This window comes from Helcococcus ovis (genome assembly GCF_004524775.2).
GTDB classification, from domain to species: Bacteria; Bacillota; Clostridia; order Tissierellales; family Peptoniphilaceae; genus Helcococcus; species Helcococcus ovis.
On record NZ_CP119081.1, the window covers coordinates 749,727 to 865,069 of the forward strand.

Sequence of the window (115,343 nt, forward strand, 5' to 3'; positions counted from 1 at the left end):
GGCTAAATATAAAGGAAAATCTTTTGTAGCACCTCACGCTGCGTTTAATTATGTTACCGGAGGGGTATTAAATCAAGTAGCTATTGAAGGAATTAATTCTGTATCTGAACCAAATGCAGCAAGATTGAAAGAAATAGTTGAAGAAATGAAAAAAAATAATATTAGTACTGTATTTTACGAATATAAAAAGAGTGATAAAATTGCAAAAGCTATTGCTAATGAAATCGGTGGAGATGTTAAACCTATATCCACTTTAGAAGTAATAACACAGCAAGATATAGATAATGGAGATGATTATATTAGCTTAATGAAGATGAATTATAAAAATTTAGCAGATTCATTTGAAAAACAAAAAAACTGATTATATAAATGAAGGTAAATATGAATATAATAGAAATAAAAGATTTAAGTTTCAGTTATGAGAAAACTGAAGTTTTAAGCAATATAAATTTTAATATTAAGGAAAATGAATTTATATGTTTAATGGGAAATAATGGTAGTGGTAAATCTACTTTATTGAAAATTTTAATTGGTGAACTAAAAAATTATACAGGGAGTATTAAAATATTCAACAAAGAATTAAACACATTTAATGAATGGAGCAAAATTGGATATGTCCCTCAAGTTGACAGAAATAATATAACAAATTTTCCAATCTCTGTTAGAGAGATGATTTTATTAAATTTTTATTATGATTTTAATTTATTCAATTTACCAAAGAAAAGACATTTGAAATTAGTTGAGGAAGTATTACATTCATTTAAAATTGAACATTTGGCTGATAAAAATTTTAATGAATTAAGTGGTGGTCAAAAGCAAAGAGTAATGATTGCAAAAGCAATGGTACACAGTCCGGAATTATTAATTTTTGACGAACCTACTGTAGGGGTAGATGCGGAAAGTAAGAAAGTATTTTATGAATTAATAGATCATTTGCATAAATTTCATAATATTACAATAATATTAGTAACACATGAGTTAGATTTTTCAGATAAATTAATTGATAGAAAACTTATATTAAAAGAGAAAGAGATTAAAGAATATGTTTAGTTATGTATTTATGCAAAGAGCATTTATAGTTGGTTTTTTTATATCTATAATAATACCCCTTATTGGGACGGTAGTTGTAAACAGAAAAACATCAACAATTGGTGATGCATTATCACATACTACTCTTAGTGGATTATTTTTAGGTATATTACTAGGTTTTAACCCTATAATCGGAGGTATAGTAATAAGTGTATTAGCTGCATTTTCAATAGAAGCACTTAGAAATAAATTTCCAAAAAATGGAGATATGGCTACAGCTATTATTATGAGTTGTGGTATTGGATTGGCATCTATATTGTCAGATTTTATAGTTGCAGCACAAAATTTTGAGTCATTTTTATTTGGCTCAATAATAGCAATAACAATTTCTGACATTTTAATTATATTTTCAGTTTCGATTATTGTAATTGCTATATTTATTTATACCTATTATGGTTTGATGTTTATTTCTGTTGACCCGACGAGTGCTAGATTATCCGGAGTTAAAGTTAAACAAAATAATTATTTATTTACTTTATTATTAGCGGTTACAATAGCTCTTTCTGCAAGAATAGCCGGGATTTTAATTATTTCATCACTAATGGTTTTACCTGTTGCAACAGCGATGTTAATTGCTAAAAATTACAAGCAAACGGTAGTAATTTCAATTTTATTAGGCATGGTTTATTTTTTCTTAGGATTGACAGGAGCTTTTTATTTAAAACTTAAACCGGGTGGTTCAATAATTATGACATCAGTTATAGGATTGATACTTGTAATTATTTATAAATACATTTTAACTAAAAATGAATAGTATTTTAAGGAGTATTTACAAAATTATTTTTGTAAGTGCTCCTTATTTAATTTTATATATAAATAAAGGAAGTGTGATTAAAAGATAATGAAAATTTTACTAAGATTTTATTTTTAATATATTTATAATGTTAAAATATTATTTGTATGGAATATATTTTATTGATAAAATATAAGTGGAAAATATATTTTTGGGAGGACACCAATGAAAAAAGAACTACAAATAACGAGAAGATTTGCTGTTATGATGCTTATATTCTCGTTATTGTTGCAGACAGCTATTCCTGTTGTAATTTTTGCTAATGATAACAGCAAAATTTACAGTGTATCTGAATTTAAGTCTCAAGTAAAAGATGGAGAAAAAGTAAAGGTAAGGGGGTATATAGGAGAGCCTTGGGAACAAAGAAAATCATCTAATAGAGTAACTAATTTTGAGCTTAGTGATAAATTAGATGATGGTAAAAAATCTGGTATTCCGGTAGAATATTCAAATTCTTACTATAAAAAACATCCAAATTCTTATGAAAATAATAAAGGAAAACCTGTAATTATTGAAGGAGAAAAAAATAATTATTTAGGTACAAAAGGACTAAAAAATATAAAATCAATTGTTCCTGCTGATTCTCCTGAGGTAAATAATGGTGAAAATAAAGCTGATACATCTGTTGTAAAGGAAACAGAAGAAAAGGATACAGCTTCATTAAAAAAGAATGAAGAGGATAAAACACAAAAAACTTCAAAAAGTAAAAAAAGAGTAAAAAGGGAAAAAAAGAAACAAGAAAATGTAGAAAAAACAGAAAAATCTAGAAAATCTGAAAAAACAGAAAAAAAGAAAAAAGACAAGAAAAAAGAAAAGAAAAGTAAGTCTACTAAAAAGAAAAAAGAAAATGATCAAAAGAAGAAAAAACAAAATAAAAAAAGTCCTACAAGAAAATCAAATAATTCAAATAAAATTAATAAAAAAGATACAGAGCTTAGACTTTCTGAGCTAATGCCTGTAAATATAGCTACTGTATTAAAGGGAGATATTGGTGAAAAATTTACGACCTCCGGTTATGTAATTTCAAGACCAGGTGCATTTGGTCAACATAGTTTTGTGATTAAAGATAAAGATGGAAATTCGATTTTTATTTATACATATATTGATGCAAAAGTTAAACTTGGAGATTATGTTGTTTTAACAGGATATTTAAGTGAAAATAATGGAGTTAAACAGCTTGAAAATATCGAGGAATCGATTGTAAATAATAAGGATAAAGAAAATAAATTTGAAATTAAAGAAATGAAAATTTCAGATTTAAAAGATGAAAATTTATCCGATTTTATAGAGATAAAATATTCAAAAGTAAAGAGCTCCAGAGATTTGGGCTTTGCATTTTCAATTAACATTGAACAATATGGAAATTCCGCAACTATATTGATTAATAAGGCATCAAATATTAGTTTAAATAAAATTCAAGATGGTGCAATGATTAATGTAAAAGGAATTTTATCTAAGTTTAATACTACATATCAAATCATGCCTTTTGAAGATGAACACTTAACTATTAATAATGAAAGCTTATATAAGTATGTTAAAATAGGGCAAGTTCAAGGAGAAGGTTTAACTTCTCCATATGAAGGCAAAAAAGTAAAGGTTAAAGACGTAGTAGTTACGGCAATCCACAATCAAAATAATTTCTTTGTGCAAGATATTGAAGATGATAAAAATGAAAAAACTTCAGATGCTTTAGTTGTTAATATTGCTAATAAAAATGATGAAAATAAGCAAATAAATGTCGGGGATGTGCTGGAGTTTGAAGGTTATGTAGAAGAAAAAAATGGAGATGGTTTTGATGATAGTAAATATACAGATTTGACCATCACAAAAGTAGTTGCTAAGTCATATAAAGTAACATCTAAAAATCATGCATTGCCTGCTGTAAAATATTTAGAACAAAGAGATATACCTATTGATGTAAAAGATGTAAATGGTAGAAAGTCATATATAAATACAATAAATTTTTGGGAATCAAAAGAGTCCATGCTTGTTGGTATAAAGAATGCTAAAATTTTAGGACCAATGGTTAGAGGTCAAATTTTTGTAAGTTTAGATAAAAATTTTAGTAGATATAATAAAATGAATGGTATTACACTAAATGAAAATGGTAATCCTGATATTATAGGTATAAATATTCAATATTCTCAAAATGGAAATAATAAATATTATTATGATAATATTACAGTTAAATCTGGAGATGAAATTAAAGAATATACAGGGCCATTAACATATGCATTTGGAGGATATAAAATATATGTTCCAAAGGAAAAACGATTAGAATTAAATAAAAATATTAATAAAAATAATTTAGATAGGGAAATTACATCATTAGAATTTAATGAAGATAAATTAACTATTGCCTCATATAATATTGAAAATTTTGCGCCAAAGAGTGGAGAATCATCAGATGATAAAGTTAAGAAAATAGCTGAGTCTATTCATAAAAATCTTAAAAATCCGGATATTATATCATTAGTTGAAATGCAAGATGATAGTGGGGAAGAAAAAAGTAAAAAAGATGATCAAAAGAGTAGAGAAGTTTCAGCTAGAGAAAATGCTAAAATTTTAATTGAGGCAATAAAAAATGCTGGCGGTAATGAGTATAAATATGAAGAGATAGAGCCTCAATTTAATAAAGATGGCGGAGCACCAGGTTCAAACATCAGAGTTGCATTCTTATATAATCCATCAAGAGTAAAATTAAAATCAAGTGAAAGAATTGGAGAAAATGAATTCTATTTTGAAGATGTTAGAAAATCACTTGCAGCAACATTTGAGTTTAACGGAAAAGAAGTGTTAGTGATAGCAAATCATTTAAATTCAAAGAGAGGGGATGAACCACAATTTGGTAAAAATCAACCACCGGTAAATAGTTCTGAAGTTAAAAGAGAAAAATTAGCTCAAATAATTCATAAATATGTTGTAGATAAAAAACAAGTAAATCCAAAATTAAATGTTGTTTTAACGGGCGACTTTAATGACTTTGAATTTTCTAAAACATTGAAAACTTTAGAGGGAAAAGTATTAACAAATTTAGTAACTAAACATGATGAAAAAGACAGATTTTCATATTTTCATAATGGAAATAGTCAAACATTGGATCATATACTAGTTTCTAATAAATTAGTTAAAGACGCTAAATTTGACATGGTTCACATAAATTCAATGTTTATGGAAGAAGATGGAAGAGCTTCAGATCATGATCCGGTAATTGTACAATTAAAATTGAATGATATTGAGGAAAAAGTAGAAAATTACGAAATTCCAAAGGATGACACAGAATTTACACTTATTAAAGATTTATTTAATTCAAAATTAGGAGAAATATATAAAGTAAAAGGAACTGTAACATCTAAATCAGGGATATTTGGAAGAAAGAGTTTCTATATTCAAGATGACCATGGTTATGGAATATTTGTGAATAATGAATACAGAATTAATTTACAACAGGGAGATAAAGTTGAATTAAAGGGAAAACTTGATAATTACTTCGGCTTATGGCAATTGAAAGATATTGAAATCTTAAATAAAGAAAAATCAACAGTTATAAATCCTAAAGATATTAAAATAAATGAAATATCAGAGCAAAATCCATATACTTTGGTTAAGTTTGATAATGTTACAGTTGATTACATGGAACAATCAAATGGATATGGTTCAACGAGATTTATGATTTTTGATAAAGATGGAAATCCTATGAATGTAAATTATGATAATAGAGCTGGGGAAAAATATTCTAAACTAAAAGAAAGATTGAAAAATGGATATAAAATTAATTTAACTGGTATTTTGTCATATAAAAATGGAATTCCTGAAATATTAGTTGTTTCGCCTGAGGGGATTGAGATAAAAAGTATGGCAAATATTAAAATCCAATATTTCAAAGTTGGACAAATTCAAGGCACTGCTCATAAATCATTATTAGAACAAAGAAATGTAAAAGTTAAGGATGTTGTAGTAACAGCACTTGATGGTAAGGATGCATTTTATGTTCAAGACATAAATCCTGATAAAGATGAAAAGACATCGGATGGTATTCATGTATTTAAGACAAATCACAATGTTAAAGTTGGAGATGTTGTAGAAATTGATGGGAAAGTAAGAGAAACATTTGGTGATGGATATAGTTCAAAATATAAGAGTGATTTATCTATTACAGAAATATCTGCTAAAACAATAATAAATACAGGTAAAATTGAAAAAATTAAAGTCCATAAGATTTTCAAAAACAGTATTCCTTCAAAATACATTGATAATGATAGATTTATTAAATTTGACCCTCAAGAGGATGCAATTGACTTTTGGGAATCAATTGAGGGAATGATTGTTGAGTTGAATGGTGCTAAGGTAATCGGTCCGCAAATATCTAAACAAGTATATGTATTGCCTTTAGATTCTGAACAAAAACTGAACAAATTAGGAGGAGTTAACTTAGATGAAAATAATAATCCTAATATAATAGGTTTGGCTGTAAATGATGATATAAAGGTAAAAGCAGGTGATCAAATTACAAATTCAATTAAAGGACCAGTTACTTATGGATTCGGTAATTATAAAATTGTTGTTTCTGGTAAATTGGAAATAAAAGAATTTGATAAAAAAGATGATAAAACAAATATTGTTAAAGATAAAGATAAATTAACTGTAGCAACATACAATGTTGAAAACTTTACTGCATTGAAAGAGGGTAAAGACAGTACTTCTGAAGAAAAAGTTCAAAAAATTGCAAATTCCATTGTTAATGATTTAAATGCACCGGATATCATAACTTTATTAGAAGTGCAAGATGATGATGGTCCAACAGATAGCGGAAATGTTTCGGCAACTGAGAGTGGTAAGAGACTTACACAGGCAATTGCAAATCTTCCTAACGGTGTAAAATATACATATGTAGATATAGCACCTGAAAATAATAAGGATGGTGGACAACCAGGGGGCAATATACGTATTGGTTTAATCTATAATCCTGATAGAGTAGAGTTTAAAAATGTAGAAGCTATTGGAAAGGGAAATCCATTATTTAATGGTGTAAGAAAATCATTAGTATCAAACTTTGAATTTAACGGTGAAAAAGTAATGGTTGTTGCAAATCATTTAAATTCTAAAATAGGCGATGATGGGCTATTTGGTGCAAAGCAACCACCGATATTTAAAACAGAAGCAAAAAGAGTTAAATTAGCAAAAGTTATAAATGAATATATTGCTAAAAAGTTAAATGAAAATCCTAAATTAAATGTTGTAGTAACTGGTGACTTTAACGATTATGAAAATACAAGCACATTAAAAACTATAGCAGGAAATGAGTTAATCAATTTAGTTGATAGACATGCAGAAGATGACAGATTTTCATTCTTCTTTAGGGGAATCAGCCAAACACTAGATCATATTTTAGTTTCTAAAAATATTGCTGACAAATCAGTGTTTGATATGATTCACATAAATTCTTTATATATGGAATCACATGGAAGAGCATCTGATCATGATCCTGTAATGGTTCAAATTTCATTTATGAAGAAAGTTATCGAAGAAACGGATAAGAAAATACCTGATGATTCAAGTTTAAGCGACAAAATAGATAAGTCATCTAAAGAAAATGAAACTCCAAAAGTTGATGAGTCAGATAAGAATAATATTTCATTGGATAAAAATAAAGAGTCTGTGAAGACTGAAATTCCTTCTGTAAAAACTGAAAATTCTAATAAGAATGATTTAGATGAAAAAGTAAATTCTGAAGATTTAGAAAAAGTAAAATTAGATAAAAATAATGAAAAAGATTTAGATAATTCAATAAAAGATAATATTAAAAATAATGAAAAATCTAATGAAGATTTTAATAATTTTGCTAATTTGAATAAAATTTCAGAAAACACTAATGACAAGAAAAATAATACACAAAAAGAAAAGGTTGTAAGAAGCACTATAGAGGAAAAAAATACTTTAATTTCAATTGATAATAATAAAATAGAAAGTATAAAAGTTTCTGAAAAAACTGATAAAACAGAAAGTGTAAAAGTTCCAGAAAAAACTGACAAAAAAGAAGAAAAATTAGTAATTTCTGATAAAAAAGTCGAAGAAAAAAATTATTCGAAAGAGATGTTAGAAGATTCACAAGAAGATAAATCAAGAATTTTGGATTACGTTATTATTTCATTAGTGATTACTGTGGTTGCCTTTTCAACAGTTGTATTTGCAAAAAAAAGCTAAATGAAAATTAATATATTTTAATCAAATAAAAAGTGATGATGTTAAATAGATTTTAATCTATTCGATATCATCACTATTTTATTAAATATCAAAATTCCGTATTATATTCTAAATCAATTCTAATGGTTTTGAAATCTGTATAATATACCATGCCGGGTTTAGATCCTTTTGCTTTATTTACATTTTTTTTAAGTGTATAATCCACATCAATATACCTATCATTATTATTTTTAGAATATTTTGCAGCAAGAAATGCAGCTTGAATAATATCATCTTCTGTAATTTTTTGATTATTTTTAAGAATAACATGTGCTCCCGGTAAATCCTTTATATGGAAAAAATAATCATCAGGATTAGCTTCTCTCAGTGTTAGATATTCATTTTGTTTATTATTTTTACCAACATAAATTATATTGTTATTTTTAGTTATAAATTTATATGGATTTGAAGATTTGTTAGATTTATCATTATGTTTTGATTTTTGTTTTTTTATATATCCTTCTTGATACATTTCCTCTTTAATTTCATTTATTTCTTCTATTGTATCAGCATTTTTTAATTGATTATTTATATTTACTAAATATTGAATATCATTAATTAAATTGGGAATAGACTCACTTAATAAATTAAAACTTTTGTGAAGTTTTTTTGAAGTTTTATATTTTAATTCTATATTTTCCCATGGTGATTTTGTTGGATTTAACTTTATTTCTGATTTTGTATTATCGTAGTAATTTTCGACAATTACTGATGTTTGTCCTTTTGTTATATTAAAAGCGACACCTGACAATAGTTCGCCTTCAATTCTGTATTTTTCATATTCTTTTGATTTTTCATAGTCAAATCTTAAATTAGTAAGCTTATTTTCCAGTTTATTAATTATTTGAATAATTGATTTTGATAAATTGCTCTTTGCTTGATTTAATGAATTGTCATTAACATTTTCTTTGTAATAAATATCTAAAGCCTCACTTATACTCTTATAATTTTTAGAATTTGTACCTTTATAGGTTAAATTCATACAATAAAAATCATTTACTTTATCCTTATTGTAAAAAATATGAGGCTCAAAGTTATTTGAAAGTATTTCATTTTTGAATTCTATAAAATTATCATTTAATATCGTAATTTCTTCGTTACTTAATGAACTCAAAGTACGTTTAGAATCTAAATTTGATTTATAAGCAATTTCTTCTGCAATTTGAGGACCAAATCCTGTATATGTCATATAGAATATTTTTTTGATAGAAAAATTTTCAGGTATATTTATATCTAATAAATTTTTATCATTAGTTGTGATATCTATTTTATCATCTTTAAGATTAATAAATATTGTACCCGGATAAACCGCTCTAACACTACTCATTTCATGAGAAATTCTTTTAATAGATTCTATTACTTTATTTTCTTCATTTGTAAGTACAATGTTAGAATGTTTACCCATTATGTCTATGATTAATTTCTTTGTTGCATTAAATCCAAGTTCATCTTTACTTAAAAATGTAAATTCAACACTTCTATCAAGTCCGATTTGCTCGATTTTTTCTATTATAGAATTTTGAATGTGTTTTCTTAATATCATACTAAATTGTGGTGCTTTAGTTGGATTTTTATATTCCTGATTTGTTAAATGTATCCTAGCATTTTGAGGATTTGAAGAAATTAATAGCTTATAATTATTTTTATTATTATATATATTAATTAAGATTAAATGATCATTTATTTGGTATATTTTTTGAACTCTTCCACCTGTTAATTTTTCATTAAATTCTTTTGTTAATGCTCTAATTGTAATTCCATCTGTTGCCATATTTACTCCTTAGAAAAATTATATCATAAATATTAAAAAAACGTAACAATGCTTTGACTTTTAAAATAAAGAATTATATCATTAATACTATGGAAAGGAAGGTGCAATATGATTAAATCTATGACTGGATTTGGTAAAAGTCATTTTCAAGATGAAAATGTTAATTTTAATATTGAAATAAAAACTATAAATAGTAGATATTTAGATATAAACATTAAAATGCCAAATAAGTTAAATTTTTTTGAGGATAAAATTAAAAATATTGTAAAAAGTTATATAAACAGAGGTAGAGTAGATGTTTATATAAAATCTGATTCAAGAAATATTGGAAAGAGCAATATTGTTGTTGATTTGGATAGTGCAAAGAAAATGTATGATAGTTTAAGGCTAATTTCAAATCATCTGTCATTATCTGATAAAAACTCAGAACCTAATTTGTCTGAAATTCTTAAAAATGAAGACATTCTTACATATGAATCTCAAGATTTAGATGAAGAATACTTATATAATATAGTTAAAAATACAATGGAAATTGCTTTATCAGATGTTGTAAAAATGAGAGTTTTTGAGGGGGAAAATTTATATAAAGATTTAAATTCAAATATTGGAAAATTAAATGCTTATGTTGATGAAGTAAATAATAATATTTCAGGAATTAAAGAAGAATTAAGAGAGAAAATATATAAAAATATATCTGAAATACTTGAAAAAAATATAATTGATGAAGATAGACTTGCTAATGAAATTGTATATTATGCTGATAAAGTTGATATAAATGAAGAAATTACAAGATTATATTCACATATATTACATTTTAAGAGAGTATTAGAATCATCAGAATCTATCGGGAAAAAATTAGATTTTATTACTCAAGAATTGCTTAGAGAAACTAATACCATTGCATCAAAATCTTCTAAAATTGAAATTATTAATTTAGTAATAGAAATGAAAACTATTATTGAAAAGATAAAGGAACAAGTACAAAATATTGAATAGTTAAGGGGGAATTATGGACGGATTTTTACTTGTGTTATCTGGACCATCAGGTGTCGGAAAAGGCACAATAGTCAAAGAAATAATGAAACAAAGAGACGATATTGTTACAAGTATTTCTGTAACTACAAGATATAAACGTGAAACAGAAGAAGAGGGAAGAGAGTATTTTTTTAAGACTGTTGAAGAGTTTAATGAATTAGTAAACAATAATGCCTTATTAGAACATGCAGTTGTACATGGTAATAAATACGGTACACCAAAGCATTTTGTTGAAGAAAAAATTAAAGAGGGTAAAATAGTAATACTTGAAATTGATTTTCAAGGTGCAATACAAGTTATGAATAATTTTGATAATGCTGTCTATGTATTTGTGCTTCCTCCAAGAAAAAAAGATATTGAAGATAGATTGAGACATAGAGGAACAGAATCTGAAGAAAAAATCAAAACAAGATTAGAAACTGCAGAAAAAGAATTAGAACAATTAAAGCTATATGATTATTATTTGGTTAATGATTATATTGATTTAGCAACAAAAAGATTAAGTGATATTATGAACGAAGAAAAAGCAAAAAGGAGACAATAACATGATAAATCCATCATTTAGAGAGTTAGAAAAAGTAAGTAAATCAAGATATGACATCGCTATGATGACAGCCAAAAGGGCTAAAGAATTGATAGCAGGTGATAAACCAAAAGTTAAAACTAAAGCAGCTAAACCTGTAACAGTTGCATTAACAGAGATAATGGAAGGTAAAATCGAAAGTGAGGATTAAATATGCTTAAGGGCAAGAAAATTCTTATAGGGGTAAGTAGTGGTATTGCCATTTACAAAGTATTAAGTTTAATTAGTTCAATTAGAAAAAAAGGTGCAGAAGTTGAAGTTATAATGACTGAATCAGCAACAAAGTTTATAAATCCAATAACATTTGAAACTATATCAAATAATAAAGTTTATACAGATATGTTTATTCATCCTGATAAAGTTTTACATGTTGATATAACAAATGATGTTGATTTATTTTTAGTTGCACCTGCTACAGCAAATACAGTCGCTAAAGTTTATGCCGGTATTGCAGATAATTTGTTGACAACAGCTATTTTAGCATCTAAAGCACCGGTGGCGTTTGCTATAAGTACAAATACAAATATGTTGTTAAATCCGATTACTCAAAGAAATATTGATGGATTAATGGATTTAGGATATGATTTTATAGATTCAAATGAAGGGCAATTAGCATGCAATACTATTGGAAAGGGAAGAATGGCTGAACCCGAAGAAATTTTAGATTTTATAGAATATAAATTAACTAAAAAGGATTTGTTAGGAAAAAAAATAATAATTGCTTCCGGACCTACAATTTCAAAAATGGATCCGGTAAGATTTATTACAAATTATTCAAGTGGAAAAACAGGATATCAATTAGCTAAAAATGCTAGAAATAGAGGAGCTAAAGTTGTTTATATAACAGGTAGAGTAAGTACACCAAAATTAGATTTTGTAAAGAGTATAAAAGTTGAAACGAATTTAGAACTTAAAAATGCTATTGATAGTGAGTTTAATGATTCAAATGCTTTGATCATGGCAGCAGCACCTGTTGATTATGAATTTGAAATTACAAGTGATCAAAAGATTAAGAAATCTACAGATATAGTAAATTATACTTTAAAAAAATCTGTTGATATTTTAAGTTATTTTGGAAATAAAAAAGAAAATCAGAAAATTATAGGCTTTGCCGCTGAAACAGAAAATGTTATAGAAAACGCTAAAAATAAATTAATAAAGAAAAATGCTGATTATATTATTGCTAATGATGTATCAAAAAATGATACAGGTTTTGATGTTGACACTAATATTGTTACAATAATAGAAAAAGAATCAAAAAAAGAGTATCCTTTATTAGCTAAAAGTGAAATTGCTAATTTAATTTTAGATTTGTTGGTGAAATAATGTTATATAATTTAATATTAAAATCAAAAACATCATTTTTAGATAGGATGTTTACTTATTCATCAAATGAGGAAATTCTTGCGGGAACAAGAGTAATTGTACCATTTGGTAAAGGAGATACTAAAACTATCGGGATTGTTATTGAAAAAAATATTGAAGATAGTTTTGCATTTGAAGCAAAAGAAATAATTGAAATTTTAGATAATAAACCAATTGTAAGTGATGAATTATTAAAAGTTGCTTTTTATATGGTGAAAAATAATATTTCTGATTATTCATCTGCGATTAATGCAATATTGCCCCCGGGTAGCATTGATAAAGTAGAAGAATTTTATATAAATAATAAAATTAATAGTGATGATGAATTATTAACATTTTTAGAGAGTGAAAAAACTTTTAAGCAGATTTTAAATAAATTTAATGGAAAATATACTAAGTCATTTTTAAATAGCATGGTGTCAAAAAATCAAATTGAATCTTTTTTTGATTTAAAAAGTAAGGCAAGTATCAAATATGAAGAAATTGTTACCTTAAACAGCACTATTGAATTTAATGTAAAAGGTAAAAAACAAATCGAAATTATTAATTTTTTAATTGAAAATGGAGATACCGAAAAAAAAGAGTTATTGAATAAGACAAATTCTACACTTGCAACCATTAAAACTTTAATTTCTAAAAAAATTATAAAAGTTGAAAAGAATAAATCATATAGAAAAGTATTAAATAATGTTAATAAATATAAAAAACATCAATTAAATACTGAACAACAGGATGTGTATAATACTGTTATTTCGAGTGAAAAAAATTATTTTCTATTAAATGGTGTTACAGGTTCAGGTAAAACTGAGGTTTATTTACAATTAGTTGAAAAATATATTAAGGAGTCAAAAGAAGCTATTATTTTAGTACCTGAAATTTCATTAACTCCACAAACTATTGATAGATTTCAAGGTAGATTCGGTGAAAATATAGCGGTTTTACATTCTAAACTTAATATAAGTGAAAGAGCAGATCAATGGAAACTTATTAAAAATAAAAATGTAAAAATTGTAGTTGGAGCAAGGTCTGCCATTTTTGCTCCATTCGAAAATTTGGGTATTATAATAATTGATGAAGAACATGAGTCTTCATACAAATCAGAAAAAAATCCAAAATACTCTGCAATTGAAATAGCTAAATTAAGATCAAAATTAAATAATGCAAAATTAATTTTAGGTACTGCCACACCTTCAATTAAAACTATGTATGATGTAAAAAAAGAAAAAATTGAAATTTTAACTTTGAAAAATCGTGCAACTGGCGGAAATATGCCGGATATAAAAGTAGTTGATATGAGAGAAGAATTAAAATCAAATAACTTTACGATGATTTCATATCTATTACAAGAAAATATAAAAAATGCTCTTCAAAATAAAGAACAAGTTATCCTGTTTTTAAATAAAAGAGGACATACATCATTTGTGTTTTGTAGAACTTGTGGTTATGTGTATAAATGTGAAGCGTGTGACGTGGCTATGACATACCACAAAAGCAAAGATAGATTAATTTGTCATTATTGTGGAAGAACCGCAAAAAAGGATAAAATATGTAAAAATTGTGGCAGTAAATGGATAAAGGAATATGGTGGTGGGACTGAAATGCTGGAAGAACAAACAAAAGAAATTTTTCCAACTGCCAAAGTATACAGGATGGATGCTGATACTACAAGTACGAAAGATGATTATCAAAAAGTATACGAAATGATGAAAAATAAAGAAATTGATATACTTATTGGTACTCAAATGCTTGCAAAAGGATTAGATTTTCCAAATGTGTCAGTTGTTGGTATTGTTTCAGCAGATATAAGCTTAAATGTCCCAGATTTTAGATCCGGAGAGAAAACATTTAATCTTATTACTCAGGTTTCGGGAAGAGCAGGAAGAGGTAATGTTGAAGGCAAAGTTATAATTCAAACATACAATCCTGAAAATTATGCAATTAATAGTGCTTCAAATAACGATTATGATACTTTTTATAATAATGAAATTAACGAAAGATTAAAATTTAATTATCCACCTATTATTAATATTTTAAGGATTGGTTTTTCATGTAAAGATAGAAGCTATGCAATTGGATTTGGACAAAATACAATGCTTAAAATTAATAAATTTATTCGTGAAAATAATATAAATTTAATAGAAATGACGGGACCTAATCCTGCAATAATTGAAAAAATTAACAATAGATATAGATTTTATATAATACTAAAATCATCAAATAAAGATGAATTATTAAATATTGCAAAAATGATAAGAAATCAAAAGATAGATAGTAAAATATACCTAAATTATAATTTAGAGGAGGAATAATGGGAATTAGAACGGTTAGAGTTGTAGATGATCCAATTTTAGAAAAAAAAGCAAGAGAAATAAAAGTGATTGATGATAAAATACTTAATTTATTGGATGACATGGTTGAAACTATGCATCAAGAAGATGGTATAGGCTTGGCAGCACCACAAGTAGGAATGTTAAGAAGATGTTTTGTCATGGATATAGGGGATGGTAACATTTATAAAGTTATAAATCCGGAAATTTTAGAAGCGCATGGGAGTTCAATTGATATTGAAGGGTGTTTATCTATTCCAAATTTCAGAGGAACAATTGAAAGACCGGAAAAAATTAAAGCTAAATATTTAAATGAAAAAGGTGAAGAAGTTATTTTAGAAGCAGATGGATTATTGGCAAGATGTTTCCAACATGAAAGGGATCATTTAGATGGAATTATTATCAGCAAACATTTCATTGATAGAGTAACAGATGATAATTTCGAAGAAATTAGAGAAAAAATTGATTCAAAAAGATATAAAAAATAACTAAGACCAGCTATCAAATGTCAATAGATAAATGATTAATTGTTTGCAGTGCTCATGGAGTATAATTTTTTATCTAAGTTCTGTCAAGGGAGCGCACCTTGACAGAACTTAGATAAAAAATTACTTAAATTTGTGCACAGCAAACAAACCTAATAATTTAGGTGAAAAAAAACAATATTAACAATTAAATATTTGGAGTATACAACTTGTTATCACGCAACACTGCAAAAATGATGTTAGTAAGCTTCCTAGCAACTGCTCCAATAGCAGTACCATGAGCTTTTCCTCTATCTCTCATACCTTGATAGTATTTCGATAGAGCAGGATCTCTAAATGCAGCAACTGTAGCAGATAGCCAAATTGCTCTTCTTAAGTATGGTGAACCTCTTTTAGATATTTTAGTATTTGAAGCATTAAAATCTCCAGATTGCTTAACTGAAACATCAAGACCAGCATAAGCAACTAACTGACTTGCTTTTTCGAATCTTGAAATATCACCAATTTCGGAATAAATTGCAGCTCCAAGAACTTTTCCAACACCTGTAATGCTAGTGATTACTGGGCAAAGTTCATTAAGCATGAAAGAAATTTCTTCTTCAATTTCATAAATTTGATCTTCTAAAAATGAAATTTGGTTAATGATTTGTTTGATCTGAAAAGAAAAAGATTTTTTAGCAAATTTAATTCCAAAGGAGTTTGAAGCTGTAGATTGAATTTCTTGTGCTTTTTTTAGACCAAAACGCCCTTTACTACATTTAGAAAGAAGATTTGCTAATTCTTGTGCAGAAATGTTAATTAAATCTTCAGGTAAAGGATATTTGGATAATAGCTCTTTTGAAGCAACACCATAGATATTAGAAAAAAGTGTTGAGTATTCTGGAAAAACTTGGTCAAGAATAGCGACTAGTTTTCTTTTCCAATCAGAGCATTCATCAACTAAAGCAAATCTGTATCTAGAAAGATTTCTTAGTGCAAAAGCATCTTCATCAGAAAAATTTGAGATTGAGTATTCACCAAATCTCATGATTTGAGCGATGACAAAAGAGTCAATAGCATCATTTTTGGTTTGTCTTATGTACATTTTTCTGAAAGCTTCTGATTGAATTGGATTTATGACGATACAATTAAATCCAAGCTCTAGAAGAAAAGAATAAAGACTAAGCCAATAGTGACCAGTTGCTTCCATTCCAATAATGCAATTGTTAATATCAAGATTAAAATAATCAAGAAAATCCCTAAACTTTTCTAAACCTTTAATAGTATTAGAAAAAGATATACTTTTAGATAAGGATTTTCCGGAAGAGTCAATAATAGAAGCTTCGTGGTTTTTCTTTGCGATATCAATACCAATGTAAAACATAAAATCACCTAGTTTCAAAAAATTTAGATAGAGAAAGAACCCTCTAGAACTTTACGACAATGCAACCTCGTTAGACATACAGCAACGAATGTGCTATCCAGCTCATACGCATAAAGACGTAAAGAAGAGGCGTAACCCTTAATAAGGAAGACAAAAGCTTCAAGGAGAAAAACTACGACCTCTATCTATACAACTATTATCTCATAAAGAATATGAGATGAAAATAAAATATGTAGTTTTAACTACAACATTATTATACGAGGAGAAATTTATTGAAAAAAATAATTTTTATGGGTACGCCGGAGTTTTCAGTTAATCCACTTATTTCATTATATAATTCTAGCGAAATAAGTATAGAATTGGTAATTACTGGGGAAGATAAAAAAAGGTCAAGAAATAAGGTAGAATCGACTCCGGTTAAAAAGAAGGCAGAGCAGCTTGGATTAAGAGTTTATACTCCAAACAATGTAAATTCACAAGAATCTCTTTCAATAATTGATGAGATTAATCCTGATTTTATAGTTGTTATTGCATATGGACAATTAATAAAAAAACATTTGCTTGAAAGGTACAAAGATAGAATTATAAATATTCATTCTTCGTTATTACCTAAATATAGAGGTGCAGCACCAATGCAGTGGGCTATATTGAATAGAGAAAAACAAACCGGAGTATGTTCTATGTTAATTGAGAAAACTATGGATACGGGGGACATATTAGACTTTATTACCGTTGATTTGGATGAAAATACAGATATTACAAAATTACATGATAATTTATCATTAAAATCTGGGGATTTAATTGTCGATACAATTATAAATTATGATGATAAATTTTCACATAGAATACAACAAGATAATCAACTTGCAAGTTATTCTCAAAAAATTACAAAAGAGATGGGACATATTTCTTTTTTAGAAGATGCTGAAGATATAAAAGCTAAAATTATGGCTTTTTCTGTATGGCCATCTGCTTATGTAATATATAAAAATGAAAAAATAAAAATACACAAAATACACATAATTGATAAATATACTGATAGTGAAGAAGGAAAAATTATTGATGTTTCCAACTCTGGTATATTTGTAAATTGCAAAAATAAATGTATAGTGATTGATGAAATACAATTTCCGGGGAAAAAGAGAATGGATATTAAGTCATTTCTTTTAGGAAACTCTATTGAAAAAGGAGAAATCCTTAAATAGGGAGGTATTATGATTTTAGTAGGATATGGATATGGTAGAGGGTTAGGTATTAATCCAATCATAACTATTTTATTATTTGTTATGATTGGGGTATCAATATGGGCTTCATTTAAGGTAAGTTCTAATTTTGAAAAATTCTCAAAAGTTGCTTCTAAGTCTGGAATGACAGGTCGAGAAGTTGCAAGGATGATATTAAATAGAAACGGATTATCAGATGTTGATATTCAACAAATTTCCGGTTCTTTAACAGATCATTATGATCCTAGAGATAAAGTTATTAGACTTTCAGAATCTGTTTATGATAGTACTTCAATAGCAGCAATTTCAGTTGCAGCTCATGAAGTAGGTCACGCAATTCAGGATAAAGATGGATATTTAATGTTAAACTTTAGGTCTTTACTTGCACCGGTTGTTGGATTTACTTCAAGATTTGTGTTCGTGTTGATTTTTATGGGCTTTTTATTAGAATTTACAAATCTGATTAACTTAGGAATAGCATTATATTCATTATCAGTATTATTTCATATTGTTACATTGCCTGTTGAATTAAATGCAAGTAAAAGAGCATTAGATAATTTAACATACAATGGTATAATAACAGTTGAAGAAAAAAGTAGTTCTAAAAAAGTTTTAGGTGCTGCAGCAATGACTTATGTAGCATCAATGTTAGTATCAATACTACAATTACTAAGATTTATTTCAATGAGAAGAGATTAATTAGGTGGCAAATTATGTATTTATATATAGTTTGCCATTTTTTATTAGATAGGAGAATTATTATTAAAGCAAGAGAAATGGCTATAATTACAATAAGAGATATTTTAGATAAAAATTTATTTTCTAATGAAATTATTGCCTTAAATATAAAAAAATTAAATAAAATTGATCATAATTTTTATAGACAATTAGTTTATGGAGTTATTGAAAATTTATATTATTTAGATTATATTATCGGGAAAATATCAAGTGTTAAATTAAAAAAAATTGATAAAAATATTTTAAATATTTTAAGGCTAGGTATTTATGAGTTGAGATTTTTAAATAATGAAAACTATGCATCAATAAATGAAGCAGTAAAGTTATCAAAAAAATTTAATTATAAATCAAAGAATTTTGTAAATGCTATTCTTAGAAATTTTGATAGAGATATTGAAAATTTAAGTATTGTTAATATTAAAGATATAGATGAAAGATATTCTATACAATATTCGATAAATATTGAGTTAATTAGATACATAAAAAAGTATTATGATAATTATTTAGAAATAATTGAAAGTTTTAATAAAGTACCAAGTTTTTCTCTTAGAGTTAATACAATGTTGACAAGTAAAGAAGATTTAAGAGAAATATTAAAGTTAAAAGGATATATAGTTGACGAGTCTAAAATTTCAAAAGATTCTTTAATTGTAGAAAATCCTTCTAATATGACGGATTTAGAAGAATTTAAGAATGGTTTATTTACAATTCAAGACCAAGCAAGTATTTTAGTTTCAGAGATATTAAATCCAAGTGAAAATTCAAATGTATTGGACTTATGTGCGGCTCCAGGTTCAAAATCAACACATTTACTTCAAATAATGAATGATAAGGGGTTGATTTATTCAAATGATATATCGAAAAATAAATTAAATAAAATAAAAGAAAATTTTGATAGGTTGAAATTTAAAAATTATAAAATAATTAATTTTGATGCAACACAAGTAATAGAAAATTTTGAAGAAAAGTTTGATTATATTTTAGTTGATGCTCCTTGTTCAGGAATTGGTGTAATAAAGCGTAAACCAGAGATAAAGTTAAAAAAAACTATGGATGAAATAAATTCATTATCATTAATTCAAAGTAGTATTTTAAGTAATGCGTATAAGTATCTCAAAAAAGGTGGATTTATTGTATATAGTACATGTACAATAGGAAATGTAGAGAATTTAGATATTATTGATAAATTCTTAAATGAAAATAATGACATGAAAATCGTTGAAATTAATGGAAAAAATTATATACAACTTTTACCTGATACTGATAATGATGGCTTTTTTATTTGTAAAATAGCGAAAAGATGAGCTTTATGTTATAATGTAATATAGTATAGTATAATATTTGTTAAGTAGGTTATTATGGAATTTTATTCTACAACAGATGTAGGGAAAAAAAGAAAAAATAATGAGGATGCCTTTATTAATTACAATAGTGATGATTTTGATTTATTTATTGTTGCAGATGGCATGGGTGGATATTCAGCTGGAGAAATTGCATCTAATATGGCTGTAAACATTATTAAAGACTACATTGTTAAAAATTTTGATAAAGAAAATATATTTGATTTGATTGCAGAATCTGTAAGAGATGCTAATGATGCTATTTTGCAAAAATCATTAAAAAATGAAGAATGTAGAGGTATGGGAACAACTATTGTTATAGCAATAATAGTTGATGATTGTCTTTACTTTTCTAATGTTGGAGATAGCAGAATTTATCTTTACTCTGAAGACAATTTTAGACAGATTAGTAAAGACCATTCTTATGTCCAGGAGTTACTTGATATAGGAGCTATTACAGAAGAAGATGCTAAATTTTATCCTAAAAATTTAGTAACTAGTGCAGTTGGTATTGAAAATACATATAAGATTAATATAAATAAAATTCCTTTAAGTCCAAATGACAATATATTGTTATGTACGGATGGATTAACTGATTTAATCGATGATATTGATATTGAAGATGTACTACAAAACAAATATGAAGCAAAAGAATCCTGTGAAATTTTACAATATATAGCAAATTCTACAGGAGGATATGATAATATAACAATTACGATAATTAAGTATTAAATTTCAAATATTCCTTGGAGGATAAGATGAAAGGTAAAGTATTAAACGGTAGATACGAGATTAAAGATATTATTGGAATGGGGGGCATGGCTATAGTATATGATGGATATGATACTATTCTTCATAGAGAAGTTGCAATAAAAATCTTAAAGGATAATCTTGTAGAAAATCAGGAATTTTTTAATAGATTAAAAGAAGAAGCATCGGCTTCTGCTTCAATTTCAGATGATAATATAGTTTCTATATATGATATTTCAACAACAATTATTAACGAAAAAAATGTTGATTACATTGTTATGGAAAAAATTAAAGGTAACACTTTAAAAGAAATTATTCAAGAAAAAGCTCCTCTTAGTAATGAAATGCTTTTAGACTATTCAATGCAAATTGCTAAAGCATTACAATCTGCACATATTCATGGTTTAGTTCATAGAGACATTAAACCGGCAAATATCTTAGTAAATCAAAATAATAAGATAAAAGTTACTGATTTTGGGATAGCAAGAGTTGCATCGGATGTTACGATAACTTATACATCATCAATTTTAGGTACGGTGCATTATATTTCGCCGGAACAAGCAAAAGGACAACCGATAGATTCAAGATCTGATTTATACTCTTTAGGTGTTTTAATGTATGAAATGGCAACGGGAAAAGTTCCATTTGATGGGGAAAGTCCTGTGGGTATTGCCGTAAAACATATACAAGAAACACCTCAGCCAATATCTGAATTAGCACCGGATATAGATAAAAATATTGAAAAAGTTATATTAAAATTGTTAAATAAAAATCCGGAAGATAGATATAAGACAGCAAGCAATATTTTAATAGATTTGAATAAAATAAAATCCGGAAGAGATGTTGAAATAGAAGATATAAACGATATTGATAAAACTGTTAAAATTGCTGAAAAAGAAGATGTTTTGAGAGAATCAGTTGTATACAAAACAAAATCATCTGAAACAAATGAGTCGGAAAATATTGATGTGAAAAAGAATAAGGTAAATTGGAAACTGGTAGGAGTTATATCATTTTTATTACTTGCAATATCAGGCATGATTTATCTAATAGCAAGTAATTTATCAAGTAAAAATCAAGATAGTTTAATGGTTACAGTGCCAAGTGTTATAGATGTAAATGAAAAAGATGCGATTAATCTTTTAACTGAAAAAGGTTTGGAAGTATCCATTAAAGAAAGAGTATTTGATAAGTCAATTATTAAAGGTAATGTCATATCTCAATCGATAAATTCTCAAACTTCTGTAAAAAAAGGTAGAGTAATAGAGCTTACCATCAGTAAAGGTAGAGAATTGTTAAGAGTGCCAAATATTGTAGGTTTTAGTCTTGATGATGTTAAAGATATTATAAAGAAAAATGGATTCAAAATAGGCACTACAAGTAATGAAGATTCAGATGCACCGAAAGGACAAATCATTAAACAGCTTCCTAAAGAAGGTGAAGAGGTAGAAAGCGGAACTGAAATAAATATTATTTTGAGTAATGGACAAAAAAAAGAAAAAACTGATAATAAAATTACAGTACCAAGTGTTTTAAGTTATGAACAAGAAGAAGCCATTAGTTTATTAAAAAAATCTAATTTAGATGTTAAAATTGAAAGTGAATCTAGTAATGTAGCAAGAAATCTTGTAATAAAGCAAAAGCCTGAACCTTCAAGTAAAGTTGAACAAGGCACTACTGTGACAATTGTTATAAGTACAGGTCCACAACAAAATCAGCAAAACAATGTAAACTTAAGAGAGTATGTATTTAATGTAAATGTTCCTAATACACCTAATAAAACATTTAATTTAACAATTATAAATAAAACTAATGGAAAAGTTGTTTTCAATAACACATTGAATAAAAATAATGCAAAAGAGGGTAAGTTGCAAATAAAATTTAATGCTGAATCAGATGCAAAATTTGATGTATATTTTGATGGAGAAAAAGCTGACGTAAATTATGGAAACTAAAGGAATAATTATTAAATCTCAAAAAGAGTTATATTATGTAAAATATAAAAATAAGACATATATGTGTAAAGCTAGAGGAATTTTTAGAGATAAAAACCTAAAACCTCTTGTTGGAGATAGAGTTGATATTCAAATATTAGATGAAAATACCGGATATATAGAAAAAATATATGATAGAAAAAATTCATTAATACGTCCTCCAATTGCAAATATTGATCAAATACTTTTAGTTCATAGTTTGACTGATCCTGAAATTAATTATGTTACATTCGATAAATATTTAGTAATGTTAGAGCATTTTAAGATACCGGTTAAAATAATTATAAATAAAGTTGACTTAGCAAAAGATGAGGATATAAAAAAATTTGAAGACATTTATAGTAAAACTAAATATGAGTATGTATTTACAAGTGCTAAAAACAATCAAGGTATTGGAAAATTAAATAAAATGATGAAAGATAAGATTTCATCATTTGCCGGACCATCAGGGGTAGGGAAATCTACAATATTAAATTTATTGCATGAAAATTTTGATGTACAAACAGGTAAAATTAGTAATAAAACATCCAGAGGTAAACATACTACCAGGCATACAGAATTGTTTGAAATTGATGAAAATACATTTATTTTTGATACACCTGGATTTAGTGCATTAAACCTTGATTTTATTGAAAATTTTAGAGATGTAAAAAAATATTATCCCGAATTTGAGATATTTAAGGTGGGATGTAAATTTAACGATTGTGATCATATTAATGAACCAAATTGTTCAATAAAAAAAGAAATGGAACTTAAAAAAATAAGCAAAAATAGATATGAAAGTTATCTATACATTTATAATGAAAGAAAAAATGAAAGGAAATTTTAATGAAGGAATTATCACCATCATTGTTAGCTGCTGACTTTTATGATTTAAGGTCACAAATTGAAGAATTAAATGAAACAGATGTAAAATATCTGCATTTAGATGTAATGGATGGAAGTTATGTTCCAAATATATCATTTGGTCCTGATGTAATTAATAATTTAAGAAAACATACAAATTTAATTTTTGATACACATTTAATGATACAAAATCCGGAAAAATATATTGATAAATTTGTAGAAGTTGGAGCTGATATTATTTCATTCCATCCGGAAACAACCTTGCATCCAAATAGAGTTGTTTCTCAAATTAAATCAAAAGGTGTAAAAGCCGGAATTGTATTAAATACGCATACAGATGAAAATGTTTTAAAATATTTAATTCAAGATATTGATTTGGTTTTAATTATGTCAGTTGTTCCTGGATTTGGAGGTCAAAAATTTATACCACAAATTTTAGAAAAAATTAAAAGGGTTCGTAAAATTATTGATGAATCAGGAAGAGATATTATTTTAGAAGTGGATGGTGGAATTAAATTAGAAAATGCTAAAGAAATATCAGATGCAGGTTGTGATTTGTTAGTTGCCGGTTCCGCAATATTTAACAAGGATGGTATATCTAAAAATGTAGATGATTTTTATAGGGTAATAAAATAATGAAATCTAAGGCAGTAATTTTTGCAGGTGGGACAATTTCTGGATTAGAATATATTAGTTTGCTTAATGATGTAAAATTTGAAAATATTAGTATAATATGTGTTGATAAGGGTGTTAATTATGCTCTAGAAAATAATATTAATATTGATATTGCAATTGGGGATTTTGATTCAGTAAGTAAAAAATCTATTGATTATCTAAAAAATAGTGACATTAAAATACTTAATTTCAATAAAGATAAAGATATGACAGATATGGAATTAGCACTGGATTTTTGTTTTAAAAATAATTGTAAGGAAGTTTATTTGTTTGGTGCCACTGGTACAAGATATGATCATAGTATTTCAAATATTAATTTATTAAAAACATATTCATTAAAAGGGCTGAAGATATCTATAATTGATGAAAATAATTATATTTTTTATATAAATGAATCTACAGTTATAAAAAAATTAGATAGAAAAATTTCGATACTTCCAACTAATGAAAAATGTGTATTTAACTTGTATGGTACAAAATGGGAATTAGTAAATCACAATTTGAAATTTGGTAGCTCTTTAACTATATCAAATGAATTTTATAATGATGTTAATATCGAAATTTTAAATGGAGATATGTTTGTAATATTAAGTAAAGATTAAATATTGAAAAGTTCTTCAAGGGAAATTAATCCCTTTATTAACTTTTCTTTTTTAATTCTAGGTAATTGTTTGATTTTATATTCAAATTTTGTGGCTTCAATTTTATCGATACATTTTTTTATAAAGACATATTTTACAGGTACTCTTATTCTAGTGTATTTTGATGCTTTTTTGTTGTTATGTTTTTTAATTCTATTTTCAAGATTATTAGTATATCCTGTATAATATGAATCATCAGAACATTTTAAAATATATACATAGTTACTCATCTTTTAATATCCTATTAATTATGCTAAAATCAAACCCTTTTGAAGAAAGAAATCTAAAATATTTCTGCTTAATTTTATAATCACTTAGATCTTCATTTTTGTATTTTTTATTAAATACATTTAATGCATTTTTATATTCTATCTCATTATCGTATTCATTCAGGTATTTTTTTGAAATTTTACTGTCTATGCCTTTTTCTTTTAGCTTAAATTCAATCATTTTTTTACTTAAATATCTGTAAGTAATATTTTGTTTAATATATTCTTCAGCATATCTTTCATCATTTATTAAATCTAATTTTTTATAATATTGAATTACTTTGTTAATTGATGCAGAATTCTTTGTGCTTTGAGTTAGTTTTCTATGTATTTCAAATTCTGTTCTCATTTTATAATTTATAAAATTTTCTGCTATGTATTTGCAGCATTGGTAATTATCTTCTTCATCCAATAAATTATATTCCTTTTCATTAATGTCATGATTTGGAGCAAGGTTTAGTTTTTCATATAATTCATAAGAAATATTAAATTTGGTATTATCGTCTAAAGTGACTATAAATAAGTTCTTTTTTTCGTTAAAATTTATATTTTTTATATACATATTCACCTCTTAATAATAAGGATATATTTTAAATAAGAAAAAGTCAAAATGATTGTTATAATATTTAACCTTAAGGCTGGATAAATACTTGACTTTTTTGCATAAAAGTGTTATCCTAATGCAAGTATGGGGGAATTATGGCAGAAATAAAATTTGAAATAGTTGAAAATCTTGGTGTATTATCTACTAATGCAAAAGGATGGAGAAAAGAATTGAATCTTGTTTCTTGGAATGAAAGAGAACCAAAATATGATTTACGTGATTGGAATGAAGATCACACAAGAATGACAAAAGGGATTACTTTTACAGAAGAAGAAGCAAAAATTTTAAAAGAAATTTTAGAAGACGAATTTAAGTAAAATTACTAAAGGGCCTATGAATAGGTCTTTATTTATAAATAAAATATCAGAGGTTGTTATGATTTATGCTATAGCTGATTTACATTTAGATGTAACTAAGAAAAAGGATATGTCAGTTTTCGGCGGTAATTGGGGTGGTTATGAAGAAAAAATTTTTAACCAATGGAATGACATAATAACTAATGACGATTTAGTTTTGATACCTGGAGATATATCTTGGGCCATGAGGCTGGAAGATGCTGTGAAGGATTTAGATAGAATCGAAAAGCTTAATGGAACCAAGATACTGATGAAAGGTAATCATGATTATTGGTGGAGTTCGCTAAAAAAAATTAATAACTTAAATTATAAAACAATGAGTTTTTTACAAAATAACTCATTTATTTTTAACAAAAAAATTATTGTAGGTACAAGAGGTTGGGATAGTAGAGACTCAGCATCATTTGATGAAAACGATGAAAAAATATTTTCCAGAGAACTTGCAAGATTAGAGTTATCAATTAATGATGCGTTAGAAAGATTTAAGGAATATGATGAAATTATTGCGATGTTGCATTATCCACCATTTGATAAAAAATTGAATCCGAATGAATTCACTGAAATATTTAAAAAATATAATATAAAAAAAGTGATTTATGGACATATACATGGAAATTTAGCAAAAAAAATGCCTCATGGATTAATTGATGGTATAGAGTATTTTTGTGTATCTGGTGATTTGATAGATTTTAAACCAATAAAAATAACAAATTAGGGAGAATATATGACAGTAAGTGAAAAAGTATTATTAACTCAAGAGGGTTATAATAAATTAAAAGATGAATTAGAATATTTGGTAACTGTAAAAAGAGCTGAATGTTCAGATAAAATTAGAATTGCTAGAGGATTTGGTGACCTTTCAGAAAATGCTGAATATGATGAAGCAAAAGATGAACAAGCCAAAGTTGAGTCAAGAATTGTTGAAATAGAATTACAATTAAAAAATGTTGAAATTATTGATGAAAATATTAAGAAAAACAATAAGACTGTTTGTATTGGGGATACTGTAAAAGTTGTAGATTTAAACAACAAAAGAGAAATGGAATTAATGATTGTAGGTACAATAGAAGCAAATATTGCCGAAAGAAAAATTTCAAATGAATCTCCATTAGGAAAGGCATTATTAAATTCTAAAGAAGGAGAAACTGTAGAAGTTAAAACTAAGGTAAGTAAATTACAATACAAAGTTGAAAAAATTATTAGGTAGGTAATTATGGCAGAACAAAATATCAATGAAATGCTTTTGATTAAAAGAGAAAAATTAAAAATCTTAAAGGAAAATGGTAAAAATCCACATATAATTGAAAAGGCTCAAGTTGATTCTAAAGCTAAAAATATTGTTGATCAATTTGAAAATTATGAGGGGAAAATTGTTACAGTAGCAGGAAGAATTTTAGCTAAAAGAATATTTGGTAAAATAAATTTCTTCGTATTACAAGATGACAGTGGTAGAATTCAAATTTTCAACAGACACAATGTTTTAGGTGATGAATTATATAATGAAACTAAAGAATTAGATATGGGAGATATTGCTTTATTTAAGGGTGAGGTAATAAAAACTCAAACAGGAGAAGTTTCAGTATTAACACAAGAATTACAATTATTAACTAAATCATTGCAAATTTTACCAGAAAAATTCCATGGATTAAAAGATATGGATTTAAGATATAGACAAAGATATTTGGACTTAATCGTAAATCCGGAAGTTAAAGATGTATTTAGAAAGAGAACAAAAATTCTATCAGGGATAAGAGAGTTTTTAGATAATAGAGACTACTTAGAAGTAGAAACTCCAATTTTAAATACAATTGCTGGTGGGGCAAATGCTAGACCATTTATAACACACCACAATACTTTAGACATTGATATGTATTTGAGAATTGCAAATGAATTATACCTAAAACGTTTAATCGTTGGTGGTTTTGATAAAGTATATGAAATGGGAAGAATGTTCAGAAATGAAGGTATGGATGCAACACACAATCCCGAATATACTGCTATCGAGTTATATGAAGCATATGCTGACTATAATGACATGATGGAAATATTAGAAAATATGGTTTGTTCTGTAAATGAAAAAGTAAATGGCGGAAAGACAGTAGATTACCAAGGTACAACAATTGATTTCACAACTCCTTGGAGAAGAATCACAATGGTTGATTCTATTAAAGAAGAAACAGGAATTGACTTTAATGAAATTAAAGATTTTGAAACAGCTAAAAAATTAGCGGATGAACATAAAATTGAAGTTAAACCAAGCGATAGATTAGGAAATATTATTGTTGCTTTCTTTGAAGAATATGTTGAATCAAAATTAATTCAACCAACATTCATTACACAATATCCGGTTGAAGTTTCACCATTGACAAAGAGAAATCCTGAAAATCCGGATATGACTCAAAGATTTGAAGCGTTTATCTACGGTAAAGAAATTGCAAATGCATATAGTGAGTTAAATGACGCTGAAGATCAAAGAGGAAGATTTGAAGATCAATTAAGATTAAGAGAAGCTGGAGATGATGAAGCAAACTTATTAGATGAAGATTTCTTAAACGCTATCGAAGTTGGTATGCCTCCAACAGGCGGCTTGGGAATTGGGGTTGATAGACTTGTAATGTTCTTAACAAACCAAACAACAATTCGTGACGTATTGTTATTCCCAACAATGAAGCCAATGGGTGGAGAAAAGATTTCTAAATCACAAAGTAATCAAGAAATATCTGCTCCAAAATTAGATTTATCAAAAGTTAAGGTAGAGCCTTTATTTGAAGATTTTGTAGACTTTGAAACATTCCAAAAATCTGATTTCAGAGTAGTTAAGGTATTAAATTGTGAAGAAGTTCCAAAATCTAAGAAGTTATTGAAGTTTACATTAAATGATGGCTCCGGAGTTGATAGAACGATTTTATCAGGGATTAAAGAATACTATTCAGCAGAAGAATTAATTGGTAAGACATTAGTTGCAATCACAAACTTACCAGAAAGAAAGATGATGGGAATCCCATCACAAGGTATGTTGATATCTGCTGTATATGAATATGAAGAAAAAGAAGGTTTGAACTTGTTGATGTTAGATAGTAACATTCCAGCAGGGGCGAAATTATATTAAAATAAAAAAGCAAGATGATTTCTCACGTCCTCGGACGGAGCCCTGCGGATTGATTCGAAATCATCTTGTTTTTTTATGATGGTTTTATTAATTATCTATTATGTTGTTTAATTGAAATTGAAAATGATGATTTCTCACGTCCTCGGGCAGAGCCCTGCGGATTGATTCGAAATCATCTTGTTTTTTGTCTGTAAAGTTATATTATTAAATTTATTGATGTAGTTGTCGATATTTTGTCGACAACTGAAACTTAAGTTATTAGATTTTGTATATGTCTCAAAGTTATAATTATTTTAAGTTAGTAAACATTGAAATTAAATAAATCTAAAATATTGTAAATGATTTATTATTTATCATTATTAATATATTAATATTTCTAAATAATTAATTATTATTTAGATTATATATTGAAAAAAAAACATAAATATGTTATCATGGAGTTAAGAAATATTAAGAAAGGAGGTATTTGATGAATTTTAATAAGGTTCGAAAGATTTTGCTTGGGATATCATTTGTATTATTAGTGTTTATTTTTAATAGTTTTACATTTGCGATAAATGGAGATTTGGAACATATACATGGAAATGTTGATTGGGGATTTTATAAACACGGTTATGCTATAACTGAATCTACAGCACCAGAAAACATATTAATGAATAAAATAACGGTTAGTTTTAATGATAATTCAGGTTATACAAATTTTGCTTCAACTGCAAATAGTACATATTGCAAAGTAACTACAAATAGATTGAATGGTAGAACAGGTACACATTATGCATATTATTATGTAGATGGAAATCAAGTTCATGAATCAACACAAGCTTGGAAATTCAACAATTAATATAATCAAGAAAAGAAAGATAAAATTTTATCTTTCTTTCATTGATTATATTACAAAGAGGTAAATATGATTAAATTAAATAATATTTCAGCGGGATACAATAATAAAATAATCTTAAAAAATATTAATCTGGAATTAAAAGAAGGTGAAATAGTAACAATAGTTGGCAAAAGTGGAAGTGGTAAGTCAACATTATTAAAACTATTAAATGGTACTTTAAAGCCTATAGATGGTAAGTATTTTTTTAATGGAAATGAAGTTAATATTATGTCTGATGATGAAATTAAGTTAAAATGTACACGAAAAATTGGATTTGTTTGGCAAAATTATAGACTTATACCTGATATTTCTGTATTAAACAATATCATGATACCATCAATAATATATGGTGAAAAAGTAGATAAAAACTATTTAGATGAAATTTTAGATTTGCTTGAAATAAAAAAATACAAATATTCATATGTATCTGATTTATCTGGAGGGGAGCAACAACGAGTTGCTTTAGCAAGGGCAATTGTGCTAAATCCTAAAGTTATAATGGCTGATGAACCGACAGGTGCACTTGACAGTAAAACATCAAATAATTTAATTGAATTATTTTTAGAGATTAATAAAAAATATGATACATTGTGCATAATAGCAACTCATGATACAGATTTAGCAAAAATTGGTACTAAGAAAATTACAATTTCTGATGGGGAGATATTTAATGAAAAGTAGTCTAAAGCTGATAAAAGCTTCAATCAGCAAAAAATCACGTAATTTTTGGATAACTTTATTTATTTCTTCAATTATTTTGCTAATTTTATTTTTTTCAAATTCTATAATAAATATAAATCAAGAAAGAATAATTGATAGTAAATTTTCCTTATATGGATCTTTTAATGCAATAATTTATCAAGAAAAAGATGAATATATAGATACAGAATATAATTCACATGCATATATTGATATTTTTAAACAAGGAGATTTTATTGTTGGAAGTTTTTATAATGGAGCGGAGAATTATTCTTTTTCATTAAATAATGATTATATAAAAAATTTAGAAAATGATAGTGCTATAATAACAAAAAGCTTATCTTCAAAACTAAACATTTTAATTAATGATAAAATTAAAATAAATGGTAAAAAATTTATTGTAAAAACTATTATTAATGACTTTGGATATAATTGGATAAAAGGTTTTAGAGAGGAAAATAAAAAATTATATACTCCAAATGTATTAATAAATAACCAATCATTTTTGAATGTACAAAAAAATGAAAATTATAGGATTACATTATTGAATGAAAATGAAGTTAATAAAATTGATTTTAATAATATAAAGGGAAATTACTATGAAAATAAACCGATAAAAGATGACGCAAATTTGTTTTTATTTTCATATCCAAAAGAGTTTTATTTTACTCAAATTTCTATACTATTTTTATTATCTTTTTTTATCTTTAGTTCATATACTATTAATTCTAAAGAAAGATATTTATTATATAGGCACTTAGGGATTCGAGAATCTAATTTATTTCTTGTTGTAAGTTTAGAAATATTGATAATTGCTTTTAGTTGTATATTACTTAGTTTTACATTAAATGTATTGTTAGTTTATTTGTTTAAAAATGCCATGAATATTTCAAAAGTGGAATATAATATTATTAAAGGATATTTTTATGTTAGACTTTACATTTTTTCTTACTTATTTGCAGCAACTGTCTGTGCAATATTTTCAAGTAAAATATTAAATCAAAAGCAAAATTCAAGCAACATTAAAAAAGACAAGATAATGTCATTAAGTAAAATATTAAAAGGTAAAAGTAATTTAATAGTTTACTCATCAATGATATTAATAATTATATATATGTCATTTACGTTCATTGGTTCATTAAATAATATTGAAAATAAAAATAAAATAGTTGAATTATATGGACAAATAAAAAAAGACTATGACTTTCAGATTAATTATATTGAAAAACATATTCCTCAAAATTACATTTTAAGAGGAAATGATTTTGTAAATGTTGCTGATTATATGAATAATAAACTTGATATAACTCAATTCTATTATTATAACCATAATAATCAACTTTCAGATGTTTTAGAAAAATTAAAAAATAATAAATATATAAAAAAGATTGATCAATTTTATGAAAAATATTATGTATATATTCCTTTGAGAAAAGAATTAGTAGATTCACAATTTTTTAAAATACTTAATAATGGTGTATTAAATACAAATGTTGATTTTTGGAAAAAATATTTTAATGAACAAAATAAAAAACTTGTATTAGCAAATATTATTGCAATGCCAGACTTTATTTTAGAAACTGTGCTTAAAGAAATTTCCAGTGAAATTGATATTACGAATTTATTAAATGGAATCTCCGGAATACTTATTTCACCATCAATCAGTTTAACATCAGAAGATTCCTCTTTAGATAATCAGAAAACATTTTATTGGGAATATAAAGAATCGGGGGAAAATATATTACGAGATGAAAAGTTGTTAGATTATAATGACATTGATATATACTTTCCTAAAGCAAATGAAAACATTGCAGGATTTTTGAATGATAAAATTTTAGATAAATTAGATGTTAAAGTAGATAAAGTCAATTTGCCATTGGTATCAAAGACTTATAAAAATATTGGATGGTTCGATTTAGATAGTCATGTACTTTCATCATATAGAATATTAGTTTCAGATAAGTTTTTTAAGAAGAATAACATTAATTATGAGCCTACAAGATTACATATTTATTTAAATAATTTTGATAAAGCCAATGATGTTGCAAAAGAAATATATAATTCAACAAGCAAGATTAAGAATTTACATATAAAAAATTTATCAAACTATTTAGAGGAATTTCACAACTTCCAATATCTTAAATCATTTATTATAGTTTTATATATAATATTAATATTTTGCATTTTGTTTTTTTCTTCAATTGGAGCTTTAAATACATACTGGATGCTAAATGAAAATTATTTTATTTTGTTTAGAGATTTAGGTATGACAAATCGAAATTTAATATTATTAAATATGAAAAATTTATTTAAATATTTTATAGTATTATTTATCATTCAAATAGTTTTTTATTTTATTGTTTATAAAAATATAAGTAGTTTTTATAATAATATTAATGTTTATATTAGAATTATGATACAAATAATACCATTTGTTTTTAATTTAATTGTCTCTTATATTATTTTTAAGAAAAGAAGTAGAGAACTAAATAGCTAAATTTATTGTGGATTAATTTTAATTTAATTCAATAATATAGTACAACGTACTAAAAAAAGTCTATGCTAATATAGCATTTTTAATTACACTATAATTATACTAAAACAAGATGATTTCTCACGTCCTCGGGCAGAACCCTGCGGATTGATTTGGAATCATCTTGTTTTTTTATGATGGTTTTATTAATTATCTATTATGTTGTTTAATTGAAATTGAAAATGATGATTTCTCACGTCCTCGGGTAGAGCCCTGCGGATTGATTCGAAATCATCTTGTTATATATATCTTTTAATAGAATGGAATGAATTGGTAAAGATAATATAATGGGTTTTAATTATAGTTTTATTATAAATCAAACCAAATATTTATATACAAAAATAATAGTTTTAAATTTTAAGATATTCTTAAAATAAAATCAAACTAAAGCTGGTTATTACATAGTAATGGTTTGATTTTTTAGCTTTTAATAGTGTAAATAATCAAACCAATATCAATAATTAATTACTTATGGTATTAAATACTTTTTTATTATTAAAAAAATAAAACCAATATAGTTTTTAATTTGATTAAGGTATTAAATAAATTAAAGGTAAAAATATAACATGAATATTAGAAAAATGATAGATTTAATTTATCTGTGTCTCTATAAGCAAAATAAAGTATGTAATTTAAATTGCTTATGGAGTAGATTTTTAAAACGAAAAAATGAAGTGTTCCAATTCTCTGAAAAATATTATTTACTAATATTTTTTTTATTTAAGAATTATAATATATTGACAAGTAAAATTTTCAAGAGTATAATAATGAAAAGTATACTTGGCAGGAGGGATTTATGGATAAGGAAGATATTTTAAATAAATTTAAGATTGAAAATAGTTTGGGGGATGAGCGAGAAAATTATGTTAGTGTAAAATCATATTCGTATGGGATTATTTTTTCTACAGTTACATTCTTATTGATATTTATTATATCATTGGTGAAAAATTTAGATTATACAACTGCTTCTCTTATGTTTGTATCTATAATTATTGGCAATTCGACATATAAATATTTTAAAGAAAGAAAAAATATGAAGTTTTTACAAAAAATATTTTATATATGTTTTATAATAGGTGGGAGTATTCTTTATATCTCTTATTTAATTAAGATAGTTGGTTAAAATGAATGAGAAATTAAAGTTAAAAAATAGACTTAAAAGTATAAGAAATGAAAAAAAAATTACTCAACAAAATTTGGCTGATATGGTTGGAGTTTCAAGGAATACCATTAGTTCAATAGAAACCGGTGAATTTTGTCCTACATCCAGACTTGCATTAATATTGTGTATTGCATTGGATAAAAAGTTTGAAGATATATTTTATTTTGACTTAGAATAAAAGTTATTAATTATATTAGTTAGTAAATTTTTCTAGGAATTATACATTTTGTGATAAGATTTTGCAAGGAGTGATATTTTATGAGACTATGGCATGAAGAAATTATTAATAAACTACCCAGACAACAACTATTAGGACAACATAGAGAATGCTGTGCACTTAGAGGTAATGGCTGGGGAAAACCACATTCAACTGTAAATTATGTTTTTAACTATAATCCTTACAAATTATATCAATATCACATTTTGATAATGAATGAAATGGAAAAAAGAGGTTATAAACCTGATAATATTTGGAGAAATTCAAATTATAGAGGAAAAACATGTGCTCCATATTATAGTGTTGAAGAAATTGAATTAACGAAACCCTTATATCCTGAACATGATGATGAATATTTGAAAGAGTGTATTGAAAACTTATTTGAAAAAGGGATAGAAATTTAGAAAAAATAATTTTAAAAGGATGAATTTATGTGTCTTATTTGTGAAAGAATAAAAATGATTGAAGATGGTACAAATCCATATTTTGTTAAAGAGTTGAATACTGGATATGTAGTTTTAGGTGATCATCAATATTTTAAGGGGAATACGATTTTTATTTGTAAATATCATAAAAATGAAATTTTTGAATTAGATAGGGATTATAAAATCAAGTATTTAGAGGAAATGTCTATAGTTGCAGAAGCTGTTTCTAATGCTTTTCAATGCGAAAAAATGAATTATGAATTGCTTGGAAATGGTGATTCTCATTTACATTGGCACCTTTTTCCAAGAAATAATGGTGATTTAGGAGAATACGGACACAATGGAAAAGGTCCAGTATGGTGGATTCCGATGGAAAAAATGTATGATGATTCAAATCGACCAACAGATATGGAACTAGATAAAATGAAACAAAAGTTATTATTTGAATTAAATAAATTAATTTGAAAAATAGTCAAAATTATTTTTAGTATAAAAGGAAATAATTAAAATGAACATAGAATTAATTGAAGCAAACGAAAAATTAATAGAAATATCATGTTTTCTTATAAAACAATTTTGGAAAGAGCATAATGGTGTTTTCCTTGATAATATAGAAATAGAGGCTGATTATAAAAATTGGACTGATAATGGTCACAAATTATTTTTAGTAAAAGTTGAAGAAAATTATATTGGATTTGTGCATCTTGGAAATAGAGGAGCTAAAATTGATTGGTTAGAAGATATTTTTATAATTAAAGAATATCAAAATAATGGAATTGGAAGTAAAGTAATTAAGAAATTAGAAAAATATGTTAAAGAATATTCACAATCTTTATATATAGAGGTTGCAGCAAGAAATTTAAGTGCAATGAGATTATACAATAAATTAGGATATGATTGCTTAAATACTATCACAATTAGAAAAGATTTTAATGAAGATGATTTTGATATTATTAAAGCGGAAAAAATTGATGGATACAATTTTAATATTAAGAGGTATAAAAATTGAGTAATATATATTTTGTAAGACATGCTCAGCCAAATTTTAATAATCATGATGAAGTTAATAGAGAATTAAGTGATAAAGGTCTAAAAGATAGAGAAAAAATTGTAAATTTTTTTAGTAATATAAAAATTGATAAAATTTATTCCAGCCCATATAAAAGAACTATAGATACAATTAAATTATGTAGTATAGATAAAAATTTGAAAATAATTTTAATTGATGATTTTAGGGAGCGAAAAATTGGTGAATGGGTTGAAAACTTTAATGAATTTTCAATTAAGCAATGGGAAGATTTTAATTATAAGTTAGAAAATGGAGAAAGTTTGCTTCAAGTTCAGAAAAGAAATATACAAGCGTTGAAAAATCTAATTAATAATGATTATAATTATAATATAATTATTTCGGGGCATGGGACATCTATAAGTACCATTATAAATTATTTTGATAAAAAATTTGATATAAATGAATTTAATAAAATTAAAAATAAAATGCCTTTTATTTTAAAGTTTGAGTTTAATGACTTAGGAAAATTTTTAAACTATAAATTTATAGATTTGGAGGATTAATGCAAATAATTTTTGTTAGACATGGCGAAAGTGAAGCAAATAAATTAAATAAAAATGAATATACCATATGTACAGGACAATTTGATACACCACTTAGTGAACTTGGAATTAAGCAAGTGTCAAAACTAATAGATAATGAAATTTTTAAGGGATTTGATAAACTATATTCATCAGACTTGATTCGTGCTTATGATACAGCATTAGCTATCACATCATCAGAAAATATTATTGTTGATAAAAGGCTTAGAGAAAGATCTTTAGGAGCTTTTGAGGGGCAATTAGTTAAAGAATTGAAAATACATCCTGAATATTCAAAATATTTTTATGATGAAGAATTAAAACATTTTGCTCATAGTTTTGTAGTCAAAGCACCTGGTGGAGAAAATTATGCCGATGTTGAAAATAGGGTTAGATTATTTTGGGAAGAAATTAAAGATAAGAATTACAATAAAATCGTTATTGTTGCACATTTATATACGATCAGAGTTTTTCTGAAGATATTATTAAATCTTTCAGAACAGGAGTGTATAAATTATAAAATTAATAATGCTGAGACTTTAATAGTAAATATTTAAGTGTATTTCAATAAAGTATTTAGTTATTCAAAATAGAGATAATATTTTATTCTTTTACAAAATTAATTAAGAATTATTTATAAAAAAGTATTAACATTTAATACTATCTGACTTTTTGATTTAAACATAAAAATATGGTGCTAGGCTAGGTTTTAAAAGCTATGGCTTAGTATCTCATTGTGTTAATTACATTAAGAAAAAGTACGCAATTTTGCATACTTTTTTGCTTTTTATATTACATTCTTATCTGAGCTATTACTGTTCTTATAAGTTTTTTAAGTATCATTAAATTTTTTTACCATTGAAGAATTAGGAAATATATTAACTATATATTATACAAAGTGTCTAGATTGTAACGATAGTTGAAAATAGTATAAAATAACAGGAAATTATAAGTATCTGGTCTTAATTATTTAAATAAACGACTTCTAATTTTTTATTCGAATTTTCTGATATTTTAAAGTTATATTCCTTATTAAAATCGATTATTAATTCTTCAGTAATATTAGTCGATAAATTATCTTCTAATATAATGTTTGACGATTTTGCCTTGTCAATGTCTTTAGTTAAATAAAATTTGAATTTAATTTTATCATTTTCTTTTATCTTATAAGGACTTCTGCTTTTTATTTTAAAATTTACACTACTTCCTAATTGCTTAAAATTAGACTTTGTTATAGAAGAACCTCCTGATACTTTATTATTTATGTAATATTCATAAGAAATCATATAGATTTTATCATCTAAATCTAAATTTATATTTATAGATAATTCTTTTTTTTTGTTACATCCAGTAATAGTTATCATTATTAAAATTATAATAATAATTGTTTTTTTCATAATAAACCTTTCTATTGAAAATAATACCATCCTCTTTCAAAATAGGTTGTATATTTTTCTAAAGGAATAAGACTATCATAAGCTCTTGCACTAACTGAATATAAATTCGTATCATGTATGTTTGCTGCGTGTTCAGTATATTTTCTACCTCCTATAACACTACTTCCTTGTCTTGTGTAGTCTATCCAACCTTGTCTTACATTTCTATTCGCAACTAATCCATATCCATCTGATGATTTTGTTTTGTAAATTGCTCTAAACTGCAAGTATCCATCATAGATAAATTGGAGAGTTTCTGTAGATATAGCATAATTAGGAGAACTTATTTCATTAGACCTTAGTGAAAAAGGCTTTAATTCACCATTATTATGAGCTGGGGTTTTTATTGTATTTCCTATTATCATATCGTCTTTTATATATTCTCCATCTATTAATTCTACATTATTTGCTTTTGCTGTATTTATTGATATCACTAATATAGTACATATTAATAATATTAATGTTATTTTCTTAAACATATCATCTTCCCCCTTTTTATTTTTTAACTACTAAATTGCGAACCTTTTCTTATTCCACATTTCCATATTTATTATATATACTATTTACAATAATATAATATCATTTATTTATTTTTTTTCAATAGAAAAAGTTTTCTTATTTATTTATATAATATATATTTTTATATAGAAAAGGAGATTTTAAGTATATTGGAATTTTATAAAAAAATATTTGAAACTTTTATCACTTTAAATCGGAGAGATAAGTTTTTATTCCATTTATTAAGCTGTTGACGAAATTTTAATAAGATTCCAAAGGAAAATCAATAACAGAATTTATATATTTGTACTACTGTTACTAGGACTTAACATAGTTACAGGGGGGATATTTGACTTCAGTAAGAACTCCAAGAAAAGATTTTATTATAAGCATCTTAAGAGGATATGTCTTAGTTGCTTTGAGTGTAAACATCATTCCATCAATATTTGGAGTTAATTCAATTTGGTATGCAATGATAGTTTTGGAGTTTATCACATTAGTTGTATCAATAGTTCTTTTTATTAAATATAAAAAGGGGGGATTGGAAGAGTAGTTCCAATTCTATATGAAATTGCATAAAATTGGAAATTAACTTCCGATTATTATGAAGATAAATTATGTAAATTTTTTCGAGTATTCGTTTCAAAAAATGTTCCGATTTTATGATAGCTATAAATCATGTAAATAGGAGTTTATTCAAATATACAGGTAAATTTTTTATAAACTACTACCTGTAAATTTTAATAATGTAATAATTACATGTATGTAAAACAGTGATTTGTAAAATTTTTCATGTAAATTGTTAAAATATTTGTAATACATGATTATTTTTAACCTTTTTTACCTGTAATATAAAAAAATTATTATAATACATGATTTTCAAAAGAATTTACCTGTAATTATAAGTGGGATATTCATGTTAAGGGCATAAAAGCTTGAATAAATTTGTAAATGAGCTTGTTTTTTGTTGTTAGAAATATGCTATAAAATTTTTCATTTATTAAGGTAATAATAGAAGATTAAGGTAATAATAGAAGATTAAGGTAATATAGAAGATTATGGCACTATAGTAGCATTTATTCAATGGCTGTAAATTTTTTTCTATTTTTAAAAAAAAATTAAAAATTCTTCTAAATATCTTAGCTTAAGGTATATAGAGTATTAATTTATTCAAAAAATTCATGGGGATAAATTATAAATATTGGTACTAAAATAGTAGTTGTTTCACATATATATTATTAGAGTTTTTTGAAGATAAATTTAGAACTATAAAAAAAGTATTGACATTTTAATTTGAAGATGCTATTATATCTATGTTGCTAAAAAACGGCGGTGTAGCTCAGTTGGCTAGAGCATACGGTTCATACCCGTAGTGTCGGCAGTTCAAATCTGTCCACCGCTACCAATTTGCGGAAGTGGCTCAGTGGTAGAGCATCGCCTTGCCAAGGCGAGGGTCGCGAGTTCGAATCTCGTTTTCCGCTCCACTAAGCATCAATTGTGTAATTGGTGCTTTTTTTATTATTTTAATATTTGTGTCGTTAGCTCAGCTGGATAGAGCGTCTGGCTACGGACCAGAAGGTCGAGGGTTCGAATCCTTTACGACACGCCAAAAAAGATTAGATTATATCTAGTCTTTTTTATTTTGTTTTATAAGTATTTTTGATATAATATAACAAAAGGTTAGAAAATTATCAGTTGTGATATTGCTCACATTCATTTGAGTTTGTTAGATGTATTATAACTATATAAGTAATTTAAGATAAATAAATTTAAGGAGGTGGATATGAAAAAAAATAAAATTATATTGGTAGGAGATGGTGCTGTTGGTTCAAGTTTTGCATTTGCTTGTACAATTTTAGGAGTAGGTAGAGAATTGGGTATTATAGATCTGAATGCCGATAAGGCTGAAGGTGATGCGATGGATTTATCCGATGCTTTAGCATTTACTGCATCAAAAGATATTTATAAGGCGACATATGAAGATTGTCATGATGCTGATATAGTTGTTATTACAGCGGGTATTCCACAAAAGCCTGGTGAAACAAGATTGCAATTAGTTGATAAAAACTTAAAGATTTTTAAGGATATTGTAACAAGTGTAGTAGGTTCTGGATTTAATGGTATATTTTTAGTAGCAAGTAATCCTGTTGATGTTATGACATATGCTACATGGAAATATTCAGGATTTAATGCAAATAGAGTAATTGGTACAGGTACAGTTTTAGATTCAAATAGATTAAGAAAAGAAATAGCTGAAATTACAAAAGTAGATCCTAAGTCAATTCATGCATACATTATGGGTGAACATGGAGATAGTGAATTTCCGGTATGGTCACATGCAAATATTGGTGGATTACCAATAGCTGAATGGACAAAACATAATCAAGTTGATGAAGAAACATTACTACAATCATTTGACAAGGTAAGAGATGCGGCGTATGAAATTATAAATCGAAAAGGTGCTACATTTTATGGAATAGCAGTAGCTATGGCCAAAATTGCTCAAGCTATTTTAAATAATGAAAATAGTATATATTCCGTATCATCATATTTAAGGGGAGAATATGGACAAGAAGACTTATATATTGGAGTGCCAGCAATTATAAATTCAAATGGTGTGAAAAATGTTTTAGAAATTTCATTAAATGATAATGAACAGGAAAGAATGAATGCATCTGCAAAAACATTAAGAGATATTATTGAAAAAAGTTTTTATAAAAAATAATATTAAAATGTTTAAATAAAATAATAATTTAAAAAGCCCTTGAACTACTGATGAATAGTTCAAGGGCTTTTTTTTATTCAAAAATCTTTAATATTTTTGTAATATTTACGTGGAAATTATGTAGATTTTATAGTATAATTTTAATTGCAAAATTATTGAGAGGGGATAGTGATGTTAGAGAATAGTTTGGATTTTGAAAAAAGTCTTGAATATCAGTTTTTATATAATGAAGATCCAGATTCAATTTATTTATTGCTATCTTGGCTTGAAAATAAAAATGTTGGCAATAATTTCACGCCTAAATATGACGTAACTAAAGCATTATTAACAGGATTGCGAAGAAGTATAAGAGGTAGAAAAGATAAAAAGCTAATAGTTGATGCTATTAGTAAAATGGTTAGTGAAGATTTGAGTAGACTGGAGTTTGCTTTTTCAATAAAAGCATATACAAATGCGTATTATTGTGAAGATTTAATTGATCAATTGGAGAGAATCGCATTAAAATTATATAATCCTTCAGAATTAAATAATATGAGACTTTTATTGCAAAATTCAAAAGACACAGCTGTTATTGATTTTAAGAAACAAATAAAAGATGATTTTATGAAGAGTAAAATAATCGCAAATAATGAAGTTAATGTCAATTATTTCTTAGATAAAAATATTAAGAAAAAATTTTTTAGAATAAACTTTTACATTGATAAACAAGTTGTAGTAGATACAAATAATGCAAATATTTTAACTCTTGAGGGTAAAAATTTGACAATTAATGAATTGCTTCACATTTATAATAAAGCTAAATTTTATATAAACAGAAGCATTAATGAAGCATATTTTAATCAATTTTGGTGTGCATTAAATGATTGTGTATTAGGAAGATATAGATGATTATTTTAGGTATAGATCCCGGTATTGCAATTGTTGGCTATGGAATAATAAAAAAAGATGGAAATACGATTAGTATGTTAGAATATGGAAGTATTCAAACAGATGCTAATATTAAAACTCAAGATAGGTTGGAAATTATTTTTAATGAATTAAATGCAATTATAAAGCAATATAAACCTACTGAAGTCGTCTACGAAAAATTATTTCATGAGAAAAATACAAAGACGTTTATAAACGTTAGTCAAGCAAGAGGTGTTGAAATACTTGCTGCTAAGGTAAATAATTTGGAAATATATGAATATACTCCTTTACAAATAAAGACAGCATTAACTGGATATGGACGAGCTGTAAAAAAACAAGTTCAAGAAAGTGTTAAGAGAATTTTAAATCTTAAGGATATTCCAAAACCTGATGATGCAGCAGATGCATTAGCTATAGCGATATGTCATAGTTTTAGTGGTAAACTTAAAGATTTATATAAAATGGAGTAGTTATGTTTTCATATTTGATTGGTGAAGTAAAAATATTAAGAGAAGATTATATTGTATTAGAAACGAATAATATCGGCTATAAAATATTTATGTCGCAAAAAAACATTTCTACATTGATCAAAAATAATACATATAAGATTTATACAGAATTTGTTGTGAGAGATGATGCTGTATTATTGTATGGTTTTGAAAATTTTGATGATTTAGAAATGTTTTTAAATTTAAAACAGGTATCTGGAATTGGACCAAAGGCTGCGTTGTCTATTTTGTCCACTCTAACTGTATATGAGATAGAATTAGCTATAATAGGTAATGATATTAATACTATATCAAAAGCCCCCGGAATTGGTAAAAAGAGTGCAAGCAGGATTATTTTAGAATTATCTGATAAAATAGATATAGAAAAAATAAACAATATTCCAACAATTTCTAATCCAAAAGTAAATATTCAAAATTCCGGAGATTATGACTTTGCGATTGAAGCATTAATGAATTTAGGATATACAAAAATGGATGCTGAAAATTCATTAAAGGGATTAAATATTGAAAATATGGATTTATCAGATATTGTAAAGGCTGCGTTAAAGAGGATGTAATATGTCAGAAAATAGGATAGTAGGTTCGAGTTTATTGAATGATGAAGAAAAAAGTGAATATTCTTTAAGACCTAGATGGCTTCGTGAATACATAGGGCAGAATAAAATAAAGGATAAACTTAAAGTATTTATTGAGGCGGCAAAAAAAAGAAATGATGCATTAGATCATGTATTGTTACAAGGACCTCCAGGTTTAGGTAAAACTACTTTGTCGCAAATTATTGCAAATGAATTGGGTGTAAAGGTTAAAGTTACTTCAGGACCTGCAATTTCAAGACCTGGAGATCTTGCAAGTATTTTAACTAATTTAGATAAAAATGATGTACTTTTTATTGATGAAATTCATAGAATTAATAAAACTGTTGAGGAAGTTTTATATTCTGCAATGGAGGATTTTGCATTAGATATTATCGTGGGTAAAGGACCTTCAGCACAAAGCTTGAGAATTGATTTAGAAAAATTTACTCTCATAGGAGCTACAACTAAAGCAGGTATGCTTTCATCTCCATTAAGGGATAGATTTGGTGTATTACTTGAATTAGATTTATATGATGAAAATGATTTGTCTCATATTATTGAGAGATCAGCAGATATATTAAATGTAGGTATAGATAAAGAATCCGCTAAAGAAATAGGGAGACGTTCAAGAGGCACACCAAGAATAGCAAACAGATTATTAAAAAGAGTTAGAGACTACGCTCAAATTAAGGGCGATGGAAGTATAGATTTAAAAACCGCAAAAAAATCATTAGACTTTTTAGAAGTTGACAGTATGGGATTAGATAAACTTGATAAAAAAATAGTTACAATAATAGCTGAAAACTTTGATGGAGGACCGGTAGGTATTGATACTATTGCTGCTGCGACAGGACAAGAATCTGTCACTATAGAAGATGTTTATGAACCATATTTACTACAAATAGGTTTTTTAAATAGAACATCTAGAGGTAGGGTGCTTTCTAAAAAAGCGTATGATCATTTTGGGATTACATATAAGGAAGATTAATGGATACAAAAGATTTTGATTACGAATTAGATCATTCTTTTATTGCTCAACATCCTGAGGATAAAAGATCTGAATCTAAACTTATGATATTAGATAGAAAAAATGAAACAATTGAACATAAGAGATTTTATGATATTATTGACTACTTAAATGAAGGAGATGTTTTGGTAGTTAATAATTCTAAGGTTATTCCTGCTAGATTATTTGGACATAGAAAGGATAAAAAAGAAGCTTTAGAAGTATTTTTATTAACTAATATTGAAGAAAAAAAATGGGAATGTTTAGTAAAACCCGGAAGAAAATTTAAAATTGGTAGTGAAATTATTTTTGATGAAAAATTAAAAGCAGAAGTTATCGATATTACTGAAGAAGGTCATAGAATTTTAGAAATGAAATATGATGGTATATTTAATGAAATATTAAATGAGATTGGAAATGTTCCACTGCCACCATACATTACAGAAAGATTAGAAGATAAATCCAAATATCAAACAGTGTATGCGAAACATGATGGATCAGTCGCTGCACCAACTGCCGGATTACATTTTACAACACAACTGCTTCAACAAATTAAAGATAAGGGGATTAAATTAGCTTATTTAACATTACATGTTGGCTTGGGTACATTTAAGCCTGTTACTGATGATAAAATTGAAGAACATAAAATGCATAGTGAATATTATATTTTAGACAAAGAAAATGCAGAAACAATTAATGAAGCAAAAAATAAAGGGAATAGAGTTATTGCGGTAGGTACAACATCGGTTCGTACCTTAGAATCAATATCTAGAAAATATGGAAAAGTTCAGGCTGATAGTGATTGGACAGATATCTTTATTTATCCTGGATTTAATTTTAAGACTGTAGATGCTATGATTACTAATTTTCATTTACCAAAATCTACATTGATAATGTTAATTAGTTCATTTTATAATAGAGAAAGAATATTAGAAGCATATGAAGAAGCTAAAAGAAATAATTATAGATTCTTTAGTTTTGGGGATGCAATGTTAATAAAGTAGGTAAAAAATGGCAATAAAATATGAATTAGAGAAAAAATCTTCACAGTGTGAAGCTAGAGCGGGAGTTATACATACGCCGCATGGAGATATTAAAACTCCGGTATTTATGCCTGTTGGGACAAAAGCAACAGTGAAAGCAATGACTCCGGAGGAATTAGAGGATTTAGGTGCACAAATTATATTAGGTAATACTTATCACTTATTTTTAAGACCAGGTGATGATTTGGTAAAAAAAGCAGGTGGATTGCATAAATTTATGAATTGGAATAAACCTATTTTAACGGATAGTGGTGGATTTCAGGTATTCAGTTTAGGGCACATTAATAAAATTACTGAGGAAGGTGTAGTATTTCAATCTCATATTGATGGATCTAAACAAATGATTACTCCAGAAAAATCAATTGAAATTCAACAAAATCTTGGTTCAGATATTATGATGGCTTTTGATGAATGTGTATATCCAACAGCTACTAAAGAGTATGTAGCACAATCATTAGAAATGACCTTAAGATGGCTGGATAGATGTATAGAAACTCATACAAATAAAAATCAAGCATTATTTGGAATTGTACAGGGGGGATTGTTTAAGGATTTAAGAAAAAAATCTGCTGAGGAAACAATTAAAAGAAATTGTCAAGGATTTGCGGTAGGTGGATTAAGTGTTGGAGAAACAAAAGAAGAAATGATAGATATTCTTAGATTTACAACGCCGTTATTACCGGAAGATAAACCAAGATATAATATGGGTGTAGGCACGCCGGATTATTTATTTGAATCAGTCGAAGCCGGTATTGATATGGCTGATTGTGTACTTCCTACAAGAATTGCAAGAAATGGTGCAGCAATGACTTCTCATGGAAAAGTTACTATAAAAAATGCAAAATATAGAGAAGATTTTACACCACTAGATCCGGAGTGTGATTGTTATACATGCAAAAATTATACAAAAGCATATATTAGACACTTAGTAAATGTTAATGAAATTTTAGGAGCTAGATTATTATCATATCATAATTTGTATTTTCTTACACATTTAATGGAAAATATAAGAGAATCAATTTTAGAGGATAGATTTTTAGAATATAAAGAAGAATTTTATAAAAAATATGGATATACTAAGGAGGATTAGATGTCAAATTTATTATTAGCAGCTCAACAACCACAAGGACAACTATTTTCATCAATTTTTATGTTTGCATTGATTGGTATAGCTTTTTACTTTTTACTAATAAGACCGCAAAAGAAACAACAACAAGAATTTAAACAGGCTATGAGTGCATTAAAAGTTGGTGATATAGTAGTAACAAGATCAGGTGCAAAAGGTAAGGTTATAGAAGTTAAAGATGAAACATTTATTATTGAGACCGGAAATAATAATACACAAATTGAATATTTAAAACAGGCACTGAGCCATATTGTATCATATGATAAAGAAAGTAGTGTTAATAATTCGAACTCACAATTTGCAAATGTTCCTGTTGGCGATTTTTCTTATGGCAATGATAAGAGATTTTTAGATAAAATTGAAGAGTTAAAAGCTAAAAAAGATCAAGATAGAAAATATGACTTATTACTTGAAGATGTATATGAGTTTATTGTTGTTGAAAATGATACAGAGGTTATTTCCATACAAAATAAATTTAGACTTGATGAAGAAAGAGCAAATAAAATAGTAGAAGATTTAGAATATTTAGGAGTGTTAAGTAATCTGGATTTAGGAAAAAGAAGAGTGTTAATAGATCCAAGAAATTAGGATTTTGAAAAATGAAAAGTATTTTACTTTTCATTTTTTTATAGGAGTTTTATGGAAAATTGGTATTTAATAAATAAAATAGAAAATTACAATAAAATAAAAGATAAAAAAAATATTACAAGTTTTCAAAAAATATTATTAGCTAATAGAGACATAACTGATGCTTATAAAATAGATAGCATATTTAATTCAAATATTGATAATTTACATTCTCCCTTATTGATGAGAGATATGCAAAAGGGGGTTGATGTATTATTTGATTCTATGATGAAAAATGAAAAAATAATGATTTCCGGTGATTATGATCAAGATGGTGTAGCTGCAACTGTAATACTTTATAAAGGAATTAAATTATTTTATGAAAATGTGTTATACTCAATACCTGATAGGATTGAAGATGGTTATGGATTAAATAAAAATATTGTAGATGATTGTATTGAAAATAATGTTAAATTAATTATAACATGTGATAATGGAATAGCAGCTTTTGAAGCGATAGATTATGCAAAGAAAAATAATATTAGAGTTATAGTTACTGATCATCATGAGGTTGTAAATATAGATGGAGTTGATAATCTTCCAAATGCTGATGCGGTAATTAATCCGCATAGAATGGATGATGATTATCCTTTTGATGATATATGTGGAGCTGTAGTTGCTTATAAATTTATAGATGCAATTATTGAACTGTATGGTAAAAATATTGGATTAGAAAAGAAAAGTATATATTTTCTTCTTCAATTTGCAATGCTTGGGACAGTTTGTGATATGATGAAAATCGTTGATGAAAATAGAATAATAGTTATCGAAGGGTTAAGGCTTATAAATAAAACTAATAATATAGGAATAAAATCCTTGTTAAATGAAATTAAATGGGAAAAGCCGGTAGATATATACACAGTAGGTTTTTTAATTGGTCCTATTATAAATGCAAGTGGAAGAATTTATACAGCAAAATTGGGTGTTGAACTTTTTTTAACTGACAACATTGATGAGGCAAATACATATTCTAAAACCTTAGTTGAATTAAACGATGAAAGAAAAGAAATGACTCAAAAATCTGTAGAATTGGCAATTGAAAATATTGAATATGAAAATATCCATAAAAATGATATAATTGTTGTATATGATTCAAGTATTCATGAAAGTATTTGTGGACTTGTTGCAGGTAGGGTAAAAGATAAGTATAATAAGCCTACATTAATTCTTACTGATTCTTCAAATGAAGGTATCCTAAAAGGCTCAGGTAGAAGTATAAGTGCATATAATATGTTTGAAAAATTTAATAATTTTAGGGATGAATTTGTTGCTTTTGGCGGGCATGCAATGGCATGTGGCTTGAGTATAGAAAAAGAAAAATTAAAGTCTTTTAATGAAAAAATTCAATTGGATAGCAATCTCGTGGAGGATGATTTTAATAAGTCAATCGATTTAGATTATTGTTTGAATTTTAAAAATATAAATAAAAACTTAATCAATCAAATAAACGAGCTAAGTCCATACGGTTATGGGTTTTCTGAACCCATATTTGCAAGTAAAAATGTTTTTGTAAGAGATATATTTTTACTTGGAAAAGATAAAAATGTATTAAAGATTAAATTTGAGCAAGATGGCATTTTATTGGATGCGATAAATTTCAGAATTGATGAAATACTTGATAAATTAGAAATTAATATTGATGATATATATAAAATTAAAAATAAAAATTATGATATAGTTTATAAAATTGGAGAAAATACTTTTAACGGATACACGAGTATTCAATTAAATTTAATCTCAATGAGGTAATATGTTAGAAAGATTATTAGAGGCGGTAAGAAAATATAATAAGGATTTAGATGTTGAATTAATTACTAAGGCTTTTAATTTAGCAAAAGAAAAACACAAGGGACAAGTGCGTAATTCAGGAGAAGAATATATAGTACATCCTCTTGAAGTTTCAATTATTTTGGCTTCAATGCAAATGGATGATCAGACAATTTGTGCCGGATTGATGCATGATATTTTAGAAGATACAGATTATTCAAAATCTGATATGGAGAAGGAATTTGGAGAAGAAATTACTGCTCTTGTTGATGGTGTAACAAAATTAAAAAATCTTCAATATAAAACAAAAGAAGAAGCTCAAATTGAAAGTATAAGAAAAATGGTATTAGCTATGGCTAATGATATCAGGGTAATTATTATAAAATTATCTGATAGACTTCATAATATGAGAACATTAGAATATAAAGATAGGGATAAACAAATTAAAACCGCTAATGAAACTTTAGAAATTTATGTTCCTATAGCCCATAGACTAGGAATTAATGCAATTAAATGGGAGCTTGAAGATTTGTGTTTAAGATATATTGATCCTGTATCATATTATTCTGTTGCTCAACAAATTGATCAAAAAAGATCTGAAAGAGAAAAAATTATTCAACATATTATGGACAAACTATCAACTGAACTTGATAAGATAAATATTAGATTTACAATGACAGGAAGACCTAAAGGAATTTATAGTATCTATAATAAGATGCAAAAGCAGGAAACAACAATTGACAATATATTTGATTTGATTGCAGTGAGAGTAATTGTTAAAGATATAAATCAATGTTATGCAGTTTTAGGTATTGTTCATAATTTATGGAAGCCAATACCAGGTAGATTTAAAGATTATATTGCAATGCCAAAACCCAATTTTTACCAATCGTTGCATACAACAGTAATCGGTGAAAAAGGACAAATTTTTGAAGTTCAAATTAGAACTGAAGAAATGCACAGAAATGCTGAATACGGTATTGCTAATCACTGGCAATACAAAGAAGGTAAGAAGAAAGCTTCAAATTTTGACAACAGATTAAATTGGATAAGACAAGTTATAGAATGGGGAAAAGACACGTCAGCATATGAGTTTATTGATAATTTTAAAAATGACTTATTTAATGATGAGGTTTATGTATTTTCACCAAAAGGTGATGTTGTTGATTTACAAAAGGGGGCTACACCGATAGATTTTGCATATAGAGTCCATTCAGAAGTAGGAAACAAATGTGTAGGAGCTAAAATAAACGGTAAAATTCAACCATTAAATTACAAACTTAAAACTGGAGATATTGTAACAATTCTTACTTCTAAAAACTCAACAGGACCAAATCTGGGTTGGCTTGATATGGCAGTTACTCAACATGCAAAAAATAAAATAAGAGCATTTTTTAAGAAAAAATCAAGAGAAGAAAATATCGAACTTGGTCAGGAACTACTTGAAAAAGAACTTAGAAAAAAAGGTCATGATGTTTCAAAATTGATGGTTGATGAATGGCTATTAAATGCAGCTGAAAAAAATAATGCTCTCTCAATTGAGTCATTATATAATTTAATAGGATATGGTACAGTTCAAGTTGAAAATGTTATTAAATTTTTAGAAAAAAAATATAATGATAAATATAAAAAAGAAGAAGAAATTTCAAATCTTGTAAATATTGAGGATAAAAATCCTCATAAAGATAAAAATATTAATGAAGCAATTATAATTGATGATATTACAAATTTAGAAACTAAATTTGCAAAATGTTGTAACCCTGTTCCGGGAGATAAGGTTATAGGATATATAACTCATGGAAATGGAGTATCAGTTCATAGAATTAATTGTAAAAACATAATAAATCTTAAAAATAAAGAAAGACTTATTGAAGTAAAATGGAGTGAAAATAATAATTCAAGTTTCCCGGTGCAGGTTAAAGTTATTATTGAAAATAGACCTGCATATTTAGCTGATTTAACTAAAGGGCTTTCTAAGGATGGATTTGATATTTCTGCAATTAATACAAAACAAAATCATGACAGTACAATAAATATATCACTTGTAATTTTAGTAAAGTCTAATTCAGATATTGATAGAATTTATAATATAATAAAAAAAATAGATGGTACTATAAAAGTATTTAGGGAGAAAAATTGAGAGCAATAATTCAAAGAGTTAAATGGGTTAAATTAAATATTGATTCAAACTTATATTCTGAGATTAATAATGGATTATTAGTTTTTTTAGGAGTTTCAGAAGATGATAATATCACTGACTTAAATTATATTAAAAATAAAATTGTTGGGCTAAGGATTTTTGAAGATTCTAATGATAAAATGAATTTATCTGTTAAAGATGTAAAAGGCGAAGTGATGGTTGTATCACAGTTTACATTATTTGGTGATGCTAGAAAAGGTAATAGACCTAATTTTATGAGAGCTGCTAAACAGGAAAAAGCAGAAAAAATTTATAATCAATTTGTCGAAGAAATAAAAAAAGATATTGATATAGTTAAAACGGGAGTTTTTGGAGCAGATATGAAAATAGAGCTGTTAAATGACGGCCCGGTTACAATCCAGTTAGACTCTGAAAAATTATATTGAGGTTTTTATGAAATATAAAGTTTTAAAAAATGGTAATAATCCAATGAATACAAATTGTTATTTGATATATAACGAAGAAACTTTAGATGGATATTTGATAGATGCACCATCTAAAATACAAAAATTTATAGATATTATCGAAGAAAAACAATTAAATATTAAGTATTTATTATTGACTCATGGTCATTTTGATCATATTGAAAAAGTTGATTTTTGGAGAGATAAATATAATTTAAAAGTTGTAGCACATAAATATTGTGAAGATTATTTAACTAACCCTGTTCTTAATTTAAGTTCGGTTTTTGGTAATTCATTTACAACAAATGCTGATATATACTTATCTGATGAAAATGGAGATATAGATATTTTCAAATATATATATACACCCGGACATAGCTATGATAGTGTTATATACATATTAGATAATCTGGTGTTTTGTGGAGATTTAATATTTTTAGAATCTGTTGGAAGGACAGATTTTAAGGGTTCAAATCACAGTGATTTGGTAGCATCAATTCAAAATGTTATTTATGAAATGGATGATGAAAATATTTTGTTGCCCGGACATGGTAGTAATACAAAGGTCGGGCATGAAAAAAAATATAATCCATTTGTTGCATGTAAATAAATTAATTAGGAGAGAAACATGAAAAGAACACATTTTTGTGGACAATTAAGAAAAGAAAATATTGGTGAAGAGGTAGTATTAAATGGTTGGGTTCAAAAATCTAGAGACCTAGGTCCATTAGTATTTATAGATTTGAGAGATAAGTTTGGTATTGCACAAATTGTTTTCAAAAAAGAAGATAATGAAGAACTTTATAATAAGGCTAAAGAATTAAAATCTGAATATGTTGTTGGTGTAAGAGGAAAAGTTTTTGAAAGAGAAAGTAAAAATAAAGATATTCCTACTGGGGATGTAGAAATTATTTCTAGTGAATTAGTTGTTTATGATACTTCTAAAACACCACCAATTTATATAAAAGATAATGATAATGCTTCTGAGGAAATGAGATTAAAATATAGATATTTAGATTTAAGAAAATTGTCTATGCAAAAAATGTTAAGAGATAGAGCTGAAATAGTTAAAGCATTTAGAGATTTCTTGTATGATAATGAATTTATTGAAGTAGAAACTCCAATGCTTACAAAGCCAACTCCTGAAGGAGCAAGGGACTATATTGTACCGTCAAGAATAAGCAAACATGGGTTTTACGCTTTACCACAATCACCACAATTATTTAAGCAAATCTTGATGGTTGCTGGTACAGATAGATATTATCAAATCGTAAAATGTTTTAGAGATGAAGATTTAAGAGCAAATAGACAACCTGAATTTACACAAGTAGATTTAGAAATGAGCTTTGTAGATGAAGAAGATGTAATGGAAATTAATGAAAAATTAATTCAATATATTTTTAAGAGAGTAAAGGGAATTGATTTAAAATTACCATTTAATAGAATGAGCTATGATGACGCTATGTCAAGATTCGGGTCAGATAAACCTGATTTAAGATATGGGTTTGAAATTAAGGATATTTCTGATTTATCGGATAAAATAGAATTTAATTTATTTACAGATTCTGTAAATGAAAACAAGAAAATTAAGGCAATTAACTTTAACGGATTATCATCAAAATATTCAAGAAAACAAATTGATAAAATCACATCTTCAATGAAAGGAATGGGAGCTTCAGGATTAATTTGGTTTAGATATGAAAATGGAGAAATTAATTCCAGCATCAATAAATTTTTAAATGAAGAATATAATGACTCATTAATTGAAAGATTAGAATTAAAAGACGGAGATTTGGCACTTGTAATAATTGATAAAGAACCAAAAGTTTCTGAGTTAATGGGCAGCTTAAGAGTTATGATTGCTTCAGAAAATATTGAATTTAAGGAAGATGAATTTGCTATTACATGGATTAATGAATTTCCTATGTTTGAATATGATGACGAAGAGAATAGATATGTTGCAAAACATCATCCATTCACACATCCGGTTGATGAGGATATTAAATTATTAGATTCAAATCCTGAAAAAATGAGAGCTAAAGCTTATGATTTAGTTATAAATGGAGATGAAATAGGTGGTGGCTCAATTAGAATAAACAATTCTGATTTACAAAATAAAATATTTAATGCTTTAAAATTATCTAAAGAAGATATAGAACGTAAATTTGGATTTTTTGTAGAATCACTTAGCTATGGTACACCTCCACATGGTGGATTGGCATTTGGTTTAGACAGACTTGTTATGACATTATTAAATAAAGATAATATCAAGGATGTAATAGCGTTTCCTAAAACTCAATCAGCTTCATGTTTACTAACTGAAGCACCAACAACAATTGATAAAAAACAATTGGATGAATTAAATATTAGATTTGTTGAAGATTAGAGGAAAAATGAATAAAGTTGGAGTTATAACAAAAGTTGATGATGATAAAGCGGTTGTCATGATGGTATCATCCAAAACATGTGGTGATTGTAGTTGCTCAACATTAACCAAAATACACCATGCAAAATCATGTGAATACGGTAAAAAATATTTAATAGTACAAAATACCATAAATGCAAAAGTTGGGGATCCCGTAAATTTAGAATTTAAGACAACAAAAATGCTGAAAGCATCATTAGTTTTATATATTTTACCACTAATAATAATGGTGGTTGGAATATTAATTTCAAATAAATTACAAGGTAAAAATCCCAGCGATATAATTTCATTTATATCAGGTATTACTGCATTGGTTGTTTCTTATGCGATGTTAAGCTTTTTTGACAAGAAAGAAGACAGAGAAAATTTAATTAAATTAAGCAAATTTAGAGGTTATTAATATGAAGAATATACAAAATTTTGATAGAGAATTATTTGATATCATAAAAAAGGAAGAGAACAGACAACAAAATAATATAGAATTGATAGCTTCTGAAAATTTTGTGTCAAAAGCTATATTAGAAGCTGCAGGTTCAGTATTAACAAATAAATATGCTGAAGGTTATCCGGGCAGAAGATATTATGGAGGTTGTAAATTTATTGATGAAGCAGAACAATTAGCAATAGATAGAGCAAAGCAATTATTTGGAGCTGATCATGCTAATGTACAGCCACATAGTGGTTCAAGTGCAAATTTAGGCGTATACTTTGCATTAATGAATCCATTTGATAAAGTCTTAGCGATGAATCTAAATGAGGGAGGGCATTTAACACATGGTTCTAAGGTAAGTATTTCAGGAACATACTTTAATTTTGTTCATTATGGAGTAGATAAAGAAACAGAATTAATAAATTATGATGATGTATACAAAATTGCTTTAGCGGAAAAACCCAAAATTGTATTAGCTGGTGCTAGTGCATATTCAAGAAAAATAGATTTTAAGAAATTTAAGGAAATTGCTGACGAAGTAGGAGCAATTTTTATGGTAGATATGGCTCATATTGCGGGTTTAGTTGCTGCGGGATTACATCAAAATCCTGTAGAATATGCAGATATAGTTACAAGTACAAGTCATAAAACTTTAAGAGGACCTAGAGGTGCATTTATTTTAAGCACAAAGGAATATGCACAAAAAATTAATAAAGCAATATTCCCCGGGACTCAAGGAGGACCCTTAGAACACATAATTGCTGCAAAGGCAATTTGTTTTAAGGAAGCTATGACTGATGAATTCAAAGAATATCAAAAACAGGTGTTAAAAAACGCTAAAAAATTAGCAGAAGTTTTATCTAAAAGAGGCATAAGACTTGTTTCCGGTGGTACTGATAATCATTTAATTTTGGCTGATGTTTCAAGTGTTGGATTAACAGGAAAAGAAGCTGAGTACATGCTTGATGAAGTTAATATAACTGTAAATAAAAATACTATTCCAAATGAAACAAAAAGTCCAATGGTAACTTCAGGTATAAGACTAGGAACACCAGCAATGACAACAAGAGGAATGAAAGAATATGAAATGGAACAAATTGGTAATTTGATTTGTGATGTTTTATTAAATAAAAAGGAAAATAATGAGATTATAAAAGAAGTAAAATATCTAACTTCTAAATATCCATTATATTAAGGAGTTTATATGGCAAGACCTATTGTAAGTATTATAGGAAGACCAAACGTTGGAAAATCAACATTATTTAATAAATTAGTTGGTAAGAGACTTTCTATTACAGAAGACACACCAGGGGTTACCAGAGATAGATTATATAGTGAAGTTGAATGGCAAAATAATAAATTTGTTTTAGTCGATACAGGAGGATTGGAGTTAGATTATACTGGTGATTTTAATAAAGAAATTGAAATGCAAGCTGATATAGCTATTGATTCTTCGGATTTAATTATGTTTTTAGTAGATGGTAGAGATGGTATGACATCTTTAGATATGCTTATTGCTGAAAAATTAAGAAAATCAGGAAGAGAAGTTTTAGTTGTAGTTAATAAAATTGAAACTAAAGAAACTCCATTATCAGTTTATGAATTTTACAATCTTGGAATTGGTGAATTATATGTTATTTCTGCAGAGCAAGGATATGGAATTGGTGATTTGCTTGATGTAATAATTGAAAAGTTTCCGGATGATAGTTTAAAAGAAGATGAAGAAGACAGGTTAAAAATTGCTGTAATCGGAAAACCGAATGTAGGAAAATCTTCGTTTATCAATATGCTTTTAGGTGAAGAAAGAGCAATTGTATCAGATATTGCGGGAACTACTAGAGATTCTATTGATAGTGATTATGAAAAAGATGGAAAAAAATATACATTTATTGACACGGCAGGACTTAGAAGACAAAGATCTGTTAACACAAGAGTTGAAAAATTTTCTGTAATTAGAACATATAATGCAGTAGATAGATCTGATATAGTTTTATTTTTTATCGACGCAAAAGAAGGTATTACTGAGCAGGATACCAAGATTATAGGATATGCTCATAATAATAATAAAGCATCAATAATTGTTATTAATAAATGGGATGCTATTGAAAAAGAAACAAATACTATGAAGCAGTATGAAGATTTAATTAGAAATAAATTAGGTTTTACGCCTTATGCACCAGTAACATTTATATCAGTGCTAAAAAAGCAAAGAATAGATAAATTATTTGATTTAATAGAAGAAGTGGATCAAAACTATAGCTTTAGAGTAGCGACCGGTACACTAAATACAATGTTAAGAGATGCTATTTTATTAAATCCTCCAAAGGCCAAAAAGGGTAAACAATTAAAAATTTATTATATTTCGCAAGTAACAACAAGACCACCAAAGTTCTTAGTTTATGTAAATGATGAAGAATTAATGCATTTTTCTTACTTGAGATATATAGAAAATAAAATAAGAGAAAATTTTAATTTTAGGGGAGTTCCTATAACTTTAGAAGTTAGAAGTAGGAAATTTGAACAATGATTTATTTACTTATAATATTAATTTCGTATATAATAGGATCTGTTTCGGGAGCTATCATAATTAGTTATACACATTTTAATGAAGATATTAGAACTAAAGGTAGTGGAAATGCAGGTTCAACCAATATTTTTAGAAATTATGGAATGAAATATGCCACTATGGCATTTATTATTGACTCATTAAAAGGATTTCTAGCTCCATTTATAGCATATTATTTAGAGCCTCAATATGGGCAGTATATTGCAGGAGTAGTAGTCGTGATTGGGCATGTTTGGCCGATATATTATGCATTTAAGGGTGGTAAAGGAATGGCGACAAGTATAGGTGTAAATTTATATACAGATTATAAAATTGCAATTTTACAAGCAATAGGATTTTTGATTTTTAACTATACTGTAAAAATTGTATCTGTTGCTTCATTGGCACTTACTATACTAGCATTTGTATATGTTTTAATAGTTCATAATACAAATATAGCTTTTGTAATTATGTCATTGTTAAATACAATAATTGTAATTTATAGTCATAGAGAAAACATTAAAAGATTAATTGAGGGAAAAGAGAAAAAAACAAAAAGAATGGATGTATAACATGGAAATTTCAGTATTAGGTGGTGGTAGTTGGGGTACCGCTATTTCTAAAGAATTATCAAGTAAATATGATGTTATTATGTATGTTAGAAACAAGGATACTTGTAATTCTATAAATAATCTTCATAAAAATGACAGATATTTGAAAGATTACATTTTGCCTGATAACATCAAGGCATCATCTAATATTAAAGATGTGTTAAAAAATAAATACGTGATAAATGCTATACCTACTCAAAAAATAAGAAATATACTGGAAGATTATTCTAAATATTTCAATGAAGATAATATAATTATAAACTTATCTAAGGGAATTGAATTAAATTCAAATTTGAGTATATCAGAAATTTTTGAAGAATTTTTACCTAATAATAAATTTGTAGCATTATCTGGACCGTCACACGCTGAGGAAGTTATTGAATCAATTCCAACATCATTAGTAGCTGCAAGTAAAGATATAAATCTTGCTAGAGATGTTCAAGAATTAATGTCAAGTAACAGCTTAAGAATATATACTAATAATGATTTAGTAGGTGTTGAACTGGGCGGTGCGGTTAAAAATGTATTAGCATTGGGAATAGGTATATTAGATGGTTTAGGATTAGGTGATAACACTAAAGCGGCTATTATGACACGTGGAATACACGAAATGACAAGGTTTTGTGTAGCAATGGGTGGGAAAGATAAGACCTTATATGGATTAGCCGGATTGGGAGATTTGATTGTAACAGCAACTTCAATACATAGTAGAAATAGAAAAGCAGGAGAACTAATAGGTAAAGGTCATACAATTTCTACTTTAGAAAATGAAATAGGAATGGTTGTAGAATCTATATCAACATGTAAAGCTTTATATAATATCAGTAAGCAAAAAAAAATATATATGCCGATAACCGAAGTGATATACAAAATATTATATGAAAATTTAGATATAAAGAGTGCTACAAAATTTTTAATGAATAAGGAAAATAAAGATGAATTTGAATTTTAAGAGAATATTAAAATATAAAAAAAGTATAATTTTAATAGTTGTTCTTATCTTTTCACTAATAATAGTTTTATTTTCTATAATTTATTCATTATTTAAAAATAAAAATAATGAAGATAATTTATATAATGTTGGTAATACATATGAGGTAAATAACAATATTTCAGGAAGTGGAGTTGCAATATTTGACGAATTTGTGTTTGAAAATTTTGATAATATTGAAACAAAAATAGACAGTAAAAAAGTTTATAGAGCTGATAGTGTTGTTGATAATACTAATAATTTCGATGCATATGAAAATGCCACGAAAATATATAATGTTTTAAAAGATACTAAAAAATCTAAAAACATTAATGATATTAGAAATTTTGAAAAAATAAAAAATAATATAATTAATAATAAAATAAATTTTTTAGACATTAGTTCAATTAAAAACTTAAACAATTCAAATAATTCTGAAAAAATGATAAATTATCTAAATGAATATATTAAAAATAAATCTGTAAAAGTTGATAGTTCAGGATATATTGTAAATTTTTATGATGGATATGAAACTATTTATAATATTGATTCATTAGAAAGTTCAAATTTAGAACTTATTACAAATAAAACAAATAATAAAATTGTAAAAATACCGGGCTTAAAATATGTAAATAATAAATATTTTTATTTTTTAACGTATATTAAAGATGCACAAAAATTAAATAAGGATTATTTACAGACCGCAAAATTAAAAATTGATAAAAAAAATTATAATGCAACAATTGAAAAATCAATAAATTATAAAGATGGATTAATTGTATTATATAAATTATTTGATAATATAGAAGGATTTGTAAATAATAGATTTATAAATTTTGAATTAGAAACTATTAAATTATTTACATATAAAGTTCCTAAAAGTGCAGTTTTTAATCAATATAATGTAGAGGGAGTTTATTTTATTAAAAATAATAAAGTAAAATTTACCCCTGTTAAAATTATAAAAAATGAAAATGATTTTGTATATGTATCAAATAATTTCAAGGAAATTTTTCCGAATATTACATCTTCAATATATAAAGATTTTGAAGAATTAAATCCATTTTCTAAGATAATCTTAAATCCTAAAAATTATAGGGAAAATGATGATTATAAATAAAAATAGAAAATTGTTTGTGAATAAGTTATAATAAGAAATATAAAATAATAAGGAGGAATAATGGCTTTTTGGGATAAGGTAAAAGATTTTATTGGAATTGAAGAAGATTATTATGAAGAAGATGAATTTCAAAATGATGTAAATGATTCTGATTATGGAGAAAAAGTTGAAAAGAAATCAGAGTCCACATTATATGCTTCAGACAAAAAAGAAGAAAATAATAATACTTATGAAAAAAAATTCGACTTAAATAGAAGTTATAGAACTGAAACAAGACAAACAAATAATAAAAATTTAGGAGTTAATAAAAGTATGTTAGTGTCAATAAAAGAACCTTTAACATTTGATGATGTTAAAAATGTATTAGATGATGTTATATCAGGAAAGACAGTAGTTTTAAACTTGGAGATGTTAGAAATTGATATAAAAACTCAAATTTTTTATTTTGTAAGTGGCGGTTTGTATTCACTAAGAGGTTCATTACATAATGTAACAAAAGATATTTATGTTTTAGTTCCTGAAGGAGTAAGCGTAGATTCAAAATTAAAAGAAACTATTGCTGAAAAATCATTATATCAAATTTAATTGATACAAGGGCGTAAGCCCTTTTTTTATTAAGAGGTAATATTATGATGTATATTTTAGTTTTTATAGTAGCTGTATTAATAGATCAGCTTACAAAGTTGTGGGCTATTTCTAATTTAAAGGGACAGGCTCAAATTAAACTGGTAGATAATTGGTTACATTTAACTTATTTAGAAAATTCCGGTGCAGCGTGGGGAATATTTCAAAATGCAACCTTAATTTTTGCACTAATGACAATTTTAATTTGTTTTGGAATTTGTTGGTATTTATTAAAAAATAGTAACAATATTGACATTTACATTAAAATTCCATTGGTTATAATATTGGCAGGGGCTATTGGAAATTTAATTGATAGATTAAGATTACAATATGTTGTAGATTTTATATACACTCCTCTTGGAGGACTATATGACTTCCCTGTATTTAACTTTGCTGATATGTTTGTATCCTTATCTGCTATTTTTTTAATAATTTATGTTTATTTTTTTGAGGCTAAAAAATGATTATAGGAAACGGATGGGATAATATTCTTGAAAAAATATTAAAATCTGATGAATTTCAAAATTTTTATATTAATCTTAGTAGGGAATATGATATTTATGATGTTTACCCAAATTATGAGAATATATTCAATGCATTTAAATTAACTAAATATGAAGATATAAAAATAGTGATTATTGGACAGGATCCATATCATCAAAAAGGACAAGCTAATGGATTGGCTTTTTCAGTTAATTCTAATATTAAAACACCTCCTTCCCTTAAAAATATTTTTAAGGAAATTAGTTCGGATCTAGGCATTGAAAATAAAAATCCGGATTTGACAGCTTGGGCTAAGCAAGGTGTTTTACTTTTGAATACTATTCTTACTGTAAAAGATAGTAGTCCCAGATCATATGCGAATTCATATTGGGGTGTTTTTTCTGTTGAAGTAATAAAAAAAATTTCAGAAAGAAAAAATATAATCTTTATGTTATGGGGAAATGATGCGATTTCTTTATCAAAATATATAGATGAGGATAATTTTATATTGACATCAACACACCCTTCTCCATTATCTGCATATAGAGGATTTTTAGGATGTAAACATTTTTCAAAAGCAAATGAAATATTAGAACAGTTAAATAAACCAAAAATTAATTGGAGTACAGATGAAAATAAAGGTTTTAGATAACGAAAATCAAAGATTAGATCAATTTTTATCAGATTATTTTGAGGACATTTCCAGGTCAAAGTTTTCAAATTTAATAAAAAATGATTGTGTATTTGTAAATGGAGTTAAACAAAAATCTAAATATATTGTAAAATTAAATGATGTTATAGATGTAGAGCTTGATTGTCTTAAAATAAAAAAATTGGAGCCACAAAATTTATCTATTGAAATTTTATATGAAGATGAGGATATTGCCATTATTAATAAACCTAAGGGGATAATATCCCATCCGACAAATAGCATTAGAACAAATACGGTTGTAAATTTTTTGATGTCAATGTATGAAAATTTACCAAATTTAAATGGAGAGGATAGAGAGGGAATTGTCCATAGACTTGACAAAGATACATCCGGACTTATGATTGTGGCATTAAATGACGAATCTATGATTAACTTAAAATCAATGTTTGAAAATAGAAGCATTATAAAAAAATATAGGGCTATCGTAAATAATAGATTTGAAAATTTAAGTGGCATTATTGAAAAAAATATCTCTAGAAGCATGAAAAATCGTAAATTAATGACTGTTGATGAAAATGGTAAATATGCTAAAACCGGATATAAAGTTGTAATGCAAAATAGTCAATACGCTTATTTAGATATTGAATTATTTACGGGCAGAACTCATCAAATTAGAGTTCATTTATCAAGTATTAATCATCCAATTTTGGGAGATAAGGATTATAACAATAATAAGAGTAATTTTAATATTGATGGACAATTACTTCAAGCATATTATTTAGAATTTAAACATCCAATAACAAATAAATTAATTAAGATTGAAATTCCAATGTATCCCGAATTTAGTAAATACTATAATATAATTTTCGGAGAGGAAGGAATAAATGAAAAATTTAATTAAAACATATAATTTTAATAAAACTGAAGAAAATTTAGTTTATATAGAAACAATAAAAAATAAGGGAATGATTAAGTTTACAATTTCAGGGTTAATTTCAAAATCAATTAGTGAAGGAAAAGACAGGATATATTCCACTTTTAAAATGAATGGATTAAAATTTCCTTATGGAAGAGTAATTACAAATTTATTTCCTGCAGATATAAAAAAACAGGGTACACACTATGATTTACCAATAGCACTATCTATTTTGGTAAATCAAGGATATCTTAAGTACCCTGGTGATTATCTTGTGTGTGGAGAGTTATCATTAAACGGAGATTTAGTTGAAATTGATAATCCAATACGAATAATTAATTTTTGTCTTAAAAATAATATAAAAAATGTGATCATGCCTTATGGCGATTATCCATATCTATCGCTATATAAAGATATAAATATTTATATGGCAAGGAATATTTCAGAGGTAATAAATCACTTCAATGGTAAAAATAATTTGCTATTTAATAAAAATTTTGTAATTAATGAAAATATTATAGAAACATCAATAAATGATATTTTATCTCAAAAAGCATTGATAAGAGCTTTAATAATCTCAATTTCAGGTAATCATAGTATTTTAATAAAAGGCCCCGTCGGCACAGGAAAAACTTTTTCTATAAAGTCAATTAAATCTTTGTTCTTAAAATTAAATTCAAAAGAATCTCTAATTTTATCGGATATTTTAACTAGATTTTATAAAAGTAATACATTTACAAGCTATCCGCAAATCATCTATCCTAAAAATAATGTAAGTGTAAATGAGCTATTTGGCAATGAAAGAAAAATTGGAACATGCACAATGTCAAATTTTGGATTTTTAGTTTTTGATGAACTAAATACATTTAATAAAAATATAATTGATAAACTAAAAAGTTTATTAGATTTTGATGAAGTAATAAAATTTAATAAAAAGATTTATTATGAATACCCGGTTAAAAGTACTATAATTGCAACAATGAATCCATGTCCATGTGGAAATTACGGGACTGATTCTAAATGTATATGTACTGAAAAAGAGATACAAAACTATATAAAAAAAATAGACAAGGCATTATTAGATAGGTTTAACATAAAACTTACAGTTACTTCATCTAAAAATATTTCTAATGTTAATTCAGAAAAATATGATATTGAAATTATAAAATCTAAAATTGATAATGCAAAAAAAATACAATTACGAAGATATGACAGCGATATAATTACAAATGGTAGCCTAAAAAATTATCAAATAAAAAAATATATAAATGTATCAGAAAACATAAATAATTTATTAGAAATGCTTAAACAAAAATATAATTTATCACAAAGATCTGTTGATAACATATTAAAAGTTTCTCGTACAATTGCAGATTATGAGGGGCATGAAGAAATACTGGAGGAATATGTATTTGAAGCTTTGAATTATATAAAATAAAATAAAATTCCCATTGACGCCACTAGTCCTCACTCCTAAAGGAGTTGCGGAGGTGGCTACATGGGAATTTTATTTTAAACATTTAAATAGTTAAAATATTTAAATTTCAGAGTTATATTTGAAACTTTTTTAGTTTTTGACAATGTTTTTATGTTTATAAGAAAATTTAATTAAAAAATAATTAAATTATTGACAATATATATATATATATAATGTTATATGAATGATATGCATAATATTATGTATATTAAATTTATATTTTAGGAGAAAATTTATGAAAAAACAAATACAAAAAAATAGTAATAGGTATGATGGCTTTAATGCTTACATTTGGAACTTTAGTAATGGCTTTAACTTTAGGAACAACATCATTAGCATTCGCAGAAAGCCAAAAAACAGCAATCGACTTTTTCAAAGAACGTGGAAGAATTTCTGAAGAAATGTTGAAAAATTAAGATGCTAGAATTAAACACCTAGGTTTGGATATAAATAATTCAGAAATTGCATTTTCATTAAAAAATTTACAAAAGTCAGCACAAGCTTTAAATGAAGCCGAAAACGCAAGAGTTGATGCTAGATTAAAGTCATTAAAAACATCAGATGAAATTATGTTACAATCATTGCATAATGCAGACTTTTTTGCCAAATATAGCGAACACAATACTGTTAAACTATTTACTCCTGTAGCTGAAAATGCAGGTCACGGTTACGACGATTTTGGACTCCCAGCTAAGGAAAAGGTTATGGACAGTTTTTATGGTTACGAAAAAAGAGAATTTAAAAAAGTAGCTAAAGAAAAATACCCATCAGAATTTGATGGTACAGATGAGGGTAATTTCAATTTATATAATAAATATCGTGAAGAGTTTGATCGTATAGCTAGGAATTCATTAACAAACAAAAATAAAACTTTTGGTCACTATTTCAGCGAAATCAACCCAAAATATAAATCAAATGGATATGGGGTAAGTACATTAATTAAGTTAGATCCATAATATGAGAAAGATCCATTTAAGGATTATCCTATAAACTCACAAGTTCACAATTTTAAGTTTGAAGAAGGTGACCAAACAACAGCAGGATTCTTAAAAGCAGTGAACGATTATATTGCTAAAAATACAAATAAAAAACCATTGGTTGAAACACAAAAAGAAACTGTAAAAGAAACAATTAAGGAAACTCCAAAACCTGAAATTAAAAAAGGTTGGGAAAAGAAAGCTGATTATAAATGGTATTTTACAAATGATAAGGGTGAACTAGTTAAATCAGATTGGATATATGACAATAATTACTCATCATGGTACTACTTAAATGAAAATGGTGATATGGCAACAAATAAATGGGTAAAAAATACAAATAGTAAATGGTATTACCTATTAGGAAGAGGAACTGGTTGTCAAGGATACTGAACTGACAAGGGAGTTAATGGAAAAGTATATCGACTCCGTTCTGTGTGAGGGAAGCATCGTTCAGAAAATTATATGGAAATAGACGCATGAGGAGTGAGAAATCATTCTCTTTTAACCTGTTTCAAGTGTTTATACACATCTTCTAGTTTGAACAAAATTACAAAACTTGAAATAAAAAGGAGGAAATCCGCCTGAATTTTTTATCTATTATTGATTAGTTTGCCGATTTATGATAAAATAAACTCGAAATAAAAAGGTAGAAATCCACCTAAATTATTCCAAAGAGGTAGTTATATGATAATTAAACGAGATTATTATCTAAATAAAATTATAGATAAAAAAGAAAATGGTAGGATAAAGATTATTACAGGGATAAGAAGATGTGGGAAATCATATCTGTTATTTAATTTGTACCAAGAGTACTTATTGTCTAAAGGTGTCAAAGAAACTCAAATTATATCTATTGCACTCGATGAAATAGATAATCTTGAATATAGAAATCCATTTAGATTGAACGAATATATTAAGAAAAAAACTAAAAACAGAAATACAAAATACTATATTTTCATTGATGAAATTCAATTATCTATAGCAGTAAGTAATCCTTATGTGGATAGTAAAGAAAAAAATATAACTTTTGTTGATGTACTTCTGGGACTTATGAAGCGTAGCAATTTAGATATTTATGTAACAGGAAGTAACTCTAAAATGCTTTCATCTGATGTGTTAACACAGTTTAGAGATCGTGGTGATGAGATACATGTAAATCCTCTGTCATTTGCAGAAGTTTACGATTTATACGAAAATAAAGAGTTGGCTTTTGAGCATTATACTGTGTATGGAGGTATGCCGTATATCTATAGCCTAAAAAGTGATGAGGAAAAGAGTCAATACTTGAAGGACTTATTTCAAGAAACATATATAAAGGATATTCTTGAAAGAAATAATATACAAAATGATAAAGAGGTACTTGAATTACTGCTTGATTTCACATCTTCCGCAATTGGCTCACTAACTAACCCTACTAAACTTTCAAGGAGATTTTTGTCAGATATGCAGATAAAAATATCTTCCAATACAATTTCCAAATATCTTAGTTTCTTTGAGGAAGCATATGTTATATACCATGCCAAAAGATATGATGTTAAGGGATCAAGATATTTTTCAACTCCACTAAAATATTACTTTGCAGATATAGGTCTGAGAAATGCAAGATTAAATTTTAGGCAAGTAGAAGACACACATATTATGGAAAACATCATCTATAACGACTTGCTTCGTAGGGGATACAATATAGATGTCGGTGTGGTAGAACATGATTTTAAGAAAGACGGAAACAGAAGAAAGGTTCAGCTTGAGGTTGATTTTGTTATAAACAAAGGACATCAAAGGTACTATATTCAATCAGCTTTGAATGTAGACACTACAGAGAAAATAGAGCAAGAAACGGCATCGCTTAAGAAAATAGACGATTCATTTAAGAAGATTGTGATTGTAAGGAAGCACATTATTCCTAAACACGATAATGATGGTATTTTATACATTGGAATAGAGGATTTTTTGCTTAATGAAGCAATCATAGATTTATAAAAATATTTTGAGTCATTCACTTGACATGAGAGAGTACTGAAGTTTTTTTTATTGCTGCTATGCACCGGATGCTGTCAAAGACAGAAGATGAAAAGGATGAGCAAATCCTTAAGACTAAAATACTAAAAAAACATACGCTTGAGGGCGTTATTACGCTTAATAAGAATGCTTTATGCAAATGAAACAAGTTTATTTTAGAGTACATATTTAATAGATAAATATATAATAAAAAAGAGCTGAAATAAGAGTTTCGATAGTTAATAAAATTTAATTTAAATAATAAAGTAGAGAATTTATATTGAGGAATTTGAGGAACTTCATTACCTTATATATGCAAATATATATTAGAGAATAATGAAATTTTTGATTCTATTAGAAAAAATAAATGCAAATTAACAAGAACTCAAACAGAAAAGCTTAATACTTTATTAGAAAATTTTGCAAAAGATTAATAATATGGAGGAAATAGATAATGGCTAAGAAAGAAATAATGACAGATCTTTGGGTATATGACATGCTTAAAGAAATAGGTGTACAAAATGATTTTTCAGCTCAAGGAAGCACTATAAAAGAAATAGATGAGGCTTTGGCTACTGCTTCAAAGAAGGGGACAGGTAATGTCGGATTTCCAGAATATGTTGGAGTAATTAAAGATTTTCTTGTAGTAATCGAAGATAAAGCAAGTTTAAATAAGCATGTTAATAGAGATGAACACGATTTAATTTCCGAGGATGTTAAGTCTGTTACAGATTATGCTGTGAACGGAGCTTTATTCTATGGAAAGCATTTAGCAAAAAATACAACTTATAAGAAGATAATCGCAATTGGTGTAAGTGGCAATGAGAAAAACCATAGAATTTCACCTTTATTTGTTGATGAAAGAGGTGGATATAAGGAACTTGATGATGTTGAAACTTTTATATCTTTCAGTGCCGATAATATCAATGAATATTACGAAAGAGAAATATTAGAAGTCAAAACCAATGATGAATTAAAGACAGAAGAATTATTAAAAATTGCTCGTTCTCTTCATGAAGATTTAAGAAATTACGGAAATTTAGAAGATAAAAACAAGCCGTTGATTGTTTCTGGAATTTTACTTGCATTATCAGAAATTGAACATAAAAACTTTGATATTTCTGATTTGATTGGCGATAAAATAAGAACTGATGGTTCAAAAATATATAAGGCAATAGAAGATAATTTAAAAAGAGCAAATGTCAGTCCTGAAGTTAAAAGAGATAAGTTGCTTAACCAATTCAATATTATAAGAGATAACAATAAAATTAATGAAAAAAATACCAATCTCGGAAAAACACCACTTAGATATTTTACAGAGGTTCTATATAACAGTATCTTCACAAATATAAAATATAGTTCATCTACAGAAGATTATATCGGCAGATTTTATGGTGAATTTATGTCTTATTCTGGAGGAGATGGACAGAGTTTAGGTATTATCTTAACACCGAGACATATAACAGATTTGTTCTGTGAATTGCTTGATATACAACCAACAGATAAGGTTTTAGACCCTTGTTGTGGTACTGCTGGTTTTCTTATTGCTGCCATGCATCAGATGCTGTCAAAGACGGAAGATGAAACTGAACAGATAGAAATTAGAAAAAATAGACTGTTTGGTATTGAATTGCAAGATTATATGTTTACAATAGCAACCACAAATATGATATTGCGTGGAGATGGTAAAAGTAATTTAGAAAACCAAGACTTCTTAGCTCAAAATCCAAGCAAACTTCAGCTTAAAGGATGTACTGTTGGAATGATGAATCCTCCATACTCACAGGGTTCAAAACAAAACCCTGAGTTATATGAGATAAATTTCGTAAATCATTTATTAGAGAGTTTAGTTGAGGGAGCTAAAGTTGCTGTGATTGTACCGCAATCGACTTTCACAGGGAAAACTAAGGATGAGCAAAACCTTAAGACTAAAATACTAAAAAAACATACGCTTGAGGGCGTTATCACGCTTAATAAGAATACTTTTTATGGAGTAGGGACAAATCCTTGTATCGGTGTTTTTACAGCAGGCATACCTCATAGCAAGACCAAGAAAGCTAAGTTTATAAATTTTGAAAATGATGGCTATATCGTAAGTAAACATATAGGGCTGATTGATGACGGAAGTGCAAAAGATAAAAAACAACATCTTCTTGATGTGTGGAATGACGAGATAGAAGCACCAACAAAATTTTGTGTTTCTACTACAGTTGAAGCTACAGATGAATGGTTGCACTCTTTTTATTATTTCAACGATGAAATCCCAAGTGATGAAGATTTTGAAAAAACTATAGCTGATTATTTGACTTTTGAAGTCAACATGATTACCCACGGCAGAGGATATTTATTTGGACTGGATAAAGAGGAAGACTTATCATCAGATGAAGTCCTAAAAGTAGCAGAGGATGGTGCTGATTATGTATAAGTATCATTTAGAAGATGTAGAGTGGAGAGAGTTTGTTTTAGGTGAAATTTTTACAATAAAAAAAGTATACGGGAAAATGATTGATAAGTATGATATTGGCCAATTACCTTATATTTCTACATCAGCGAGTGAAAATGGGCTTATTGGATTTGTCGAAACTGATGAGATTCGTTCGATAAGTTGCGGCAATGCTATATCAATAGATCCTATAGGTGGAAAATGCTTTTACCATAAATACAATTTTGTTGGAAGAGGATATAGCGGTGCATCTATTAATTTATTGTATAACGAAATGATTAATGAAATAAATTCAAAATTTATTATGACTTGTATTGAACAAACATCAAAAACCAAATCTTCCTATGGGAATCTATTCAATAGTAATAGACTTTTAAAAGGAAAAATAAAATTACCAATTTCTAAAAATGAGGAAATAAATTGGTACTTCATGGAGGAATATATCAAGGAAAGAGAAAATAAGAAAAGGCAAGAACTAAAAGATTACTATAAAAATAGATTGCTTGATTTAGTGATTAATCCTGATGTTTTAACTGATGTTGATTGGGGAGAGTTCTTTTTAGGAGATATTTTTTCTATAAATACTAAGCCATCAAAGGGATTGAACCATCTGAGCAAAGATGATAAAAAAGGAATTCCTTATGTTGGAGCTACTAATAGGAATAATGGGGTATTGGATTTTGTTGAGAAAGATTCAAAATTGCAATACGATGGTAATTGTATTGCCTTTATTAGAAATGGTGAAGGTTCTATGGGGTATTCTATTTATAAAAGAGAATCATTCATTGCAACACAAGATATAAGTGTTGGATATAATGAAAATCTTAATGAATATTCTGCCAAGTTTATAACGACAGTTGCGGATAGAGTTAGAGGAAAATATACATTTGGATATAAAAGAAACCAAGCAAGGTTAAAAAAAGAAATATTAACTTTACCTGTAGATAAAGAGGGAAATCCTAACTGGACGTATATGGAAAACTTTATAAAAAATATCGAGCAAAAACAGATAAAAAATATCTTAAAATACCTTGACGAATATATATATATATATATAATGTATAACCATTTTGAAAATGTTGATTGGAAAGAATTTTTCTTATCAGATATTTGTAATATTAACTCTGGTGTAAGGCTTACAAAGGCAAATATGGTAGATGGGAATATACCATTTATTGGAGCAACAGATTCTAATAACGGTATTACTAACTTTGTAAGTAATACTAATAAATCCTTAGATAAAAATGTACTTGGAGTAAATTATAATGGAAGTGTTGTTGAAAACTTCTATCATCCATATGAGTGTATTTTTTCTGATGATGTAAAGAGAGTATCATTTAAGGATGAACAAGGACAAAATAAATACAGCTATATATTTTTGAAACAAATGATATTGCAACAGAAAGAAAAATATCGTTATGCGTATAAGTTTAATGGTGATAGGATGGCAAGACAAAAAGTTATGATGCCGGTGGATGAATTGGGAAATATAGATTTTAAGTTTATGAATCGCTATATTGCTTCTAAGGAAATGAAAAATTTAGTAGCGATATTAAAATATATTTAAGGGATGGTGAATAAATTGAAATTAGAGAAATTAGAGGAAATTGATATTAGATAACTCTGGAAGCATGAGCAATATGATTTTTCGTAATTATTATCTAAAAAAGAAAATATCAAAATGCTAGGAGATGAAATAGGATTAACATTTACAGAGATAAACAAAGAGGTCTTTGTTGGTTCTTACTGTTGTAATTTTGTTGCAAAAGATGAAACAATATGAATTAAGGTTATTATTGAAAATCAACTGGAAGCTACCAACCATGATCATTTAGGTAAAATAATAACATACGATTCTGATTTATACACAAATGTTGTGATTTGGCAAAGAGAAAATGGCAAAGAGCAACTTCTTACTATCTATATGCCACTATACAAATAACTAGTGTACCATCATTCAAGAAAATTGGCTTGATTTGATAAATAAAATATAATAATTAACCACTAAATTACTTTACAAGTCTATTTTGAGTTGTTAAAAGTTTATTTAGTGGTTTTTTATTTAATAAATTAGAAGTGTAAAAATCTTAAAAATTTAGTTATATAGTAATATTTTTGCTTTTTTTTAATTAATAAGTCTATAGATGTAAAAACATGCTTGATTTTTTTAGCTTTTGTTTATTTTTCGGTATTTTTATGATATAATACAGTGTAATTAATTTATGGAGGTATATATGATAGGAGCAAATGAAATTAAAAAAGGTATGACATTAGAATATGATAATGGAATTTATGAAGTTTTAGATTTTCAACATGTTAAACCGGGAAAAGGACCAGCATTTATTAGAACAAAAATAAGAAATGTTATGAATGGTTCATCAAAAGATGTAACATTAAATCCAAATGATAAGTTTAATCAAGTAATTATTGAAACAAAAGAAATGCAGTATTTATACAATGATGGTACTTTATATTATTTTATGGATCCGGAAACATATGAACAAATACCAATGGATTATGATATTTTTGAAGAAGCATCTCAATTTGTAAAAGAAAATACAAATGCAATAATTAAGTTTTATAACGGAAAGGCTTTCTCAATTGAAGCACCTAACTTTGTTGAATTAGAAGTTACAGACACAGAACCCGGTTTTAAAGGGGATACAGCTCAAGGAGCAACAAAACCTGCAACAGTTGAAACAGGTTATACATTAAACGTTCCGCTATTTATCGAAATTGGTACTGTATTAAAAATTGATACAAGAACGGGTGAATATTTATCAAGGGTTTAAGATGAATAGAGTTGACGAACGAAAATGGGTTATTAAGATTATTTTTCAAAATGAATTTAACGAAATAGATTTGAAAAAATTAGATTTTTATATAACTGAAAATGGATTAGAGCCTTCAAAATTTATTGTTTCATCTCTAACGTCAATATTAAAAAATATTGAAAAAATAGATGAAATTATAAAATCTAAATTGCAAACAAATAGAAGTTTTGAAAATATGCTTCCTATTGAAAAAGCGATATTGAGAGTTTCTATTAATGAATTTGTAATTCAAAAGCATGTTCCTACAAGTGTTTCAATTAATGAAGCTGTTGAATGTGCTAAAGAATTTTCTAATCCGGATTCTTATAAATTTATAAATGGTATACTTTCATCTATAGCAAAGGATATTTAATTTGAAAAAACTAAATGCTATAACTGTCAAACAACTAAGTAAATACTTAAAATCAGTTATCAAAGAAGATTTTATATTAAACAATATTTTTATTGTTGGAGAAATTGTTAATTTAAGAGTTACTATGTTTTCTTATTTTTCATTAAAAGAGGATGATGAGACAATTTCTTGTGTAAAGTTTGATAATGATTTTGATTTCAGTGATGGGGATAAGGTTTTAATTAAAGGGTATTTAAATTTATACACAAAAGATAGTAGATATCAAATTATTGTAAAAGATGTACAAGAATATGGAGTTGGTGAAAGTAGCATAATTTTAAAAAAACTTAAAGAAAAATTACTAAAAAAAGGATATTTTGATAATGATAATAAAAAAAATATTCCCAATATTCCATATAAAATAGGTCTTATTACCGGATTAAATTCGGCAGCATATTATGATTTTTTTAAGGTTCTAAGTGATAATAATTATAATTGTCAAGTTTATTATTATAATTCGCTTGTACAAGGAAAAAGTGCAGAAATTGATATAGTTAATGGACTTGATATATTAGATAAATATAAGCTTGATCTTATTGTACTTACGAGAGGTGGAGGATCAAAAGAAGATTTATCAATATTTAACAGTGAATTAATTGCTGATAAGATTTTTGAGTTAAATACTCCTATAATTACTGCTATTGGTCATGATATTGATTTAAGTATTTCAGATTTAGTAAGCGATAAATTTTTGTCTACTCCAACTAAAGCTGCTGAATACATTGTAAGACAAAATGTAAAATATAAAGAAAATTTATACAACATTAATAGATTTATAAATCAAAATATTCAAAATATAATTGCAAATTTTGAAAAATCATTAAAACTGATAAATTCGAAAATTGAATTAAATAATCCAAAAAATATTATTCTTGAAAGGGAATATTATTTTAATAACAGAAAAAATAAAATCAATTATTTAATTAATTATTTGATTACTGATTATGAGAAAAGATTGTATTATACAAGAAATAAAATAGAGAATCTATTTAATAATATTCTTAATAATAAAAGTATTTATATTAAGAATGATTCACGTAAATATATAGATATTAAAGATATAAAAGTTGGCGAAAAATATATTATTTTCAATAAAGATATATCATTTAAGATTACAGTTGAGGAGAAAATTGATGAATGGTAATTATGAAGATTTATTTAAGAGATATGATGAAATTTCTTTACTTTTAGATAATAAGGAAATAAGTCTGGAAGAATCTATAAAGCTTTATGAGGAAAGTACTGAAATTTTCACAAAATTAGAAAAAATGTTAAGTGAATCAAAACAAAAAATAATAAATATAAGAGAAAAAAATGTTTGAATTATATGATATTAGAAAAAAAGAATTTGAAAAAATAATAATTAATTATTTTGATAATGATAAATTAGGAGCTGTTTTAAATTATTCAATTGAATTTGGAAAAAGAATAAGACCACTTATTTTGATAGAAACATATAAAATGTTAAAGGATAACAACTATTCAAATGAAGAATTTGAAAATGTACTCGGATATGCTATTTCTCTTGAGATGATTCACAATTATTCATTAATTCATGATGATTTACCATCTATGGATAATGATAATTTTAGGAGAGGTAGAGAGACTACTCACTATAAATTTGGTGAAGATATGGGAATATTAGCAGGAGATTCATTGTTAAACTATTCATATGAGAATATTTTTAAGATTTTATCTAATAATAACTCAATTAATTATATAAATGCTGCTAAATATTTGGCTGAATGTGCTGGTTATCAAGGAATGATAGAGGGACAAGTATTAGATATAAATGATAACATAAATAATATTGATGATTTAATAAAAATGTATAAAAATAAGACGTGTAAATTGATTATGGCAGCTACAAAGATTCCGGGATATATATCAAGCAAAAGTAATGATATTCTTGAAGAGTTAGAGTTATTAGGTTTTTATATTGGTATGGCTTTTCAAATACAGGACGATTTATTGGATGTTAAACAGGATGAAAAAATAAATAAACTGACATATATAAGTTTTACTGGAAAAGATAAGGCATATTGTGATATGATAAATTATTCTAAAAAAGCATTAAAAATATTATTAAAGTATAAATACAATGATTTTTTAGTAAAATTAATTGAAAATTTAATTAAAAGAAAGCATTAGGGGGTAAAATGCGTAAATATGATAGACAAAGAATAATCTTGACTTTGATTGAAGATAATGTTGTGGAAACACAAGATGAATTAACAAAGTTATTAAAGGATAATGGGATTGTTGCTACACAAGCAACCATTTCAAGGGATATTAAAGAACTTAGAATTACTAAAGTTCAAACAGAAACAGGAGTATATAAATATACAGTTTTAGATACAATGCATGATACTTTAAATGAAAGATATAATAAAATATTTAGATCAGCAATTTTAAGTATAAGAGAAAATAGAGGTAGAATTATAATTTCTACAATTTCTTACGCTGCATCAGTGGCAGGACAAGCATTAACTAACAGAAAGATTGAAGGAATCACAGGGATTTTAGCTGGCTATGACAATATTATTGTTGAAGTTGGTGAAGACTACGATCCAAAAGAAATAGTTGAAAAGATAAAGGAAATGATTAATTAATTATGTTATTAAATTTGTACGTGAAAAATTTTGCGATTATAAAACAAATTAATATTAGTTTTGATAATGGATTAAATATTTTATCAGGAGAAACCGGATCAGGTAAAAGTTTGCTATTAAAAGCTTTATCTTTAATTAAAGGGGAAAGATTTAGCAAAGATTATATAGGTAAATTTGATCAAAAAACAATTGTAGAGGTTGTATTTACAAGCAATGATAATATAAATAATCTTTTATTGGAAAATAATATTGATATTGATGATAATATTATTCTTACAAGAATATTTGATCGAAATGCTTCCGTTACAAAAATAAATAATAGAGCATGTAGTGTAAAGTTCATGAGTCAAATAGCAAATGTGCTATTTGACATTCATGGACAACACTCACAATTAGTTGTTTTAGATAAATCTAATTATATTTCTTTAATTGATAAATTTGATAAGACTACAGATATTTTAAAAATTAGTTTGTCAGAAAATCTAAAAACACTTAATAAATTAAAAAGTGAAATTTCTAATTTAGAAATTCCTGAAGATGAGTTAGAAAGAGAAAAGGATTTATTAAAATATCAGATAAATGAGATAGAATCTTTTAATTTTAATGAATATGATGAAGAAAAATTAAATAAAGAATACAAAAAATTGACAAATCAAACAGAGCTTATAAATGGAACGAATGCAATAATTGATGCTGTTTCTCAAAGTAATAAGTCGTTATCAGTTAAAGAAATTATAAATATGTTGTATGATAAATTATTAGATTTGGAAAGATTAGATAGTGATCTTAAAGACTTAACGAGTGATATTCTTAATATTAAAGAGTTGATATATGATTTTTCAAGAAATATTGAAAATTACTCTTATACTCTCGATATAGATGAAGAAAGAATACAAGTTATAGAAGATATATTTTCTGCATTTCAAGTTTTAAGATTAAAATATGGAAAGACTCCTGATGAGATTTTAGAATTTTTAGAAAATATAAAGTCAAGATTTAAGATACTAAGTAATATTGAAAAAAGAAGAAATGAACTTGCTCTTGAAATTTCTAAGATTAATAATGAAAATAAAAAAATTGCAGATGATTTAACTAATAAAAGAATTAAAATAATCAAAGAGCTAGAAGATAAAATTATAAAAGAATTAAGTGAAATGAACATGCTTAATATTGATTTTAAAATACAATTAAATAAATTAGAAAAAATTAGTAAAAATGGTCATGATGATATTGATTTTATGATATCTACAAATAAAGGGCAAGAGCTTAAGAGTTTGAGTAATGTTTCATCAGGTGGTGAAATTTCTAGGTTTATGTTAGCGTTAAAAGCTGCATTGATTGATAAAGAAGATTTGGAAACTATAATATTTGATGAAATTGATACAGGAATAAGTGGTAAAACAGCTGATATAGTGGGAAATAAACTAAAGAAAATTTCAAAAGTATGTCAATTAATTGTTATATCACATTTAGCTCAAATTGCAAGTAAATCAGATACTCATTATTTAATATATAAAGATGTTGAGAATGATTTTACTATAACTAATATTCAAAAATTAGATTATGATGGAAAAGTCAAAGAAATTGCACGTTTAATTTCCGGAATAGATATAACGAAAAATAGCATGGATGCAGCAAATGAATTATTAAAGGAGAGTTTATGAGTGACAATTTACATATAGAAGAAACTATAAAATCTGAAAAAATTTATGAAGGAAGAATTATAAAGGTTAGAGTGGATACTGTGGAACTTGAAAACAGAAGTTATGCTAAAAGGGAAATTGTTGAACATGATCGAGGTGTTGGTATAGTTGCTATTAATGAAAATAAAGAAATATACTTGATTAAACAATTTAGAAAACCTGTTGAAAAAGTTATATATGAAATACCTGCTGGGCTTGTTGAAGCTAATGAAAATCTTGTAGATGCTGCCGTTAGGGAAGCTCAGGAAGAAATTGGATATAAGCCAAATAACATGAAACTTATTGCAGAAGCATATGCTTCTCCGGGATTTACAGATGAAATAATATCAATATTTTTGGGTACTGATTTAGTGTATGATAAGCTTGATTTAGATGAAACGGAGTTTTTAGAACCATTTAAGGTTCCATTGAAAAAAGCTGTTGAAATGGTTGAAAATTTTGAAATAGTAGATGCAAAATCAATTATCGGAATTTTATATGCAGCAAGAGAGTTTGGAATATAATGAATAATAAGTTTTTTGATTTAATTATATTAGTTATAAGTCTGTTATTTGTGATTATAACTCACGAATTGGGGCATGCGGTTGTTGCTTTGTGGAATGGAGATGATACAGCAAAAAAAGCGGGAAGAATTACTTTTAATCCACTAAAACATTTAGATTTGATTGGTACATTATTTTTAATTGTGATGAAATTTGGATGGGCAAAACCGGTACCTATAGATTCGAGAAAATTTAAAAATGAAAGATTTGGCTTATTTACAGTATCTATTGCAGGTATAACAGTTAATTTAATTACATGTTTTTTTGCAATATTAATATTTAATACTTTATTTTATTTTAATATATATAACTATTTTGTTTATAGTTTGCTAGATAACATCGCTTTATATTCAGTAGTTTTTGCAGTTTTTAATTTACTACCGATACCACCATTAGATGGTTCAAAAATTTTAGCAAGTATATTACCTAAATCATTTGAATATTTCATATACAAAAATGAAAAATATTCTTATATTATTTTGTTAGTTTTATTATATTTTGGCGTTATAAACAGGATTATAGTTCCTGCGATAAAGCCAATTTTAAGCTTTTTTAATATGATTAGTATATATATTTTAAAAATATTCTAGTGGAGTTTTTATGATAAATGTTTCAACTGGAGAATTTTATGGTCCTTTTGATTTATTATTAGATTTAATAAAGAAATCAAAGTATGACATATATGAAATCCAAATTTCAGATATAACAAATAAATATATTGAATCATTAAAGGTTCTAAATATACCAGCTGATGAAACAGCTGATTTTATTTTGATTGCTACACAATTATTATATATAAAAACTCGTTCATTAATAAAGGATACTTCTCAGGAGCAAGAAGATGAAGATCTTATTTCTCAAGATGAGCTTGTAAGACGATTAGTGCAATATAAAAAAATAAAAAAAGTAATTCCATTATTAGAAAAATTGGAAGAGCAAGGAATTAGAAAACATTGTAAGTTACAAGATGACTTTTCAAGATTTAATGATGATAGTGAAAATATTGTTTATGATATTGATAAATTAAAAAATACTTTAGAAAAATTAATAGAATTATTTTTAAGTGTTGATGAATTTAAGGTTGATAGTATATTGAATATAGAAGAATATTCTTTAGAAAAATACAATCAAGATATTAAACTACAATTGATTAAAGATAAAATTATTAGTATTTCTAAAATGCTTAAAAAAGTTGAATCAAAATCAGAAGCAATTATTATATTTTTATCCATTTTAGAACTATCTAAGACAAATGATTTAATTATTATTCAGGATAATGTTTCAATGGAAATTACTGTTGAGATTAAAAATCAAATAAAAGAGGAAGAATGAGTAAAAGAGAATTAAAATCAATAATTGATGCTATTTTATTTGCTTGGGCTGAACCTATACATATAGATGAAATAATGAAAGTTATTGAACAAGATAAAAAAACGACAAGAGAATTAATTAGAGAGTTACAGGATGAATGTGAACATTATAGAAGAGGGATTGTCTTAAATAATTATGATGATTATTATCAATACAGTACAAGATCTGAACATGATGAATATTTAAAGAAGTTAACCAAGTCTTCACCTAGAAAAATAACAAGTTCTACAATGGAAGTTTTAGCAATTATTGCTTATAATCAGCCTGTGACAAGAATAGAAATTGATAATATTCGTGGTGTGAAAAGTTATAGCTCCATAGATACATTAAAAGCTAAAGGATTAATTGAGGAAGTTGGAAGGCTTGATGCAGTAGGTAAACCTGTTTTATATGGTACTACTATTCAATTTTTGAAGATGTTTAATCTTTCTTCATTAGATGAGTTGCCAAAAATTGAAAATCTTGAAGAATTAAATACTATTTTGGAAAATGAAAATGATGAGAATTAATAAGTATCTATCCCGTTGTGGAGTAGCCTCCAGACGAAATGCTGAAAAATTAATACTTCAAGGATTAATTAAAGTAAACGGGAAAATCATTACGGATTTATCATTTCAAATAAATGATGATGATATAGTAGAATATAAAGGACACATTTTAAGACCTGTTGAAGATAAATTTTATTTTGCTCTAAACAAGCCCATAAATTATGCTTCTACTAATTCTAAAAAGTTTGATGATAAAATTATCTTTGATTTAATTGATGTTAAAGAAAAGTTGTTTTCTATTGGACGATTGGATAAAGATAGTAGGGGATTAATTATTATTACAAATGATGGAGATATTTATAATAAAGTTATACATCCCAGAAATATAATTTTTAAGAAATATATTGTGAAACTTGATAAATTTTTTCTGAAATCTCATAAAAGTATTTTAGAAAATGGTATTGATATCGGTGGATATATTACCAGTCCGGCAAAAATTAAGATTTTAGGAGATAAAACTATTCAAATTGAGATAAGTGAAGGAAAAAATAGACAAATTAGAAGAATGTTTGCGATTTTAGGTTATAAGGTACTAGATCTTAATAGAGTATCAATAGGTAAAATAGAATTATCCAATTTAGAAATAGGAAAATATAGAAATTTAACAATTAATGAAATAAATTATTTGAAAAACTTATAGGAGTAATTATGTATAAATCAATAGCTATTGATGGACCTGCTGGAGCAGGTAAAAGTAGCATATCAAAATTATTAGCAAAAAAAATAAATTTCCATTATTTAGATACTGGTGCAATGTATAGAGCTTGTACATATTTTTATCTTTTAAATAATATTGATGTAAATGATGAAAAATCAATAAATGAAAATATAGATAAAATTAATCTAACAATTGAAAATGGCGTTTTTTATCTAAATGGAAAAGATATTACAAAAGAAATTAGATCTGATGAAGTAACAAAAAACGTTTCATTGATTTCAAGTTATAAAAAAATAAGAGAAAATTTAGTTGATATGCAAAGAAATATAGCTAAACAAAATAATATTATCCTTGATGGTAGAGATATTGGTAGTCATGTATTAAAAGATGCATCAATTAAATTTTATTTAACAGCAGATGCTGAAGTACGTGCGAATAGAAGATTAAATGATGATGCGGTATCAAGTAATTTAACATTTGAAGAAATATTAGAGGATATTAAAAGACGTGATTATTTTGACAGTCATAGAGAAATTACACCTTTAGTAAAAGCTGATGATGCAATATTAATAGATAGTTCAAACTTAAGTATTGATCAAGTAATTGATTTAATGATTAAACATTTGGAGAAAAATAATGTTATATAAAATATTAAGATTTATTGCTAGACCTATATTAAAAATTTTAACGTTATACAAAATTATAAATAAACCTAAAGTTATTCCTGATGGTAATATTATAATTTGTTCAAATCATAAAAGTTTGCTGGATCCATTTTTATTAATATTGGCATTTGATAGAAATATTAAATTTATTGCTAAAAAGGAACTTTTTAAGTTTAAACCATTAGGTTGGTTTTTAAGACAAGTTGGAGCATTTCCGGTTGATAGAAAAAATAATGATATAGATGCTGTAAAAAAATCAATAGAAATACTTAAAAATAATGATGTATTAGGGATTTTCCCTGAAGGAACAAGAATTAAATCAGATAAAGATGTTAAAAGAGAAAATTTTAATAATGGAATAGCTATGATAGCATTAAGAAGTGATTCAAATATAATACCTATAGAAATAAAGGGAAAAATCGGACTTTTTTCAAAACCTAAAATTATATTTAAAGAATTAATACATATTGATGATTATAAATCTTTACCTAAAAAAGATATTTATAGAGTAATAGTTGATAAAGTATATAACAATATATACAATTAATTACATTTTTTTAATAATTTAAATTAATAAAAATGCTCTTTGATATTTTAGAGATAATTTTGCAAAGTTTTTTTGCAAAATTATCTCTTTTATTATAAAATAAGTAGAGACGTATAGTATATCTATACTATTTTTTAGGAGGAAGTCAGTTAAATGGATAATATAACAAATGAAGAATTTATGGAACAAGTAGAAGAAAGCATGGTAAAAATTTACCCAAAAGATATTGTTAAGGGTACAATTATTAATGTTAAAGAAGATGAAGTATTTGTGGACATTAAATACCGTTATGATGGGATTGTAAAAAAAGATGAAATGTCTGAAGAAGAAGCTGCAGATCCATTAAAAGCATTTTCAGTTGGTGATGAAATAGATGTATATGTAATCAAATTAGATGATGGTGAAGGAAATGTATCATTATCAACAAGTAGAGTTGAAGGATTAAAAAACTGGAAAAAATTACAAGAAGCCTTTGAAAAAGGTGAAGTAGTTAAAGCTTCTGTAAAGGGTTCAAATGCTGGTGGATTAGTAGTTAAAGTTATGGGGATAAACGGATTTATTCCGGCATCACAAATTACTACTTATTTTGTAAAGAACTTCACACAATATGAAGGACAAGACTTAGATACAAGAATTTTAAGTATCGATGAAAAGAAAAAAAGAGTTGTATTATCAAGTCGTGTATTACAAGAAGAAAAATTAGATACTGTATGGGAAAAATTAGTTCCTGATGCAATTGTAACTGGTAAAGTTGTAAGAATGGTTGACTTTGGTGCATTTATTGACTTAGGTGGAGTAGACGGATTAGTTCACGTATCAGATATTTCTTGGGATAGAATTTCAAAACCATCAGACGTATTAGAAATTGGACAAGAAGTTGAAGTTAAAATCTTAAAAGCTAATAGAGAAAAGAGTAGAGTATCTTTAGGTATCAAACAATTAACAGAAAAGCCTTTTGATTTATTTGTTAAAAATCACAAAGCTGGAGATGTTTTAACCGGTGAAGTAGTAAACCTATTAGATTTTGGTGCTTTCTTAAAATTAGAAGAAAGTGTTGAGGGTTTGGTACATGTTTCTCAAATAAGTAATGAACATGTAGAAAAGCCATCAGACGTACTAAATATTGGAGATAAATTAGAAGTTAAAATTTTAGAAATTGATGCAGAAAATCAAAGAATTTCTTTAAGTAAAAGAGCTTTAATGGAGCCAAAACAAACTGTAAAAGAAAACAAAGAAGTTTCTGAAAAAGTAAGTAGTAAACCAAAAGTTGAGTCAAAGAAAACAGTAAAATCTGAAGAGCCAAAAGAAGATAATTCATTTGGATCAAACCTAGGTGACTTACTAGATAATTTGAATTTAGAAGACTAAATTTTTTTGCAAGAGGGATAATATCCCTCTTTCTTTTATTTAAGGAGATATGATGAATAAAATAATAAAAAATAGATTTAGTGCCTATTTACTTGCTATTTTATGTATGTTTTTGTGGGGGTCTGCATTTCCTACAATTAAAACAACTTACAAAATATTGAATATAGGGACGAATGATTATTTCTCAATGATTTATGTAGCCGGATTAAGATTTTTTATTGCCGGATTAATTGTATTAATTTTAATGTCATTTTTTGATAAAAGAAATATAATACAGCTAAAAAGTAATTTTACTTTTTTATTAAAAATTGGTTTAATTGTGATTTCTTTTGGATATTTATTTTTCTATATTGGTACCGGAAACACCTCAGGTATGAAATCATCTTTATTGACATCTTCATCTACTTTTTTAGTTGTAATATTATCACATTTTTTATTAAATGATGAAGATTTCAATAAATTTAAGCTTTTAGCAATTATATTAGGCATTTCGGGAGTAATTTTCTCGAATATTAATAAGGAGTTTAATTTTAGTTTTACATTTTTAGGCGAAGGATTTTTAGTTATTAACTCATTATTAAGTTCTTATGGGACAATATTTGTAAAAAAATATGGTAAAAATGTTTCACCATTTGCAACAGCGTCAGGACAATTTTTGTATGGTTCAATATTATTAATTATCGTTGGATATTTTGGACATGAAAAAGCACTACATTTTAATTATCAGGCTATTGCATTAATTTTATACGGCGGGATAATTTCATCTGTTGCATTTACATTATGGTATTTTATTTTAAGAGAATACAAAGCAAGCGAAATATCTTTTTTAAGATTATTTATACCATTTTTTGGTACAGCATTAAGTGCATTAATTTTAGGAGAAAAATTAAATTTTGGTATACTTATTGGGTTAATTTTAGTAATTTTTGGTATAATAATTATAAATAAATCTACCGAATTAAATAAATTAACTACAGGTGAAAAATGAAAAATATAGATATTAACAAATTAACTCCAATGATGAAACAATACATGAATATTAAGCTTAAAAACATGGATAAAATACTTTTTTATAGATTGGGAGATTTTTATGAAATGTTTTTTGACGATGCAATAATCGCTGCTAGAGAACTAGAATTGGTTTTAACAGGCAGAGATTGCGGATTAGAAGATAAAGCACCAATGTGCGGAATTCCGTATCATGCAGCAAATTCATATATAAATAGATTAGTAGATAAGGGGTATAAAATTGCGATTGTCGAACAAGTGGAGGAACCAAGTCAAGCTAAAAGTATAGTTGATAGACAAATTGTAAAAATTATATCACCGGGAACTCTATTAGATTTAGAAGGTAAAGAAAATTATAATAACTTTATTTCCAGTGTATTTTTTAAGGATAACTCAGTAGGCATATCATATATGGATATTACTACGGGAGAATTTAATACTACTGAAATTTTAAATAAAGAAAATATAGAAAGATATATAATTGATTTTATTTCAAAAGTAAATCCTAGAGAAATTATCTTAAATGAAAAAATTAATTTAAAGGCTTTTAATGATTTTGTTGAGAATAATAATATTTTTATATCATATATAGAATATAAAGAGCTAAATTTAAAAAATATTATAAGTTATATAAGTGGTAAAGTTAAAAGCTTTAGCAACAAATTGTTTAAAAATAAGATATTTTCTCTTATTTCATCATATATATTATTAGATTATATTTATTTATATCACGATAAAGATTTAACTCATATTAATAGTTTAAACTACATTAATTACTCAAATTTTTTGATGATTGATGCTAATACAAGAGATAATCTTGAAATTCATAAAAATTTAAATGATGGCGGCAGAAAAAATTCTTTACTTAATATTATTGATTATGCAAGCACTCCTATGGGCTCCAGAAAAATTAATTCTTGGTTAGAATTTCCATTGATAAATAAAAAAGATATAAATTACAGATTAGATATTGTTAATTATTTTGTAAATAATTATGAAAAATCAACAGAATTAGAGAATATTCTTAAAGATATATATGATTTAGAAAGAATTTTAAGTAAAATTGCATATCAAAATGCTAATACTAAAGATTTATTAATTTTAAAAAGATCATTGGAAAAATTACCTAATTTGAAAGAATTTTTGAATGATTCCGATTTTGATAAATTTAATGTACTGGTTCAAAATTTTGATGATTTAAGTGATATTTTTAACTTAATTAATAAATCCATTAAAGAAGATGCTCCTATTCAAATTACGGAGGGGGGGATTATTAAAGATGGATATAATGAATACTTAGATTCTATCAAAAAAAATTCTATAATCGGTGAAAAAAAATTACTTGAATATGAAATATCTGAACGAGATAGAACGGGAATAAACAAGCTTAAGGTTTCATATAATAAAAATATTGGATATTTTATAGAATTAACAAAGTCTAATATTGATAAAGCACCTTCAAATTATATCAGAAGACAGACATTAAAAAATTCTGAAAGATATATCACTAATGAACTTAATGAAATTTCAGATATGATATTGGAAGGACAAACAGATACAATTAACTTAGAATATAAGTTATTTATAGAAATAAGGGAATACATTTCAAATAATTCTACGAGAATAAAAAATGTAACAGACTTAATTTCAGTAATTGATGCATTAAATTCCTTTGCACAAATATCAGTTAAAAATAACTATTGTAGACCTATATTTAATAATGAAAACTATATTTATATTAAAGATGGAAGACATCCGGTTATTGAGCAAAATTTAGGATTTGAAAACTTCATTTCAAATGATACTTTAATCGGAAAGAAAAATAAGACAATACAAATCATTACAGGACCAAATATGGCAGGTAAATCAACATATATGAGACAAACTGCATTGATTTTAATTTTGGCTCAAATAGGATGTTTTGTACCGGCATCAGCATGTGATATTTCTATTTCAGATGCCATATTTACAAGGATTGGAGCTTCTGATAATCTTTCAAAAGGCGATTCTACATTTATGGTGGAGATGAAGGAAATGTCTAATATCATAAAAAATGCTACAAAAAATAGTTTTGTTATTTTAGATGAAGTTGGCAGGGGAACAAGTACAAATGATGGATTTAGTATTGCAAAATCAATATTAGAATATATTGTAAAAAATATTAATTGTAAAACATTATTTGCAACTCATTATCATGAATTAACAGATTTAGAGGAAGAATATAATAGTATTGAAAATTTAAAAGTGAAAATACACGAAGAAAATAATAATATTGTATTCTTAAGAAAAATAGTTAAAGGCAAGACTGATAAATCATATGGTATAGAAGTAGCAAAATTATCCGGATTACCAAATGAAATTTTATTTAGAGCTAATGTAATATTAAAAGAATTAGATAGTAGTACAAAAAATAAAACTCAATTAAGTTTTAATATAGACAATAAAGAAGATTCTCAAAAACAAATAGAAAAAGATATTCTTTTAAGTGAATTAAGTTCAATAGAAATTGATAATATAACGCCTATTGATTCATTAAAAGTATTAAATGATTTTATAAAAAAAGCTAAGGATTTATTAAATGATTAAAATTTTAAGTGAAGATACAATACAAAAAATTGCTGCTGGCGAAGTAATTGAACGTCCAGCTTCCATAATAAAAGAATTAGTAGAAAATTCAATTGATGCAAAGTCAACAAATATAATAGTTGAAGTAAAAAATGGAGGAAAGACATATATTAAAGTTTCTGACAATGGAAGTGGTATACATCATGATGAAATAGAGACTGCATTTTTAAGACATGCAACTTCAAAAATAAATAATTTCATTGATTTATATAACATTTTATCTATGGGATTTAGAGGAGAAGCATTAGCATCAATAATTTCCGTATCTAAATTAATAATTAAATCTAAAACTTCAAATGAAGATTTAGGTACAAAATTAATATATGATGATAATAAATTAATTGAAAAAAAGAAAGTAGGCATGAATACAGGAACAATAATTGAAGTTTTTGATTTATTTAAATATATTCCTGTAAGACAAAAATTTTTAAGTAGCGATATTACAGAAACAAATAAAATTACACATTTAATGTACAGTTTTGCTATAGGTAATCCTAATATATCCTTTACATATATTAGAGATAATAAAGAAGTTTTTAAGACGTTAAATACACAAAATGAAAAAGTAAATTTACAAATTTTATTTGGTGATGATTTTATTAATAATTCTATTAAGTTGAATGTTAAATCTGAAAATTATAAAGTTGATGCTATATTTTCCAATAATAAATACTATAAAGGAAATAGAAGCATGCAATATATTTATGTTAATGGCAGATATATTGTAAATGATTCAATTACAAATGCTGTAGAAACATGCTATTTTAATTTAATTCCAAATGGACGTTTTCCGCTATTTAAGCTTGATATCAAGGTTGATCCGAAACTTATTGATATAAATATTCATCCAAATAAACAAAAAATTAAATTTACATTTGGCGATGAATTGATAGATTTATTAAAGAAAAATATAACAGAAGCTTTATATGAATCTGATAAACCAAAGATTATTGATATAAACAATAATGAGTGTGATGAAACAATTAATTTTCATAAATTAAATCAAGGGGATGGCTACAAAAAGATTTTAGATTTATATAAGTCAGAAAAAAATAACGATAATTCTCAAAAAACTTTTAGTCAAAATTCTAAAGATATATTTAAGGAAAATGAAAAGACTTATGTATTTACCGATATTTCAGATAATAATGATAATTTACTTGAGAATCATATAGAAAAAACAGAAGAAATTGATAGTACTGAAGTTATACAAACAAAAATAAATTTAGACAATATTGAATTTAATACAACACTCTTTAATAAGTTTTTAATCTTTGATAAACTGGCTGATAATTCAATCATTATTATAGACATAGATTATGCAAATCAAAGAATTATTTATGATAGAGAAATTAAAAATAACAATAAATTATCTCAAACTCTACTGGAACCAATAGTTATAAATCTTACTAAAAAGGAAATTGATACATTTGAATTTAATATAAATAGGCTTAAAAAATTAGGTTATGATATTGATTTATTTAGTGATAGCAGTGTTATAATACGCTCAATACCATATTATTTAGATATACCTTCAACTAGATCTGATTTTATGAATATTTTGGATACTACAAATAATTTTGATGATAAAAAAGAAAATTATATCTTAAAAAAAGCAATATCTTTGGCAGCATATAAATCAAAAAACATTACAAAATTAGAGGCTAATATGATGTATAAAGAATTATTAAATACAACAAATCCAAATACATCACCTTCAGGGAAAGTAATTATATATGAATTAGACTATGATACATTTATGAGGATATTAAAATAAATGAAAAAAGTTATTATAATAGCTGGACCCACAGCTGTAGGAAAAACAAATTTAGGCATAAAACTTGCCAAGAAATTAAATACAGAGATTATTTCTGCTGATTCTATGCAAATATATAAACAGCTTAATATTGGCACAGCAAAAGTAACTATGGAAGAAATGAATGGAATAAGACATCACTTGATTGATATAATCAATCCTGACGCAAATTATTCTGTGCAGCAATTTAAGAATGATGCATTAAATATAATAAATGACTTGCACAGTGCTAATAAAATTCCTATCATAGTTGGTGGCACAGGTTTATATATTGATTCACTAACGCATGATTTTGATTTTGTAAATGTTAAACCTAATTATGAATTAAGACATAAATTAGAAAATATATACAATAAAGATCCGAATATATTACTTAAACAAGTACATGAAATTAGTGAAAAATATATAAATCTTACATTAAAAGATAAAAAGAAAATTATAAGAGCTATAGAAGTATATAAAGAATCGGGTAAAATACTAAATTATGATAGAATACACAACTCTAGCGATATAAAGTATTATCTTTATGTATTAAGTGATGATAGAGAAATATTGTATAAAAGAATTAATTCTAGAGTAGATAAAATGATAGAAAACGGATTAGTAGATGAAGTAAAATCACTAATATCAAATGGTTTAGATTCAAATTCACAATCAATGAAAGCAATAGGGTATAAAGAAGTATTACTTTATTTAAATGGTGAATATACTTTAGAATATATGATTGAAAAGTTAAAACAAAATTCAAGACATTATGCTAAAAGGCAACTTACCTGGTTTAGAAGAAATGAATTGAGTGATTGGATAAATATAGAAGATAAATCAATTAATGATGTAATTAATTATATATTAGATAAGCTTAATTAATAAAATAGCTAAAACATACTATTTGGTAGTGTATTTTAGCTATTTTTATTTATCATGTTTCTATAAGATTTTTCTTAAATTCTCTAATTTCATCATATATCGGGACTAAAATAGCTGCTACAAATCCTCCTGAAAAACCATTATTATATAGATTTGCTCCTCCATATAAATAACCAACATTAAATACAACAGCCATGTGAGAAAAACCTGCAAATATTCCCCCTATAATGCCATATTCTCCGGTAATAGGACTCAATGTTGTACCAAATAAGCCTGCAAGTATGCTAGCTGTCGATGATGGTTCATGTATATTTAGAGTACCTGCTATAAGTACACCAATAAATATAGGAATTGAGTTTTTAGGATGCTTACCATATGCACTAAAAGCAGAAACAGATAAAATCCCGCCAACAACCGGGCCGTTAAATATGCCCCCAACTATTATTACAAAAAGAGAAGCGATTATTCCCATTAATCCCATATTTAGTAATGTTGTATAAAATCCATGTAAATTGATATAATCAGATGGTAATTTTCCTACATTATTTAATAATAACTTATATTTAGAAATTATGTATTTATCTCTTAAAAAACTATATATAATCATAAATATAAATAGAGAAAAAATATATATTTTAATGCTTAAATCGGATCCTTTATATAAAATACTTACACTATCTACTTTTATATTAAACATTCTCATTATACCTACTGTTAGCATTGCAATAACACCACCGGTAAATCCTATATTGTATAAATTATATCCTTTATGAAACTTTAAGAAAGATATAGACAATGGTGTAATAATTAAACCTATAATAATGCCAACAGTATATGCTAAAATTATATCTATTAAAATTGGCAAATTAAGATTAAAGGTAATTATACTAACAATAGGAGCTAGTGCCGTTACATAAAGTGATTGTAATATATAATCTCCTAAATTTTTGTTTTTTAGTTTTGCATATATAAATACTCCAATTGATAAAGGAAATGAATTAAAAATATTTTTTCCAAAAAAAGAAAATCCTGTAACTAAAATAATCGCAGCAACCTCAGCTCCATATAACTCTTTTTTTACATATTTGGATGTAAAAATTGAAAACATCATGATGGTAAAAGCATTAAAAAATGCTGCTGATACACCGCCAACCTTCATATAATCAGTTAATAAATTTGATGGGGAAGCGAGTATTTTTATAAATCCATTGAAAATATCATTAATATTTCCGAATAGAAATGACATTAAAAGTAATGATAGCGACATAATATAAAGTAAGTATTCTATTTCATTTGTTTTTTTATGTTTTGATTTCATAAGACCTCTCATTTATATTTTTTATTTTAACATAAATGAGAGATAAATATAACTTCTTAATTAGGAATATACAATTTAAATCCAGGTTTTATATTTGAACTGGATAATTGATTAATTGCTTTTATTTCGTAAACTGTTTCACGGATATCTTTATCATAGTTTAAATTTTCTGCAATATTCCATAGAGTATCACCATTTTTTACAATTACAATTTTTTGATTGTTATCTTTACCTTCTACTATTACTTGTGTATTAAGTAATGTAAATAGATATGTAAAAAGTATAGTTGTCATAAATAATAAAAATAAAAATCTATTAAATTTTTTTTTGTTTTTTATTTTGTATCCCATAATTCTCCTCGCAAACATTTGTTCTATATTTAGAATAACAGAACAAATGTTTATTGTCAAATTTTTTCGAACATTTGTTTTATTTTATTTTTTTTGGTATAATAAAATAAAACAGAAAAAGGAGTATTTATGTTAAACGACAGACAAATTAAAGTATTAAATTTCTTAATTGAATATATTTCTATAAATCAATTTCCACCATCAGTAAGAGAAATTCAAGCTAAAGTTGGTATTAAATCTACATCTACTGTAAATAGTGATCTTAATAAATTAAATAATTTAGGATATATAAAGAAAAATAATCAAATGAGTAGATCAATTGAAATATTAAAAGATGCAAATGGGGATAGTACCCATAAAGAAGAAACTATAGATGTTCCATTATTAGGTAAAGTTGCAGCCGGCACGCCAATTCTCGCTGTAGAGGATGTAGATTCATTTTTCCCAATACCTGATTATTATTCTAAATTTGGAGAATTATTTATGCTTGAAATAAAGGGTGATTCTATGATAGAAGCAGGCATACTTGATGGTGATAAAATTTTAGTTAAAAAGACAAATTATGCTGATCACGGAGATATAGTTGTTGCCTTAATTGATGATTCTGCTACATGTAAAAGATTTTACAAAAAAAATGATCAGGTAATGTTGATTCCTGAAAATTCCACAATGGAACCAATTATACCTGATAATTTACAAATACTTGGTAAAGTTATTTCTTTATTTAGAGAACATATTTAATTATTATCAATTTTTATATTACTTAATGGATTAACATCTATTGCTCTTTTTACATTATCATCTGCCACATGGGTGTAAATCTGTGTGGTAGCGATTGATGTGTGACCTAACACTTTTTGCAAAGTTCTTATATCGACTCCTTCACGATACATAAGTGTAGCAGCAGTATGTCTTAACTTATGTGTTGAATACCTTGTTGTATCAAAACCTGCAATTTTTAAATGTTTTTCAATCATGTGTTGTATAGCTCTATTACTCATTCTATTTTTACGATTACTTAAAAATAAGGCATTTTCATCTTCAATATCCGGTCTGACTTTTAGATAACTGTCAATAGCATATTTACAAGCTTCAGTCATATAAACATGTCTTTCCTTATTTCCCTTACCTATTACTGAAAATTCAGTACCTTTAATGCTATCAATATTCATACTTGATAATTCAGATAATCTTAATCCCGTCGTTAAAAATACTAATACAATAGCAAAATCTCTTAATCTCATAAATAAATTTTTTTCTTGAGCAATTGAATTTAGTAGTATTTTAGATTCATCGAGTGTTAAATATACAGGATTTCTTTTTTTCATTTTTGGTGTTTCTAATTCTAAAGTTGGATTTTCATCAAGAGTTTTTGACACTGTAGTTAGATATTTATAAAATGTTCGCAAACTTGAGATTTTTCTTGCTCTAGTTGTCGAACTATTATCACGTTCATTATCTCTATATGAAATATAGCTATGTAAGTCTATAATAGTTATACCTTTTAGATACACTTCTCTCAATCTACTTATATCAATATCTTCAATTTTAGTATTTTGTTCAAAATCCAATAATCTAAGTCTATAAGTCATAAATTTTAAATATAATCTAATGTCATAAAAATACTCATGAACAGTATTAGGGGATAGACCTTTAATTGTTTTTAGATAATTAATAAAATCTGTTAAAAAAACAGGTACATCGTTATTATACATAAATTCTCCTTTTGTATTTATATTATATCATATGTTATAATATATATAGTATATCAATTAATGGGAGAGTCTATGACATCAATTATAAATCAAATTATTAATTTCTTAAAAAATAACATATCTTCAGAATTTGCCATTGCAATTATTTCAATGGTACCAATTGTAGAGTTAAGGGGGGCTATCCCTTTAGGGATAGGATTAGGAATGCCTTTTACAAAGGCGGTAATTATTAGCTATATAGGTAGTACTATACCCGCATTCTTCATAATTTTATTAATAGGGTATGTATTTAAGATTTTAAGAAAAATAAAATTTATGGATAAACTTATAAATAAAATTAACGAAAAAACATTAAAAAACAAATATAAAATTGAAAAATACGGATATTGGGGATTATTATTATTTGTAGGTATTCCATTACCTGGTACAGGTATATGGACAGGAAGTTTGTTATCACATTTATTAAATATGGATAAGAAAAAATCATTTGTAGCAGTTGCTTTAGGAAATGCGCTAGCCGGATTAATAATTGCAATAGTTTCCGGAACATTTTTTAATTTAGTAAGATAAAAAAAATATTCTTTATATAGATTTTAATAGGTGGTAATAATTTTAAATATTTTATAATAATACTTTTAAGCTGATTAAATTAATAATATACATGTTAATATAATAAATATTTTTTATAAATTCTGATCATTTTGATCAGAATTTTTTAGTTAATTAAAGTCATTTTAAATTTAATGTTGATAAAATAATAGAAATAAGAAGCTGTAAAAAAAAGTAGACTTTAATTTACAGTTAAAATCTTACAAATTATCTACTATTTTAAATTTACCAAATGTAATTAAATTCTTAGTAAATCGTACAAAATATATTATTTTTTCATTATATCACAGGATGACAATTAAAGTCTAATATTAGTGACAATTAAAGTCTGCATTATCTTACAAAAAATAAATATTGAGGAGGAAAAATGAAAGAAAAATTAAAGAAATTAGTAAGTTTTATGTTTGTTATATTTCTTTTGGCACCTTATGTATCTACAAGTTTTGCCATGGAAACAACCGAAAATTCTCAATCAAGTGAAAAATTAAATGATGTATATGATTGGCAGGGATATAGTGAAAAAGATACAGGAATAATAAAAGTTAAGAAAAACGACAGTATTTCCTATAATGCATATTGTTTTAACAAGGAAAAATCATTACCACCTTCGGATAATAGTGAAAAAATTATTTATAAAAAAATAGACGGATCGGGAGATGTGTTTACCCAATATGCAAGTAAAGCAAGAATACAAAATCAAGAATTGAATGATAGAATTTTAAGTATTATATATAATGGATATCCTACTAATGCAAATAAAATTTTAGATGGATTAAGTGATGCAGATGCAAACACGGTAACTCAAGCAGCTATTTGATATTATACGGATAGTGAGGAAAATAAAGGATTTTGGACAATATTAGATCGAGAATATAGAAAAAAAGCTGAAGAGGCATATAAAAAATTGATATCAGACAATTTGGAACGTGATGTTCAAAACAAAAGACCTGAAAATTTTAAATTAAATTTGTTTGTTACTAATCAGAAAAACGAGAAAAAAAATAAGGAATATCAAAATTTATTAAGTGCTGAACATGTTCCAAATGATCCTCCTAAAAAAATTGAAAGTAAAAAATATATTACTGTAATGAAAATTTGGAGTGGAATAGAAACTGGCAGCGAAACTCCAAAAGTATCATTTCAATTATTTAAGGGAAATGAAAAAATAGGAACACCTAAAGAATTTAATGGAGACCAAATAATTTTTGAAGTTGATGCTACAAGTAATGGAGTAGATACTGAAAATAATAACTACACTGTTAAAGAAGTAGTTGCAGAAAAAGAAATAGAAGAAGGCGAAACCGCAAAGATAGATGGAAATTTGTATAAGGTAAACTATGAAGGTGATGCGGAAAAAGGATTTAAGGTAATCAATAAAAAAATTACAGAATGGTTGCCACTAGAACCTGCAAAAACAAAAGTATCTGTAGAAAAGAAATGGCAAAATTATGAAGGAAAAGATATAAATCCTACTGTAGATAAAATAAAAGTTCGTTTATATTCGGATGGAAACAAGAGAGAAGAAGTCTTGGAATTAAATTCTGAAAATAATTGGAAAGGTGAGTTTAAGGATTTACCAAATACGAGTAGATTAACCGGAGAAAAATACAATTATACAGTAAAAGAAGAGGGTGAAAGCGAAAAACAAATAAATCTTGATAATAAATGGTTCGATGTTACATATGATGGAAACATGGAAGATGGTTTTACAATAGTTAACAAAGAAAAAAGATCATGGGTTCCAATAATTCCGCCAATACGTGAAATTAAAGTAGCTAAAGAGTGGAAAGACTATAAAGGAGATAATCTGGATAATATTCCTGTAGAAGAAATACAAGTACAGTTATATAAAGACGGAGTAAAAGAAGGTGAGATTCAAAAGCTAAGTAAAGAAAATAACTGGAAATATACATTTAAAAATTTAAAAGATTACGAAAAATTAGGAAAAGAAATTAAAAAACATATCTACACTATAAAAGAAATACATAATGAAAAAGAATTAGAAAATGGTGAAAGTACAAAATTTAATGGTAAATGGTATGGAGTAAGTTACACCGGTAATATGAAAGATGGATTTACAATTACCAACAAAGAAAAAGCACCATGGACACCAATGATACCGCCAACAAGAAATATCAAGGTAACAAAAAATTGGAAATTATTGACCGCAGAAAAACCTGTAGACAAAATCGAAGTAGAATTATACAAAGACGGAGTTGCTACAGGAAAGAAACTTGAACTTACAAAGGACAATAATTGGAGTGGAGAATTTAAAAACCTTGAAGTAGCAAATGGATTAGGAAATATCAACTACGATAAATACACAGTAAAAGAAGTAGGGGAAATCGATAAAGCTATAAAGCTTGATGGTAAAGTATTTATTGTAAGTTATGAAGGAGATATGAAAACTGGGTTTAAGATAATAAATAAAGAAAAACCACCGGTACAACCTAAAAATCCTAATACATCAGATAATTTTACAAATATGACTTTTATAAGTATTACAATTATTTCTGCTTTAGGATTGGGCTACATTTCGCTAAATAAAAACAAAAAATAAATAGATAAATTTTAATTTATGCTTATTATATAAATATAATTTGTAAGAAGAGTTAAAAATATAAAAAAGTTTGCATATGCAATTCATTACTTATTTTAAGTTTGGAGATATTATGCAAACTTTTATCTATTCATACTTAATTTGCTATTTAAGTGTATTAGTATGCAGAAAATTAAGAAAATTTCATACTATGTATAAATAGTTGACATTAATAAATTATATATCGTATAATATAGGTAAAATGAAGACCTGTGACGGTTCTGACAGGTCGGTAAAATAAAATACTAACCGATAGAATATAAGAAGGAGCTGTCGCAGAATAGTTAAAAATGTTATTTTGCAACAGCTCCTTTTTTCAAAATTATGCAAAAGTTGAAATAAGCATGTTCAGATTATCAGAGGAGAGTTATATGATTTTAAAAAAGTTATTAAGTAAATCCTTTGTCTCAATTATTTTTTCTGCTTAATATAGGTATTGTGTGTATGCTTACATTGTTAATTTGCAATTTAAATCAATGATGAGATTTTAGTGACTAAGAGTAAATTCTTAAAGGTAATATATACATCAAAGAATTAGAAAAATAAATAAATCAAGCTTCCTAAAAGGATATGAAACAAATTTTATAATCACGTTTGAATGGTTTTTAGAAGAAGATAATTTTGTAAAAGTATTGTCTGGTAGATACACAGATAGAAAAAAGACATATAAAAAAGCAAATAACTCAAATTCATCAGAAGAAAAAACAAAAGAATCTTCAAATAATTCTTTTGAAGAAAGATATATTAGAGAATTTAATTAAATTATCAAAGAGGTAAAACATGAAAAAGAAATTTTTAGTATTAATAGCTTTAACATTTATATTAACTGCATGTTCAAGTAAACCAAAACAAGAAGAAATAAAGGATAATAAAAAGAAAATTACCACAGAAAACAAAAAAGAGTTAAAAATACAAAACGCACCAATGTTTTCTAATTTTAAGGTAATCAATAAAAATAATAAGGAATTTATCAAGGCAGATATTAAAAATGATAAGGATAAAATAAAAACATTAAAAGTTTTAGATACATTTAAGATACCATTTACAAAACAAAAAGAAAGTGTTGAATTTTTAAGAAGTTTATGGGATTTAAAATATAAAAAAGAAATAGTTGAGAAAATAGAAAAAGAAGTAAAAGCTATAAAAGATATTAAGAAAATAAAAGAGATAGCAAAAAAAGAAGAAAAGAAATCCAATGAAAGTAAAAATATTGTTAAAGATGAAAAAGAGTTAGCACAAAAATCAGAAACGTTAAAAAAAGAAATTGTAAAAAATAAAGAAACAAAAAAAATTGTTGAAACAAAATCTCAAAAGATTGTAGAAAGAAAAAAAGAAAAAGAAACAGTTAATGAAACAAAAAAAGACAAATATACAACAAGTATTGAAGAAATACCATTTAAGATTATAGATAATTATGCAAGTACAGGTGCTAAATCAAGAGTATATCAGGAAGGGGAAAAAGGCATAAAAAAAATAACATATAAAAATGGAGCTTATTATAGTGAAAAAATTACAAAAAATCCAATAAATAAAATAATAGAAAGATATATAAAAGTAAAAGATAAAATTGAAGAAATAAGAGAAGTAGAAGATAAAGAAGATCCTATTGTTGAATATACAGTTAGAGATAGATGGTTTGTTACTACAGATTTAGGAACAGAATATTTTTATTCAAGTAAAGAAGCTTTAGATAGACATATTGAATTAGGAAATCAAGGTTATACAGGTAACTGGGGGAATGCACAGCCTGAAACAACAGAAAAAATAACAGGATATTACAAAAAGAAAGTTAAAGTAAAAGTACAAGAAGAAAAATGGGAATGGAAAAGATAAGATAACTTTTGATTAAAATAATCTTAAGTTACCATCAAAGAGAGAAGCAATTCTGTCTTTTTTAATTGTTAAATCCATGTAACAATAATGACAGTTAGAACTTGATAAAATCTGATATAATATGTATAGAGAGGAAAAAAACATAATAAGTGAGAGAGAAAAAAATTTCTCTCTTTTTTTATTTTTAAAGGAGAAACAATGTATAAAATATTTTTTTATCTACTAATGATAAAATTTTTTGCAAAGTCACATTAAAAAAATTATTGAAATTATAGAAATATATAAAAGAAAATCAAGAAAACATGATAAATAATTTGTTCATTTTGAACGAAAAATAGAGGAGAAAAATGAAAAAAATTAAGAATAAATTAACTAAATCATTAAGTGCTATACTAGCACTTGCAATATTAATATCTGGAATAATAATTCCGAATAAAATTGTATTAGCAACACCAAGTAGTATTAGCGTAACAAATCATGGTGGCGGTAATTATAAAGGTTCAGATTATTTCACTTCAAGTGATGGATATTACATTTTTTGTGGTGAAGCATCTGAAATTCCTCCAGTTAACCCTGGGAACACTAAAACATTAACAGGTTGGAGAGAAGAAAATAATGAAAAAGTTAGAAAAGTAGCATATTATGGATATGCTTCTCCAGAAAAATGGAGTAAGTTGGAAACTTTTAATTTGTGGGGAACTCCAGCTAATAAAGGAAGTAAAGGATATCATTTAACACATTATGCATTATCAAATGTATGGGGTACATCACCAAAATATTTTATGAGAAATGCTGAAATGCAAGAATTTTTATCATACATTAATTCGAAACAGAATGCTCCTTCATGGTTTAAGGTATATTCAACAAAATCAGGTGGAACTCAAAGAATGTTTGCATGGAATTTTAACCAACCTACACCACCAAAAAAACAAAATTTATCATTATTAAAAACATCTGCAAATAAAACTTTAACAGATTTAGCAAGTAAAGGATATTCTTTAGCTAATGCTGAATATAAAGTATATAGTTCTAGAAGTGATGCACAAAATAATAAATCAAGCATTGGTACACTTATTACAACAGTTAATGGGTCATCAAATAAATTAGAACTAGATAAAGGTATATATTTTATTAAAGAAACTAAAGCTCCTAAAGGATTTTTCTTAGATGAACAAATTCATAGAGCTGATTTATCAAATGCAGATTATGAGTTAAAAGTAACTGATAAACCTAAATTTGATCCACTAAATTTATTGCTAACAAAAGTATCAAACACAGATGTTAAATTACCAGATGCTGAATTTGAAGTGAAATTTTATGATGGTGAATTAAACGAAAGTCAAGTTAAACAAGCTAGTTCTAAAAAGACATGGAAATTTAAAACTAACAATCAGGGACAAATAGCATTTGCTGATTCATTTAAAGTATCAGGAGATGATTTATTTACTTTTGAAGGAAATCCTGTCGGGTTAGTAGGTACTTATACATTTAAGGAAGTAAAAGCTCCTAAAGGATATATATTAGATGATACATTATATATAGCACATGTAAAAGATGATGGAAAAGTAGATAAAGTAAACGGAAATGGTACAGTATATAATGCACCAATTGTAAAAAATGATAATCAAAAAGCTAAATTCTCAATTACAAAAATTGATAGTGAAACAAATAAAGGCTTAAAAGATGTAGTATTTAGTTTAATGAAAGATAATCAAGAAGTAAAAAAATTAACTACATTAGAAAATGGTAAGATTGAATCTGGTGATTTAGATTTTGGAACATATACATTAAGAGAAATTAATGTACCTAAAGGATATACACAATTACCTGGAGATATTACTATCGTAATAGATGGTGATGAAACTGGAAATGAATATAGTACAAATATTAAAGTTAGCGGTGAAAACCAAACATTAAAAGGTACAAATATTGAAATTTCTAACCATTCTCAAAAAGGTAAATTAATCTTAGAAAAAACAGCTAAAGTATTAACTGGTATTTCAAAAGATGAACAAACAGGAATTACTAAATTAGAATTTACAGACACATTCTTAGAAGATACAACATGGAACTTAATTGCTAGTGAAGAAATTAAATCTATGGATAATCAAACAGTATTTTATAAAAAAGGTGATGTTGTAAAGACAATTAATACTGTAAAAGAAAAAGCTGTAGAAACAAATGATATTCCTTTAGGAAAATATATCTTAAAAGAAATATCTACACCAAAACAATTTGTTCTAGATAAAAAAGAATATGAAATTGAATTTACACCTCAAGCTAAAGAATTAAAAATTCACAGTATAACTGAAAAGAAATATAACGAAAGAAAAGATATTAGCTTTGATTTAGTAAAAGAATTTGAAAATTCTAATTTATTTACTTATAAACCAAAAGCTGAATTTGGATTATTCTTAAAAGAAGAATATAGAGAAAATGGAGTTATAATTCCGGCAGATACTATGTTAGATAAAAAGATTTTTGAAGTAACAAAAGACTTTGAAACAAAAGAACAAACTAAAAAACCAAAAATTGTTGAAATAGATAAAGAAATTACAAGATATGAAATATCAGTATTTGAAGAAAAACAAGTTGATGATAAAGATAAACCAATCTTTAGTAAAGATAAAGAAAATGCAGAAGTAATTGGATATGAACAAAAAACAGAAAAAACTTTATTAGATTTAATTAAAGTAAATACTTTAGAAGAAAAAGAAGCTAAAACTAAAGAATTAGAAGAAGCAGGAAAAGTATTTGATGTAAAAGAAATTAAAGAAACTGTAAAAGAAAATGTTTTAAGTGATACTGAAAAAACAAGCACAAATGTAACAAAATTCTCTGTAAAAGGTACATTTGAAAATATCTTAATTGATGGAAAATTCTATGTAAAAGAAATCTCAACAGATGAAAATTATGTAATAGACAATGAAAAACATGAAAAAGAAATTGATTTTACAAATGTAGAAGAAAAACACACAACTTTACCTGAAACAAAAGTAATTAACAAATTACAAAAAATTAAAATTGAAGTTGTAAAAACTGAAGAAGGCGATAAGAAAATACCAGTACAAGGTGCAAGATATAAACTTGTTGCTGTAGATCCTGAAAAAGGTGAAACTGTTGTAGGTATTTATACAACTGATTCTAAAGGAAAACTAAGTGTTACAGAACTTCCAAAAGGTAAATATTACTTAGAAGAAGTAAGTGCACCAGTAGGATACTTTAAATCAGAAGGAAAAGTTGAAATTGATACAACAAATAAATCTCATGGAGAAAAAATTGTTGTAGAAGTTGAAAATCAAAAAATACCTGAAATTAAAACTAATGCAACAGATAAAGAAACTGGTAAGAAAAACATTAATCCAACAAAAACTGTAACAATTAAGGATAAGGTAACTTATAAAGATTTAGTTGTAGGTAAAACTTATACATTTAAAGGTGTATTAATGGATAAAGAAACAGAAAAACCTTTAACAGGAAAAAGTGGTAAAACTTATACAGCAGAATTAACATTTAAAGCAACACAAAGAAATGGTTTTGTGGAATTAGATTTTATTGTTGATAGTGAAGCAATTAGAGGAAAAGAAACAGTAGTATTTGAAGATTTATATAAAGATGGAAAACTATTAGTATCACATAATGATATAAATGATAAAGATCAAACTGTAAAAATTACAAATCCTGAAATTAAAACAAAATTTTCATCAACAAAAGAAGATAAAAAAACACTTGATCCAATTAGCGTAATCTCATTAACAGACCATGTACAATACAATAATTTAGTAATCGGTGAAGAATATCAATTAGATTTAGTTGTTATGAATAAAGAAACAAATAGACCATTATTAGATGAAAAAGGACAAAAAATTAAATCAACAAAGAAATTTGTAGCAACATCTAAAGAAGGCATAATTCCTGTAGTTGTAGATATTGATTTAAATAGATTAAGAGGAGCTGAAATAGTAGCATTTGAAGAATTAACATTCAATGGTGAAATTATGGCAATTCATAAAGAAATCAATGATAAAGATCAAACTGTAAAAATTACAAATCCTAAAATTAAAACAAAATTTACTGATATAAAAGGTGATAAAACAATATCTGGTAATTACAAAATAAAATTAGTAGATAATGTCGAATACAAAGATTTAATTATCGGTAATGAATATGAAGTAAAAATGAGAGTTGCTATTAAAGGTACTAATCCAATTGAATTTATAAAAGATGAAAATGGAAATGATTTAGTAGTAATAAAGAAATTTATTGCAGATAAAAAAGAAGGAATAATACAAATAGAAGTTGATTTAGATTTATCAACATTAAAAGGTAAAGAAATAGTAGCATTTGAAAAGATTTATCAAAATGGAAAATTAATTGCTAGCCATGAAGATATTAATGATAAAGATCAAACAATAGAAATACAAGCACCAGAAATGCCACTAACAGGGTCATTAAAACAACATACAAACTTAATTATAGGTGGATTATTATTAGCGTGTGGATTAATAGTATTAAATAGAAAAAATAAATTGATAAAGAAAAATAATTTGGAGGAAGAATGAAAATAAAAAAATTAGCAAAAAGATTCTTATCTTTTGTATTAGCAAGTTCGATATTTCTATCGTCTTGTATAACAGATAGAATACTTGCCTCTGGTGCTAGTATTCCACAAACAAATGATATTGTTATACAAAAATTAGAATATAAATATTCTAAATTACTTAGAGATGATGTTTTAGAAAATAAAAATTCTGTCGGACATGCTGAGGTTCATAGTGAAATAATAAATAACAAAGACACAAATTCTCTTGACACAGTAGCAACTACAAGAGATAAAAAATTGGGCGAATTAAACAATTTAACTGATGAAGCAATTCAAAATACAGGTGATGTTTTAGATTTAACAAATCTTCAAACAAGCTATGATGTAAAAAAATATTCTAGAAAGCTTTATGGAGAAGTAGAGTTTGCGATATTTGAGCTTGATAGACGAGATCAAACACTAAAAGAATTAATACCTTCTCAAAGTTACAAGCTAAACATGACAGCACAAGAAAAAAAAGCATTTTCTCAATCTCAAATGAAATCGGCTGAAACAGTAGGAAATAAAATTGAACAAGCTTATAAAAATGGAAATATATTACCATATGGAGCTAAACTTATAAAAAAACAATTCGTTGATGAAACAGGTAAAACAGTATTTGATAAAATTCCTACTTATGAAGATGTAAAAGGAGTTAAAGAGGGGAGATTATACATGATAATAGAAACTAAAGCACCTAAAACTGTAGTTTCTAAAGCAAAACCAATGTTTTTATATCTTCCAATCACGAATAATGATCATATAAGTTATAAAACAACCATTAACTTATATCCAAAAAATGAAGTTAAAGAAGGCGTATTTGGATTTCAAAAATACAAAGATGATGGTGATGGGAATTTAAACACAAATAATGGAGCATTAAAAGGGGCTAAATTTAAGATATATAAAGGTACACCAGAACAATTTAAAAAAGCTAAAGCATTAAAAAACTCAAATGGAGAAGACATTGTTGTAACAACAAATGAAAAAGGTAAATTAGATATTACCGGAATTGTAAGAGGACAATATTTTTTAGTAGAAATTGAATCAGACAATCTTGTTGATGGAATGATGATAGATGCAACTAAATATCAAAAAAGAGAAGGATTTAAGTACTTAGCAGGGTTTGATTCTTTGCTTAATCAATACAATATATTAGCTTTTCACATGGATCAAGATGGTATAGTAAGAACTGGTTCAAAATTTAATGCTGGTAAAATATTAAACAATATAAACTTACTAGAATATACAAATCATTTTGTTCCAGGTTTTAAGAAAAATCTTAAATCTGAAAGAAAATTAGAACAAGGTTTTGATTATTTTGAAGATATTCCTTTTGAATTAGTGTTTGAAATTCCTGATAATATTCATGAATATTCTAAATTTGAAGCAAAAGACCAACTTGAAAAAGCTGGTAATATAGATATGATTTCTGATAACTTTACTCCAACAATAGAAGCAGAATATGTAAAAGGTAAAGATGGGAAAATAGCCTTTGATGTTGTTACAGATAAAGAAATAAAGCTTGTAAGGGATAAGGATTATTTTGTTAAAGAAGTAAATGAAAATAACAAATTTGAAATTTCGTTTGTTAATCCATTAAAAGCTAATATGTCCGCAAAAGACGTGACAAGAGAAAATAATAGATTTTCAAAAAATGTATTAAATGCTCAAAAGATATATGTAAGATATCACGCTCAATTAAAAGCTAATGCAACACCTGATGTTTTATATAATAACAAAGCTGAATTTACTTATAATAATGCTCCTGAAAAAGGTTTAACTAAAGATAGATACAATCATGATGGTAAAAAATTTCAAACATTTGGTTATAAGTTTATAAAAAAAGACAATGGATTGTTCAATAAAGGATTGTTGAAGAATACACTTGAAGGAGCAGAATTTATAATAAGAAATGAAGAAGGACTTTATTTTAATGGTTATAAGCATAATGAAAATGCTACCGGTGGTATAGAACCTGTTTGGGTTAAATATGAAAGTGATGAAATAGCATATAAAGAACTTAAAAATAGTAAAAATCACAAAGATGCAATTATGATTTCTAATTCAGAAGGTAAATTTGAGGTAAGAGGATTAAAAGCAGGTAATTATATAGCTGTAGAGATGAAATCTCCAACAGGATATAGGCTTTCTATTAATCCTGAAACGAAATTTACAATTAAAGAAAAATCATTTACACAAACAACTCAAAGACCATTAACAATCACGAATGAAAAATCGCCAGAAATGCCACTAACAGGGTCTGAAGAACTTGCAATTAGGTATATAAAAATAACTTTAATATTTATCGTTAGTTTAGTTGTTGTCTTGTTTGTAGCAAAAAAAAGACAAAAAGAAAGAAATACTAGATGAAAAACAGAAAAAAAACTATGCTTTTTGATATTGTTTTAGTGGTAATCTCATTGATTTCGATAGGATATTTATTATATCCTATCTATCAATCAAGAGTAATAGAAAAAAGAAATTCTATAAAAACAATACAAAATTATTTAGAAAGTAAAAATGGAAATATAAACACATCTTCTATAAATATCAATGATGTTGATCCAATTGATGAAGTTGTAGGAGTTATTTATATTCCAAGAGTATCTATAAATTTACCAATTTTTTTAGGGGTATCTGATCAATCATTATCGCAAGGTGCAGGTTTAATGAAAGAATTTGGGTTATTAGAAGTAAAAAAAGGGGTTAATTCAGTGATAACATCTCATAACGGTGAATCAGCTTCAGGATTATTTTCAAATCTTGAATATATGAAAATAGGAGATGATTACTATATTCAAACAAAAAAAGGTATACAAAAATATATAGTAAAAAAAATATTTACAGTCTTACCTTCTGATATAAACGTATTAAAGCCTGATAAAGATAAAATACAAACAACTTTATTAACATGTGTGCCTTTTGGAATAAATTCGCATAGATTATTAGTAAAAGGTGAATTTGTAGAATTAGTTAATGAATTTCCAGAAATGAAATTTGTTCTGAGTAATTATGAAAAAAAAGCAGTTGTTTTAATTTCTGGTTATATTATTTTAGCTTTATCAATTAAAATTATAATGAAGAAAAGAGGGAAAAATGAATAAAAAAATTAGAGTATTTTTATTATTAGCTGTACTTTTTGTTTTTAGCTTTAGTTTTTTTTCAAGCACTTTTGCTAAAGAAAATGAAAACAAACTGACAATAATATCAGAAAATGCACAAAGAAAAGCTATTTTAGGTTTTAAGTATCAAGTTAAAAATATTGATACAAATGAAGTAGAAATAATAGATTTAACAAAAAAATCACAGGAAGAATTAATATTAAAAAATGGAAATTATTTAATATCACAAACTCAACGACCTAAAGGATTTAAAGAGGAAAAAGATGTTAGAATATCGTTTCCATATAAATTAGAAGATGGCACATACACAAGAGAAGTTAAAGTTTTTACTAAACATATTATAGCAAATACGACTAATCCAGAAACAGGAGATAGAGGAATAGCTTTATTTGGAGCTATGGCAATCATTTCCACAATAGGATTAGGGGTAATATTAATAAGAAATAAATTTAAGGCTTAATAAATAACTTAAAAATAGACGGGGATTGTATTCTCGTCTATTTTTATTATTTTAATAAAAATAAGAAATTAGTGATATAATGATATAAAGGAAAATAGAAAAACAATAAAATAATAGGTTTAATTTTAATTAAGAAAAGGTATGAAAATATTAGAAAGGATATATAATGGATTTTTCAAAATGTAAGATAAATCCCCTTAAAATATATGGTGGGGCAAATGGAAATAAGAAGGGAATATAAATATTTAATAATAATTTAATATTAAATGTTTTCTCTTTACAGATACTTTGTCACAAAATAGTTATTTTGTGACAAAGTATCATAAACGAAATAGGATCCTTAAATTTTCAATCTATATACGTTTTATTTATATTTCACTAATATATCTTAAAATTTGAAGCTATAAAATCGATTCTAAGCGACGTTTTTATGTTTAGACATATAATTATACCTTTAATATTTAATAATATAAAAAAGACAATCAAAAAATTATGATTGTCTCCTATAATTATATTATTTTGCATATGCAACAGATCTTGTTTCTCTGATTGTATGAACCTTAATTTTACCTGGGTATTCTAATTCATTTTCAATTTGTAATGCAATTTCATTTGATAAAATTGTTAGTTGATCGTCTGAAATTTTTTCAGGTTCAACCATAATTCTAATTTCACGACCAGCTTGTATAGCATATGCTTTTTTAATTCCATCATATGATGTTGCAATTGCTTCAAGATTTGTTAATCTTTGTAGATATGCTTCTAAAGCTTCACGTCTAGCTCCAGGTCTTGATGCTGAAATTGCATCAGCAGCTTGTACTATCATAGCTTCTAATGAATTAAATGGAACATCAAAGTGATGTGCCTCAACACAGTGTATAATTTCTTCTTTTATTTTATATCTTCTTAATAGGTTTACGCCAATTTCTACATGTGTTCCTTCAATTTCGTGATCCAAAGCCTTGCCGATATCATGTAATAAACCGCCACGTCTTGCGATTCTATCATTTATACCTAATTCTTTTGCCATAATACCAGCAATATTAGCCACTTCAACTGAATGCCACAATACGTTTTGTCCATATGATGTTCTATAATTTAATTTACCTAAAACTTTTACCAGGTCTGGATGTAAACCATGAACTCTTGCTTTTTCACATGCTTCTTCACCATATTCTTTAGTTCTTTGCTCGATATCTTCAAGAGCTTTTTGATACATTTCTTCAATTCTTGCTGGGTGTATTCTACCATCAACCATTAAATATTCTAATGTAAGCTTAGCAATTTCACGTCTTCTCGGATCGTAGCACGATAAAACTATAGCTTCAGGTGTATCATCTATAATTAAGTCAACACCTGTTAAACTTTCAAACGAACGTATGTTTCTCCCTTCACGCCCGATAATTCTCCCTTTCATTTCATCACTTGGTAATGATACCACTGAAACTGATGACTCAGCAACTATTTGTGATGCTTGTCTTTGAATTGCAGTTGCAACAATTTCTCTCGATAAACGTTTTTCTTCTTCACGAGTTCTAGCTTCAAACTCTCTTAAAATTAATGCTTTATGATGTTCTGCTTCATCTGCGACTTGTTCTAATATAATATCTTTTGCTTCGGTTTGTGTTAAACCAGAAATTCTTTCCAATTCAGAAATTTGTTTACTTAGTGTTTCTTCAATTTCCGCTTCTTTTGATTCGATATTTTTAATTTTATTATTTAATGAATCATTTTTTCTATCTAATTTATCTAATTTTTTATCTAAATTTTCTTCTTTTTTAACTAACCTTTGTTCGTGTTTGTCTATTTCACTTTTACGCTTTTTATTTTCTTGTTCAATATTTTGTTTTAATTTATAAATTTCATCTTTAGCTGTCAATATTGCTTCTCTCTTTAGAGATTCAGCATCTTTATTTGCATCATCAATTATTCTTCTTGAAATTTGTTCTGCAGAATTAATTTTTTTTCTATCTGCATTTTGTTTTATAATTGAAACAATTATATATCCAATAATAACTCCCACTATTAAGGTTAGTGCATAGTATACAAAACCCATGCTAACCTCCTAGATGCTATTTAATCATTCCTTCTTCTTCATCATCTTCTAATGCTTCGTGTTCTTCAGAAGGTTGATTTACTTTTTTCAATTTTTCTCTAATTTTCATTTCTATTTCTTTGTAAATATCTCCATTATTTAATAGATATTCTTTAACATTTTCACGGCCTTGTCCTAATCTATCTCCATTATAACTATACCATGAACCAGCTTTATCAACTATTTCAAAGTCTACAGCCGAATCTAGTACTGTACCAACTTTTGATATACCTGTACCATACATAATATCAAATGTTGCAGTCTTAAATGGTGGAGCGACCTTATTTTTCACTACTCTTACTTGAGTGCTGCTTCCGATAACTTCATCACCATTTTTAATTTGATCTTTTCTTCTTATATCAAGTCTAACACTTGAATAGAATTTAAGAGCAATTCCACCTGTTGTTGTTTCAGGATTTCCAAACATTACACCAATTTTTTGACGCAATTGATTTAAAAATATAACTGTTGTATTTGATTTTGCAACTATACCAGTTAATTTTCTCATAGCCTGACTCATAAGTCTTGCAAGTAAACCAACGTGACTATCACCCATATCACCTTCAATTTCAGCTCTCGGAACAAGTGCTGCGACTGAGTCAACAACAATAATATCTACCGCATTAGATCTTACTAATGATTCTGTAATTGCTAATGCTTGTTCACCCGTATCCGGTTGTGATAAAACCAAATTATCAATATCTACGCCTAAATTTCTTGCATAATGCACATCTAAAGCATGTTCAGCATCAATAAATGCACCGATTCCTCCCATTTTTTGAGCTTCTGCAATACAGTGTAATGCTAATGTTGTTTTACCAGATGATTCTGGTCCATAAATTTCTACAACTCTCCCTCTTGGTAGTCCACCAATTCCTAATGCAATATCTAAATTTATTGCACCAGTAGGAATCGCTTCAATATCAACTGATTTTGGAGCTTCACCAAGAACCATTATTGAACCTTTACCGTATGATTTTTCTATTTGGGATAAAGCACGATCTAAGGCTTTTCTTTTTTCTTTATCCATTGTATTTTCAGTAATAACTAACCTCCTAAATATTTTCTAAATCTAGAACTTTTATATTCTTAATTAAGTAATCTAAACCAGAAATAATAGTTAAAACTACTGAAATGTAAAGTAATATACTAAAAATTAAACTTGGAATAAATGTTAATATTCCACTTAATAAATACATAATTATTGTAATCATCTGACTTATAGTTTTTAGTTTACCATAAATTGATGCAGCAATTGTAATATTATTTGATGCTGCTAGGATTCTTAATCCATCAATTAATAATTCTCTAAAAATAATAACTATAACAGTCCAAGCGGGAATAATATTAACTCCGGCTAAAACCATAAAACCAGCTTGTGTCAATACTTTATCTACTAAAGGATCCATAAATTTACCAAATGTGGTAACCAAATTTCTAGATCTGGCAATGTACCCGTCTAAAAAGTCAGTAAATGATGTAAGTGCAAATATTACCGCCGGTAAAATTGAACTTAATTTATATATATTAAATATAATAACAAAAACTGGAACCATTAAAAGTCTAATTAGAGTTAATTTATTCGGTAAATTCATTTTCAATAATTTCTTCATTACTATCTTCCATTTCAATTTCTTCTAAAGTTTTAAGTATATTTCTAGGCTTGCTTCCATCCTGTTCGCTTACAATTCCTTTTCTAGTCATCTGGTCAATTATACGACCGGCTCTAGCATATCCTACTCTAAATCTACGTTGAATAGCAGAAATCGAAGCTTGATTTTCACTTATAACAAAGTTTACAGCTTCATCAAATAATTCATCAAGATCATCTACCGATTCACCGGATTTATTTGCAGCTTCTGTAATCACTTTATTAAAGCTCTCATCATGTTTAATTTCTTCATTTTTATTTTTTACAAATGTAACAACTCTTTCAACTTCACTATCCGTTAAAAATGCACCTTGTGCACGTTTCGGTTTTGGAAGTTTTCCTGGATAATAAAGCATATCCCCTTTTCCTAATAATTTTTCAGCTCCGGACATATCAATTATAGTTCTTGAATCTATATTTGATGCAACCTGAAATGCTATTCTAGATGGGATATTAGCTTTAATAATACCTGTAATTACATTAACACTTGGTCTTTGAGTTGCAATTAATAAATGAACACCACTAGCTCTACCCATTTGAGCCAGTCTTGTAATATAATTTTCAACATCTTTGGATGCTTCCATCATTAAATCAGATAACTCGTCAATGATAACAACTAAATATGGCATTTTTTCTAATGTACCATCTTCATTATCTTCTTCAACTTTTTTATTATATGATTTAATATCTCTACATCCAGTTTTTGAAAATTTCTCAAAACGTGTAGTCATCTCTTTAACAGCTTCATATAAAGATGCTGTAGCTTCTTGAGCCTTCGTAACTACTTTTCTTCCTTTTAGATGAGGTATTCCAGAATATATTTTTAATTCAACCATTTTAGGATCAATCATAATAAATTCAACCTCGTTTGGAGAATATTTATATATAATACTCATTATGATAACATTCATAAGAACAGATTTACCTGATCCTGTAGCACCTGCAATAAGTAAATGAGGCATTTCATTAATTTTTGCATATAACGGTTTGCCAAATAAATCTTTACCAACCGCAACTGTGATGTCATCATCTTCTTTTTGAAATTCATCAGTGGAAATTAAAGATTTAAATGTAACAATGTCTTTATTTTGATTTGGAACTTCTATTCCTACATAAGGTTTTCCAGGAATAGGAGCTTCAATTCTAATACCAGGTGATGCTAGTGCCATAGCTAAATTATTTGATAAGTTAACTATTTTACTTACTTTAATACCTGATTGCGGTTTAACTTCATATGAAGTTACAGTTGGTCCATTGTTAATATTTACAACTTCTGAAGATATACCAAAACTTTCTAATGTATCTACGATTATATCAGCATTGCCTAATAATCTCGTTTCATCATCAGTTTTAGACTCAATTTGATTATTTAATAAGTCCATTGGTGGCTTAGTATATTGATAATTATCATCATATACTATACCGAGTTGATCATAATCATTTTCTTCATCGATTTCTTTATTCACTGAATTATTTTCTGTATTTTGCTTATGATATGAAATTTTTGGTTCAATACGAGGTTCAAGTTTATCAGAACTTGTATTGTTTTTTAATTCATTTTTATTTTCAATTTTATTATCAAAGATAAAACTTTTTTCCTTAACATCATTATTATTCTTAATAGTTTTAGGTGCTTTAGAATTAAAAGTTTTAAGCTTATAAAATAAATTTTTGAAAAATTCAGACATAGATTTATCAAATAAATAAAAATATGAAGCAAAATATACAAATATAGTAAATATATATATACCAATATTGGCAATTAAAGCATTAAATAAAAAATACAAAGTGGTAAAAATTATACCTACTCCTGTATACTTTAACGCTTGATTATATGAGTTTTGAATATATGATGAATAATTTACACCAATACTGTAGAAAGTAGACAAAAATATCCCCGTCACTACAAATAATAGTGAAATTACAATAATTTTATGTTTATTTGAATCATAAAATTTTTTATTTAGTAATGCAAAAAACATAAAAACCATATATATCGGTAAAATATAAGCTGTCAAACCAAAAAGAATAAAAAGACCTTTACTAAATACTTCGCCTATTATTCCCATTTTATCCTTAAAAATAATAGATGATATTATAAATATAAATAAAAATAATGTAATAATCGACTTAATAGCAAAATTTTTATTATTTGTGGTAGTCTTTTTTCTTTTATTCGCCATATTTCCTCCATAAAAACTCAACTTTATTATACCATATTTAGTACAATTTTGAAATAAACATTTAAACTTAAAAATACTAAATATTTATTATCTATAATAAAAAGTAGCCTCAGCAGGATCAATAAATAAAAAATGAGTTAGATTTTCTCTAACCCACTTTAATTTTATTTTTTATTCAAATACTCTTGATAAATTTATTCTACCTTTATCATCAATTTCTAATATTTTGACCATTAATTCATCGCCTTCTTTTACAACATCTTCAACTTTTTGTACTCTCTTTTTATCCAGTTTACTAATGTGTATAAGCCCTTCTTTGTTGTGTCCAAATGATACGAAGCATCCAAAGTTCATGATTTTAATTACTTTTCCTAAATAGATATCCCCTACTTCAGGCTCCTCAACAATACTTTCTATCATTTCAATAGCTCTCTTTCCACCTTCTCCATTTTGAGAAGAAACTGTCACAAGTCCCTCGTCAGTGATATCAATTTTTACTCCAGTTTCATCGATTATCTTATTAATTGTCTTACCGCCGGAACCAATAACTTCCCTAACTTTTTCAGGTTTAATTTGAATTGTATAAATTCTTGGAGCGTTTGGTGATAATTCTTTTCTTGGCTCTGCAATTGTTGTCGTAATTACATCTAAAATTCTTAATCTTGCACTTTTAGCATCTGCTAAAGCTGTAGTTAAGATTTCTCTATTTATACCATCAATTTTAATATCCATTTGTAATGCTGTAATACCTTCTTTTGTACCAGCAACTTTAAAATCCATATCTCCCAAGTGATCTTCTAGACCCTGAATATCTGTTAAAATTGCAATGTCATCATTTTCTTTTATTAAACCCATAGCAATACCGGCAACAGGTGCTTTTATCGGTACCCCTGCATCCATTAATGATAATGTAGAACCACAAACTGAAGCCATTGATGAAGAACCATTTGATTCTAAAACTTCCGAAACTAATCTTATAACATATGGAAATTCTTCTTGTGAAGGAATTACAGGTTCTAATGCTCTTTCAGCAAGTCTACCATGTCCAATTTCTCTTCTGCCGGGACCACGCATTCTTCCTACTTCTCCTACTGAAAATGGTGGAAAGTTATAGTGATGAATGTATCTTTTCTTAACTTCTTCATCTGTTAAACCGTCAATATATTGAACATCACTTGGTGAACCCAATGTAGCTATGTTTAATACTTGAGTTTGCCCTCTTGTAAATAAACCTGATCCATGTACTTTCGGTACAAGAGCAACTTCGGCAGATAATGGCCTAATTTCATGCATTTGTCTACCATCTGGTCTAATCTTATCAACAGAAATTAATTTTCTAACTATTTCTTTTTCTAATTTATCAAAGATTGCAATAACTTCTTTATTTCTTAATTCAACATCTTCAAAATCTTCTGTCACATAAGTTTCAATGATTTCTTCTTTAACTGCATCTAATTCTTCTTGTCTTGTTTGCTTATCTATACCTTGTAGTGCAGATTTAATTTTGTCATAAAATTCTGATTCTATTTCATTTTTCAATTCTTTATCTACATCTTTGAACTCAAATACTTGTTTTTCTTTACCAATTTCATCAATAATAGTTTGGATAAAATCACATATTCTCTTTATTTCTTCATGACCAAATAAAATAGCTTCCAGCATTTCATCTTCGGTTAATTCATTTGCACCGGCTTCTACCATCATAATAGCATCTTTTGTACCCGCAACCGTTAAATCTAAATCTGAAATTTCTCGTTGAGCTTGTGTTGGATTTATTATATATTCTCCATCAACATATCCTACTGAAACAGAACCTGTAGGTCCATTAAAAGGAATACTTGAAATGCCTAAGGCAACTGATGAGCCTACCATTGATAATATACCTACATCATGATTTTCATCAGCAGATAGTACTGTAGCAATTATTTGAACATCATTTTTATATCCTTCTGGAAATAGTGGTCTTAAGGGTCTGTCCATCATACGTGCTTTTAATGTTGATTCGTCAGATGGTTTACCTTCTCTTTTAACATATCCTCCGGGAATTCTACCTACTGCATACATTTTTTCTTGAAATTCACATGAAAGTGGAAAGAAGTCAACACCTTCTCTAGGTGTATCAGTTCCTACTACTGTAACTAAAACCATTGAATCTCCAGCTTTAATTGTAACAGACCCCCCGGCTTGTTTAGCCATCTTACCTGTTTCTATTTCAAATGAATTGTATTTTGAACTATATTTGTAATTTTTTACCATTTTTTCTCCTATTGATAGCACCTGCCATCTTATTTTATATATTTCTTTTTTATGTACAGATATATAATATCATAAAACAAGTAAAAATGTGAATAAAAAAAACTGCCATACATTTGTATGACAGTTTCAAAATTATCTTCTAATTTGTAATTTTTCGATCAATGAACGATATCTTTCAATATCTTTCTTTTCAAGATAATTTAATAATCCTTTTCTTTGACCGATTAACATAAATAATCCTCTTCTTGAAGCATGATCTTTAGGATTTTGTTTTAAATGTTCTGTTAACTCTTTAATTCTGTGAGAAAAAATAGCTACTTGAACTTCTGGAGAACCTGTATCTCCTTCTTTTCTACCAAATTCCTTGATTATTTCTAATTTCTTTTCGTTTGAAATCATGATTTCCTCCTATATTTTTTATTCACTATGACCGAGTTTAGAACGGAGTTATCTTAAACCAAGCCAAAGTACTAAATAAGTATAACACAGAATTTTTATAGTGTAAATATTTTATTTAAATATTTATTTTTTATAATCAAATAAAATTTCTTTGCTTTCACCTAATGTAATTCTTTGTTCTTTTTTAGCTTCTCTTTTTACACCCCAACGGCCTATTTTTTTAGGAGTACCGTATTTACTTATATAATAATCGTCTGCATATTCTATATATGTATCTCCTACATAACCTAATTTATCAATCTCAAAAAGAATTTTATTATTATTTTTGTGTATTACTTTATATTTTACTTGTTTCTTTTGTGTATTTTTACTTATTTGTGTTTGTTCATATTCTAATTTTTCTTGTAATTTTTTAAGATGTGTATGTGAATCTGTTTCATTAATTGCATTAATATATTTAACTGATTCAGATATACTAAAGTTAGATGTATTAGCATTTTTTATGATTTCTTCTTTATTATTGTTATGATTAATTAGTTTATCATCATCTTTAATAACATTAAGAGAAATCATAGGCGTTGTTTGTAAATAACCTTGATATTCTCTTTCAATAATTAATTTAAGAGATAAGTTTGAATCTAACATATCTTTCATATTAGAAATACTATACTTTTCTGTGAACATATAATTTGCATTATTAGGATGTTCAAAATTATCTTTTTGTTCATTATATAGCCATTTCACATTATTTTTATCAACTAAATACATTTTATAACCATCTAATTTTTGAGTTTGTCCAAAAACGTCAAATATTATAGTAGGATCAATGTATTTTTTTATAACATCTATGAATTTATTATATCCTTCTTTCTTGACATCTGTTGAATTTATTTGATAAGCTTCTTGATTATTTTTTGTTGAAATCGTTAATCTATTTTTTTCTGGTGCTTTTTTTACTGTAATTGTTAATTCTTTTTTAACTCTTAAATTATCATTACCTGTAGCAACA

The 115,343-nt window shown here is 26.3% G+C and carries 108 protein-coding genes and 3 tRNA genes (2 of these 111 cut by a window edge); 95 read left to right on the top strand and 16 right to left on the bottom strand.

Annotated elements, in window-relative coordinates:
- From EQF90_RS03520 to EQF90_RS03535, 4 genes are all read left to right on the top strand, one after another.
- On the top strand, positions 1-361 hold the 3' end of the coding sequence (locus tag EQF90_RS03520; RefSeq protein WP_134711631.1) for a metal ABC transporter substrate-binding protein. Its footprint begins 569 nt before the window's first position; only the last 361 of its 930 coding nucleotides appear in the window; the start codon falls outside the window, past its left edge; it ends in the stop codon at positions 359-361.
- A gap of 20 nt (positions 362-381) precedes the next feature.
- Positions 382-1,050, top strand: a complete 669-nt coding sequence (locus tag EQF90_RS03525) for a metal ABC transporter ATP-binding protein (protein ID WP_134711632.1) — start codon at positions 382-384, stop codon at positions 1,048-1,050.
- The gene (locus EQF90_RS03530) at positions 1,043-1,843 is read left to right on the top strand and encodes a metal ABC transporter permease (protein ID WP_134711633.1); all 801 of its coding nucleotides are present in this window, start codon (positions 1,043-1,045) and stop codon (positions 1,841-1,843) included. Before EQF90_RS03525 ends, EQF90_RS03530 begins: the two co-directional genes overlap by 8 nt.
- Before the next feature lie 204 nt (positions 1,844-2,047).
- Positions 2,048-8,086 carry an endonuclease/exonuclease/phosphatase family protein gene (locus EQF90_RS03535; RefSeq protein ID WP_134711634.1) on the top strand — a complete coding sequence of 2,013 codons (6,039 nt, stop codon included), beginning with the start codon at positions 2,048-2,050 and terminating at the stop codon, positions 8,084-8,086.
- Positions 8,087-8,174: 88 nt separating this feature from the next.
- On the opposite strand, the gene EQF90_RS03540 is transcribed toward EQF90_RS03535, so the two are convergent.
- On the bottom strand, positions 8,175-9,896 hold the full coding sequence (locus EQF90_RS03540; RefSeq protein ID WP_134711635.1) for an Rqc2 family fibronectin-binding protein: 1,722 nt from the start codon (positions 9,894-9,896) through the stop codon (positions 8,175-8,177).
- A gap of 108 nt (positions 9,897-10,004) precedes the next feature.
- Here EQF90_RS03540 and EQF90_RS03545 point away from each other — a divergent pair, with 108 nt between their 5' ends.
- Genes EQF90_RS03545 through def form a run of 6 tightly spaced genes read left to right on the top strand, consistent with a single transcriptional unit; the run spans position 10,005 to position 15,694 of the window.
- Positions 10,005-10,892 (top strand): YicC/YloC family endoribonuclease, encoded by an 888-nt coding sequence (locus EQF90_RS03545; protein WP_134711636.1) that lies wholly within the window; start codon positions 10,005-10,007, stop codon positions 10,890-10,892.
- 13 nt (positions 10,893-10,905) lie between these two features.
- A complete protein-coding gene (gene gmk, locus EQF90_RS03550) occupies positions 10,906-11,475 on the top strand; it encodes a guanylate kinase (RefSeq protein WP_330167163.1) in 570 nt (189 codons plus the stop codon).
- A gap of 1 nt (position 11,476) precedes the next feature.
- Positions 11,477-11,665, top strand: a complete 189-nt coding sequence (gene rpoZ / locus EQF90_RS03555) for a DNA-directed RNA polymerase subunit omega (protein WP_134711638.1) — start codon at positions 11,477-11,479, stop codon at positions 11,663-11,665.
- Between the two features lie 2 nt (positions 11,666-11,667).
- Positions 11,668-12,840 (top strand): bifunctional phosphopantothenoylcysteine decarboxylase/phosphopantothenate--cysteine ligase CoaBC, encoded by a 1,173-nt coding sequence (coaBC, locus tag EQF90_RS03560; RefSeq protein ID WP_134711639.1) that lies wholly within the window; start codon positions 11,668-11,670, stop codon positions 12,838-12,840.
- Complete coding sequence (gene priA, locus EQF90_RS03565; RefSeq protein WP_134711640.1) at positions 12,840-15,188, top strand: primosomal protein N'; 2,349 nt, start codon at positions 12,840-12,842, stop codon at positions 15,186-15,188. The genes coaBC and priA overlap by 1 nt, the downstream gene beginning before the upstream one ends.
- Positions 15,188-15,694 carry a peptide deformylase gene (def, locus tag EQF90_RS03570; RefSeq protein ID WP_134711641.1) on the top strand — a complete coding sequence of 169 codons (507 nt, stop codon included), beginning with the start codon at positions 15,188-15,190 and terminating at the stop codon, positions 15,692-15,694. Before priA ends, def begins: the two co-directional genes overlap by 1 nt.
- A gap of 184 nt (positions 15,695-15,878) precedes the next feature.
- Here the strand turns inward: def and EQF90_RS03575 are convergent, their stop codons facing one another.
- On the bottom strand, positions 15,879-17,054 hold the full coding sequence (locus EQF90_RS03575; RefSeq protein ID WP_330167153.1) for an IS110 family RNA-guided transposase: 1,176 nt from the start codon (positions 17,052-17,054) through the stop codon (positions 15,879-15,881).
- A 272-nt stretch (positions 17,055-17,326) separates the two neighbouring features.
- On the opposite strand from EQF90_RS03575, the gene fmt reads away from it, so the two are divergent.
- The 8 genes from fmt to EQF90_RS03615 are packed head-to-tail and all read left to right on the top strand — an operon-like array spanning position 17,327 to position 25,222.
- Positions 17,327-18,259, top strand: a complete 933-nt coding sequence (fmt, locus tag EQF90_RS03580) for a methionyl-tRNA formyltransferase (RefSeq protein ID WP_134710592.1) — start codon at positions 17,327-17,329, stop codon at positions 18,257-18,259.
- Positions 18,260-18,268: 9 nt separating this feature from the next.
- A complete protein-coding gene (locus EQF90_RS03585) occupies positions 18,269-18,976 on the top strand; it encodes a zinc metallopeptidase (protein ID WP_134710594.1) in 708 nt (235 codons plus the stop codon).
- A gap of 14 nt (positions 18,977-18,990) precedes the next feature.
- The gene (gene rsmB, locus EQF90_RS03590) at positions 18,991-20,319 is read left to right on the top strand and encodes a 16S rRNA (cytosine(967)-C(5))-methyltransferase RsmB (protein WP_245151222.1); all 1,329 of its coding nucleotides are present in this window, start codon (positions 18,991-18,993) and stop codon (positions 20,317-20,319) included.
- A 54-nt stretch (positions 20,320-20,373) separates the two neighbouring features.
- On the top strand, positions 20,374-21,087 hold the full coding sequence (locus EQF90_RS03595) for a Stp1/IreP family PP2C-type Ser/Thr phosphatase (RefSeq protein WP_134710596.1): 714 nt from the start codon (positions 20,374-20,376) through the stop codon (positions 21,085-21,087).
- 26 nt (positions 21,088-21,113) lie between these two features.
- Positions 21,114-23,060, top strand: coding sequence for a Stk1 family PASTA domain-containing Ser/Thr kinase (pknB, locus tag EQF90_RS03600; RefSeq protein ID WP_134710598.1), 1,947 nt, complete (start codon positions 21,114-21,116; stop codon positions 23,058-23,060).
- Entirely contained in the window at positions 23,050-23,928 is an 879-nt protein-coding gene (gene rsgA, locus EQF90_RS03605) for a ribosome small subunit-dependent GTPase A (protein ID WP_134710600.1), read from the top strand. Before pknB ends, rsgA begins: the two co-directional genes overlap by 11 nt.
- On the top strand, positions 23,928-24,581 hold the full coding sequence (gene rpe / locus EQF90_RS03610; protein ID WP_134710602.1) for a ribulose-phosphate 3-epimerase: 654 nt from the start codon (positions 23,928-23,930) through the stop codon (positions 24,579-24,581). The genes rsgA and rpe overlap by 1 nt, the downstream gene beginning before the upstream one ends.
- Positions 24,581-25,222: a thiamine diphosphokinase gene (locus EQF90_RS03615; protein ID WP_134710603.1), complete on the top strand. Its 642-nt coding sequence runs from the start codon at positions 24,581-24,583 to the stop codon at positions 25,220-25,222. The genes rpe and EQF90_RS03615 overlap by 1 nt, the downstream gene beginning before the upstream one ends.
- Here the strand turns inward: EQF90_RS03615 and EQF90_RS03620 are convergent.
- Together EQF90_RS03620 and EQF90_RS03625 are read right to left on the bottom strand one after the other, a co-directional pair.
- Positions 25,219-25,491 carry a GIY-YIG nuclease family protein gene (locus tag EQF90_RS03620; protein ID WP_134710604.1) on the bottom strand — a complete coding sequence of 91 codons (273 nt, stop codon included), beginning with the start codon at positions 25,489-25,491 and terminating at the stop codon, positions 25,219-25,221. The two genes, EQF90_RS03615 and EQF90_RS03620, sit on opposite strands and share 4 nt — an antisense overlap.
- Entirely contained in the window at positions 25,484-26,092 is a 609-nt protein-coding gene (locus EQF90_RS03625) for a regulatory protein RecX (RefSeq protein WP_134710605.1), read from the bottom strand. Before EQF90_RS03625 ends, EQF90_RS03620 begins: the two co-directional genes overlap by 8 nt.
- Before the next feature lie 137 nt (positions 26,093-26,229).
- Between EQF90_RS03625 and EQF90_RS03630 the strand changes: the two genes are divergently transcribed.
- From EQF90_RS03630 to EQF90_RS03695, 14 genes are all read left to right on the top strand, one after another.
- The gene (locus EQF90_RS03630) at positions 26,230-26,451 is read left to right on the top strand and encodes a YdbC family protein (RefSeq protein WP_134710606.1); all 222 of its coding nucleotides are present in this window, start codon (positions 26,230-26,232) and stop codon (positions 26,449-26,451) included.
- A gap of 58 nt (positions 26,452-26,509) precedes the next feature.
- Entirely contained in the window at positions 26,510-27,205 is a 696-nt protein-coding gene (locus EQF90_RS03635) for a metallophosphoesterase (RefSeq protein WP_134710794.1), read from the top strand.
- A 9-nt stretch (positions 27,206-27,214) separates the two neighbouring features.
- The gene (gene greA, locus EQF90_RS03640; protein WP_134710607.1) at positions 27,215-27,697 is read left to right on the top strand and encodes a transcription elongation factor GreA; all 483 of its coding nucleotides are present in this window, start codon (positions 27,215-27,217) and stop codon (positions 27,695-27,697) included.
- 6 nt (positions 27,698-27,703) lie between these two features.
- Entirely contained in the window at positions 27,704-29,599 is a 1,896-nt protein-coding gene (lysS, locus tag EQF90_RS03645) for a lysine--tRNA ligase (protein ID WP_134710608.1), read from the top strand.
- Positions 29,600-30,068: 469 nt separating this feature from the next.
- Positions 30,069-30,440, top strand: a complete 372-nt coding sequence (locus EQF90_RS03650; protein WP_134710609.1) for a hypothetical protein — start codon at positions 30,069-30,071, stop codon at positions 30,438-30,440.
- A gap of 66 nt (positions 30,441-30,506) precedes the next feature.
- Positions 30,507-31,160, top strand: a complete 654-nt coding sequence (locus EQF90_RS03655; RefSeq protein WP_134710610.1) for an ABC transporter ATP-binding protein — start codon at positions 30,507-30,509, stop codon at positions 31,158-31,160.
- Entirely contained in the window at positions 31,150-33,675 is a 2,526-nt protein-coding gene (locus EQF90_RS03660; RefSeq protein ID WP_134710611.1) for an ABC transporter permease family protein, read from the top strand. Before EQF90_RS03655 ends, EQF90_RS03660 begins: the two co-directional genes overlap by 11 nt.
- 832 nt (positions 33,676-34,507) lie before the next feature.
- Positions 34,508-34,834, top strand: coding sequence for a DUF6442 family protein (locus EQF90_RS03665; RefSeq protein ID WP_134710612.1), 327 nt, complete (start codon positions 34,508-34,510; stop codon positions 34,832-34,834).
- Between the two features lies 1 nt (position 34,835).
- Positions 34,836-35,051 (top strand): helix-turn-helix transcriptional regulator, encoded by a 216-nt coding sequence (locus tag EQF90_RS03670; protein WP_134710613.1) that lies wholly within the window; start codon positions 34,836-34,838, stop codon positions 35,049-35,051.
- Between the two features lie 80 nt (positions 35,052-35,131).
- Positions 35,132-35,494 (top strand): TIGR02328 family protein, encoded by a 363-nt coding sequence (locus EQF90_RS03675; RefSeq protein WP_134710614.1) that lies wholly within the window; start codon positions 35,132-35,134, stop codon positions 35,492-35,494.
- A gap of 27 nt (positions 35,495-35,521) precedes the next feature.
- Positions 35,522-35,980: an HIT family protein gene (locus EQF90_RS03680; RefSeq protein WP_134710615.1), complete on the top strand. Its 459-nt coding sequence runs from the start codon at positions 35,522-35,524 to the stop codon at positions 35,978-35,980.
- Positions 35,981-36,023: 43 nt separating this feature from the next.
- On the top strand, positions 36,024-36,524 hold the full coding sequence (locus tag EQF90_RS03685) for a GNAT family N-acetyltransferase (protein WP_134710616.1): 501 nt from the start codon (positions 36,024-36,026) through the stop codon (positions 36,522-36,524).
- Entirely contained in the window at positions 36,521-37,087 is a 567-nt protein-coding gene (locus tag EQF90_RS03690) for a histidine phosphatase family protein (protein WP_134710617.1), read from the top strand. Before EQF90_RS03685 ends, EQF90_RS03690 begins: the two co-directional genes overlap by 4 nt.
- Positions 37,087-37,662: a histidine phosphatase family protein gene (locus EQF90_RS03695; RefSeq protein WP_134710618.1), complete on the top strand. Its 576-nt coding sequence runs from the start codon at positions 37,087-37,089 to the stop codon at positions 37,660-37,662. The genes EQF90_RS03690 and EQF90_RS03695 overlap by 1 nt, the downstream gene beginning before the upstream one ends.
- Before the next feature lie 405 nt (positions 37,663-38,067).
- Here the strand turns inward: EQF90_RS03695 and EQF90_RS03700 are convergent, their stop codons facing one another.
- Both EQF90_RS03700 and EQF90_RS03705 read right to left on the bottom strand, forming a co-directional pair.
- Positions 38,068-38,502: a hypothetical protein gene (locus tag EQF90_RS03700; RefSeq protein ID WP_134710619.1), complete on the bottom strand. Its 435-nt coding sequence runs from the start codon at positions 38,500-38,502 to the stop codon at positions 38,068-38,070.
- An 11-nt stretch (positions 38,503-38,513) separates the two neighbouring features.
- Positions 38,514-39,020 (bottom strand): hypothetical protein, encoded by a 507-nt coding sequence (locus EQF90_RS03705; RefSeq protein WP_134710620.1) that lies wholly within the window; start codon positions 39,018-39,020, stop codon positions 38,514-38,516.
- A 368-nt stretch (positions 39,021-39,388) separates the two neighbouring features.
- Here EQF90_RS03705 and EQF90_RS03710 point away from each other — a divergent pair, with 368 nt between their 5' ends.
- The 53 genes from EQF90_RS03710 (at position 39,389) to miaA (ending at position 89,159) form a co-directional block, all read left to right on the top strand.
- A complete protein-coding gene (locus tag EQF90_RS03710) occupies positions 39,389-39,592 on the top strand; it encodes a hypothetical protein (RefSeq protein ID WP_134710621.1) in 204 nt (67 codons plus the stop codon).
- 775 nt (positions 39,593-40,367) lie between these two features.
- Positions 40,368-40,444 (top strand) — tRNA-Met (locus EQF90_RS03715).
- Positions 40,445-40,448: 4 nt separating this feature from the next.
- Positions 40,449-40,523: transfer RNA gene (locus EQF90_RS03720), tRNA-Gly, on the top strand.
- 48 nt (positions 40,524-40,571) lie between these two features.
- Positions 40,572-40,648 (top strand) — tRNA-Arg (locus EQF90_RS03725).
- Between the two features lie 174 nt (positions 40,649-40,822).
- Positions 40,823-41,764: an L-lactate dehydrogenase gene (locus EQF90_RS03730; RefSeq protein WP_134710622.1), complete on the top strand. Its 942-nt coding sequence runs from the start codon at positions 40,823-40,825 to the stop codon at positions 41,762-41,764.
- Between the two features lie 171 nt (positions 41,765-41,935).
- Complete coding sequence (locus tag EQF90_RS03735) at positions 41,936-42,652, top strand: hypothetical protein (protein WP_134710623.1); 717 nt, start codon at positions 41,936-41,938, stop codon at positions 42,650-42,652.
- The gene (gene ruvC, locus EQF90_RS03740) at positions 42,649-43,143 is read left to right on the top strand and encodes a crossover junction endodeoxyribonuclease RuvC (RefSeq protein ID WP_134710624.1); all 495 of its coding nucleotides are present in this window, start codon (positions 42,649-42,651) and stop codon (positions 43,141-43,143) included. The genes EQF90_RS03735 and ruvC overlap by 4 nt, the downstream gene beginning before the upstream one ends.
- Positions 43,144-43,145: 2 nt before the next feature.
- Positions 43,146-43,739 carry a Holliday junction branch migration protein RuvA gene (gene ruvA, locus EQF90_RS03745; protein WP_134710625.1) on the top strand — a complete coding sequence of 198 codons (594 nt, stop codon included), beginning with the start codon at positions 43,146-43,148 and terminating at the stop codon, positions 43,737-43,739.
- Between the two features lies 1 nt (position 43,740).
- Complete coding sequence (gene ruvB / locus EQF90_RS03750) at positions 43,741-44,745, top strand: Holliday junction branch migration DNA helicase RuvB (RefSeq protein ID WP_134710626.1); 1,005 nt, start codon at positions 43,741-43,743, stop codon at positions 44,743-44,745.
- The gene (queA, locus tag EQF90_RS03755; protein WP_134710627.1) at positions 44,745-45,767 is read left to right on the top strand and encodes a tRNA preQ1(34) S-adenosylmethionine ribosyltransferase-isomerase QueA; all 1,023 of its coding nucleotides are present in this window, start codon (positions 44,745-44,747) and stop codon (positions 45,765-45,767) included. Before ruvB ends, queA begins: the two co-directional genes overlap by 1 nt.
- 7 nt (positions 45,768-45,774) lie before the next feature.
- Positions 45,775-46,896, top strand: a complete 1,122-nt coding sequence (tgt, locus tag EQF90_RS03760; RefSeq protein WP_134710628.1) for a tRNA guanosine(34) transglycosylase Tgt — start codon at positions 45,775-45,777, stop codon at positions 46,894-46,896.
- Positions 46,897-47,520, top strand: coding sequence for a preprotein translocase subunit YajC (gene yajC, locus EQF90_RS03765; protein ID WP_134710629.1), 624 nt, complete (start codon positions 46,897-46,899; stop codon positions 47,518-47,520).
- A 51-nt stretch (positions 47,521-47,571) separates the two neighbouring features.
- Positions 47,572-49,308, top strand: a complete 1,737-nt coding sequence (gene recJ / locus EQF90_RS03770) for a single-stranded-DNA-specific exonuclease RecJ (protein WP_134710630.1) — start codon at positions 47,572-47,574, stop codon at positions 49,306-49,308.
- A gap of 1 nt (position 49,309) precedes the next feature.
- On the top strand, positions 49,310-51,466 hold the full coding sequence (locus EQF90_RS03775; RefSeq protein ID WP_134710631.1) for a RelA/SpoT family protein: 2,157 nt from the start codon (positions 49,310-49,312) through the stop codon (positions 51,464-51,466).
- On the top strand, positions 51,463-51,912 hold the full coding sequence (dtd, locus tag EQF90_RS03780) for a D-aminoacyl-tRNA deacylase (protein WP_134710632.1): 450 nt from the start codon (positions 51,463-51,465) through the stop codon (positions 51,910-51,912). Before EQF90_RS03775 ends, dtd begins: the two co-directional genes overlap by 4 nt.
- Before the next feature lie 7 nt (positions 51,913-51,919).
- Positions 51,920-52,540 carry an MBL fold metallo-hydrolase gene (locus EQF90_RS03785; RefSeq protein WP_134710633.1) on the top strand — a complete coding sequence of 207 codons (621 nt, stop codon included), beginning with the start codon at positions 51,920-51,922 and terminating at the stop codon, positions 52,538-52,540.
- 18 nt (positions 52,541-52,558) lie between these two features.
- Positions 52,559-54,316, top strand: coding sequence for an aspartate--tRNA ligase (aspS, locus tag EQF90_RS03790; protein ID WP_134710634.1), 1,758 nt, complete (start codon positions 52,559-52,561; stop codon positions 54,314-54,316).
- Positions 54,317-54,323: 7 nt separating this feature from the next.
- Positions 54,324-54,755 (top strand): SoxR reducing system RseC family protein, encoded by a 432-nt coding sequence (locus EQF90_RS03795; protein ID WP_134710635.1) that lies wholly within the window; start codon positions 54,324-54,326, stop codon positions 54,753-54,755.
- A 1-nt stretch (position 54,756) separates the two neighbouring features.
- A complete protein-coding gene (locus EQF90_RS03800; protein WP_134710636.1) occupies positions 54,757-55,980 on the top strand; it encodes a serine hydroxymethyltransferase in 1,224 nt (407 codons plus the stop codon).
- Positions 55,981-55,989: 9 nt separating this feature from the next.
- Positions 55,990-57,312 carry a ribosome biogenesis GTPase Der gene (der, locus tag EQF90_RS03805; protein WP_134710637.1) on the top strand — a complete coding sequence of 441 codons (1,323 nt, stop codon included), beginning with the start codon at positions 55,990-55,992 and terminating at the stop codon, positions 57,310-57,312.
- On the top strand, positions 57,309-57,902 hold the full coding sequence (gene plsY / locus EQF90_RS03810) for a glycerol-3-phosphate 1-O-acyltransferase PlsY (RefSeq protein ID WP_134710638.1): 594 nt from the start codon (positions 57,309-57,311) through the stop codon (positions 57,900-57,902). The genes der and plsY overlap by 4 nt, the downstream gene beginning before the upstream one ends.
- Position 57,903: 1 nt before the next feature.
- Positions 57,904-58,893 (top strand): NAD(P)H-dependent glycerol-3-phosphate dehydrogenase, encoded by a 990-nt coding sequence (locus tag EQF90_RS03815; RefSeq protein ID WP_134710639.1) that lies wholly within the window; start codon positions 57,904-57,906, stop codon positions 58,891-58,893.
- Positions 58,877-60,031 carry an HlyD family efflux transporter periplasmic adaptor subunit gene (locus EQF90_RS03820; RefSeq protein WP_134710640.1) on the top strand — a complete coding sequence of 385 codons (1,155 nt, stop codon included), beginning with the start codon at positions 58,877-58,879 and terminating at the stop codon, positions 60,029-60,031. The genes EQF90_RS03815 and EQF90_RS03820 overlap by 17 nt, the downstream gene beginning before the upstream one ends.
- A gap of 60 nt (positions 60,032-60,091) precedes the next feature.
- Positions 60,092-60,616 carry a cell division protein SepF gene (locus EQF90_RS03825; RefSeq protein ID WP_245151251.1) on the top strand — a complete coding sequence of 175 codons (525 nt, stop codon included), beginning with the start codon at positions 60,092-60,094 and terminating at the stop codon, positions 60,614-60,616.
- Between the two features lie 44 nt (positions 60,617-60,660).
- Complete coding sequence (gene lspA / locus EQF90_RS03830) at positions 60,661-61,119, top strand: signal peptidase II (RefSeq protein WP_134710641.1); 459 nt, start codon at positions 60,661-60,663, stop codon at positions 61,117-61,119.
- On the top strand, positions 61,116-61,790 hold the full coding sequence (locus tag EQF90_RS03835) for a uracil-DNA glycosylase (protein WP_134710642.1): 675 nt from the start codon (positions 61,116-61,118) through the stop codon (positions 61,788-61,790). The genes lspA and EQF90_RS03835 overlap by 4 nt, the downstream gene beginning before the upstream one ends.
- Complete coding sequence (locus EQF90_RS03840; protein WP_134710643.1) at positions 61,768-62,691, top strand: RluA family pseudouridine synthase; 924 nt, start codon at positions 61,768-61,770, stop codon at positions 62,689-62,691. Before EQF90_RS03835 ends, EQF90_RS03840 begins: the two co-directional genes overlap by 23 nt.
- A complete protein-coding gene (locus tag EQF90_RS03845; RefSeq protein ID WP_134710644.1) occupies positions 62,675-64,144 on the top strand; it encodes an ATP-binding protein in 1,470 nt (489 codons plus the stop codon). Before EQF90_RS03840 ends, EQF90_RS03845 begins: the two co-directional genes overlap by 17 nt.
- Positions 64,145-64,455: 311 nt before the next feature.
- Positions 64,456-64,599, top strand: a complete 144-nt coding sequence (locus EQF90_RS03850) for a hypothetical protein (RefSeq protein ID WP_167603985.1) — start codon at positions 64,456-64,458, stop codon at positions 64,597-64,599.
- 24 nt (positions 64,600-64,623) lie between these two features.
- Entirely contained in the window at positions 64,624-65,139 is a 516-nt protein-coding gene (locus tag EQF90_RS03855; RefSeq protein ID WP_134710645.1) for a hypothetical protein, read from the top strand.
- A gap of 99 nt (positions 65,140-65,238) precedes the next feature.
- Positions 65,239-65,553 (top strand): hypothetical protein, encoded by a 315-nt coding sequence (locus tag EQF90_RS03860; protein ID WP_167603988.1) that lies wholly within the window; start codon positions 65,239-65,241, stop codon positions 65,551-65,553.
- A gap of 294 nt (positions 65,554-65,847) precedes the next feature.
- Positions 65,848-67,143, top strand: coding sequence for an ATP-binding protein (locus EQF90_RS03865; protein WP_134710647.1), 1,296 nt, complete (start codon positions 65,848-65,850; stop codon positions 67,141-67,143).
- A gap of 472 nt (positions 67,144-67,615) precedes the next feature.
- The gene (locus EQF90_RS03870) at positions 67,616-69,586 is read left to right on the top strand and encodes an HsdM family class I SAM-dependent methyltransferase (RefSeq protein ID WP_134710648.1); all 1,971 of its coding nucleotides are present in this window, start codon (positions 67,616-67,618) and stop codon (positions 69,584-69,586) included.
- Positions 69,579-71,171: a restriction endonuclease subunit S gene (locus EQF90_RS03875; protein ID WP_134710649.1), complete on the top strand. Its 1,593-nt coding sequence runs from the start codon at positions 69,579-69,581 to the stop codon at positions 71,169-71,171. Before EQF90_RS03870 ends, EQF90_RS03875 begins: the two co-directional genes overlap by 8 nt.
- 667 nt (positions 71,172-71,838) lie before the next feature.
- Positions 71,839-72,396 (top strand): elongation factor P, encoded by a 558-nt coding sequence (efp, locus tag EQF90_RS03880; RefSeq protein WP_134710650.1) that lies wholly within the window; start codon positions 71,839-71,841, stop codon positions 72,394-72,396.
- A gap of 1 nt (position 72,397) precedes the next feature.
- Positions 72,398-72,790 (top strand): transcription antitermination factor NusB, encoded by a 393-nt coding sequence (gene nusB, locus EQF90_RS03885; protein WP_134710651.1) that lies wholly within the window; start codon positions 72,398-72,400, stop codon positions 72,788-72,790.
- 1 nt (position 72,791) lies between these two features.
- Entirely contained in the window at positions 72,792-73,973 is a 1,182-nt protein-coding gene (gene xseA, locus EQF90_RS03890; protein WP_167554143.1) for an exodeoxyribonuclease VII large subunit, read from the top strand.
- Positions 73,963-74,151 carry an exodeoxyribonuclease VII small subunit gene (xseB, locus tag EQF90_RS03895; protein WP_134710653.1) on the top strand — a complete coding sequence of 63 codons (189 nt, stop codon included), beginning with the start codon at positions 73,963-73,965 and terminating at the stop codon, positions 74,149-74,151. Before xseA ends, xseB begins: the two co-directional genes overlap by 11 nt.
- A complete protein-coding gene (locus tag EQF90_RS03900; protein ID WP_134710654.1) occupies positions 74,144-74,980 on the top strand; it encodes a polyprenyl synthetase family protein in 837 nt (278 codons plus the stop codon). Before xseB ends, EQF90_RS03900 begins: the two co-directional genes overlap by 8 nt.
- An 8-nt stretch (positions 74,981-74,988) precedes the next feature.
- Entirely contained in the window at positions 74,989-75,441 is a 453-nt protein-coding gene (locus tag EQF90_RS03905; protein ID WP_134710655.1) for an arginine repressor, read from the top strand.
- A gap of 2 nt (positions 75,442-75,443) precedes the next feature.
- The gene (gene recN / locus EQF90_RS03910; protein WP_134710656.1) at positions 75,444-77,105 is read left to right on the top strand and encodes a DNA repair protein RecN; all 1,662 of its coding nucleotides are present in this window, start codon (positions 75,444-75,446) and stop codon (positions 77,103-77,105) included.
- Positions 77,102-77,647, top strand: a complete 546-nt coding sequence (locus tag EQF90_RS03915; RefSeq protein ID WP_134710657.1) for an NUDIX hydrolase — start codon at positions 77,102-77,104, stop codon at positions 77,645-77,647. Before recN ends, EQF90_RS03915 begins: the two co-directional genes overlap by 4 nt.
- Positions 77,647-78,276, top strand: coding sequence for a site-2 protease family protein (locus EQF90_RS03920; protein ID WP_134710658.1), 630 nt, complete (start codon positions 77,647-77,649; stop codon positions 78,274-78,276). The genes EQF90_RS03915 and EQF90_RS03920 overlap by 1 nt, the downstream gene beginning before the upstream one ends.
- Positions 78,277-78,286: 10 nt before the next feature.
- Entirely contained in the window at positions 78,287-79,018 is a 732-nt protein-coding gene (locus EQF90_RS03925; protein WP_134710659.1) for a segregation and condensation protein A, read from the top strand.
- The gene (gene scpB / locus EQF90_RS03930; protein ID WP_134710660.1) at positions 79,015-79,566 is read left to right on the top strand and encodes an SMC-Scp complex subunit ScpB; all 552 of its coding nucleotides are present in this window, start codon (positions 79,015-79,017) and stop codon (positions 79,564-79,566) included. Before EQF90_RS03925 ends, scpB begins: the two co-directional genes overlap by 4 nt.
- Positions 79,553-80,245: a pseudouridine synthase gene (locus tag EQF90_RS03935; protein ID WP_167554144.1), complete on the top strand. Its 693-nt coding sequence runs from the start codon at positions 79,553-79,555 to the stop codon at positions 80,243-80,245. Before scpB ends, EQF90_RS03935 begins: the two co-directional genes overlap by 14 nt.
- 8 nt (positions 80,246-80,253) lie before the next feature.
- Positions 80,254-80,910: a (d)CMP kinase gene (cmk, locus tag EQF90_RS03940; RefSeq protein WP_134710662.1), complete on the top strand. Its 657-nt coding sequence runs from the start codon at positions 80,254-80,256 to the stop codon at positions 80,908-80,910.
- Positions 80,900-81,475: a lysophospholipid acyltransferase family protein gene (locus EQF90_RS03945; protein ID WP_134710663.1), complete on the top strand. Its 576-nt coding sequence runs from the start codon at positions 80,900-80,902 to the stop codon at positions 81,473-81,475. The genes cmk and EQF90_RS03945 overlap by 11 nt, the downstream gene beginning before the upstream one ends.
- 153 nt (positions 81,476-81,628) lie before the next feature.
- Positions 81,629-82,843 carry a 30S ribosomal protein S1 gene (gene rpsA / locus EQF90_RS03950; RefSeq protein WP_134710664.1) on the top strand — a complete coding sequence of 405 codons (1,215 nt, stop codon included), beginning with the start codon at positions 81,629-81,631 and terminating at the stop codon, positions 82,841-82,843.
- Positions 82,844-82,895: 52 nt separating this feature from the next.
- On the top strand, positions 82,896-83,831 hold the full coding sequence (locus EQF90_RS03955) for a DMT family transporter (protein WP_167554145.1): 936 nt from the start codon (positions 82,896-82,898) through the stop codon (positions 83,829-83,831).
- A complete protein-coding gene (gene mutS / locus EQF90_RS03960; RefSeq protein WP_134710666.1) occupies positions 83,828-86,437 on the top strand; it encodes a DNA mismatch repair protein MutS in 2,610 nt (869 codons plus the stop codon). The genes EQF90_RS03955 and mutS overlap by 4 nt, the downstream gene beginning before the upstream one ends.
- Positions 86,430-88,253: a DNA mismatch repair endonuclease MutL gene (mutL, locus tag EQF90_RS03965; protein ID WP_134710667.1), complete on the top strand. Its 1,824-nt coding sequence runs from the start codon at positions 86,430-86,432 to the stop codon at positions 88,251-88,253. Before mutS ends, mutL begins: the two co-directional genes overlap by 8 nt.
- Positions 88,254-89,159 carry a tRNA (adenosine(37)-N6)-dimethylallyltransferase MiaA gene (miaA, locus tag EQF90_RS03970; RefSeq protein ID WP_134710668.1) on the top strand — a complete coding sequence of 302 codons (906 nt, stop codon included), beginning with the start codon at positions 88,254-88,256 and terminating at the stop codon, positions 89,157-89,159. It abuts the gene before it with no gap.
- A gap of 52 nt (positions 89,160-89,211) precedes the next feature.
- On the opposite strand, the gene EQF90_RS03975 is transcribed toward miaA, so the two are convergent.
- On the bottom strand, positions 89,212-90,477 hold the full coding sequence (locus EQF90_RS03975) for a DUF1576 domain-containing protein (RefSeq protein WP_209021398.1): 1,266 nt from the start codon (positions 90,475-90,477) through the stop codon (positions 89,212-89,214).
- Positions 90,478-90,533: 56 nt separating this feature from the next.
- A complete protein-coding gene (yneA, locus tag EQF90_RS03980; protein ID WP_167554146.1) occupies positions 90,534-90,827 on the bottom strand; it encodes a cell division suppressor protein YneA in 294 nt (97 codons plus the stop codon).
- Positions 90,828-90,956: 129 nt separating this feature from the next.
- Here yneA and lexA point away from each other — a divergent pair, with 129 nt between their 5' ends.
- The gene (gene lexA, locus EQF90_RS03985; RefSeq protein WP_134710671.1) at positions 90,957-91,568 is read left to right on the top strand and encodes a transcriptional repressor LexA; all 612 of its coding nucleotides are present in this window, start codon (positions 90,957-90,959) and stop codon (positions 91,566-91,568) included.
- Here the strand turns inward: lexA and EQF90_RS03990 are convergent.
- Positions 91,565-92,542, bottom strand: a complete 978-nt coding sequence (locus EQF90_RS03990) for a tyrosine recombinase XerC (RefSeq protein ID WP_134710672.1) — start codon at positions 92,540-92,542, stop codon at positions 91,565-91,567. The two genes, lexA and EQF90_RS03990, sit on opposite strands and share 4 nt — an antisense overlap.
- Before the next feature lie 72 nt (positions 92,543-92,614).
- Between EQF90_RS03990 and EQF90_RS03995 the strand changes: the two genes are divergently transcribed.
- The 9 genes from EQF90_RS03995 to EQF90_RS04035 all read left to right on the top strand — a co-directional run bounded on the left by EQF90_RS03995 (position 92,615) and on the right by EQF90_RS04035 (position 105,750).
- Positions 92,615-93,112 carry a COG2426 family protein gene (locus EQF90_RS03995; protein WP_167554147.1) on the top strand — a complete coding sequence of 166 codons (498 nt, stop codon included), beginning with the start codon at positions 92,615-92,617 and terminating at the stop codon, positions 93,110-93,112.
- A gap of 406 nt (positions 93,113-93,518) precedes the next feature.
- A complete protein-coding gene (locus tag EQF90_RS04000; RefSeq protein WP_134710674.1) occupies positions 93,519-93,968 on the top strand; it encodes a thioester-forming surface-anchored protein in 450 nt (149 codons plus the stop codon).
- An 87-nt stretch (positions 93,969-94,055) separates the two neighbouring features.
- Positions 94,056-95,711, top strand: coding sequence for a Cna B-type domain-containing protein (locus EQF90_RS04005; RefSeq protein WP_134710675.1), 1,656 nt, complete (start codon positions 94,056-94,058; stop codon positions 95,709-95,711).
- Between the two features lie 671 nt (positions 95,712-96,382).
- Positions 96,383-96,511, top strand: a complete 129-nt coding sequence (locus tag EQF90_RS04010) for a hypothetical protein (protein ID WP_280633448.1) — start codon at positions 96,383-96,385, stop codon at positions 96,509-96,511.
- A 19-nt stretch (positions 96,512-96,530) separates the two neighbouring features.
- Positions 96,531-97,583, top strand: a complete 1,053-nt coding sequence (locus tag EQF90_RS04015; RefSeq protein WP_134710676.1) for a hypothetical protein — start codon at positions 96,531-96,533, stop codon at positions 97,581-97,583.
- A 347-nt stretch (positions 97,584-97,930) separates the two neighbouring features.
- Positions 97,931-102,145 (top strand): VaFE repeat-containing surface-anchored protein, encoded by a 4,215-nt coding sequence (locus EQF90_RS04020; RefSeq protein ID WP_134710677.1) that lies wholly within the window; start codon positions 97,931-97,933, stop codon positions 102,143-102,145.
- Complete coding sequence (locus EQF90_RS04025) at positions 102,142-104,538, top strand: SpaA isopeptide-forming pilin-related protein (protein WP_134710678.1); 2,397 nt, start codon at positions 102,142-102,144, stop codon at positions 104,536-104,538. Before EQF90_RS04020 ends, EQF90_RS04025 begins: the two co-directional genes overlap by 4 nt.
- A complete protein-coding gene (locus EQF90_RS04030; RefSeq protein WP_134710679.1) occupies positions 104,535-105,272 on the top strand; it encodes a class C sortase in 738 nt (245 codons plus the stop codon). The genes EQF90_RS04025 and EQF90_RS04030 overlap by 4 nt, the downstream gene beginning before the upstream one ends.
- The gene (locus EQF90_RS04035; RefSeq protein ID WP_134710680.1) at positions 105,265-105,750 is read left to right on the top strand and encodes a hypothetical protein; all 486 of its coding nucleotides are present in this window, start codon (positions 105,265-105,267) and stop codon (positions 105,748-105,750) included. The genes EQF90_RS04030 and EQF90_RS04035 overlap by 8 nt, the downstream gene beginning before the upstream one ends.
- A 514-nt stretch (positions 105,751-106,264) precedes the next feature.
- Here EQF90_RS04035 and rny read toward each other — a convergent pair.
- From rny to EQF90_RS04070, 7 genes are all read right to left on the bottom strand, one after another.
- Positions 106,265-107,806 (bottom strand): ribonuclease Y, encoded by a 1,542-nt coding sequence (rny, locus tag EQF90_RS04040; RefSeq protein ID WP_134710681.1) that lies wholly within the window; start codon positions 107,804-107,806, stop codon positions 106,265-106,267.
- Positions 107,807-107,822: 16 nt separating this feature from the next.
- Positions 107,823-108,875: a recombinase RecA gene (recA, locus tag EQF90_RS04045; RefSeq protein WP_134710682.1), complete on the bottom strand. Its 1,053-nt coding sequence runs from the start codon at positions 108,873-108,875 to the stop codon at positions 107,823-107,825.
- A gap of 25 nt (positions 108,876-108,900) precedes the next feature.
- Complete coding sequence (pgsA, locus tag EQF90_RS04050; protein WP_134710796.1) at positions 108,901-109,440, bottom strand: CDP-diacylglycerol--glycerol-3-phosphate 3-phosphatidyltransferase; 540 nt, start codon at positions 109,438-109,440, stop codon at positions 108,901-108,903.
- Positions 109,424-111,679 (bottom strand): FtsK/SpoIIIE family DNA translocase, encoded by a 2,256-nt coding sequence (locus tag EQF90_RS04055; protein ID WP_134710683.1) that lies wholly within the window; start codon positions 111,677-111,679, stop codon positions 109,424-109,426. The genes pgsA and EQF90_RS04055 overlap by 17 nt, the downstream gene beginning before the upstream one ends.
- A 171-nt stretch (positions 111,680-111,850) precedes the next feature.
- Entirely contained in the window at positions 111,851-113,935 is a 2,085-nt protein-coding gene (gene pnp / locus EQF90_RS04060) for a polyribonucleotide nucleotidyltransferase (protein WP_134710684.1), read from the bottom strand.
- 132 nt (positions 113,936-114,067) lie between these two features.
- Positions 114,068-114,334, bottom strand: a complete 267-nt coding sequence (gene rpsO, locus EQF90_RS04065) for a 30S ribosomal protein S15 (protein WP_134710685.1) — start codon at positions 114,332-114,334, stop codon at positions 114,068-114,070.
- A 123-nt stretch (positions 114,335-114,457) separates the two neighbouring features.
- Positions 114,458-115,343, bottom strand: the 3' end of a protein-coding gene (locus EQF90_RS04070) for a transglutaminase domain-containing protein (protein WP_134710686.1). It continues 1,913 nt past the right edge of the window; only the last 886 of its 2,799 coding nucleotides appear in the window; its start codon lies beyond the right edge, outside the window — the gene reads right to left on this strand; it ends in the stop codon at positions 114,458-114,460.

What these genes read in the sequence shown, in the direction of transcription:
- EQF90_RS03525 (WP_134711632.1), top strand. Translation starts at nt 382, where the DNA reads ATGAATATAATAGAAATAAAAGATTTAAGTTTCAGTTATGAGAAAACT.
- EQF90_RS03530 (WP_134711633.1), top strand. Translation starts at nt 1,043, where the DNA reads ATGTTTAGTTATGTATTTATGCAAAGAGCATTTATAGTTGGTTTTTTT.
- EQF90_RS03535 (WP_134711634.1), top strand. Translation starts at nt 2,048, where the DNA reads ATGAAAAAAGAACTACAAATAACGAGAAGATTTGCTGTTATGATGCTT.
- EQF90_RS03540 (WP_134711635.1), bottom strand. Translation starts at nt 9,896, where the DNA reads ATGGCAACAGATGGAATTACAATTAGAGCATTAACAAAAGAATTTAAT.
- EQF90_RS03545 (WP_134711636.1), top strand. Translation starts at nt 10,005, where the DNA reads ATGATTAAATCTATGACTGGATTTGGTAAAAGTCATTTTCAAGATGAA.
- gmk (WP_330167163.1), top strand. Translation starts at nt 10,906, where the DNA reads ATGGACGGATTTTTACTTGTGTTATCTGGACCATCAGGTGTCGGAAAA.
- rpoZ (WP_134711638.1), top strand. Translation starts at nt 11,477, where the DNA reads ATGATAAATCCATCATTTAGAGAGTTAGAAAAAGTAAGTAAATCAAGA.
- coaBC (WP_134711639.1), top strand. Translation starts at nt 11,668, where the DNA reads ATGCTTAAGGGCAAGAAAATTCTTATAGGGGTAAGTAGTGGTATTGCC.
- priA (WP_134711640.1), top strand. Translation starts at nt 12,840, where the DNA reads ATGTTATATAATTTAATATTAAAATCAAAAACATCATTTTTAGATAGG.
- def (WP_134711641.1), top strand. Translation starts at nt 15,188, where the DNA reads ATGGGAATTAGAACGGTTAGAGTTGTAGATGATCCAATTTTAGAAAAA.
- EQF90_RS03575 (WP_330167153.1), bottom strand. Translation starts at nt 17,054, where the DNA reads ATGTTTTACATTGGTATTGATATCGCAAAGAAAAACCACGAAGCTTCT.
- EQF90_RS03585 (WP_134710594.1), top strand. Translation starts at nt 18,269, where the DNA reads ATGATTTTAGTAGGATATGGATATGGTAGAGGGTTAGGTATTAATCCA.
- rsmB (WP_245151222.1), top strand. Translation starts at nt 18,991, where the DNA reads ATGTATTTATATATAGTTTGCCATTTTTTATTAGATAGGAGAATTATT.
- EQF90_RS03595 (WP_134710596.1), top strand. Translation starts at nt 20,374, where the DNA reads ATGGAATTTTATTCTACAACAGATGTAGGGAAAAAAAGAAAAAATAAT.
- pknB (WP_134710598.1), top strand. Translation starts at nt 21,114, where the DNA reads ATGAAAGGTAAAGTATTAAACGGTAGATACGAGATTAAAGATATTATT.
- rsgA (WP_134710600.1), top strand. Translation starts at nt 23,050, where the DNA reads ATGGAAACTAAAGGAATAATTATTAAATCTCAAAAAGAGTTATATTAT.
- rpe (WP_134710602.1), top strand. Translation starts at nt 23,928, where the DNA reads ATGAAGGAATTATCACCATCATTGTTAGCTGCTGACTTTTATGATTTA.
- EQF90_RS03615 (WP_134710603.1), top strand. Translation starts at nt 24,581, where the DNA reads ATGAAATCTAAGGCAGTAATTTTTGCAGGTGGGACAATTTCTGGATTA.
- EQF90_RS03620 (WP_134710604.1), bottom strand. Translation starts at nt 25,491, where the DNA reads ATGAGTAACTATGTATATATTTTAAAATGTTCTGATGATTCATATTAT.
- EQF90_RS03625 (WP_134710605.1), bottom strand. Translation starts at nt 26,092, where the DNA reads ATGTATATAAAAAATATAAATTTTAACGAAAAAAAGAACTTATTTATA.
- EQF90_RS03630 (WP_134710606.1), top strand. Translation starts at nt 26,230, where the DNA reads ATGGCAGAAATAAAATTTGAAATAGTTGAAAATCTTGGTGTATTATCT.
- EQF90_RS03635 (WP_134710794.1), top strand. Translation starts at nt 26,510, where the DNA reads ATGATTTATGCTATAGCTGATTTACATTTAGATGTAACTAAGAAAAAG.
- greA (WP_134710607.1), top strand. Translation starts at nt 27,215, where the DNA reads ATGACAGTAAGTGAAAAAGTATTATTAACTCAAGAGGGTTATAATAAA.
- lysS (WP_134710608.1), top strand. Translation starts at nt 27,704, where the DNA reads ATGGCAGAACAAAATATCAATGAAATGCTTTTGATTAAAAGAGAAAAA.
- EQF90_RS03650 (WP_134710609.1), top strand. Translation starts at nt 30,069, where the DNA reads ATGAATTTTAATAAGGTTCGAAAGATTTTGCTTGGGATATCATTTGTA.
- EQF90_RS03655 (WP_134710610.1), top strand. Translation starts at nt 30,507, where the DNA reads ATGATTAAATTAAATAATATTTCAGCGGGATACAATAATAAAATAATC.
- EQF90_RS03660 (WP_134710611.1), top strand. Translation starts at nt 31,150, where the DNA reads ATGAAAAGTAGTCTAAAGCTGATAAAAGCTTCAATCAGCAAAAAATCA.
- EQF90_RS03665 (WP_134710612.1), top strand. Translation starts at nt 34,508, where the DNA reads ATGGATAAGGAAGATATTTTAAATAAATTTAAGATTGAAAATAGTTTG.
- EQF90_RS03670 (WP_134710613.1), top strand. Translation starts at nt 34,836, where the DNA reads ATGAATGAGAAATTAAAGTTAAAAAATAGACTTAAAAGTATAAGAAAT.
- EQF90_RS03675 (WP_134710614.1), top strand. Translation starts at nt 35,132, where the DNA reads ATGAGACTATGGCATGAAGAAATTATTAATAAACTACCCAGACAACAA.
- EQF90_RS03680 (WP_134710615.1), top strand. Translation starts at nt 35,522, where the DNA reads ATGTGTCTTATTTGTGAAAGAATAAAAATGATTGAAGATGGTACAAAT.
- EQF90_RS03685 (WP_134710616.1), top strand. Translation starts at nt 36,024, where the DNA reads ATGAACATAGAATTAATTGAAGCAAACGAAAAATTAATAGAAATATCA.
- EQF90_RS03695 (WP_134710618.1), top strand. Translation starts at nt 37,087, where the DNA reads ATGCAAATAATTTTTGTTAGACATGGCGAAAGTGAAGCAAATAAATTA.
- EQF90_RS03700 (WP_134710619.1), bottom strand. Translation starts at nt 38,502, where the DNA reads ATGAAAAAAACAATTATTATTATAATTTTAATAATGATAACTATTACT.
- EQF90_RS03705 (WP_134710620.1), bottom strand. Translation starts at nt 39,020, where the DNA reads ATGTTTAAGAAAATAACATTAATATTATTAATATGTACTATATTAGTG.
- EQF90_RS03730 (WP_134710622.1), top strand. Translation starts at nt 40,823, where the DNA reads ATGAAAAAAAATAAAATTATATTGGTAGGAGATGGTGCTGTTGGTTCA.
- EQF90_RS03735 (WP_134710623.1), top strand. Translation starts at nt 41,936, where the DNA reads ATGTTAGAGAATAGTTTGGATTTTGAAAAAAGTCTTGAATATCAGTTT.
- ruvC (WP_134710624.1), top strand. Translation starts at nt 42,649, where the DNA reads ATGATTATTTTAGGTATAGATCCCGGTATTGCAATTGTTGGCTATGGA.
- ruvA (WP_134710625.1), top strand. Translation starts at nt 43,146, where the DNA reads ATGTTTTCATATTTGATTGGTGAAGTAAAAATATTAAGAGAAGATTAT.
- ruvB (WP_134710626.1), top strand. Translation starts at nt 43,741, where the DNA reads ATGTCAGAAAATAGGATAGTAGGTTCGAGTTTATTGAATGATGAAGAA.
- queA (WP_134710627.1), top strand. Translation starts at nt 44,745, where the DNA reads ATGGATACAAAAGATTTTGATTACGAATTAGATCATTCTTTTATTGCT.
- tgt (WP_134710628.1), top strand. Translation starts at nt 45,775, where the DNA reads ATGGCAATAAAATATGAATTAGAGAAAAAATCTTCACAGTGTGAAGCT.
- yajC (WP_134710629.1), top strand. Translation starts at nt 46,897, where the DNA reads ATGTCAAATTTATTATTAGCAGCTCAACAACCACAAGGACAACTATTT.
- recJ (WP_134710630.1), top strand. Translation starts at nt 47,572, where the DNA reads ATGGAAAATTGGTATTTAATAAATAAAATAGAAAATTACAATAAAATA.
- EQF90_RS03775 (WP_134710631.1), top strand. Translation starts at nt 49,310, where the DNA reads ATGTTAGAAAGATTATTAGAGGCGGTAAGAAAATATAATAAGGATTTA.
- EQF90_RS03785 (WP_134710633.1), top strand. Translation starts at nt 51,920, where the DNA reads ATGAAATATAAAGTTTTAAAAAATGGTAATAATCCAATGAATACAAAT.
- aspS (WP_134710634.1), top strand. Translation starts at nt 52,559, where the DNA reads ATGAAAAGAACACATTTTTGTGGACAATTAAGAAAAGAAAATATTGGT.
- EQF90_RS03795 (WP_134710635.1), top strand. Translation starts at nt 54,324, where the DNA reads ATGAATAAAGTTGGAGTTATAACAAAAGTTGATGATGATAAAGCGGTT.
- EQF90_RS03800 (WP_134710636.1), top strand. Translation starts at nt 54,757, where the DNA reads ATGAAGAATATACAAAATTTTGATAGAGAATTATTTGATATCATAAAA.
- der (WP_134710637.1), top strand. Translation starts at nt 55,990, where the DNA reads ATGGCAAGACCTATTGTAAGTATTATAGGAAGACCAAACGTTGGAAAA.
- plsY (WP_134710638.1), top strand. Translation starts at nt 57,309, where the DNA reads ATGATTTATTTACTTATAATATTAATTTCGTATATAATAGGATCTGTT.
- EQF90_RS03815 (WP_134710639.1), top strand. Translation starts at nt 57,904, where the DNA reads ATGGAAATTTCAGTATTAGGTGGTGGTAGTTGGGGTACCGCTATTTCT.
- EQF90_RS03820 (WP_134710640.1), top strand. Translation starts at nt 58,877, where the DNA reads ATGAATTTGAATTTTAAGAGAATATTAAAATATAAAAAAAGTATAATT.
- EQF90_RS03825 (WP_245151251.1), top strand. Translation starts at nt 60,092, where the DNA reads ATGGCTTTTTGGGATAAGGTAAAAGATTTTATTGGAATTGAAGAAGAT.
- lspA (WP_134710641.1), top strand. Translation starts at nt 60,661, where the DNA reads ATGATGTATATTTTAGTTTTTATAGTAGCTGTATTAATAGATCAGCTT.
- EQF90_RS03835 (WP_134710642.1), top strand. Translation starts at nt 61,116, where the DNA reads ATGATTATAGGAAACGGATGGGATAATATTCTTGAAAAAATATTAAAA.
- EQF90_RS03840 (WP_134710643.1), top strand. Translation starts at nt 61,768, where the DNA reads ATGAAAATAAAGGTTTTAGATAACGAAAATCAAAGATTAGATCAATTT.
- EQF90_RS03845 (WP_134710644.1), top strand. Translation starts at nt 62,675, where the DNA reads ATGAAAAATTTAATTAAAACATATAATTTTAATAAAACTGAAGAAAAT.
- EQF90_RS03850 (WP_167603985.1), top strand. Translation starts at nt 64,456, where the DNA reads ATGGCTTTAATGCTTACATTTGGAACTTTAGTAATGGCTTTAACTTTA.
- EQF90_RS03865 (WP_134710647.1), top strand. Translation starts at nt 65,848, where the DNA reads ATGATAATTAAACGAGATTATTATCTAAATAAAATTATAGATAAAAAA.
- EQF90_RS03870 (WP_134710648.1), top strand. Translation starts at nt 67,616, where the DNA reads ATGGCTAAGAAAGAAATAATGACAGATCTTTGGGTATATGACATGCTT.
- EQF90_RS03875 (WP_134710649.1), top strand. Translation starts at nt 69,579, where the DNA reads ATGTATAAGTATCATTTAGAAGATGTAGAGTGGAGAGAGTTTGTTTTA.
- efp (WP_134710650.1), top strand. Translation starts at nt 71,839, where the DNA reads ATGATAGGAGCAAATGAAATTAAAAAAGGTATGACATTAGAATATGAT.
- nusB (WP_134710651.1), top strand. Translation starts at nt 72,398, where the DNA reads ATGAATAGAGTTGACGAACGAAAATGGGTTATTAAGATTATTTTTCAA.
- xseB (WP_134710653.1), top strand. Translation starts at nt 73,963, where the DNA reads ATGAATGGTAATTATGAAGATTTATTTAAGAGATATGATGAAATTTCT.
- EQF90_RS03900 (WP_134710654.1), top strand. Translation starts at nt 74,144, where the DNA reads ATGTTTGAATTATATGATATTAGAAAAAAAGAATTTGAAAAAATAATA.
- EQF90_RS03905 (WP_134710655.1), top strand. Translation starts at nt 74,989, where the DNA reads ATGCGTAAATATGATAGACAAAGAATAATCTTGACTTTGATTGAAGAT.
- recN (WP_134710656.1), top strand. Translation starts at nt 75,444, where the DNA reads ATGTTATTAAATTTGTACGTGAAAAATTTTGCGATTATAAAACAAATT.
- EQF90_RS03915 (WP_134710657.1), top strand. Translation starts at nt 77,102, where the DNA reads ATGAGTGACAATTTACATATAGAAGAAACTATAAAATCTGAAAAAATT.
- EQF90_RS03920 (WP_134710658.1), top strand. Translation starts at nt 77,647, where the DNA reads ATGAATAATAAGTTTTTTGATTTAATTATATTAGTTATAAGTCTGTTA.
- EQF90_RS03925 (WP_134710659.1), top strand. Translation starts at nt 78,287, where the DNA reads ATGATAAATGTTTCAACTGGAGAATTTTATGGTCCTTTTGATTTATTA.
- scpB (WP_134710660.1), top strand. Translation starts at nt 79,015, where the DNA reads ATGAGTAAAAGAGAATTAAAATCAATAATTGATGCTATTTTATTTGCT.
- EQF90_RS03935 (WP_167554144.1), top strand. Translation starts at nt 79,553, where the DNA reads ATGATGAGAATTAATAAGTATCTATCCCGTTGTGGAGTAGCCTCCAGA.
- cmk (WP_134710662.1), top strand. Translation starts at nt 80,254, where the DNA reads ATGTATAAATCAATAGCTATTGATGGACCTGCTGGAGCAGGTAAAAGT.
- EQF90_RS03945 (WP_134710663.1), top strand. Translation starts at nt 80,900, where the DNA reads ATGTTATATAAAATATTAAGATTTATTGCTAGACCTATATTAAAAATT.
- rpsA (WP_134710664.1), top strand. Translation starts at nt 81,629, where the DNA reads ATGGATAATATAACAAATGAAGAATTTATGGAACAAGTAGAAGAAAGC.
- EQF90_RS03955 (WP_167554145.1), top strand. Translation starts at nt 82,896, where the DNA reads ATGAATAAAATAATAAAAAATAGATTTAGTGCCTATTTACTTGCTATT.
- mutS (WP_134710666.1), top strand. Translation starts at nt 83,828, where the DNA reads ATGAAAAATATAGATATTAACAAATTAACTCCAATGATGAAACAATAC.
- mutL (WP_134710667.1), top strand. Translation starts at nt 86,430, where the DNA reads ATGATTAAAATTTTAAGTGAAGATACAATACAAAAAATTGCTGCTGGC.
- miaA (WP_134710668.1), top strand. Translation starts at nt 88,254, where the DNA reads ATGAAAAAAGTTATTATAATAGCTGGACCCACAGCTGTAGGAAAAACA.
- EQF90_RS03975 (WP_209021398.1), bottom strand. Translation starts at nt 90,477, where the DNA reads ATGAAATCAAAACATAAAAAAACAAATGAAATAGAATACTTACTTTAT.
- yneA (WP_167554146.1), bottom strand. Translation starts at nt 90,827, where the DNA reads ATGGGATACAAAATAAAAAACAAAAAAAAATTTAATAGATTTTTATTT.
- lexA (WP_134710671.1), top strand. Translation starts at nt 90,957, where the DNA reads ATGTTAAACGACAGACAAATTAAAGTATTAAATTTCTTAATTGAATAT.
- EQF90_RS03990 (WP_134710672.1), bottom strand. Translation starts at nt 92,542, where the DNA reads ATGTATAATAACGATGTACCTGTTTTTTTAACAGATTTTATTAATTAT.
- EQF90_RS03995 (WP_167554147.1), top strand. Translation starts at nt 92,615, where the DNA reads ATGACATCAATTATAAATCAAATTATTAATTTCTTAAAAAATAACATA.
- EQF90_RS04000 (WP_134710674.1), top strand. Translation starts at nt 93,519, where the DNA reads ATGAAAGAAAAATTAAAGAAATTAGTAAGTTTTATGTTTGTTATATTT.
- EQF90_RS04015 (WP_134710676.1), top strand. Translation starts at nt 96,531, where the DNA reads ATGAAAAAGAAATTTTTAGTATTAATAGCTTTAACATTTATATTAACT.
- EQF90_RS04020 (WP_134710677.1), top strand. Translation starts at nt 97,931, where the DNA reads ATGAAAAAAATTAAGAATAAATTAACTAAATCATTAAGTGCTATACTA.
- EQF90_RS04025 (WP_134710678.1), top strand. Translation starts at nt 102,142, where the DNA reads ATGAAAATAAAAAAATTAGCAAAAAGATTCTTATCTTTTGTATTAGCA.
- EQF90_RS04030 (WP_134710679.1), top strand. Translation starts at nt 104,535, where the DNA reads ATGAAAAACAGAAAAAAAACTATGCTTTTTGATATTGTTTTAGTGGTA.
- EQF90_RS04035 (WP_134710680.1), top strand. Translation starts at nt 105,265, where the DNA reads ATGAATAAAAAAATTAGAGTATTTTTATTATTAGCTGTACTTTTTGTT.
- rny (WP_134710681.1), bottom strand. Translation starts at nt 107,806, where the DNA reads ATGGGTTTTGTATACTATGCACTAACCTTAATAGTGGGAGTTATTATT.
- recA (WP_134710682.1), bottom strand. Translation starts at nt 108,875, where the DNA reads ATGGATAAAGAAAAAAGAAAAGCCTTAGATCGTGCTTTATCCCAAATA.
- pgsA (WP_134710796.1), bottom strand. Translation starts at nt 109,440, where the DNA reads ATGAATTTACCGAATAAATTAACTCTAATTAGACTTTTAATGGTTCCA.
- EQF90_RS04055 (WP_134710683.1), bottom strand. Translation starts at nt 111,679, where the DNA reads ATGGCGAATAAAAGAAAAAAGACTACCACAAATAATAAAAATTTTGCT.
- pnp (WP_134710684.1), bottom strand. Translation starts at nt 113,935, where the DNA reads ATGGTAAAAAATTACAAATATAGTTCAAAATACAATTCATTTGAAATA.
- rpsO (WP_134710685.1), bottom strand. Translation starts at nt 114,334, where the DNA reads ATGATTTCAAACGAAAAGAAATTAGAAATAATCAAGGAATTTGGTAGA.